Annotated in this window: 107 protein-coding genes and 11 pseudogenes (1 of these 118 running past the window's edge); 45 read left to right on the forward strand and 73 right to left on the reverse strand. The window is 68.9% G+C overall.

Features of this window, described 5'->3' with window-relative positions:
* Positions 1-142: 142 nt before the first annotated feature.
* From ACFYXB_RS23155 to ACFYXB_RS23165, 3 genes are all read right to left on the reverse strand, one after another.
* On the reverse strand, positions 143-475 hold the full coding sequence (locus ACFYXB_RS23155; RefSeq protein ID WP_389585339.1) for a hypothetical protein: 333 nt from the start codon (positions 473-475) through the stop codon (positions 143-145).
* 400 nt (positions 476-875) lie between these two features.
* The gene (locus ACFYXB_RS23160) at positions 876-1592 is read right to left on the reverse strand and encodes a cytochrome b/b6 domain-containing protein (RefSeq protein ID WP_389585341.1); all 717 of its coding nucleotides are present in this window, start codon (positions 1590-1592) and stop codon (positions 876-878) included.
* On the reverse strand, positions 1540-2262 hold the full coding sequence (locus tag ACFYXB_RS23165; RefSeq protein WP_389585344.1) for a molybdopterin-dependent oxidoreductase: 723 nt from the start codon (positions 2260-2262) through the stop codon (positions 1540-1542). The genes ACFYXB_RS23160 and ACFYXB_RS23165 overlap by 53 nt, the downstream gene beginning before the upstream one ends.
* A 570-nt stretch (positions 2263-2832) precedes the next feature.
* On the opposite strand from ACFYXB_RS23165, the gene ACFYXB_RS23170 reads away from it, so the two are divergent.
* Together ACFYXB_RS23170 and ACFYXB_RS23175 are read left to right on the forward strand one after the other, a co-directional pair.
* Entirely contained in the window at positions 2833-3081 is a 249-nt protein-coding gene (locus ACFYXB_RS23170; RefSeq protein ID WP_389585346.1) for a hypothetical protein, read from the forward strand.
* Positions 3082-3400: 319 nt separating this feature from the next.
* A complete protein-coding gene (locus ACFYXB_RS23175; protein WP_389585349.1) occupies positions 3401-3985 on the forward strand; it encodes a hypothetical protein in 585 nt (194 codons plus the stop codon).
* 140 nt (positions 3986-4125) lie between these two features.
* Here ACFYXB_RS23175 and ACFYXB_RS23180 read toward each other — a convergent pair whose 3' ends face one another.
* Positions 4126-4482 (reverse strand): nuclear transport factor 2 family protein, encoded by a 357-nt coding sequence (locus tag ACFYXB_RS23180; RefSeq protein ID WP_389585351.1) that lies wholly within the window; start codon positions 4480-4482, stop codon positions 4126-4128.
* A 33-nt stretch (positions 4483-4515) separates the two neighbouring features.
* Between ACFYXB_RS23180 and ACFYXB_RS23185 the strand changes: the two genes are divergently transcribed.
* Both ACFYXB_RS23185 and ACFYXB_RS23190 read left to right on the forward strand, forming a co-directional pair.
* Entirely contained in the window at positions 4516-5004 is a 489-nt protein-coding gene (locus ACFYXB_RS23185) for a hypothetical protein (RefSeq protein WP_389585716.1), read from the forward strand.
* A gap of 6 nt (positions 5005-5010) precedes the next feature.
* Entirely contained in the window at positions 5011-5670 is a 660-nt protein-coding gene (locus ACFYXB_RS23190; RefSeq protein ID WP_389585353.1) for a GNAT family N-acetyltransferase, read from the forward strand.
* 757 nt (positions 5671-6427) lie between these two features.
* Here the strand turns inward: ACFYXB_RS23190 and ACFYXB_RS23195 are convergent.
* The 4 genes from ACFYXB_RS23195 to ACFYXB_RS23210 all read right to left on the reverse strand — a co-directional run bounded on the left by ACFYXB_RS23195 (position 6428) and on the right by ACFYXB_RS23210 (position 8870).
* Positions 6428-6874, reverse strand: a complete 447-nt coding sequence (locus ACFYXB_RS23195; RefSeq protein WP_389585700.1) for a VOC family protein — start codon at positions 6872-6874, stop codon at positions 6428-6430.
* A gap of 279 nt (positions 6875-7153) precedes the next feature.
* Positions 7154-7594 carry a hypothetical protein gene (locus ACFYXB_RS23200; protein WP_389585356.1) on the reverse strand — a complete coding sequence of 147 codons (441 nt, stop codon included), beginning with the start codon at positions 7592-7594 and terminating at the stop codon, positions 7154-7156.
* Complete coding sequence (locus tag ACFYXB_RS23205; RefSeq protein WP_351366493.1) at positions 7591-8577, reverse strand: metallophosphoesterase; 987 nt, start codon at positions 8575-8577, stop codon at positions 7591-7593. The genes ACFYXB_RS23200 and ACFYXB_RS23205 overlap by 4 nt, the downstream gene beginning before the upstream one ends.
* Positions 8574-8870, reverse strand: a complete 297-nt coding sequence (locus ACFYXB_RS23210) for a plastocyanin/azurin family copper-binding protein (protein ID WP_389585358.1) — start codon at positions 8868-8870, stop codon at positions 8574-8576. The genes ACFYXB_RS23205 and ACFYXB_RS23210 overlap by 4 nt, the downstream gene beginning before the upstream one ends.
* Positions 8871-9656: 786 nt before the next feature.
* Between ACFYXB_RS23210 and ACFYXB_RS23215 the strand changes: the two genes are divergently transcribed.
* The 6 genes from ACFYXB_RS23215 (at position 9657) to ACFYXB_RS23240 (ending at position 12972) form a co-directional block, all read left to right on the forward strand.
* Positions 9657-10259, forward strand: coding sequence for a sigma-70 family RNA polymerase sigma factor (locus ACFYXB_RS23215; RefSeq protein WP_389585360.1), 603 nt, complete (start codon positions 9657-9659; stop codon positions 10257-10259).
* A 25-nt stretch (positions 10260-10284) separates the two neighbouring features.
* Positions 10285-11076, forward strand: coding sequence for an anti-sigma factor family protein (locus ACFYXB_RS23220; RefSeq protein ID WP_389585363.1), 792 nt, complete (start codon positions 10285-10287; stop codon positions 11074-11076).
* Positions 11077-11223: 147 nt separating this feature from the next.
* Positions 11224-11766: an ATP-binding protein gene (locus tag ACFYXB_RS23225; protein WP_389585365.1), complete on the forward strand. Its 543-nt coding sequence runs from the start codon at positions 11224-11226 to the stop codon at positions 11764-11766.
* Between the two features lie 240 nt (positions 11767-12006).
* Positions 12007-12195: a hypothetical protein gene (locus ACFYXB_RS23230; protein WP_389585367.1), complete on the forward strand. Its 189-nt coding sequence runs from the start codon at positions 12007-12009 to the stop codon at positions 12193-12195.
* Between the two features lie 148 nt (positions 12196-12343).
* Positions 12344-12631 (forward strand): alpha/beta fold hydrolase, encoded by a 288-nt coding sequence (locus ACFYXB_RS23235; RefSeq protein ID WP_389585369.1) that lies wholly within the window; start codon positions 12344-12346, stop codon positions 12629-12631.
* A gap of 191 nt (positions 12632-12822) precedes the next feature.
* Positions 12823-12972, forward strand: a complete 150-nt coding sequence (locus ACFYXB_RS23240) for a hypothetical protein (RefSeq protein WP_389585719.1) — start codon at positions 12823-12825, stop codon at positions 12970-12972.
* Positions 12973-13118: 146 nt separating this feature from the next.
* Here ACFYXB_RS23240 and ACFYXB_RS23245 read toward each other — a convergent pair whose 3' ends face one another.
* From ACFYXB_RS23245 to ACFYXB_RS23265, 5 genes and pseudogenes are all read right to left on the reverse strand, one after another.
* A complete protein-coding gene (locus tag ACFYXB_RS23245; RefSeq protein ID WP_389585372.1) occupies positions 13119-14081 on the reverse strand; it encodes an amidohydrolase family protein in 963 nt (320 codons plus the stop codon).
* A gap of 140 nt (positions 14082-14221) precedes the next feature.
* Positions 14222-14575 (reverse strand): DoxX family protein, encoded by a 354-nt coding sequence (locus ACFYXB_RS23250; RefSeq protein ID WP_389585375.1) that lies wholly within the window; start codon positions 14573-14575, stop codon positions 14222-14224.
* Positions 14572-15249: pseudogene (locus ACFYXB_RS23255) on the reverse strand (acetoacetate--CoA ligase); the annotation flags it as partial. The pseudogene ACFYXB_RS23255 and the gene ACFYXB_RS23250, both read right to left, overlap by 4 nt.
* Positions 15250-15669: 420 nt before the next feature.
* Entirely contained in the window at positions 15670-16374 is a 705-nt protein-coding gene (locus ACFYXB_RS23260) for a GntR family transcriptional regulator (protein ID WP_389585378.1), read from the reverse strand.
* Positions 16375-16402: 28 nt separating this feature from the next.
* Positions 16403-17143, reverse strand: a complete 741-nt coding sequence (locus tag ACFYXB_RS23265) for a decarboxylase (protein ID WP_389585702.1) — start codon at positions 17141-17143, stop codon at positions 16403-16405.
* A gap of 152 nt (positions 17144-17295) precedes the next feature.
* Between ACFYXB_RS23265 and ACFYXB_RS23270 the strand changes: the two genes are divergently transcribed.
* Entirely contained in the window at positions 17296-18309 is a 1014-nt protein-coding gene (locus tag ACFYXB_RS23270; RefSeq protein WP_389585380.1) for a D-2-hydroxyacid dehydrogenase, read from the forward strand.
* Positions 18306-19778 carry an amidase gene (locus ACFYXB_RS23275; protein ID WP_389585382.1) on the forward strand — a complete coding sequence of 491 codons (1473 nt, stop codon included), beginning with the start codon at positions 18306-18308 and terminating at the stop codon, positions 19776-19778. The genes ACFYXB_RS23270 and ACFYXB_RS23275 overlap by 4 nt, the downstream gene beginning before the upstream one ends.
* 40 nt (positions 19779-19818) lie before the next feature.
* Here the strand turns inward: ACFYXB_RS23275 and ACFYXB_RS23280 are convergent, their stop codons facing one another.
* Together ACFYXB_RS23280 and ACFYXB_RS23285 are read right to left on the reverse strand one after the other, a co-directional pair.
* Entirely contained in the window at positions 19819-20316 is a 498-nt protein-coding gene (locus ACFYXB_RS23280; protein ID WP_389585384.1) for a DUF3830 family protein, read from the reverse strand.
* A gap of 95 nt (positions 20317-20411) precedes the next feature.
* Positions 20412-21884: an NAD-dependent succinate-semialdehyde dehydrogenase gene (locus tag ACFYXB_RS23285; protein ID WP_389585386.1), complete on the reverse strand. Its 1473-nt coding sequence runs from the start codon at positions 21882-21884 to the stop codon at positions 20412-20414.
* Between the two features lie 204 nt (positions 21885-22088).
* Here ACFYXB_RS23285 and ACFYXB_RS23290 point away from each other — a divergent pair, with 204 nt between their 5' ends.
* Positions 22089-23357 (forward strand): aspartate aminotransferase family protein, encoded by a 1269-nt coding sequence (locus ACFYXB_RS23290; RefSeq protein WP_389585388.1) that lies wholly within the window; start codon positions 22089-22091, stop codon positions 23355-23357.
* 177 nt (positions 23358-23534) lie between these two features.
* Here the strand turns inward: ACFYXB_RS23290 and ACFYXB_RS23295 are convergent, their stop codons facing one another.
* Positions 23535-24440: a LysR family transcriptional regulator gene (locus ACFYXB_RS23295; protein ID WP_351362655.1), complete on the reverse strand. Its 906-nt coding sequence runs from the start codon at positions 24438-24440 to the stop codon at positions 23535-23537.
* A 504-nt stretch (positions 24441-24944) separates the two neighbouring features.
* Here ACFYXB_RS23295 and ACFYXB_RS23300 point away from each other — a divergent pair.
* Positions 24945-25793, forward strand: a complete 849-nt coding sequence (locus ACFYXB_RS23300) for an aspartate/glutamate racemase family protein (protein WP_389585390.1) — start codon at positions 24945-24947, stop codon at positions 25791-25793.
* Positions 25794-25854: 61 nt separating this feature from the next.
* On the opposite strand, the gene ACFYXB_RS23305 is transcribed toward ACFYXB_RS23300, so the two are convergent.
* Positions 25855-26085, reverse strand: a complete 231-nt coding sequence (locus ACFYXB_RS23305) for a hypothetical protein (protein ID WP_389585393.1) — start codon at positions 26083-26085, stop codon at positions 25855-25857.
* Between the two features lies 1 nt (position 26086).
* Positions 26087-26380, reverse strand: a complete 294-nt coding sequence (locus tag ACFYXB_RS23310) for a cation-transporting P-type ATPase (protein WP_389585396.1) — start codon at positions 26378-26380, stop codon at positions 26087-26089.
* Between the two features lie 187 nt (positions 26381-26567).
* Between ACFYXB_RS23310 and ACFYXB_RS23315 the strand changes: the two genes are divergently transcribed.
* Positions 26568-27005, forward strand: a complete 438-nt coding sequence (locus ACFYXB_RS23315; protein WP_389585398.1) for a universal stress protein — start codon at positions 26568-26570, stop codon at positions 27003-27005.
* 143 nt (positions 27006-27148) lie between these two features.
* Positions 27149-28354, forward strand: a complete 1206-nt coding sequence (locus tag ACFYXB_RS23320; RefSeq protein ID WP_389585401.1) for a cytochrome P450 — start codon at positions 27149-27151, stop codon at positions 28352-28354.
* A 90-nt stretch (positions 28355-28444) separates the two neighbouring features.
* On the opposite strand, the pseudogene ACFYXB_RS23325 reads toward ACFYXB_RS23320, so the two are convergent.
* The 4 genes and pseudogenes from ACFYXB_RS23325 to ACFYXB_RS23340 form a co-directional block, all read right to left on the reverse strand.
* A pseudogene (locus tag ACFYXB_RS23325) lies at positions 28445-29495 on the reverse strand (hypothetical protein).
* A 326-nt stretch (positions 29496-29821) separates the two neighbouring features.
* Positions 29822-30865, reverse strand: coding sequence for an amidohydrolase family protein (locus tag ACFYXB_RS23330; protein ID WP_389585403.1), 1044 nt, complete (start codon positions 30863-30865; stop codon positions 29822-29824).
* Positions 30866-30926: 61 nt separating this feature from the next.
* Complete coding sequence (locus ACFYXB_RS23335; RefSeq protein ID WP_351366354.1) at positions 30927-31292, reverse strand: hypothetical protein; 366 nt, start codon at positions 31290-31292, stop codon at positions 30927-30929.
* 82 nt (positions 31293-31374) lie between these two features.
* A complete protein-coding gene (locus ACFYXB_RS23340) occupies positions 31375-32643 on the reverse strand; it encodes a cytochrome P450 (RefSeq protein ID WP_389585406.1) in 1269 nt (422 codons plus the stop codon).
* A 222-nt stretch (positions 32644-32865) separates the two neighbouring features.
* Between ACFYXB_RS23340 and ACFYXB_RS23345 the strand changes: the two genes are divergently transcribed.
* Positions 32866-34563, forward strand: coding sequence for an FAD-dependent oxidoreductase (locus ACFYXB_RS23345; RefSeq protein ID WP_389585408.1), 1698 nt, complete (start codon positions 32866-32868; stop codon positions 34561-34563).
* A gap of 510 nt (positions 34564-35073) precedes the next feature.
* Complete coding sequence (locus ACFYXB_RS23350) at positions 35074-36198, forward strand: cytochrome P450 (protein ID WP_389585705.1); 1125 nt, start codon at positions 35074-35076, stop codon at positions 36196-36198.
* 109 nt (positions 36199-36307) lie between these two features.
* Here the strand turns inward: ACFYXB_RS23350 and ACFYXB_RS23355 are convergent, their stop codons facing one another.
* A complete protein-coding gene (locus tag ACFYXB_RS23355; RefSeq protein ID WP_389585411.1) occupies positions 36308-36499 on the reverse strand; it encodes a hypothetical protein in 192 nt (63 codons plus the stop codon).
* 37 nt (positions 36500-36536) lie between these two features.
* Between ACFYXB_RS23355 and ACFYXB_RS23360 the strand changes: the two are divergent.
* Positions 36537-36719: pseudogene (locus ACFYXB_RS23360) on the forward strand (glycosyl hydrolase); the annotation flags it as partial.
* 37 nt (positions 36720-36756) lie between these two features.
* On the opposite strand, the gene ACFYXB_RS23365 reads toward ACFYXB_RS23360, so the two are convergent.
* Positions 36757-38901, reverse strand: coding sequence for a zinc ribbon domain-containing protein (locus ACFYXB_RS23365; protein ID WP_389585413.1), 2145 nt, complete (start codon positions 38899-38901; stop codon positions 36757-36759).
* Between the two features lie 92 nt (positions 38902-38993).
* A complete protein-coding gene (locus ACFYXB_RS23370; RefSeq protein ID WP_389585416.1) occupies positions 38994-39611 on the reverse strand; it encodes a recombinase family protein in 618 nt (205 codons plus the stop codon).
* Between the two features lie 410 nt (positions 39612-40021).
* Between ACFYXB_RS23370 and ACFYXB_RS23375 the strand changes: the two genes are divergently transcribed.
* Positions 40022-40699 carry a Crp/Fnr family transcriptional regulator gene (locus ACFYXB_RS23375; RefSeq protein WP_351364918.1) on the forward strand — a complete coding sequence of 226 codons (678 nt, stop codon included), beginning with the start codon at positions 40022-40024 and terminating at the stop codon, positions 40697-40699.
* A 204-nt stretch (positions 40700-40903) separates the two neighbouring features.
* Here ACFYXB_RS23375 and ACFYXB_RS23380 read toward each other — a convergent pair whose 3' ends face one another.
* The 9 genes from ACFYXB_RS23380 to ACFYXB_RS23420 are packed head-to-tail and all read right to left on the reverse strand — an operon-like array spanning position 40904 to position 47880.
* A complete protein-coding gene (locus ACFYXB_RS23380; protein ID WP_389585420.1) occupies positions 40904-41410 on the reverse strand; it encodes an ester cyclase in 507 nt (168 codons plus the stop codon).
* Positions 41407-41727 (reverse strand): Dabb family protein, encoded by a 321-nt coding sequence (locus ACFYXB_RS23385; RefSeq protein WP_389585422.1) that lies wholly within the window; start codon positions 41725-41727, stop codon positions 41407-41409. Before ACFYXB_RS23385 ends, ACFYXB_RS23380 begins: the two co-directional genes overlap by 4 nt.
* A gap of 17 nt (positions 41728-41744) precedes the next feature.
* Positions 41745-42551 carry an SDR family oxidoreductase gene (locus ACFYXB_RS23390; protein WP_351364909.1) on the reverse strand — a complete coding sequence of 269 codons (807 nt, stop codon included), beginning with the start codon at positions 42549-42551 and terminating at the stop codon, positions 41745-41747.
* Positions 42552-42571: 20 nt separating this feature from the next.
* A complete protein-coding gene (locus ACFYXB_RS23395; RefSeq protein ID WP_389585425.1) occupies positions 42572-43138 on the reverse strand; it encodes a YceI family protein in 567 nt (188 codons plus the stop codon).
* A 39-nt stretch (positions 43139-43177) separates the two neighbouring features.
* Positions 43178-44275, reverse strand: coding sequence for an LLM class flavin-dependent oxidoreductase (locus tag ACFYXB_RS23400; RefSeq protein WP_389585427.1), 1098 nt, complete (start codon positions 44273-44275; stop codon positions 43178-43180).
* A gap of 6 nt (positions 44276-44281) precedes the next feature.
* Complete coding sequence (locus ACFYXB_RS23405; RefSeq protein ID WP_389585430.1) at positions 44282-45136, reverse strand: ABC transporter ATP-binding protein; 855 nt, start codon at positions 45134-45136, stop codon at positions 44282-44284.
* On the reverse strand, positions 45133-45978 hold the full coding sequence (locus ACFYXB_RS23410) for an ABC transporter permease (protein WP_389585431.1): 846 nt from the start codon (positions 45976-45978) through the stop codon (positions 45133-45135). Before ACFYXB_RS23410 ends, ACFYXB_RS23405 begins: the two co-directional genes overlap by 4 nt.
* The gene (locus ACFYXB_RS23415) at positions 45975-46892 is read right to left on the reverse strand and encodes an ABC transporter permease (RefSeq protein WP_389585433.1); all 918 of its coding nucleotides are present in this window, start codon (positions 46890-46892) and stop codon (positions 45975-45977) included. Before ACFYXB_RS23415 ends, ACFYXB_RS23410 begins: the two co-directional genes overlap by 4 nt.
* A 7-nt stretch (positions 46893-46899) precedes the next feature.
* Positions 46900-47880, reverse strand: coding sequence for an ABC transporter substrate-binding protein (locus tag ACFYXB_RS23420; protein ID WP_389585435.1), 981 nt, complete (start codon positions 47878-47880; stop codon positions 46900-46902).
* A gap of 392 nt (positions 47881-48272) precedes the next feature.
* Between ACFYXB_RS23420 and ACFYXB_RS23425 the strand changes: the two genes are divergently transcribed.
* From ACFYXB_RS23425 to ACFYXB_RS23445, 5 genes are all read left to right on the forward strand, one after another.
* Complete coding sequence (locus ACFYXB_RS23425) at positions 48273-48452, forward strand: hypothetical protein (RefSeq protein ID WP_389585437.1); 180 nt, start codon at positions 48273-48275, stop codon at positions 48450-48452.
* Positions 48453-48548: 96 nt separating this feature from the next.
* On the forward strand, positions 48549-49094 hold the full coding sequence (locus ACFYXB_RS23430) for a flavin reductase family protein (RefSeq protein ID WP_351364887.1): 546 nt from the start codon (positions 48549-48551) through the stop codon (positions 49092-49094).
* Between the two features lie 347 nt (positions 49095-49441).
* A complete protein-coding gene (locus ACFYXB_RS23435; protein ID WP_389585708.1) occupies positions 49442-49684 on the forward strand; it encodes a hypothetical protein in 243 nt (80 codons plus the stop codon).
* The gene (locus tag ACFYXB_RS23440; RefSeq protein WP_389585440.1) at positions 49681-50064 is read left to right on the forward strand and encodes a toxin Doc; all 384 of its coding nucleotides are present in this window, start codon (positions 49681-49683) and stop codon (positions 50062-50064) included. The genes ACFYXB_RS23435 and ACFYXB_RS23440 overlap by 4 nt, the downstream gene beginning before the upstream one ends.
* 188 nt (positions 50065-50252) lie before the next feature.
* A complete protein-coding gene (locus tag ACFYXB_RS23445) occupies positions 50253-51557 on the forward strand; it encodes a glycoside hydrolase family 3 N-terminal domain-containing protein (RefSeq protein WP_389585442.1) in 1305 nt (434 codons plus the stop codon).
* Between the two features lie 42 nt (positions 51558-51599).
* On the opposite strand, the gene ACFYXB_RS23450 is transcribed toward ACFYXB_RS23445, so the two are convergent.
* Both ACFYXB_RS23450 and ACFYXB_RS23455 read right to left on the reverse strand, forming a co-directional pair.
* The gene (locus ACFYXB_RS23450; protein ID WP_389585444.1) at positions 51600-52589 is read right to left on the reverse strand and encodes a cytochrome d ubiquinol oxidase subunit II; all 990 of its coding nucleotides are present in this window, start codon (positions 52587-52589) and stop codon (positions 51600-51602) included.
* On the reverse strand, positions 52586-54001 hold the full coding sequence (locus ACFYXB_RS23455) for a cytochrome ubiquinol oxidase subunit I (protein WP_389585447.1): 1416 nt from the start codon (positions 53999-54001) through the stop codon (positions 52586-52588). The genes ACFYXB_RS23450 and ACFYXB_RS23455 overlap by 4 nt, the downstream gene beginning before the upstream one ends.
* 566 nt (positions 54002-54567) lie before the next feature.
* Here ACFYXB_RS23455 and ACFYXB_RS23460 point away from each other — a divergent pair.
* Positions 54568-54849, forward strand: coding sequence for a hypothetical protein (locus ACFYXB_RS23460; RefSeq protein WP_389585449.1), 282 nt, complete (start codon positions 54568-54570; stop codon positions 54847-54849).
* Positions 54850-55224: 375 nt separating this feature from the next.
* Complete coding sequence (locus ACFYXB_RS23465) at positions 55225-55893, forward strand: DUF1275 family protein (RefSeq protein WP_389585452.1); 669 nt, start codon at positions 55225-55227, stop codon at positions 55891-55893.
* Positions 55894-56286: 393 nt separating this feature from the next.
* On the opposite strand, the gene ACFYXB_RS23470 is transcribed toward ACFYXB_RS23465, so the two are convergent.
* Positions 56287-56916 carry an LUD domain-containing protein gene (locus ACFYXB_RS23470; protein WP_389585454.1) on the reverse strand — a complete coding sequence of 210 codons (630 nt, stop codon included), beginning with the start codon at positions 56914-56916 and terminating at the stop codon, positions 56287-56289.
* A 157-nt stretch (positions 56917-57073) separates the two neighbouring features.
* Between ACFYXB_RS23470 and sigJ the strand changes: the two genes are divergently transcribed.
* Positions 57074-58012 carry an RNA polymerase sigma factor SigJ gene (gene sigJ / locus ACFYXB_RS23475; RefSeq protein ID WP_389585457.1) on the forward strand — a complete coding sequence of 313 codons (939 nt, stop codon included), beginning with the start codon at positions 57074-57076 and terminating at the stop codon, positions 58010-58012.
* Between the two features lie 151 nt (positions 58013-58163).
* Here sigJ and ACFYXB_RS23480 read toward each other — a convergent pair.
* Positions 58164-58436: pseudogene (locus ACFYXB_RS23480) on the reverse strand (IS5 family transposase); the annotation flags it as partial.
* Positions 58437-58616: 180 nt separating this feature from the next.
* Here ACFYXB_RS23480 and ACFYXB_RS23485 point away from each other — a divergent pair.
* Complete coding sequence (locus ACFYXB_RS23485; RefSeq protein ID WP_389585460.1) at positions 58617-60023, forward strand: condensation domain-containing protein; 1407 nt, start codon at positions 58617-58619, stop codon at positions 60021-60023.
* 386 nt (positions 60024-60409) lie between these two features.
* On the opposite strand, the gene ACFYXB_RS23490 is transcribed toward ACFYXB_RS23485, so the two are convergent.
* Complete coding sequence (locus ACFYXB_RS23490; RefSeq protein WP_389585462.1) at positions 60410-60907, reverse strand: hypothetical protein; 498 nt, start codon at positions 60905-60907, stop codon at positions 60410-60412.
* Positions 60908-61091: 184 nt separating this feature from the next.
* Here ACFYXB_RS23490 and ACFYXB_RS23495 point away from each other — a divergent pair, with 184 nt between their 5' ends.
* Together ACFYXB_RS23495 and ACFYXB_RS23500 are read left to right on the forward strand one after the other, a co-directional pair.
* The gene (locus tag ACFYXB_RS23495; protein ID WP_351368323.1) at positions 61092-61223 is read left to right on the forward strand and encodes a hypothetical protein; all 132 of its coding nucleotides are present in this window, start codon (positions 61092-61094) and stop codon (positions 61221-61223) included.
* Positions 61224-61384: 161 nt separating this feature from the next.
* On the forward strand, positions 61385-63145 hold the full coding sequence (locus ACFYXB_RS23500) for a serine hydrolase (RefSeq protein ID WP_389585464.1): 1761 nt from the start codon (positions 61385-61387) through the stop codon (positions 63143-63145).
* A gap of 548 nt (positions 63146-63693) precedes the next feature.
* Here ACFYXB_RS23500 and ACFYXB_RS23505 read toward each other — a convergent pair.
* Both ACFYXB_RS23505 and ACFYXB_RS23510 read right to left on the reverse strand, forming a co-directional pair.
* A complete protein-coding gene (locus ACFYXB_RS23505; RefSeq protein ID WP_389585465.1) occupies positions 63694-65124 on the reverse strand; it encodes a multicopper oxidase family protein in 1431 nt (476 codons plus the stop codon).
* 534 nt (positions 65125-65658) lie between these two features.
* A complete protein-coding gene (locus ACFYXB_RS23510; RefSeq protein WP_351367752.1) occupies positions 65659-66048 on the reverse strand; it encodes a VOC family protein in 390 nt (129 codons plus the stop codon).
* 89 nt (positions 66049-66137) lie between these two features.
* On the opposite strand from ACFYXB_RS23510, the gene ACFYXB_RS23515 reads away from it, so the two are divergent.
* Positions 66138-66935, forward strand: a complete 798-nt coding sequence (locus tag ACFYXB_RS23515) for a TetR/AcrR family transcriptional regulator (protein WP_389585468.1) — start codon at positions 66138-66140, stop codon at positions 66933-66935.
* Here ACFYXB_RS23515 and ACFYXB_RS23520 read toward each other — a convergent pair.
* Positions 66926-67237: pseudogene (locus tag ACFYXB_RS23520) on the reverse strand (IS701 family transposase); the annotation flags it as partial. The gene ACFYXB_RS23515 and the pseudogene ACFYXB_RS23520 sit on opposite strands and share 10 nt — an antisense overlap.
* 168 nt (positions 67238-67405) lie before the next feature.
* On the opposite strand from ACFYXB_RS23520, the gene ACFYXB_RS23525 reads away from it, so the two are divergent.
* Complete coding sequence (locus tag ACFYXB_RS23525; RefSeq protein ID WP_389585471.1) at positions 67406-67915, forward strand: molybdenum cofactor biosysynthesis protein; 510 nt, start codon at positions 67406-67408, stop codon at positions 67913-67915.
* A gap of 10 nt (positions 67916-67925) precedes the next feature.
* Here ACFYXB_RS23525 and ACFYXB_RS23530 read toward each other — a convergent pair.
* The 9 genes and pseudogenes from ACFYXB_RS23530 to ACFYXB_RS23570 all read right to left on the reverse strand — a co-directional run bounded on the left by ACFYXB_RS23530 (position 67926) and on the right by ACFYXB_RS23570 (position 75682).
* A pseudogene (locus tag ACFYXB_RS23530) lies at positions 67926-68578 on the reverse strand (flavin reductase family protein).
* 96 nt (positions 68579-68674) lie between these two features.
* Positions 68675-69601, reverse strand: coding sequence for an RNA polymerase sigma-70 factor (locus ACFYXB_RS23535; RefSeq protein WP_389585474.1), 927 nt, complete (start codon positions 69599-69601; stop codon positions 68675-68677).
* Between the two features lie 148 nt (positions 69602-69749).
* A complete protein-coding gene (locus tag ACFYXB_RS23540; protein WP_389585476.1) occupies positions 69750-70007 on the reverse strand; it encodes a hypothetical protein in 258 nt (85 codons plus the stop codon).
* Positions 69994-70308: a DUF6400 family protein gene (locus ACFYXB_RS23545; protein WP_389585479.1), complete on the reverse strand. Its 315-nt coding sequence runs from the start codon at positions 70306-70308 to the stop codon at positions 69994-69996. Before ACFYXB_RS23545 ends, ACFYXB_RS23540 begins: the two co-directional genes overlap by 14 nt.
* 576 nt (positions 70309-70884) lie before the next feature.
* A complete protein-coding gene (locus ACFYXB_RS23550; RefSeq protein ID WP_389585482.1) occupies positions 70885-71379 on the reverse strand; it encodes a hypothetical protein in 495 nt (164 codons plus the stop codon).
* 216 nt (positions 71380-71595) lie between these two features.
* Positions 71596-72093, reverse strand: coding sequence for a flavin reductase family protein (locus tag ACFYXB_RS23555; RefSeq protein ID WP_389585484.1), 498 nt, complete (start codon positions 72091-72093; stop codon positions 71596-71598).
* A gap of 260 nt (positions 72094-72353) precedes the next feature.
* Entirely contained in the window at positions 72354-73220 is an 867-nt protein-coding gene (locus ACFYXB_RS23560; RefSeq protein ID WP_389585486.1) for a dioxygenase, read from the reverse strand.
* A gap of 52 nt (positions 73221-73272) precedes the next feature.
* Positions 73273-74340, reverse strand: a complete 1068-nt coding sequence (locus ACFYXB_RS23565) for a maleylacetate reductase (protein ID WP_389585489.1) — start codon at positions 74338-74340, stop codon at positions 73273-73275.
* A 619-nt stretch (positions 74341-74959) separates the two neighbouring features.
* Positions 74960-75682 carry an enoyl-CoA hydratase/isomerase family protein gene (locus tag ACFYXB_RS23570; RefSeq protein WP_389585491.1) on the reverse strand — a complete coding sequence of 241 codons (723 nt, stop codon included), beginning with the start codon at positions 75680-75682 and terminating at the stop codon, positions 74960-74962.
* A gap of 217 nt (positions 75683-75899) precedes the next feature.
* Here ACFYXB_RS23570 and ACFYXB_RS23575 point away from each other — a divergent pair.
* Positions 75900-76069 (forward strand): annotated as a pseudogene (locus tag ACFYXB_RS23575) (IS6 family transposase); the annotation flags it as partial.
* Between the two features lie 192 nt (positions 76070-76261).
* Here the strand turns inward: ACFYXB_RS23575 and ACFYXB_RS23580 are convergent.
* From ACFYXB_RS23580 to maeA, 7 genes and pseudogenes are all read right to left on the reverse strand, one after another.
* Positions 76262-77878, reverse strand: a complete 1617-nt coding sequence (locus ACFYXB_RS23580; protein WP_389585492.1) for a 4-hydroxyphenylacetate 3-hydroxylase N-terminal domain-containing protein — start codon at positions 77876-77878, stop codon at positions 76262-76264.
* Between the two features lie 276 nt (positions 77879-78154).
* A pseudogene (locus ACFYXB_RS23585) lies at positions 78155-78768 on the reverse strand (transposase); the annotation flags it as partial.
* Positions 78731-78877 (reverse strand): annotated as a pseudogene (locus tag ACFYXB_RS23590) (transposase); the annotation flags it as partial. The pseudogenes ACFYXB_RS23585 and ACFYXB_RS23590, both read right to left, overlap by 38 nt.
* A gap of 121 nt (positions 78878-78998) precedes the next feature.
* Positions 78999-79261, reverse strand: a pseudogene (locus ACFYXB_RS23595) (transposase); the annotation flags it as partial.
* A 100-nt stretch (positions 79262-79361) separates the two neighbouring features.
* Entirely contained in the window at positions 79362-82418 is a 3057-nt protein-coding gene (locus tag ACFYXB_RS23600; RefSeq protein ID WP_389585495.1) for a BTAD domain-containing putative transcriptional regulator, read from the reverse strand.
* 837 nt (positions 82419-83255) lie between these two features.
* The gene (fumC, locus tag ACFYXB_RS23605; RefSeq protein ID WP_389585497.1) at positions 83256-84737 is read right to left on the reverse strand and encodes a class II fumarate hydratase; all 1482 of its coding nucleotides are present in this window, start codon (positions 84735-84737) and stop codon (positions 83256-83258) included.
* Entirely contained in the window at positions 84734-85693 is a 960-nt protein-coding gene (gene maeA / locus ACFYXB_RS23610) for an oxaloacetate-decarboxylating malate dehydrogenase (RefSeq protein WP_389585499.1), read from the reverse strand. The genes fumC and maeA overlap by 4 nt, the downstream gene beginning before the upstream one ends.
* A gap of 30 nt (positions 85694-85723) precedes the next feature.
* Between maeA and ACFYXB_RS23615 the strand changes: the two genes are divergently transcribed.
* Positions 85724-86005 (forward strand): hypothetical protein, encoded by a 282-nt coding sequence (locus ACFYXB_RS23615; RefSeq protein WP_389585501.1) that lies wholly within the window; start codon positions 85724-85726, stop codon positions 86003-86005.
* On the forward strand, positions 86002-86226 hold the full coding sequence (locus tag ACFYXB_RS23620) for a hypothetical protein (protein WP_351362021.1): 225 nt from the start codon (positions 86002-86004) through the stop codon (positions 86224-86226). The genes ACFYXB_RS23615 and ACFYXB_RS23620 overlap by 4 nt, the downstream gene beginning before the upstream one ends.
* Before the next feature lie 98 nt (positions 86227-86324).
* Here ACFYXB_RS23620 and rox read toward each other — a convergent pair whose 3' ends face one another.
* Positions 86325-87749 (reverse strand): rifampin monooxygenase, encoded by a 1425-nt coding sequence (gene rox / locus ACFYXB_RS23625; protein WP_389585503.1) that lies wholly within the window; start codon positions 87747-87749, stop codon positions 86325-86327.
* Positions 87750-88021: 272 nt separating this feature from the next.
* On the reverse strand, positions 88022-89158 hold the full coding sequence (locus ACFYXB_RS23630) for a cytochrome P450 (protein WP_389585505.1): 1137 nt from the start codon (positions 89156-89158) through the stop codon (positions 88022-88024).
* Positions 89159-89348: 190 nt separating this feature from the next.
* Between ACFYXB_RS23630 and ACFYXB_RS23635 the strand changes: the two genes are divergently transcribed.
* Together ACFYXB_RS23635 and ACFYXB_RS23640 are read left to right on the forward strand one after the other, a co-directional pair.
* Positions 89349-89759, forward strand: coding sequence for an ester cyclase (locus ACFYXB_RS23635; protein WP_351362030.1), 411 nt, complete (start codon positions 89349-89351; stop codon positions 89757-89759).
* 108 nt (positions 89760-89867) lie between these two features.
* Positions 89868-91496, forward strand: coding sequence for a SpoIIE family protein phosphatase (locus ACFYXB_RS23640; RefSeq protein WP_389585508.1), 1629 nt, complete (start codon positions 89868-89870; stop codon positions 91494-91496).
* 45 nt (positions 91497-91541) lie between these two features.
* On the opposite strand, the gene ACFYXB_RS23645 is transcribed toward ACFYXB_RS23640, so the two are convergent.
* Entirely contained in the window at positions 91542-92069 is a 528-nt protein-coding gene (locus tag ACFYXB_RS23645) for a cysteine hydrolase family protein (RefSeq protein ID WP_389585510.1), read from the reverse strand.
* 179 nt (positions 92070-92248) lie between these two features.
* Entirely contained in the window at positions 92249-92812 is a 564-nt protein-coding gene (locus tag ACFYXB_RS23650) for a hypothetical protein (RefSeq protein ID WP_389585512.1), read from the reverse strand.
* 530 nt (positions 92813-93342) lie between these two features.
* Here ACFYXB_RS23650 and ACFYXB_RS23655 point away from each other — a divergent pair.
* Positions 93343-95769, forward strand: coding sequence for a lamin tail domain-containing protein (locus tag ACFYXB_RS23655; protein WP_389585515.1), 2427 nt, complete (start codon positions 93343-93345; stop codon positions 95767-95769).
* Between the two features lie 301 nt (positions 95770-96070).
* On the opposite strand, the gene ACFYXB_RS23660 is transcribed toward ACFYXB_RS23655, so the two are convergent.
* Complete coding sequence (locus tag ACFYXB_RS23660; RefSeq protein WP_389585518.1) at positions 96071-97789, reverse strand: DEAD/DEAH box helicase; 1719 nt, start codon at positions 97787-97789, stop codon at positions 96071-96073.
* A gap of 87 nt (positions 97790-97876) precedes the next feature.
* Entirely contained in the window at positions 97877-98080 is a 204-nt protein-coding gene (locus ACFYXB_RS23665) for a cold-shock protein (protein ID WP_023544341.1), read from the reverse strand.
* A gap of 204 nt (positions 98081-98284) precedes the next feature.
* Here ACFYXB_RS23665 and ACFYXB_RS23670 point away from each other — a divergent pair, with 204 nt between their 5' ends.
* Complete coding sequence (locus ACFYXB_RS23670) at positions 98285-98824, forward strand: GNAT family N-acetyltransferase (protein ID WP_389585521.1); 540 nt, start codon at positions 98285-98287, stop codon at positions 98822-98824.
* Between the two features lie 71 nt (positions 98825-98895).
* Complete coding sequence (locus ACFYXB_RS23675; RefSeq protein WP_389585524.1) at positions 98896-99087, forward strand: hypothetical protein; 192 nt, start codon at positions 98896-98898, stop codon at positions 99085-99087.
* A gap of 165 nt (positions 99088-99252) precedes the next feature.
* Here the strand turns inward: ACFYXB_RS23675 and ACFYXB_RS23680 are convergent, their stop codons facing one another.
* On the reverse strand, positions 99253-100422 hold the full coding sequence (locus ACFYXB_RS23680; RefSeq protein ID WP_389585527.1) for an RNA-guided endonuclease InsQ/TnpB family protein: 1170 nt from the start codon (positions 100420-100422) through the stop codon (positions 99253-99255).
* An 11-nt stretch (positions 100423-100433) separates the two neighbouring features.
* Between ACFYXB_RS23680 and tnpA the strand changes: the two are divergent.
* Together tnpA and ACFYXB_RS23690 are read left to right on the forward strand one after the other, a co-directional pair.
* Positions 100434-100890: pseudogene (tnpA, locus tag ACFYXB_RS23685) on the forward strand (IS200/IS605 family transposase).
* 241 nt (positions 100891-101131) lie between these two features.
* Entirely contained in the window at positions 101132-101257 is a 126-nt protein-coding gene (locus tag ACFYXB_RS23690; RefSeq protein ID WP_389585530.1) for a hypothetical protein, read from the forward strand.
* Between the two features lie 369 nt (positions 101258-101626).
* On the opposite strand, the gene ACFYXB_RS23695 is transcribed toward ACFYXB_RS23690, so the two are convergent.
* Complete coding sequence (locus tag ACFYXB_RS23695; protein ID WP_389585532.1) at positions 101627-102910, reverse strand: FAD-dependent oxidoreductase; 1284 nt, start codon at positions 102908-102910, stop codon at positions 101627-101629.
* Positions 102911-102974: 64 nt separating this feature from the next.
* Positions 102975-103403 carry a DoxX family protein gene (locus tag ACFYXB_RS23700; RefSeq protein ID WP_389585710.1) on the reverse strand — a complete coding sequence of 143 codons (429 nt, stop codon included), beginning with the start codon at positions 103401-103403 and terminating at the stop codon, positions 102975-102977.
* Positions 103404-103967: 564 nt separating this feature from the next.
* On the opposite strand from ACFYXB_RS23700, the gene ACFYXB_RS23705 reads away from it, so the two are divergent.
* Positions 103968-104138, forward strand: coding sequence for a hypothetical protein (locus ACFYXB_RS23705; protein WP_389585535.1), 171 nt, complete (start codon positions 103968-103970; stop codon positions 104136-104138).
* Between the two features lie 60 nt (positions 104139-104198).
* Here ACFYXB_RS23705 and ACFYXB_RS23710 read toward each other — a convergent pair whose 3' ends face one another.
* A complete protein-coding gene (locus ACFYXB_RS23710; protein ID WP_389585537.1) occupies positions 104199-105164 on the reverse strand; it encodes an NAD(P)H-dependent flavin oxidoreductase in 966 nt (321 codons plus the stop codon).
* Positions 105165-105330: 166 nt separating this feature from the next.
* On the opposite strand from ACFYXB_RS23710, the gene ACFYXB_RS23715 reads away from it, so the two are divergent.
* The gene (locus ACFYXB_RS23715) at positions 105331-106452 is read left to right on the forward strand and encodes a diaminopropionate ammonia-lyase (RefSeq protein WP_389585539.1); all 1122 of its coding nucleotides are present in this window, start codon (positions 105331-105333) and stop codon (positions 106450-106452) included.
* Positions 106453-106486: 34 nt separating this feature from the next.
* On the opposite strand, the gene ACFYXB_RS23720 is transcribed toward ACFYXB_RS23715, so the two are convergent.
* The 5 genes in view from ACFYXB_RS23720 to ACFYXB_RS23740 are tightly spaced (at most 25 nt apart) and all read right to left on the reverse strand, a layout consistent with a single transcriptional unit that may run on beyond the window.
* Complete coding sequence (locus ACFYXB_RS23720) at positions 106487-107686, reverse strand: MFS transporter (protein WP_389585542.1); 1200 nt, start codon at positions 107684-107686, stop codon at positions 106487-106489.
* A 25-nt stretch (positions 107687-107711) separates the two neighbouring features.
* Positions 107712-108242 carry a GNAT family N-acetyltransferase gene (locus tag ACFYXB_RS23725; protein WP_351357205.1) on the reverse strand — a complete coding sequence of 177 codons (531 nt, stop codon included), beginning with the start codon at positions 108240-108242 and terminating at the stop codon, positions 107712-107714.
* A gap of 1 nt (position 108243) precedes the next feature.
* Positions 108244-109455, reverse strand: coding sequence for a type III PLP-dependent enzyme (locus tag ACFYXB_RS23730; protein WP_389585545.1), 1212 nt, complete (start codon positions 109453-109455; stop codon positions 108244-108246).
* Positions 109452-110792: a DUF6271 family protein gene (locus ACFYXB_RS23735; protein WP_389585547.1), complete on the reverse strand. Its 1341-nt coding sequence runs from the start codon at positions 110790-110792 to the stop codon at positions 109452-109454. The genes ACFYXB_RS23730 and ACFYXB_RS23735 overlap by 4 nt, the downstream gene beginning before the upstream one ends.
* On the reverse strand, positions 110789-110834 hold the 3' end of the coding sequence (locus tag ACFYXB_RS23740; RefSeq protein ID WP_389585549.1) for a phytanoyl-CoA dioxygenase family protein. 977 nt of this gene lie beyond the right edge of the window; only the last 46 of its 1023 coding nucleotides appear in the window; its start codon lies off the right edge, out of view — the gene reads right to left on this strand; the stop codon is at positions 110789-110791. Before ACFYXB_RS23740 ends, ACFYXB_RS23735 begins: the two co-directional genes overlap by 4 nt.

Genomic DNA, 110834 nt, shown 5'->3' on the forward strand with positions numbered 1-110834 from the left:
CCGCCGGAGGAGGCCGACCGGCTGACCTCCGCCGGAGTACGCGCGTTCCTGCGGGCGTACGGCTCCGCAGACTGAGTTGGAGCCGCCCTCAAACCAGAACCCGGCAACCGGCCGAGGCTCGGCCCCCGGCCCGCAGTCCTCCTCAACGTCGGCGGCGGGCGGCGGGGTCGTGCTCGGCGGTGACGCGGGCGGAGGTCTCCTCGCCGAGGCGTACGTAGTGCCCGAGGCCGGCCAGGTGCTGATGGCGGCTCTTGGCCTGCGGCTCCGGTGCGGTGAACCCGGCCTGGGCGAAATGCTGTAGCGCCGAGTGACGCAGCTGGTGCAGCGTCCACCCGCGGCCGTGCGGGTCGATGCGGGCGGTGGCGGTCTTGAACAGGTATTCGGCGCGCGGGTAGGACAGCCGGCCCCGTCCGGTGCCCAGGTCGATGTCGGCGGCCGCGGGCGCGCGGGCTCCGGAGGTGGGGAATGCAGTCACCAGTCAAGATGGTGACTGCACTAGGGTCAGATCTGGACACGTGCCTGAACCAAGTCGCCCTCGACTCACCAGACCTGTCTTTGTGGGCCGAGGTTTGACGGCCCGTCAGCGGTCCGGCGGTGCTGTACGGGTCCGCGCGTCGGGGATGTCCATTTCCAGCCAGACGGTTTTGCCGCGCCCGTGTTCCGCCTGGGCACTGCCCTCATCGGACAGGGAACGCGTTGGTCATGACCTCGGACATGATGAGTTCGAGAGAGCATGAGCACCGCTCGCGGCGGGAGGGTGTGCTCCTGGGCCTGGTAAGGGGTCTCCGCGGGCAGTCCGAGCGGAACGTTGGTGGGCGCCCGCGGCCCAGCCGAGGGTCTCGGCGCCGAGGCCCGGCGGTCGTTCACCTGCCGCTTCAACTGGGGCGCTTCTGAGGATGTGTGTCCCCGCCCGTCTTCTGCGCCACGTTACCGAGGTGGTCGTCCCGCAGCCACCGGGAGTGATGGCGCGCCGCCCAGGAGCGGCTGACGTATCCGGTCCGCATCCCCAGCCGCGCCTCCGGGTCCTGGTACGCCTTCCGCATGTGTCCGATCAGGACGATGGTGACGGCCCAGGCGAGACAGTCGTGGACGAAGATCGCGCTGGTGCGGGAGATGAACGGCAGCAGCCCCATGAACCACATCAGCAGGCCGGTGAACATCATCACCAGCACGGCACCCGCGATCCAGCCCGCATAGATCTTCTGACCCGCGTTGAACTTGCCGGCCGGACGGGCGTCCGGCGAGGTCAGGCGCCTGCGGGCGGAGCGCAGCCACCTCTTGTCGTACACCGCGAAACGGTTCAGCCGGCGCAGGTCCGCCCGGAAGGCGGGCGAGAGGAGGCCCAGCAGGAATGGCAGCGGCAGCAGGATGCCCGACCACTCGTGGACGGTGACCATCAGGTGCCGCCGGCCGACGAGTTGGGCGAGCGGCCCGAGGTACAGGCAGGCCGCGGTGACCAGGCACAGCAGCATCAGCCACCCGGTGGCCCGGTGGACCATGCGCTCGGCGCAGGTGAACCGGCGGACCTGGCCCGCCGGCTCAGGCCGCGCCACTGTGCCGGTCGGCGTCGTCGAGCCAGCCGTCGACCGCATAACCGCGCTCCTCCCAGTAGCCGGGGACGACCTTGTCGGTGACCGAGATACCGGACAGCCACTTGGCCGACTTGTAGAAGTACATGGGGGCCACGTAGAGGCGGACCGGGCCGCCGTGCTCGTGGGTGATGGGCTTGTCCTGCATGTTCAGGGCCACCAGCACGTCTGCGCGGCGCGCCTGTTCCAGGGTGAGGCTTTCGCTGTAGGCGCCGTCGAAGCAGGTGCACCGGATCGCCGCGCCCTCGGAGCGCACCCCGGCGGCATCGAGGAGATCCGCCAGCTTCACCCCTTCGAAGGGCGTCTTCTCCACCCGCCATCCGTCGGTGCACAGCACGTCGTGGACAACGCGGGTCTGCGGCAGCGCGCGCAGCTCGGACAGTGTGTAGGTCTTCGGCCGGTCGACCAGTCCGTCGATGCGCAGCTCGTAGTTCGTCTCGTTCTTGCGCGGCACCGAGGCGACGACACTGTAGTAGCGGAAACCGCCCGGGTTGGGCAGCAGACCGGTGAGGCCCGTCGAGTCGACCTGGGACGCGGCGGCGAGGAATCCCTCCCACCCGCGCTGCAGATAGGGCGCACCCGCGAGCCCCGCCGCCCCTGCGGCAAGCATGCCCAGCAGCGCGCGCCGCCCCACCGGTGCGCCGTCGGCGCTCTGCTTCGGCTCATCAGCCATGTTCGGGTGCTCCTTCGAAGGGGCGACGATCCCGGCGACACACGAGCGCAGGGGATTCCAGCGGTCATGGCGGGCGCACACGTGTGTGCATGCGTCGCCGGACCGGCTCCAGTTTCGTAACCTATCTAAGTGGTGACGATAGTGGCACGGCTCTCCGCGTGCTGTCAACAAACCGACGAAGAGGGCGCATCGCAGGATGCCCTCGTGGCAGACCGGCCTTCTCACACGTGTGACAGCGGCTGCCCCGGCGGTCGTCCGACGCGAAGCCCGTCACGGACGTCACCCGATTGCTGGACTCGCGTCGACGTTGATCGTGTATCGGAGTCGCAGACATGGTGGGTGACGACGACATCTCCGGATGAGATCCGGATCTGACAGGCCACCGGACGGTGCTCAAGGAGCGCTGCCGTCGTGGTCTCAGCGTCGTACCCCTTTTCCGACACGTAGGGAATGACGAGGGCCGGCCCGGCCCTACGCCCTCCTGGCCGGGGCGACCGCCTACATTCCCGTCCGCTAGCCGCACGCCTTCCCCACGCCGGGAGCGCTCGACCGGCCCGGCGCCCAGTACCCGTGCGCACGCCGGGACACACCAAGGGGCGCTGCGCCTACCACCCGCTCGGAAGCGGAATCCTGGTCAGTGGTGACGCCCTCGAGACGCCCCACCCGACGTCGGGAATCACCGGTCCTCGGCTGCTGCTGGACATGTTCCACACCGACCGCGCCCGGGCCCTCGACGCCCTGGCCGTACTCCACGGACCTCTGCACCGCGGGTCGGCGCAGCAAGCCGCCACGACGGCCCGCGAGCGCGCCGGGAGCTGACGGCCCGGCCAGGCCCACGATTCCTGCCGACCGATGAAGACAGGAAAGTCAGATATGGAGCTCCGCAAATGGTCGTTTCAGCGGTTCGGCGATACATTTCACGGGCATGTGTTCCCCGATGAGCCTGTCGCGCGCAGGGAACGGCCGCCGGCATCGAGCTGCTGAAGCCCGGCATTCCTCTTCCCACGTGCGCGGGCGCATCGGCGATGACGGTGACAAGAGACGTGCCCGACGGACCAACTCGCTAACACCTTTCTGCACCGGCCCTTCGGCATAGGTAGCATGCGCAGCGTCATCCATTACGAGGGAGTGAACGGTTGTGAGCAGCCAATCAGCCGGCACGCTCCGAGCGCGGTACGTAGATCAAGCCGCATCGGACCTGGAGGAGAATCGTCAACGACAACGGGAACTGGCCGAGAAAATCGCGATGTTGAAGCAGGAGGAAGGTCTCCTGGTGGACATCCTGGCTCTTGCCGAGCGGTACGAAGGCGCGGCGGACCCGTCTCGTCTGCCCGAGCAGGCGCAGGACGAACCCGCGCTCACACCGGCAAAGCGAGTCGCCAAAGCCACTCCCGCCACGGCCACGTCGACCAAGGCCGCATCGACCAGCAAGAACACGGCAAGGGCCGACGTGAAGGGGAAGTCGCGTCAGCCTCTGCTCGGAGACATCCTGCTGGAGTTGCTCGGCACCCACGACGAGCCGCGCCCCGCAAAGGAACTGCGGGACGAGCTCCTGGAGAAACACCCGAACCGGACGCCGACGCCGCAGGTCGTGCGGAACACCCTTGAGTCGCTCGTCGCCAAGGGGCGCATCCGGCGCCACAAGCAGCAGCGGTCGGTGATGTACACCCTGGTGGAGCCCGCCCGGCGCAGGACCGCGGCCGCAGAGGCCGGCGCCGACTGACACGACCGCCGCTCGGCATCTCTCGGACGTGTCACGGCGGCCGAGACCGACGAGCGTCCGCGTTCGGCCCTCGTGATGTACCTCGCCATGCCGGGACTCGGCGAAGCACGTCGAGCCGACAGCCCCAACGCTCAGTCGTGTCACGTCACGCGTGCAGGCACAGGGAAGAACTTCCGTTGTTCGGCGACCTGGCGCAGATGGCGACTCACGTCGCCGACGAGGTTGATACGGACGCGTCGCTCCACGAAACGCCATTGCCCGTCACGCCACTCGAAACGATCATGATACGGACCGCCTGCGATGGGTTGCAGTGGCAGGTCGGGCAATGCCTGCAACACGGTGACGTACGAACGCGAGACCGCCGTCCCCGCCTGTTCGTCGACCTCGACCGCGAATTTGGTCGTGACATGCTGGGTCCTGGGTGTTCCGTCGGCATAGACGATCAGGGTGTCGTGGAACATCTCCTCGATCGCTTCGCGGCGGGAGTGTCTGGTCAACGGCGGATTTGACGATCATGGAAGCGATGTGAGATGACCGGATCCGCCGTTGAGCCCGAGGACCGTGACCAGCTCACCGGAAAGGCTGTGCCGAGCGGGGTGAGTTACGAGCAGTTGATCGCGATTCTGGTCGATCGCGCCTGTTCGGACGGACTGCAGCTGACCGGGGAGGGCGGGCTGCTCCAGCAGCTGACCAAGCGGGTGCTGGAGGGCGAGATCACCGACCATGTCGGCGGGCCGGCGATCGCGGCAAGGCGTCTACATGGCGCTGATGAGCCTGGATCCGACCGCCAAGGGCCGGCGCCGCTGGACGATGCGCTGGAGGGCACCGTTGAACGCCTTCCAGATCGCCTTCGAAGGTCGGCTCACCCCCACCAGCCACTGCCACCTCAAAAACCAAGATCAGCCGTTAAGTTGACACACCCTGAAATTCGCGCGACATGGCGCGACCTCTCTGGAACGCTGCAGGCCGGGGTTTCGGGACTGCAGCCTGGATACGAATCTGTGTTGGCACTGGATTGATGATCGATGGGTTTCACGCTTGAGGGACCGGCTCTGGAAGGCACGCTCGTGCGCCTGGAGCCTCTGGATCACCGCCATAGTGCGGACTTGGCCGTGGCGGCGGAAGAGGACCGGAGCTCGTATCGGTTCACGTGGGTGCCTACGGCGGCCGAGGTCGAGAGGTACATCGATGCCCAGCTCACCCGTGCCGCTGCCGGGAAGCTGGCCCCGTACGCGCAGGTGGAACAGGCGTCGGGGCGGGCGGTCGGGGCCACGGCCTACTGGGATCCGCGTCTGTGGCCGGCAGGGGACAGTCTGTGCGCGATCGAGGTCGGTTTCACCTGGCTTGCGGCATCGGCCCAGGGCACAGGTGCGAACACCGAGGCCAAGTACCTGCTGTTTCGGCACGCGTTCGAGAACTGGGGCGTGGCACGCCTCGACCTGAAGACGGACGCGCGCAACAGCCGTTCGCGGGCCGCGATCGAAGGGGTGGGCGCACGCTTCGAAGGCGTGCTGCGGAACTGGTCCCGGTCGTGGGCACCGGGCGAGGACGGCCGGCTCCGTGACTCTGCGATCTTTTCGATCACTGCAGCAGAGTGGCCAGAGTGCCGGGAGAGGCTCGAACAGCGAATCGCTCGTGCCCTCGAGCGCAGGCAACCGAGGGCCGATCTCCCGGCCCCAAACTGAGCCGCATCATCCTCGCCTGGGACCGCCCGTTCGGCGAACGGCATGACTGGAGCACCGGAGCTCGCGCACGTGCATCCGTACGCGGATGGCGACGTTTCCCCTGCGCACCCCGCCGATCAAGGCGACTCCGCACTCAGGCCGGACCCCAGCCGGCTGACCGAGGTGTTCGCCATGCTGCGCGACCCCGGCCTGGAACCGGCGGAGGCCCGGCGCCGGGTCGGCGCCGGGTCGGCCAACTCGCGCTCGTCGCCGAGACCATCACCGAGCGGGCGCACATCGCCGGAGCAGTTCGCTGATCACCGCCCGCGAATGGCCTCGATGGTGGTCAGGCCGACGGCGGCGACCTCGGGGTCGGTGAAGACGACCTGCGGACGGCATCGACGTCGGCAGTGCTGCTGTGCGGTGCCCATCGGCTGGTGTCGAGTGCCGTGCCCCGGCCCGGGCGGCGCTCACGGCGCCGACGATGCGGGCCTGATACTTGCCCTGATGGGTGAGGAGCGGTCGGTGGTGGACGTTGCCCGCGGTGTGGAGCCAGTCCTCGGGTACGGCGGTGACGGTCAGGGTGTCGTCGGTGGTGAACCGGTCCCCGGGAGTGGGACCCACGGCCTGCGCCGGATCTCGACGACGTCGTGGGTGCGGGTGTTCTCGGTCGTCACGGGACTCCGGTGGATGAGTGCCAGGTGGCGCGGGGTGGTGGGCGTGGTGCGGCGACGGCCCCGGGGCGGCCGGGCGGAACGGCCGCCCCGGGGCCGGGTGATCAGCGGCCGGGCGCCCGTTCGGTGACTTCCTGCAGGAACCAGCCGTTGCCGTCGGGGTCCGAGAAGAAGGCGAAGGAGCCGTAGCTGGCCCGCTCGGGGTGCAGACCGGGAACCCGATGGGAGTCGCCGGCGTGGTGGAAGCCACCGGTCATGTCGTGGAACGGACCGGACACGTCGACACCGCGGCCGGTCAGTTCCTCCTGGGCCTTCACGAGGTCGGTGACGATCAGGTGGAGACCCTGGAGCGTGCCTGCCTCGGCCTCCGTGAGGCCTTCTCCGAAGATGATCGAGCATTCGGAGCCGGGAGGAGTCACCTGCACGATCCGGTAGCCGTCGTGGATCGGGAAGTCGGCGTCGAGACGGAAGCCCAGCTGCTCCGTGTAGAAGCTCTTGGCGCGGTCGACGTCGGACACGGGCACCATGACGACTTCGAGCTTCATGTCCATTTCTGTGGTCTCACTTCCGGTGGTCATGCGGTGGATGGCTTCGGGCGTTGGTTGGGGCGCCTGCAGGCGGGTCGGGTGAGTGTCTTCTTGCCTCCCCGCGGGGCGCTTCCTCATCGGGTGGTGTGTGCGGCTGAGACACTCCGCTTGCGTCACCTCTCCAAGCGGTGACGTCATCATGGCAGCATTTTTCGTCACCCGTCAAGACAGTGACTCTCGTTCCCTCGAATCACACGCACAGCAACGCACCACGTCCGGGCGAGAGGCCGACCCGAAGGCACATCACTTGACCGCTGCTTCCTCCACCGGATTGCCTTGTGGGGGGCGATTCCGCCCAGCACGTCGTATCGTCGCTGTTGCCTGCCAGATCGCCAGGAGCAGCAGCGTGCCGGTCTCGGCCAGGAGGCTGAGCACGGCCTGTGGGGCGGGTTGCAGACCGTTTTCGGTGAATCCGAACACGCCCACGGTGCGCGAGGCGGTGAAGCCGCCGAGGGCGCCGAGGGCCAGGCCGGCCGCCGCAGCTCTCAGCAGCAATGGGCTTCCCATCAGCAGCAGTGCTGCGACCGCGAAGGAGCCGCTCGCCTGGAGCAGGAACAGGGGGCCGATGATGTGGATGCCGCGGTACCCGTCGACGTAGAGCTGGGCGTGGATGTATCCGCTGGTCGCGAGCGTGGCGGCGATCGCCAATCGCAGGGCTGGGGCGAGGAGTCCTCCGGTGCTCATGCCAGCTTCTCGTTCTTGATCGCCAGCTCCCGGTCGCCCTGGCGGTAGCCGACGGTGCGAATGCCGAGTGCGTCCTTGAGCTGTCGGGCGGGCACGACCTGGGGAGTCGGGGCGGGGGCCTGTCCCGGCTTCGGCAGGGGGTAGGCAGTGGTGGTGGCGGAGTGAAAGGTGATGTTGCCCTCTGTCTTGGTGAACAACTGATGGACGTGCCCATTGAGACAGGTGACGGAGGAGAAACGGCGCAGGAGCGCGATGACCTTCAGCGCATCGTCCGTACTCCAGCCCCACTGCGGGTACATGGCAAAGAGCGGGATGTGGCTGAAGACGACGATCGGGGTGTCCGGCGACACTCCCGCCAGGTCCTTGCGGACGAATTCGATCTGGTCGTTGCCGAGGTGACCGAGCTTCTCCAGGCTGAGGGTGTTGACCAGCGCGATGAAGTGCACGCCGTGGGTGTCGAAGCTGTACCAGCCGTCGCCGAGCGTGCCCTTGCCGAAGATCTGCCGGTAGGCGCGGCCGCTGTCGCCGATGGAGTCGTGCTCGCCCGGCACGGTGAGGACGCGGTCCGTCTGCAGCCTCGTCATCATCTGCCTCACCTGGTCGAACTGTGCCGCTGTGGACAGGTGGGTCAGGTCACCGCTGTGCATGACGAAGTCGGGCCTGAACCCGAGTGAGTTGACCTGGTTGATCGCTTCGGTGAACGAGCCGGCCACGTCCGTGTTCGCTGGGCCGTTGAAGCCGATATGGCTGTCGGAGACCTGTACGAACCGCAGCGCGCCGCTCGTTGCCGCGGCGGCCTCGGCGGTGTCCCGGGAGCCGGCGATGTGGCTGATCACCTCTCCACTGGTCACGGTCAGCACCACGGCCCCGCCGAACCATCCCGCGTGCCGTAGCAGTTGGCGCCGGGTCATGCCGTGTTCTTCAGAGAGCTGATCGTTGTCGCCCATCAGTGCTGGGTCCTGATGGTCGTCGTACTCGGTCATGAGGTGACCTCCACGGTGGCGGTCATGAAGGGATGGATGGTGCAGAGGTAGGCGTAGGTGCCGGGCTTGGTGAACCGGTAGCTGTAAGTGGCGTGGGTGGCCAGGGCGGCCGAGTGCAACGGTCCGCCCTTTCCGGCGCTGGTGACGGTGTGGGCGTCGGTGTCCTGATTGGTCCAGGTCACCGTCGTGCCCGCTTTGACCTTCAGCGTGGCCGGGGAGAAGGCGAAGTTCTTGATCGCCACGGCGTCCCCGGACACCGGTGCAGCGGCCGCGTCCGCACTCGGGGAGCTCATGGGCTTGGTCATGCCTGGCATCGCCGAAGTGCGGGGAGCTGAGCCCGCCGCGTGCCCTGCCCCGGAGGCACCGGGCATGCCGGCCACCTGACGCTGCCCCGAGCCAGGGGTGATGGCGCCGGCTGCGGTGGACGATGAATGCGCCGACTGGCCGCACGCACCGAGGAGTCCCAGCGCGGCGACAGTGACGGCCAGCCCGGCCGCCATGCGTGATCGCCGCCCAAGTCGGCCAAAGTTCGGGTACATGGTGTTCGTTCCTCACTGATCAGAAAGAGGTGGGCAGGGGCCGGCCGAGCACGGGCGACCCGAATGATGCGCGGTGGACGTGTCTGTTACGGCCGCCCGTCCTCGGCGGGGTGCGCGAGGGAGCGCTGGTGCTGCCCAAGTGGCCGACGGCTCGAATCCGCGTGCACCGGATCCGCCGGGCGGACGCCGACGATGAAATCTCTGTGCGCGTCGAGCGCCGTATCGCGCCGTCCTGGCAGTCACCACTGATCATTCCTTACCGATAGGGGGATTGATGAGAAATGCCGTGTATGCAAGCTCTTGTCTGACTTCACGGGTGGTAGGTGTCGCATGGTTCGGTGGATACACGTCTTTTGTGGGACTTCTTCGTGATCACCACTTCGATCGACCCATCGGCACCAGGCGTCGGCGGCCCCGGTGACGGTGCAGCAAGGCCTTGTGGAAGCTCACTCCGCCCGCAATGCCCACACGTCGCCACCGGCTCCGGCTCCACACCATGCGCGACACGACAAAGAAGTACCGATGGGGAATGATCGCCTTATGTCACGTAACGCCCGAAAACGTGATCAAACGGCCGATCCAGAACGCTCCACGCACCGTGTCACTGGTAAAGGGACCCTTTCGACCACGGACGAGGAACTGCTCCGGGCTCTGTACGCCGAGCACGCAGGGCCGTTGTTCCACTACGTGCTGCGACTGACTTCGGGAGACCACCAGTGGGCCGAGGATGTTGTGCAGGAGACGTTGCTGCGGGCGTGGCAGCATCCCGATGCGTTCGACCCCGCACGCGGTCCGGCGCGGGCATGGCTGTATACGGTCGCCCGACACCTGGTCATCGACGCTCACCGGGCCCGGCAGGCCAGACCGGCCGAGATCGGCGGCGAGGCCCTGGAGCAGGCTGCCGAGCAGACGCTGGGCGAGGACCAGATCGAGCAGGCACTGCGGAACTGGGCCGTGACCGACGCCATCAGGACGCTGTCCCCGGACCACCGCGCCGTACTGCTGGAGACGTACTACCGAGGCCGGACCATGGCGGAGGCCGCGAGCGTGCTGGGCATCCCGCTGGGCACGGTCAAGTCGCGGACGTACTACGCCCTGCACGCCCTCCGGCTGGCGCTGCAGGAACGAGGCATCGAGCCATGACCGCGGCATGGAGGAGGTGCCGACCATGAACGCGGACCACGACGCCCTCCGTCTGGCATTGGGCGGATACGTTCTGGGCACGCTGTCCCCGGCGGAGACGGAACGGGTGCGCGCCCATCTCGCGGAATGCGACGAGTGCCAGGCGGAACACGCCAAGCTGGCCGGACTGCCGGCGCTCCTTGCGACGGTCACCGCAGCCGAGGTCGCGGGCCAGACGGTACCCGCCGCCAACGAGGAACTGGCCGATCGGCTCGTGCGGCGGGCAGCCGAGAGCGCGCAGGGCTCGCCACGGGAACCGTCCGACACTTCGGCGGAACCGCAGGCTCCCGAGGCAGGGCTGCTCGACGGGATGCTCCGGCAGGCCGCAGTCAGGCGCCGGAGGACCTGGCGACTGCAGCTGGCCGGCGCCGCCGCCTCCCTGGCACTCGTCGCGGCGGCGGCAGTCGGGGGCACTTGGCTGGCGACCGGTGGCGGCGTGGTCGGTCAGGCGCCGCCACCCGGACCGACCACGCCGACTCCGTCGCGCACCTTCTCCGGAAGCGATGCCACCACCGGCGTCAGCGCCTCGGTCAAGGTCTCCCCCTCCGCCTGGGGCAGTGTCCTGGAGGTCTCCGCCCGGGGGGCGCCCGCCGGAATCGTCTGCCGGTTGCAGGCGGTCGGGCCGGACGGGACCAGGGCGGAAGCCGCCACGTGGCGGGCAGGCGAGTACCCGACCGGCACCACGATCCCAGGGGCGGTCCCCATGTCTCCGGGAGCCATCGACCACTTCGAGATCGTCGCCGGCAACGGTCAGAAGCTGGTCACGATCCAGGCGTGAGGTGGGCACGGAGGCCTGACCGTGAGCGCCTCCATAGAGGACGGCCGCTTCACCTGCGGCAGGGCCACATCCAAGCTCATCGCCGGAATTCTGCACGAAATCGGATAAAAGGGGTAAATAACTCGAACCGCATGCTACCCATCGCCCGTGGAACTGAACGAGCGCCCAAGCGCAGGTTCCGACACCCCGCCCACCTCCCGTGTTCCTGGCGGTCCCCGACGCATTCCGGCCTACACATCTAGACGGAAGAACCAGAAGACCATGTTCGTCACCGATCCCGACCGCACCAGCTCACTCAGCCCACGGCCCTGCCCCCACCAGGCGATGCTCACCCTGTCTGCGCAGGAGGCACATGTCTCCGCCGCTCGTCACTTCACGGCAGATCTGCTGGAGTGTTGGAGTGTTCCCGAGAGTGAGCGGGACTCCGCCGTGCTCATCGTCGACGAACTCGCCGCCAACGCTGCCCAGTACGGCCGCGAGTGCATGACACTGCAGCTTGTCCTGGATCATGACACTCTGCACATCGTGGTGAGTGAGTCCGGAACCGCCGTGGAGCACCGTCTCCACGACGTCGCCCCGGACGAACACGGCCGCGGCACGGGCATCGTCAACTACCTCGCACAGTCGACCGAGATCCACCGGACGCCGGACGGCCGAGAAGTCCGCGCCCACCTCCGGTGCCAGGCCTGACCGAACCCTGGACATTCGGTCCGCGGCACTTGCCCGCTCCACCACCGCGCACCGTCCGCAGTTCCGAGCACAGATACGCCTGCCGAAGATCAGCGGGGCAGAACGTCCGCCCGATCGGGCTGGGCCTGCCCGGCCTTGGCCACGAACGTTCGCCGGGTTGGTGACACGCCGGTCGATGTTCGGGCGCCGGACCTGGCGGTGCACTGTCGACGGCGAGGAGATGGCTCGGAGGATGGGGTGGTGCTGGTGGCCGAGCCGGTGCGGGCGCGGCGGCTGACCGAGGACGAGGGCCGCAGGCTGCAGCAGATCGTGGGGCGGGGCAAGCACGAGTCGATCCGGGTGCGCCGAGCGATGATCATCATCGCGTCGGCGTCCGGGACGCAGGTAACGGCGATCGCCTGCTCTGACCGGAAAAGTTTGCCGGGTTGACTGCCACCGGCCAGGCCAGTCGACGTAGATCCGCCAGGAGAACTCCGCAGGTCGTTCCGGTCACCGAACCAACGACAGCTCGGACTCTTCGGTTAGGGCTTCCGCCTGACCAATGCCTCGACACGTCGATTGGTCGCATGCCGACTCGGTGATCGATTACCAGGTCGCCTACGCGCGCATGCTCGCGGGAGGCCGGCGCCCGTTCGATGAGACCGCCGCCCGCAGCCTTGTCCGTCGCGACGTCGAGCGCGCGCACGACTTCGCCGCGGCCCGCAACCACGACTCACTTCCGGACGGCGAGCTCTCACAAGCGCCCCTGTCCTCGATCGCCGTGCCCACGCTGGTGATCCACGGGACCGCGGATCCGATGTTCCCGCTCCGGCACGGTGAGGCACTCGCGGAACAGATCTCCGAGGGAAGGCTACTGGCTCTGTAGGACGCCGGCCACGGGGTCGAGCGAGCCGACTGGGCGACGATCGTCCCCGCAATCCTCGAACACACCGCCGCAGATAATGCTGGCTGGTGCTGCGTGAACCGCGTTGGTTCGCCGGGTTGGTGGTCGTGGCGGTTGGATGTGCGGTGGCGTCCGATCCGACCGCTGGAGGCCCGGTCGCTGAGCCTGTCCGTGTGCGCAGACTGACCGATCAGGAGGGGCAACGGCTGCAGCAGATCGTGCGCCGGGGCAGCACGTTGAGCCACCAGAATGACACGACGGTGAAGATCGATGCGCACGCCGACACAACGCTGGCGCCTGTAAGTGATGAGGACGCATTCTGATAGGCAGCGACCATCAGCGGAACCACAGATTCAGCGTGCCAGCCCCAGCGTGGGCACGCTAACGGGGCTCGGTGACGCGACATGGCTGCGGTTTTCTCAGCGAAATGATCTCCCCGGGGCCGTGTGAATCACTTGCAGCTGCCGTGTCAGTGCGTGCCGCACAGCCGCGGCAGCAACCGGGCGGCGTTGCCCGTGGTGACCCGCCGCCAGGTGGTGCGGTCCGGCTGCTCGGCGGCGTCCACGGACGCGATCTGCGCGGCGGCTCCGGCGGCCGGGGTCCAGCAGTAGTCGCTCCCGTACAGCAACCGGTCGCGGCCGAAGGCCCGGACGAGCGCCGGGACCTGGTGCGGGAACGGAGTCCCTGCCATGTCGAACCACAGGCGTCGCAGTTGTTCCTGCACGGTGGGACCCTCAGCAGGGGCCATGCCGCTGCGGAAGAGCTCCATGCGGTCGGCGAGCAGCGGCAGGGCGCCGCCCCCGTGGGTGATGATCCACTGAATGCGGGGATGGCGCTGGAGCACTCCCGCGAACACCAGGTCGGAGACGGCGCGGCTGGAGTCGAAGAGAAACTCCAGCATCGGGCGGGGACGGCCCAGGGACACGGCCTCGTGGCAGGGCGGCGAGGTCGGGTGGACGAACACGACGCCCTCCCGGCTGTCGAGTTCGCTCCACAGAGGCTCGAAGCGCGGATCACCCAGGTAGGTTCCGGCGGCGTTCGTCTCGATGGCGACACCGTGGCTGCCGAGGTTGTCCAGGGCATGGGCGAGCTCGGCCAGTGAGCCGTCCACGTCGGGCAGCGGGAGGGAGGCGAAGTGCCCGAAGCGCTCGGGGCGCGTGCGCACCACGTCGGCGCCGAATTCGTTGACTTCGCGGGTCAGGAGACGTGCGGCCCGGTCGTCGCCGAAGTGGGTGCCCGGGGAGGAGACGGACAGCACGCTGCTGCGAATACCGACGGAGTCCATGAGCTCGAGGTGCTCTGAGACGGACCAGGTCGGGAAGCCCTGCATGCCATCGGGTTGCAGAATCCCGGCGGCTTTGGCCGCTGCGACGTAGGCGGGGGTCACGAAGTGAGCATGCACGTCAACCAGGGGGTCCGCTGAGGTGGTCATGGATGGTTCTCTCCGTTTGAGTCAAAGCTCTGAGTTGAAATATGCCACTCGGTCGAAATCCGGGGCCGGGGAGCGCCGCATGGAACAACGGCGAGCCCACAAAGCTCCCACGCCGGTGAAGCCCGCCACTGGCCGAACACTCACGACCCGACGTCGGCAAGAAGCACGAGATACCAGGCGACCAGAGCAGCGCACATCACCGCCGGGACGAGCTTGGGCAGCCCGTCGCCCTTGCGCACATGCGTGGCCACAGCACCGGCCGGCAACATCAACAGCCCTGCGCCGGCCAGGCCTCCGCACAGTGGTACGACCGGGCCGAGGGCCACACCGACGGCGCCTGTCAGTTCCAGCCCACCGATGACTCGGTAGGCCGCGGTGGTGAAGACGGCATGGGCGGCCAGCTCGGGCATCGGGCCCAGAGCCAGGGTCTTGGCCCCCCCCAGCAGGGCGAAGATCGACACGATGAGACTGGCCAGTGAGGCGGAGAGGCTCATGAGGCGTCCTTGACGGTGGGCGAGCGACGGACCTGACGGCGTTCGGCTGCAAGGCCGGCGAAGTAGGCGACCAGGTCTGGGTTGTCGACCGCCGCGGGGTTGAGGACCTGCTCAGCGGGGGCGTCCTGGAGGAGGCGCTTGATTGGGACTTCGAGGTTCTTGCCGGTGCGGGTGTGCGGGATGGCCGGCACCGCGAGGATCTCGTCGGGGTCATGGCGGGGTGAGGCGCCGCTGCGGTTCGCCTCGCGGATCCGGTCGCGCAGGGCGTCGTCCAGGGTGACGCCGGGCGCGGGGACGACGAACAGGGGCATCCAGTAGCCGCCGTCGGGTTCCTCCGCGCCGATGACGAGGGCCTCGGTGATCTCGGGGAGGTGTTCGACGATGTCGTGGATGTCGGCACTGCCCAGGCGCACGCCGTTGCGGTTGAGGGTGGCGTCGGAGCGGCCGTGGACGATCACCGAGCCGTGCGAGGTGAGTGTGATCCAGTCGCCGTGCCGCCACACGCCCGGGTAGGCGGCGAAGTAGGCGTCGCGGTAGCGGCTGCCGTCGGGGTCGTTCCAGAAGTACAGCGGCATGGACGGCATGAGCCGGGTGACGACCAGTTCGCCGACCTGATCGACGACCGCCCTTCCCGCACCGTCGTACGCCGCCAGCGCCACGCCGAGGTTGGGTGCGGTGCATTTCTGACGCCGCGCCGCCATTGGGCGCGCCCGCGCGGGGAAGCCGGCCGATGAGGGGCGAGATCCGACGCACAATGGGAAGACGTGCGACGCGCCGAAGGTAGCGGCTCGCCGCGCGGTGGGCCGTGGAATCCACCTCCCCCCGGTCGACCCGGAGCCCAGCCCAGCCGGCCCGCTGAGGGTGTGCCGCCGGCGCACCATCACCATCAGCTCCGAGAGCGGCGCCAAGCACTGGCAGGCCCTGGAGTACGGCGGTCCGTAATGGCAGGAGGTCTACTTCCAGCTCCGCAAGCGGTTTCTCCGTGCTGGTGGGGATCGGCCGGATCCCCGGGATGCCGCTGAGCCCCGTGCCGTACGACGGCCGCACGACCTGACGCCCCCTGTCGCCCGGCGAAAGCCAGGCAACCGGGCTCTTCAGGATCCCGCGGCGGCGACGGCCGTGTCCTGAATCTCCTGCCCCGGTTCCTGGGTCAACCTCCGTACGGCGTCCTGCATGTGCTCGTCCATCAGCCGCAGCAGGTGTTCCTCGTCGCCGTCCCGGATGGCCTGGATGATCTCCGCGTGCTCGTCGACCATCACGTCCGGCACCGGATACTTGTCCTGCAGCGCCGTGATGCACATGCGGGTCTCCACGAACAGCGTCTGCGCCATGCGCTTGAGCCGGGGGCTGCCGGACTCGTCGACGAGCACCTGGTGCAGCTCGGTGTCGGCAGCGCTGAGGGCGGTGGGGTCGCCCCGTTTCGCGGCCTCCGCCATGGCGCGGTGCACCAGCGCCAGCCGGTCCGCCGTGCCCTGGGGGTCCCGTCGCAGGATGAGCCGGCAGGCGGCCGACTCGACGGCTGTTCTCGCGAGGTAGATGTCCCGCACGTCGTCCTCGGTGAGGGTGGTCACGAAGACGCCGCGGTGGGGCTCGCTGCGGGCGATGCCTTGCTGCACGAGCCGCTGCATCGCCTCACGCAGCGGGCCCCGGCTCACGCCGAGTTCCGCGGCGAGTTCGGCCTCTCCGAGCTGAGTGCCGGGCGGCAGCGTGCCGTCCATGATCGCCTCGGTCAGCTGGTGGGCGATCGACAGAGCGGCGGGCTCGCGCTTGACGGGCTGCAGCCGTTTGGCTCCCGGCATGTTCACTTCTCCTTCTTCGGTTCCGCCGTCATCTGGCCGACGGATGCTGGGGCGTGCCCCGGCGGAACAACCGTCCGAGGCCGTCCCGCGCGGTGGTGTCCCCCGCGAGCCGTAGCCCCTCCCAGACAGTGACCTGGTTGGCCGTCAGTACGGGCTTGCCGACGGCCTGCTCGAGATCGTCCAGCCATGCCGCGGTGTGCAGGGCGGTGTCCGGGAGCAGGACCGCCTCGGCGTCCCCGTGGTCATTGGCCTTGGCCAGGTCGAGAACCTGTTCGCGGGAGAGCGTACCGACCTCGGCCGCCGTGATGATGCCGCGCCCCGACACCTGGGTCACCCTGATCCCCGAGTCCTCGAGGAAACGGACGAAGTACCCGGCGACGTCCTCCGGGTAGGTGGCGCCGACGGAGACGCTGCGCACGCCCAGCGCCTCCAGTGCGTGCACGAAGGCGAAGGAGGTGCTGGACGCGGGGACACCCGCCGCCTGGGCGAGTTCCGCGGCCTGCTGGCCGGCGCCCTGCCGCCCGTAGATGAAGCTCGCGCTGGTGCAGGCCCACACCACGGCCTGGACGTCGTACCGTTTGAGCTCCGCGAGGCCCTCGGTCAGCCGGTGGATGGCGCCCATCTCCCGGAGGGCGTCCACGCGATGCGCGTCCTCGCCCATGTCCGTGTGCGCCAGGGGGAGTCGGACTCCTGAGCCGATCAGGCGCTCCAGGCGCGGGTAGTCGTCCTGCGCGGAGTACCCGGGGTAGAGGAATCCCACCGTCGTCATGCCGTCAGCCACGTGCGCCCACCTTCCCCGAGCAGAAGTGTAGATTGTTGACAATCCTACAGAGTCGGCCCTACGGTGTCAATCGGTTCGAGCGGCCGACGAAACGTGCAGGATCGAGCCGAGCGCACATCGCAGCGACCCGAAGGGCTGCTATGAGGACTACCGAACTCCCCCTCGTCGTGGTGCTGGGAGACCAGGAACCGCCGCTCCTCGACCGCATCAAGGACCGGGCTCGACTGCGGCGGGTCGGCGAGGCGGACCTGGCCGGCGCGCTGCGCGAGGCCGACGCCCTGTTGGTGTGGGACTTCCTCACCGACGCCCTGCCCGCCGCCTGGCCCGAGCACGATGGGCCGCGCTGGGTGCACACCGCGAGCGCGGGCGTGGACAGGCTGCTCTTCCCGGCGCTGCTGCGCTCGGGCGCCGTGATCACCAACTCGCGGGGGGTCTTCGAGGAGCCGATCGCCGAGTACGTGGCAGGACTTGTCCTTGCCATGGCCAAGGACCTGCCCGGCACACTCGACCGTCAGCGCTCCCGTACCTGGCAGCACCGGGAGACGGAGCGTGTGGCGGGCACCCGCGCGGTCGTGGTCGGCGGAGGTCCCATCGGCCGGGCCGTTGCACGGGTGCTGGGCGCGCTCGGTCTGCGGGTCGCACTGGTCTCCCGGACGGCACGCGAGCGGGACGCGGAGTTCGGCCGGGTGTACGGCTTCGGCGAGTTGGCGGGGCTGTTGCCGGAGGCGGACTGGGTGGTCGGCGCGGCGCCGCTGACCGGTGAGACCGCGGACATGTTCGACGCCGCGACGTTCGCCCGTATGAAGCGGGGGGCGCGGTTCGTCAACGTCGGCCGCGGCCCGCTCGTCGTGGAGCACGACCTGGTGGCGGCGCTGCGCGACGGCACGCTCGCCGGCGCCGCGCTCGACGTCTTCCGCCAGGAGCCACTGCCGGTGGACAGCCCTCTGTGGACCGCACCGGGGCTGCTGGTCTCCCCGCACATGTCGGCCGACACCCACGGCTGGCTGGAGGATCTGGCGGAGTTGTTCCTCGCCAACTTCGCGCGCTGGGCCGCGGGCCGGCCGCTGCGCAACGTCGTCGACACCACTTTGGGGTACGTGCCCATGGGCGAGGCACCGGGTGACACCCCGCACACCGAGGAGGGCTCGCCATGACCGCACCCACCGACCGTGCCGCGGGCGCCGGGCAGACGGAAAAGGCCGCCGCGCAGGACGATCCGTGCGCGCGCACCGCGACCGAACTGGTCGCCGGCTACCAGGACGGGAGCCTCTCCCCCGTCCAGGTCGTCGACGCCGTGCTGGCCCGCATCGAACGTCTCGATCCTCTGGTGAACGCGTACTGTCTGGTCGATCCCGAGTCGGCCCGTCGCGACGCCGCCGCCTCCGCGGAGCGCTGGCGGCGGGGCGAGCCGTGCGGGCTCCTTGACGGGGTGCCGGTGTCCATCAAAGACCTGCTGCTGACCAGGAGTTGGCCCACGCTGCGCGGCTCCCTGAGCACGGACCCCGACGCGCCCTGCGGCCAGGACGCGCCCTCGGTGGCGCGACTGCGCGAGCACGGCGCGGTCCTGGTCGGGAAGACGACGACCCCGGAGTTCGGCTGGAAGGGCGTCACCGACAGCCCGCGCACCGGCGTCACCCGCAACCCGTGGGACGTGACCCGTACGTCCGGCGGGTCGAGCGGTGGCAGCGCGGCAGCGGTCGCGGCCGGCCTCGCGCCGCTCTCCGTGGGTACCGACGGCGGAGGCTCGGTCCGTATCCCCGCGTCCTTCTGCGGGATCTTCGGCCTCAAACCCACCTACGGGAGGATCCCGCTCTACCCCGCGAGCCCCTTCGGCACGCTCTCGCACGCCGGGCCCATGACCCGTACGGTCGCGGACGCGGCGCTCATGATGGACGTACTGTGCGGAGCCGACGACCGCGACTGGTCCGGGCTGCCGCCGTACGAGGGCGGTTTCCGCGCCGAGTTGGACGCAGGCGTGCGCGGGCTGCGCGTCGCGTACAGCCCGACGCTCGCGGGTGCTCCCGTCGACCCCGAAGTCGCCGCGCGGGTACGGCACGCGGTCGATCTCCTGGCCGGTCTCGGAGCCGACGTGGAGGAGGCGGACCCCGGCTTCACCGATCCGGTCGAGGCGTACCACACGCTGTGGTTCTCGGGCGCCGCCAAGGTCGTGGAGCACCTGAGCCCGCATCAGATCGGGCGGCTCGACCCGGGTCTGCAGGAGGTGTGCCGCCAGGGGGGATCAATGAGCGCGCTGGACTATCTGGGCGCCGTCGACGAGCGGATGGCGCTCGGCGTGCTGATGGGTCGCTTCCATCGCACGTACGACCTGCTGGTCACGCCGACTCTGCCGGGCACCGCCTTCGAGGCCGGCCACGAGGTTCCACCTGGCAGCGGCCTGACCCGGTGGACGGGCTGGACGCCGTTCACCTACCCGTTCAACCTCACGCAGCAGCCGGCGGCCAGTGTGCCGTGCGGGGTGGCCCCGGACGGACTGCCGGTGGGTGTGCAGTTGGTTGCGGCCAGGCACCGGGATGGCCTGGTGCTGCGCGCGTCGCACGCGCTGTTCAGGGTGCTGGCGGCGGAAGGCACCGTTTCGGCGGCGCCGGTGAGCCCGCGCGGCTGACGTAGGGGGCGTACGGCACGGGGCGTACGCCCCCTCCGCGTCAGGTCCGCCGGAAGGTGAGTGACTCGCCGATCACGCCGGACAGCCACAGGTCCTGCGCGGCCTCGGCCATACGGTCGAGCCCGTCGATGATGGTGGCGAAGATGTTGGCGGGCACGAACCCGGTGTCCGGGTTGAGCAGCAGGTTGTTGCGCTCGTAGAAGACGGCGAGGTCGACAATGCTCTGTGCGGCCTGTGGCCGTCCGCCCTGGGCGTAGCCGTGCGAGCTGGTGTTCAGCTGCCAGTTGGCGAAGGTGAAGTAGGCGACGTCGCCGGGGATCGGCGTGATCGTCGGGTTCTCCGTGCCCGGCTCCTCGGGTGCGAACGCCGGCACCAGTGTGTAGATCTCGTTGCGCGCGTACTTGCCGTGGAAGACGTCCTTGCCGAGGGGCAGGGCGTTCCACACGGCCTCGCAGGTGCGCGGTGCCAGGTCGTCCAGGAGTTTGGCGACGCAGCTGACGCCGCGCTTCTCCAGCGAGATCTCGATATGGCGGTCCATGGGCCACGCTCTCTGTTCCCCGGCCTGCGGGCCGGTCCGTCGGTCCGTTGCTCGGTCGTGTGCGGTGGCTCGCCACGTGCGGGCCTTCCGGCGCCTCAGGGCGACGGCATCGCCAGGTAACGCGTCTCCAGGAACTCCTCGATGCCCGCCCGGCCGCCCTCGCGGCCGAGCCCGGACTGCTTGACGCCGCCGAACGGGGCGGCGGGGTTGGAGACGACGCCCTTGTTCAGGCCGATCATTCCCGTGTCCAGCCGCTCGGAGATCCGGAAGGCGCGCCGCAGGTTCTCCGTGAACAGGTACGAGACGAGGCCGTACGGCGTGGCGTTGGCGGCCGCGATCACCTCGTCCTCGTCGTCGAAGGGGATGATGGGCGCCACGGGCCCGAAGATCTCCTCGTGCAGCAGCGCGGCGTCCGCGGGGAGGTCCACGAGCACGGTGGGCGCATAGAAGTAGCCGTCGCCCGCCGGGGACTCGGCGCCGGTCAGGGCCTTGGCCCCGCCGTCGAGTGCCTGGCCGACGAGTCGGCGGACCTTGCCGCAGCCGTCCTCGTCGATGAGCGGCCCGACCTCGACACCGGGCTCGGTGCCGCGGCCGACGACCAGGCTTCCCATGCGCCGGGCCAGGCGCCGGGCGAACTCGTCGGCCACGCCCGCGTGCACGTACAGGCGGTTGGCGGCGGTGCACGCCTCGCCGATGTTGCGCATCTTGGCCTGCACAGCCCCCTCGGCGGCCACGTCGAGGTCGGCGTCCTCGCAGACGATGAGCGGGGCGTTGCCGCCGAGTTCCAGCGACACCCGCAGGACTTCCTGCGCACTCTGGGCGATGAGCAGCCGCCCGACCGCCGTGGAGCCGGTGAAGGAGACCTTGCGCAGCCGGCCGTCCCGTAGGAGAGGCTCGACCACCTCGCCGGGGCGGCTGCTGGTGATGACGTTGAGCACCCCGTCGGGCAGCCCTGCGTGGGCCATGATGCCGGCGAGCATCAGCATGGACAGCGGCGTCTGCTCGGCCGGTTTGACGATCATGGTGCAGCCGGCGGCGACCGCGGGGCCGATCTTGCGGGTGCCCATGGCGAGCGGGAAGTTCCAGGGTGTGATCAGCAGCGCGGGGCCGACCGGGCGGCGCATGACCAACAGCCGGTCCTTGCCGTCCGGTGAGACCGCGTAGCCGCCGTCGATGCGCACGGCCTCCTCCGCGAACCAGCGGAAGAACTCGGCGGCGTAGGCCACCTCGCCGCGCGCCTCCGCCAGTGGCTTGCCCATCTCCAGGGTCATCAGCAGGGCGAGGTCGTCGATCCGCGCGTGGATCAACTCGTAGGCCCGGCGCAGGATCTCGCCGCGCTCCCGAGGCGGATGGGCGGCCCAGGCCTCCTGTGCGGCATGGGCGGCGGACAGTGCGTCGAGGGCGTCGGCGGCATCGGCGTCGGCCACGGTGCGCAGCGGCCGGGCGACGGAGGGATCCTCGACCGCGAAGACGGCTCCGGACGCGGCCGGCCGCCAACCACCCCCGATGAAAAGGCCCGTGGGGACGGCGTCCACCACCGCCCGCTCGTGTTCGGCCTGTGTGGTCACAGTGCAACCCCCTGTGCTCTGGGCGGTTTTCCGTTCCTGCTTCCCGCTTTCCCGGATCGGACGGGGACATGGACAACGGGCGTTGTCCATGCTTGCATGAATGTAGGTTGTTGACAATCCTACGATCAACAGCCCTCTTCGGCTCGCCGGTGGCCAGGTGTCTCCGCCCCGGCCACCGGCGTGCCCCTCACCAAGGAGCCGACCATGAGCCAGCTCTCCCCCGCCCTCAAGCAGGCCACCCCCGTGCTGGCCGCCCGGGCCGAGGGCGTCCACGTGTACGACGAGGACGGCCGCGCCCACCTCGACTTCACCGCCGGCATCGGCGTCACCAGCACCGGCCACTGCCACCCCCGCGTGGTGGAGGCCGCCCAGCGCCAGGTGGCCACGCTGATCCACGGCCAGTACACGACGGTGCTGCACCGGCCGCTGCTCACGCTCACCGAACGGCTCGGCGAGGTGCTGCCCGAGGGCCTGGACTCGCTGTTCTTCGTCAACTCGGGCAGCGAGGCGGTGGAGGCCGCCATGCGGCTGGCCAGGCAGGCCACCGCCCGGCCCAACATCGTCGTGTTCCAGGGCTCGTTCCACGGCCGCACGATCGGCGCGGCGTCACTGACCACCTCGGCGACCAAGTTCCGCTCGGGCTTCGGTCCGCTGATGCCGGGGGTCGCGATCGCGCCGTTCCCCCACGCCTTCCACTACGGCTGGGACGAGGCGACCGCCACCGAGTTCGCACTGCGCGAACTCGACCAACTGCTCGCGACCGTCACCGCACCGGCCGACACGGCCGCGTTCATCGTCGAACCCGTGCTCGGCGAGGGTGGTTACGTGCCCGCCAACACGCCGTTCCTGCGCGGCCTGCGGGAGCGGGCCGACCGGCACGGCATCCTGCTGATCATCGACGAGGTGCAGACCGGGTTCGGCCGCACCGGCAGGTTCTGGGGACACGACCACTTCGCCGGCCGCCCCGACATCGTCGTCACCGCCAAGGGGCTGGCCAGCGGCTTCCCGTTGTCCGCCATCGCCGCGCCCACCAGGCTCATGGAAAAGGCGTGGCCCGGCTCGCAGGGCGGCACCTACGGCGGCAACGCGGTCGCGTGCGCTGCGGCGATCGCCACGCTCGATGTCATCCAGGACGAGAAACTGGTCGAGAACTCCGCCGAGCGTGGCGCCGAACTCCTCTCTGGCCTACGCGCGGTCGCGTCCCGGTACGCGCCGGACGGCACCGGGGGCATCGGCGACGTACGCGGCCTCGGACTGATGGCCGGCACCGAGTTCGTCACGGCGGACGGCCGCCCGGACGGCGAGACCGCGGCCCGGATCCAGGCCGCCGCCGGCCGGCGCGGACTGCTGCTGCTCACCTGCGGCGCCCAGGGCCAGGTCGTCCGCATGATCCCGCCGCTCGTGGTCTCCGCAGCGCAGGTGCGTCAGGGCCTCGACCTGTGGTCCGAGGCGGTGGCAGAGGTTCTCGGCTGACCGACCCACGAGCGTCGCGCGTCCCAGCAGCGTCGGGGTAGGGCGGCGAGGTCGCGGCCGCGGCGTCGTCATCGACACCGTCCGGCACTGAACAGGTCTCGGGCTGAGGCTCGGAACGCCCGCTGCCCGAACGGGGCTTCGAAGTACTGGCAGCCCCGATCCGCGCGCCCCGTGTTCTCAGCCCTGCCGAGCCGCCCGCCGCAGCGCCAGGACCAGCGCGTTGACGGCCGGATCGGCCGCGCTGCCCGCGCGCCTGGCGATCGAGACCGTACGGGTCAGTCGCAGGTTCTCCACCGGCCGCAGCGTCACGTCCGCTGCCAACTGCTCCACCACGAGGCGCGGTACGAGCGAGACGCCCAGCCCCGCCTGTACGAGCGCGAGCACCACCGAATAGTCGTCACTCGTGTAGTCGAGCCGCGGGTCGAAACCCGCACTCTCGCAGGCCCGCTCCAGCACCGTACGCAGGGAGTCGTCCCGCCGCGGCGCGATCCAGCGTTCCTCCCGCAGCGCCTCCATGGTGTACGGGCCCTCGGCGTCGCGCCGGGTATGGCCGCGCGGCAGCGCCAGCAGCAGCGGCTCCTGGATCACGGCCTCCAGCTCGACGCCCGACTGCGGCAGCCGCGGCAGCAGGTTGTACTCGTACACGATCGCGACATCGATGCGGTGCATCCGCAGGTCGACCAGGCTTCGCGGCGGCTCCTCCTCGCTCAACTCCACGTTCAGGTCCGGGTGGTACGCCTGGCAGGCGGCGATGGCCGGCGCGGCCAGGGCACTGGCCGCGCTCGGGAACGCCGCCAGTCGCACCGTGCCCTGCATCCGGTTCTCGAGCGCCGACACCTCGGCGCGGGCCCGCTCCAGCTGGGCCAGGATGATCTCGGTGTGCGCCACCAGCACCTTTGCCGCCTCCGTCAGCAGCAACCGCCTGCCGTCGCGGACGAACAGCGGGGTGCGGGCCTCCCGCTCGAGCAACGACAACTGCTGCGAGACAGCCGACGGTGTCAGCGCGCATGCCTCCGCTGCGGCGGCGACGGTTCCATGCGCGGCAAGCTCCCTCAGCAGTCTGAGCCGCCGTACTTCGAACATGTAGAAACACTAACGGCAGGCGCAGGAAAACCTTGCTGGTCCTGTGGTCGCGGCGGACCTCACACTGTCGCTCGTGACCACCGAAACGTTGGCGGCCGCCGAGGTCACCACTCCCGGCGTCGACGAGCGCACAGTGACGGCCGGCTTCCGCACCTGCTACCTGACCGTCGGCTCCGACCGGTTCGAGACCGAAGCCGAACGCGTCGCCGCGCTGCGCCAGGGCACGGGACCGGAAGTGAAGTACGGCCTCGAACTCTTCGAGCAGCCCGTCTCGGGCCGGAGTCTGCCGCAGATGGCGTACGTGAGCGGCCGTACCGACACGCCGTTGCTCGCCGACGAGGCGCCTGACGTGCGGGCGGAGTTCACGTTCCACCGTCCGCGGGCCCTCACCAGCGCGCCCGAGTTCCAGCAAGCGCACCCCCACACTGTTCCAGCGGGCTCCCCCACGCAGGCCCCCACCCCCACGCATCGCCGTCACTCCACGCTCCGCAACAAGGAGTTCCCATGGACATCACGTTTCTCGGCGGTCCCGCTCCCCAGCGAGGCGTCGGGGTCGTCGCACCCTTCGACTTCGCCCTGGACCGGGAGCTGTGGCGCTGGGTTCCGGACCACGTCTCCCTGCATCTGGCCCGCACACCGTACGTACCCGTCGAGGTGTCCCCGGACATGGCCAGGCTGGTCAGCGAGCACCAGACCCTGCGCGACGCGGCGCTCGCCCTGAGCGCCGTCGGTCCGGAGGCGGTGACCTATGCGTGCACGTCGGGCAGCTTCATCGGCGGTGTGGCCGGCGAACGCGCCATGTGCGAGGCGGTCAGGGATGTCGTGCCCGTGCCCGCGACGACCACCTCGGGCGCGTTGCTCGACGCTCTGGCGGAGTTCGGCGCCCGTCGGGTCGCGGTCATCACGCCCTATACGAAGTCGCTGACCGACGCCCTGGAGGACTACCTCGCCCAAGCGGGGGTGGCCGTCACCGGCCGTGAATACCTGGGGCTGACGCGGGAGATCTGGCGCGTGCCGTACCAGGCGGTGCTGGACATGGCGCGCGGCGGCGTCGCCGCGGGGGCCGACGCCCTGTTCATCAGCTGCACCAACCTGCCGACGTACGACGTGATCCCGCAGTTGGAGGCAGAGCTGCGGATGCCGGTCCTGTCCGCGAACCAGGTGACGATCTGGGCGGCGCTGCGCAGCATCGGCATCCCGGCCGTCGGCTCCTACCAGGCGCTGCTCGACCCGGCCGCCCGCTCGGCTCTGTCGGCCCCGGCCAGACCCCTCGGTCCGCCGCCGACCGCGTTCGGAACCTCACCGGACGGGCCCCTCCACGAAGGCGAGGGCTTCGACACCCCTGCTGTGTGACCACCCGTCCCCGCCCACTGGTGCTCGTCGTGCCCGTCTCCCGCCGCCGTGGGCGGGGCAGTCACCTGGCGACGCTGAATCGGCTGGCGCGGCGGCGCAGGTGGCGGTGGCCGACGGAGCGGGGGCCGACCGGGGTCAGGCAGGCCCGGTTGCCGGCGAGAAACTCCGCCTCCAGCGCACGCCGGGCGCTCTCGGGCACCTGCGTGCAGCGTTCCAGCACGGCCTCGGGAGGCCCCTTGGTCAGGAGCCGCACGTCTGCCGGGACCACGTCGCCGAGCCGCAGCTCGACCACGTCACACGCCGATGATCACCGCGTCGTTGCGCTCGCCCACGAAGTACGAGACCACGGCCGCGGCCATCAGCAGGCCGAGCAGCGGAGAACGCAGCTGATGCCAGAGCACCAGCAAACCCCGGGCGCGATGCGAGCGGACGGCATTGGGCCCCGAGCGCCGGAGGCGACGCCCCGCCCCTTGGGCCGTTCGGACCCCGATCCGTGCAGTCCGGCCCCACTCCGTAGAGGGAGGAACGGGGCGGCGGCGCCTTGGGCCCGGAAGTTTCCGAGCTCTCTCCGTCGGAGAGCCGGTCATTTTCCGAAACAGAGATCAAGAACACCCCCGTCATTCGGAACACACCGGCGCCGGCACGTTGTTTAACGCGGTGTTCGATCATGCCGCCGTGTGCGCTCAGGAGTAGTCCCCTGCTCTGAACGGGCGCCCGCGGCGGCTGTCCCGCGAAGAGGTCTTCCGCACATCCCCAGAAGAGGAAGAGAAGTCCATGTTCCACCGCATCCTTGTCGCCGTCGACCCCAGCCCTGCCCGCCACTCGGCCGTACGCCTGACCGGAGACATGGCCCGGCTGACCGGCGCCAAGGTCAACGTCGTGCACGTCGCCGCCACGTCGGCCACACTCGCCGCCGTCCTTCCTCTGGAGGACGACGCGCAGGCCCAGGCCATCGCCGACGAGGCCGTCGCCGCACTGCGCGACATGGGCGTCGACGCCGACGGCACCGTCGCCAAGGCCCTGACCACAGAGGTCGCCACCACCATCTCCACCGCCGCCGAGGAGTTCCAGGCCGACCTCCTGGTCCTCAGCCCGCACCACCGCGGGTCTCTCGAAGCCCTCTTCAACCCCCGCGTCAGCGACGCCGTCGCCCACGCCAGCCGTATCGCCGTACTCCTTGCCGCGCACGACACCGACACCGACCAGGACTGACCGAACCGACGCCCTTGGGGCACGCCGTGAACCCGGTGTGCCCCAAGGCAGAGCAGCCGCACTGGAGGTACACCGGTGGCCCCCTACCACGCAGTGACTTATGCATGGGATAAGCACATCAGCGAGTGAGGGAGAACCGTGCAATGACCCCGGGCGACGAGGCGATCACATGTCCATTCGACTTCAACGAGGGCTTGGAGTTCGATCCCTCCCTGGCGGCGCTCATGGACCGCGATTCCATTGCCCGCATCCGACTACCGTACGGTGACGCCGACGCCTGGCTGGTCACCGGGTTCGACGGGGTGCGGCAGGTGACCACCGATCAGCGGTTCAGCCGGGCGGGGATCGTACAAACCGACTACCCGCGGCTGACGCCCGAGCCCATCGTCTCCGCCGAGTCGATCAATGTGATGGACGCCCCGCACAGCAGCCGGCTGCGCCGTCTGGCGTCACAGGCGTTCACCCATCGGCAGGTGGCTCGGATGCGAGGGAGAATCACCCGGCTCGCGGACACCCTGCTCGACGAGATGGCCGTACAGGGACCGCCGGCGGACCTGGTACACCACCTGTCGAACCCCCTCCCCCAGCACACCATCTTCGACCTTCTCGGGATTCCCCGGGACGACTGGGCCCCCATGCAGCAGAATCTGCATCGGCTGCTCGCCACCGGCCCCGACAGCCGCGAGACCGCGGCAACCGCCAAGGGCGAGCTACGGGCGTACTTCGGCGCACTGGTCGAACAGCGGCGGAGCTCCCCCGGGAAGGACCTGATCAGCGCATTGGCCGCCGCCAAGGACGGCGATGACGTGCTCGACGACCAGGAAGTGGCGGTCATGGCGCTGACGCTGACGCTCAGCGGGCAGGACACGGCGACCTGTCAGATCAGCGACATCGCCTACCTCCTGCTGACCCGTCCCGAGCTGATGAAGCGCCTCACCAGCCGTCCGGAGGACCTGACGCACGTCCTGAATGAGCTGCTCCGCGTCATCCCCTTCCGCAAGGGAGTCGGCATTCCCCGGGTGGCACTGGCAGACGTCGAGATGAACGGGGTCCACATCCGAAAGGGTGACTTCGTCCATGTGTCGTACCTGACGGCGAACCGCGACCCGGAGCGCTACCCGGACCCGGAGTTCATCGACCCGGACCGGCCGTCCGTTCCGCACATGACCTTCGGCTGGGGCGGACACCGATGCATCGCCGTGCCGCTGGCCATGGCGGAGCTGGAAGTGGCCATCGGGCGGCTGCTCGGCCGGTTTCCGGGCTTGCGGCTGGCAGTACGGCCGGAGGAAGTGCGCTGGGACGCGGAGACGATCCGGCGCTTCCCGATCGAGCTGCCCGTCGCCTGGTAGGAGCTGTCTGACGGTCGGCTTCGCCGAGCGCCTGTAGGTGGGGGGCGAGCCGGTGGGGTTCTTGGAAAAATGGTCGTCCAGGAACCGTTCCTAATCAGTGCGCAGGAGTGAGTTCTCGCCCCACATCCTGGTACTGCGCGCATCCCGAACGGTTGTGGATGTGCTGGTCGCCCGCGTTCTTTCGGGTGTCCCTGTCCGGGCGCGTGCATCGGGTGCACGGTCCGTGACGGGGTGGCGGGTTTCCTCACGCCTGCGGGTGTCCGGTCGGGCCTGGACGGTCCGATGCCCGTGCCCATCGCTCTGGTGGGTACGGGGCGGTGCCGTCCGTCGCCGGACCGGGTGCCCGAGGGCGCGTCGCCCGATCGCGATGCAGGCTGCATCGTGCCGGGAAACCTTGCGAGTCTGGCTGGTCAGTGGCTGCTGCCAGTGCCGGGCGCCCCACCGGGAGGTGTAGGCCGGATCGACCGCGACGACCGCGATGTCCTGCTCGGCGGCCATCGCCGTCAGCCGCGCCTTCAGCCGGGCGGTGGGGAAGCGGGAGACGAGCCGGCGGAAACGCTTGTCGCGGCCTTGCTTCTCGCGGGACGTGCCGGCGGTGAAGTCGAGGTCCTCGATGGCGATCGCCGCCGCGCACCACATGCACCCGGCCCACCGACCAGTCCGCCTCCAGCCGCACCAGCCGATCCCGCAGCAGGTGCAGGCGCCGGGACTTGGCATGCCACTGCGCCCGCGACCCATACCCCCGCGGCAACCCGGCCCGCTTGTCCGCCTTCGCGCCCAGCGGGCGGGCCAGCCGCGCCTCCATCCGTACGATCTGCCCGCGCAGCCACGCCAGCTCCGCCGCCTGACCGCGCCGGGCCCGCGCCCACTGATCATGCGTGGCCTTCGTGACACTGCCCGCTCACCGCGCCGACGACGAGCCGGTCAGCTCCCGCTTGCGCACCGCCCACGACCCGGCATCATGCCCCAGCCCCTGCCCGCACCTCCGTGCGAGGTCACCGGCGGCCAGCCCACCCACAAACGCCCCGACCTCCCGCAGCACCGCCACGTCCGTCTCCGACACCCGCAACCGGGCCCTGACCGCCACCCCCGCCGGGCCGGGCACCACAAAGGGTTCCGCCAACTCCCGCAACCCGCCCACAATCCCCACCCCCGATCCCCACCCCGGCCATCCGCCACCACCCACAACGAACCGACCACGAGAAAGGTCACGCGTTCGGAGCGCAAACTCCCATTCGCCCTACGAGGATCCCCGCCCGCACAGAGGACCCCAACAGTGACACTCACTCGTAGTCGCCAGAACACACTTGGGCTCGGTCACACGGCAGCAGTTCCGAACCCCACCGGCTCGCACACATCACCGTGGCCGGGGGGCCAACGGCGTGCTGTAGCGCGGCACGGAGCCGACGCGAGTGACTGACCACTCGCGTCGGCTCCGTGCCGCGCTCTGCCCGGCGTGACGGGCCTTCAGGCGTGCCGAGGGAGGCCTGCGGTCAGGGCCGGCAGGAGACGGTGGGCGTTGTCGCGGTTGATGCGACGGCGCTGGTCCTCGTCGAGGGCGGGATCTTCGTCCAGCGCGGGTGCGGTGACGTCCGTGACCAGGTGCGACGGGGTGGGCGGCCAGTCACTCCCGTACAGGATGCGGGAGGAGTCCACGACGGACAGCAGGGTCGGCGTGGCAGCGGGAGACATGGGGCCGGCCGTGTCGTAGTAGAAACGGTGCAGGTAGTCGCGGACCCTGGCGCTGTCCACCTTCGGGGTCAGATGGCCGCCGAACAGCTCGACGCGGCTTGCGATGTAGGGCAGGAAGCCGCCGCCGTGCGGAAGGATGAAGGTGAGGTCCGGGTAGCGGTCCAGCGTCCCGTTGAGGATGAGATTGATGGCCGCGCGCGTGGTGTCCATCAGGAAGTCGCACAGGAACGGTGGAACACCCTGAAGCGCCATGTTCCCGCGGGGAATGTCCATCGGGTGCGTGCTGACCACGGCCGACCGTGAGTTGAGTTCTGTCAGGATCCTGTCGTGCGACGGGTCTCCGAGATACGTGCCGTTCGCACTGGTCCGTACGCTGGCTCCGATCGCTCCCAGCTCGTCCATTCCATGGCTGAGCGACCAAGTGGTCAGGTCCGGGCTGTCGAGAAAGACGGGGGCGTAGAACGCGAAGCGGTCGGGGTGGCTCTTGACGAGGTCCCCGGCGGCCCCCAGCGCCACACGGGCGCTCTCCTTGCGTGTCTTCGGGTCCTGCAGACGGCCCAGCATGGCGACGGTGAGAACGCTGGTGCTGATGCCCGCCCGGTCCATCACCGACAGGGCGGTGTCGACGTCCCACCGCGTCCAGGGCGGCAGGGCTTGACGATGCGCTATGCCCTTCGCCTCGGCCCATTCGATCCATTCCGGCGCCGTGTAGTGGTGGTGTACGTCCACGCGCGCGCGGCGCGCATCACCCTCCGTCGATATGGAGTTCTCCGTGCCGGCCGCCGGGGCTACGCCTGCCGCTGTCTGTATTCCTGCCATGGGTGAATTCCCGTTCCTGTGGTCGTGTCAGAGGGTTTGCTGCTTCGGGGGCGCTGTGCGGTCAGCGCCCGAGAACCTTGAGAAGCACGTCGGTCAGTGACTTCTCCGGGTCGGACGGCGCTTCGTCCGCCCGCCAGGCCACGAAGCCGTCAGGACGCACGAGGACGGCACCGTCCGATGTCGTGCCGTGCACCGGCGCCCAGGCCGGTCCGTCACCGGTGTCCAGGTCGAATTCCGCGCCTTTGCCGACGGTGTAGGAATCGAGCGGTACGTCGAGCTTCGCCCTCACCGTCTCGGCAGCGGCACGCCAGTCAGGACGCCCGCAGAGAACGACGAAGGACCGTTCGTACAGATCGATGGTGGAGACCGTCTCGCCGTTGCGCGCGACCCACATGTGCGGTGCACGGGTGCCGGGTTCGGCGTGCAGGTCTCATAGATTCCCGACGGGCCCCCGGATGCCAGCGGCACTGGGACCCCGACCGTATGAATCCGGCCAGTCGGCGATGCGTTCAGTCGGCGATCCGCTCCGGATCGAGCACCACGGGCAGCTCGACGAGTCCGCGGAACGCCGGGAAGGGCACGGTCAGCCAGCGCACCTCGTGCGGGGGCACGGCCAGCGTGATCTCGGGATACCGGCGGAACAGCGTGGTGAGCGCGATGTGCATCTCCAGGCGGGCCAGCGGCGCCCCGATGCAGTAGTGGGGGCCGTGGCCGAAGGCCAGGTGGGGCTGGCCTCCGGTGCGCGTGACGTCGAGCCGGTCGGGTTCGGCGTACGCCTGCGGGTCGCGGTTCGCGGAGGTAATGGCGATCTGGACGAGGGTGCCCTTGGGGATCACCACACCGCGCATCGGGATGTCCTCGGTGGCGTGGCGGAAGGTGGAGCTCTCCACCGACCCCTCGTACCGCAGCAGTTCCTCGATGGCCTGCTTCAGGGCCTCGGGGCTCGCGAGGGCCGCGCGGTGCTGGTCCGGCTTCGAGAGCAGGTGGTACACGGCGTTGCCGATGAGGTACGCGGTGGTCTTGTGACCCGCGAAGAACAGCACCCACGCCGTCGAGACCAGCTCATGGTCCGTCAGAGCGCCGTCCTGGTCCTGGGCCGCAATGAGCGCGCTCATCAGGTCGTCGCCGGGCGTGCTGCGCTTTCGCGCCACGAGGTCGACCAGGAGGTCGCGCAGTTTCCCCTCAGCCTCCTCCAGAGCCTTCTTCGCCTCCGGGCCGAATCCGGTCTTCGCCACGGTCACCGCCCACTGGTGGGCGCGCTCGCGCTCGTCCTCCGGCACGCCGAGGAGTTCGCAGATGACCTGGAGCGGCAGCGGGAACGCGAAGTTCGGGAGCAGGTCAACGGACGCGTCGGTCGGACAGCGCTCCAGCAGTTCCTCGCTGACCTGCTGGATACGCGGGCGCAGCAACTCCACGCGGCGCGGGGTGAAGGCGCCCTGCACGATCCTCCGGAGCCGGGTGTGCTTGGGCGGGTCGGAGAACAGCATGTTGTCGTCGAGCGCGATGGAGGAGTCGCCGAAGATGCGGTGGTACGCGTCGAGGGCGCCGTACATGTCCTTGCTCAGCCGGGGGTCGGCCAGCGCGGCGCGCGCGTCGTCGTAGCGGGTGATCAGATAGGTCTCCACGCCGTGCCGCGGCTGCAGCGGGCACACCGGGGCGGTCTTCCTCAACTCCGCGTACACGGGGTGCGGATTGGCGCGGAAGTCGGGTGTGCATCGGGAGGCGGCGGCCACGGGGTCCGCGGATCCGGGTTCGGTTTGCGTGGGTGTTCGCGTCATGGCCTCGACGGTTCCCGGCGGGCGGCCGCCAGTAAACGTCCTTAGCCCGTCCGGGGCGGCGCCGGGACGCGGCGTCGCGATCGGAGCAACAGGAGGTGCGGGGCCCGTGAAGCGGGCGAAGAGTTGATGCCGAATGGAAACGCCCCGAGTCGCCCCTTCCCACGGTTGGGGCGTTCGGCTTCGGACGACAGACGATGACGACAGACGATAGGGGATCAGCTGATGAGCAGACGAGCCGTGGAATCCGTACCAGTTCTGGTGGTAGGCGGCTCCCTGGTGGGCCTGTCCACGTCAGTCTTTCTCGGCCGCCTCGGCGTGGAGCACCTTCTCGTGGAGCATCACGCCGCGACGTCCACCCACCCCCGCGGCCGTGGGAACAACCTGCGCACCATGGAGCTGTTCCGGACCGCGGGCGTCGAGCAGGACATCCGCGCCGCGGCGGGCGCCCTGGCCGGAAACGACGGAGTCCTCCAGGTGAGCACGCTCTCCGGCGGCGACCGCCGGTGGATCGTCAAGGCCATCGACACGGGTCCGTCCTTGTCGCAGATCACCTCGTCCGGCTGGTGTCTGTGCAGTCAGAACGACCTCGAGCCCGTCCTCCTGCGCTACGCCCGCTCCCTCGGTGGCGACATCCGCTTCAGCACCGGGCTGGTCTCCTTCACACAGGACGCCGAAGGAGTGCACGCGGAGGTACGGGACCGTGACAGCGGCGAGACGCGCATCGTGCACGCCCGATACCTCGTGGCCGCCGACGGGCCCCGCAGCCCGGTGCGCGAGCGGCTGGGCATCACCCAGTCGGGACCGGGCGCGCTGTTCCACAACGTGAGCATCACGTTCCGCAGCAAGAAGCTGCAGGACGTCGTCGGCGACAGGCGCTTCGTCGTGTGCTACATCACCGATCCCGCCGGAGAGGGTGCCCTGCTGCCGGTGGACAACCGCGAGCAGTGGGTCTTCCACGCCCCCTGGGCCCCGGACCGGGGCGAGACGCTGGATGACTTCACCGACGCGCGCATCGTCGCCCACATCCGCGCCGCGGCGGGCGTCCCCGACCTCGACATCGAGGTCACCGGCAAGGCCCCCTGGCACGCGGCGGACCGCGTGGCCGACAGCTATGGCGAGGGCCGGGTCTTCCTGGCCGGTGACTCGGCGCACGAGATGCCCCCCACCGGGGCTTTCGGCTCCAACACCGGTATCCAGGACGCCCACAACCTCGCCTGGAAGATCGCGGCCGTCCTGCGCGGCTGGGCCGGACCGGGGCTGCTCGACACCTACCAGACGGAACGTCGGCCGGTCGCGCTCGCGACGACCGCCCGCGCCCTGTTCCAGGCGGGCGAGGAACAGCACCCGGGCTACACCCCGGAGAAGAAGCGCAACGACGATCCGGCCGACGCGATGACGGTGGCCCTGTGCTATCGCTACCCGCCGGGCGCCGTCGTCGGCGCCGACCCGGACGCCGCGATCGTGCCCGACCGGTTCCAGTTGGGCGGCGTCCCCGGGAGCCGCGCCCCCCACATGTGGGTGACCACCCGGGACGGCCGGCGGATCTCCACCCTGGACCTCTACGAACGGTCCTTCGTCGTCCTCACCGGCCCCGGAGGCGAGGCCTGGCGCACCGCGGCCCGCGGTGTCACCGCACGCCTGGGCATCCCGGTGGAAGGCTACGTCGTCGGCGCGGACCACGACCTGGTCCCCGAGGACGGGTCCGACTGGGCGGCGCTGCACGGCACGGCGGAGTCCGGTGCCGTCCTGGTCCGCCCCGACGGCTTCGTGGCATGGCGGTCGCCCAGGCTCGTACCGGACCCGGAGCGGGCCCTCACGGACACGCTGATGACGGTGCTTCGCCGCGAGACGCCACCGAACGCCGCGACTGAAGCCGCGGCGGAGCAGCCGCTGGCGACGGCATCCGACGGGCGCGTCTGAGTGCCTCCCCTTGAACGCCGCTTCTGAACGAAGAAAGAGCCCGCGAAGATATCACCTCACCCCTCGGCGTCCGCCCCGGCCGACGACGACGCCCGAACCTCCCGCGTGGACGTCCACCACTACTTCACCGCGCCCGCCTGGCTCGACTGGGCCGAGGCGCAGGGTGTGGGAGAAGGAGCAGCGGCCGCTGCAGGAGTGAACGACGAAGCTACGGAGCGTGTGGAATCACCTACTGCGCTGGTCCACCTCGCACGGTGACGAGTCGATGCGGTGGGCGTTCCGCGGCTGACCAAGGGCGGTGAGGTCGCGCGGGTGCGCCGCCGTAACACGGTGCGCTCCACCCGCACCGTCACCGACGCCCAGGGCAAGCGCCGCAGGCAGTGGACGTCGTCGCTGGCCCGCGCGGGCAAGCAGCACATCGCGGCCGGCGCCTCCCGCCTGTACCCGATCATCGCGGAAGCCGCGGAGAACGGCGGGAAGATCGGATTCACGGTGCGGGCGCTGCGTACCATGTTCACCCACTACTCCACGCGGTACGACGACGCGAAAGCGGCTCTGACGGATCCGCGTATCAGCAAGGACATGTACGCGGCGATCGACCAGTACCACACCATTTTCGGCGACTCGTCCATCGCGCTCGATGACAACATGCTGTTCTCGGACCCGAAGCACACGCGACTGCGGCGCATCATCAACAGTGCGTTCACTCCGCGCCGAATCGAGTCCTTGCGTCCCCGCATCCAGAAGGTCACCGACGAACTGCTGGACGGTTGTTCCACCCGCGAACCCGTAGATCTGTTGTCGTCGTTCGCCTTTCCGCTTCCTCTCACCGTCATCTGCGATCTCCTCGGAATTCCCGAGGAGGATCGGGGGGACGTGCAGAAGTGGTGTGCCGTGGTGGCGCGTACCGGGTTCAGCAAGCAGGACAAGGAACGACTGGCGGTGGCCGAGGGGTCGTTGCGGGACTACTTCGCCGAACTCATCGCGCGAAAGCGCAAGACGGAATCGGACGATCTCCTCGGTGCTCTGATCCGCACCCAGGACGAGCAGGGAGCGATGACCGACGGCGAACTCCTGTCGACCCTTTGGGTGTTGAGCTTCGCCGGCCACAAGACGACGGCGTACCTCATCGGCAACGCCGTCTTCAACCTTCTGACGCATCGGGACCAGCTGCAGCAGGTCCTGGCCGACCCGGACCTTCTGTCGAACGCGATCGAAGAGATCATTCGCCACGAGGGCTCGGTGGAGAACGCGACGTTCCGGCACGCGCTCGAGGACATCACCATCAGAGGTACGACCATTCCGAAGGGCGCTCTCGTCCAGATCGCGGTGTCCTCCGCCAACCGGGACCCGGAGAAGTTCGAGTCCCCCGACACGTTCGACGTGCGGCGGCCGGGCGTGCAGAGCGCGCATCTCGGCTTCGGCAGCGGTCCGCACTACTGTCTGGGTGCGCCGCTGGCCAGGATGGAGATGCAGATCGCCCTGACCACGCTCTTCACACGGTTCCCGGCCGTCGATCTCGCATTTCCCGCACACGATGCGGAATGGCTCAAGGTTCCGTTCCCCGCCTTCCGGGGACTGGAGAAGCTTCCCGTCGCTCTGGACCCGTCCCGGCTCCTCGCCAACGGCGCATAAGCGCTGCTCTGTTGACGTGCGACGTGGCCAAGTTCCCTCAGGCCGCCGCCCGGGCCCGGCATCCGCTGCCCGCCTGCGCGACCGGATGCCGGGCCATGTCGTATCCGGGTTACTCGAAGGGGGTCAGGAACTGGCGGGGGGACGGGGGCCGGCCGACGATGCGAGTGTCGCCGATCCAGCCGTAGAAGCCCTGTCCGAACTGTTCGTCGAACCGGGTGGCGCCGAGGACGAAGTGCTTGCCGAGCGTGGCGATGCCGGTCGACGGCTGGGTCGGGTTGCGAGCGATCTTCGAGCCGTCCACGTACAGATCGTACGGCGACCGTCGTTGACGACGGCGCAAGCTCAACGCCGTACTCGCCGACCACCCGTACACGGCCTACCTGCAGCGGCAGGCGGATCGCGGGTACGGGAGCGACCGCAACGCCCTCGACCAGTACGGGCTGCGCTGGTACGGGCCACTGGACAAGGTGGACGCGGCGCGGCAGCAGAGTGCGCTGGACCTGCTCAACGCGGCTCCCTGACGGGCAGGTTCGGGCCGTCCTTGCCTCAGGAGCGTCTCTAGAACTCTGTGTGTGCCTGTGGTTTCCGGGCTTTTCGGGCGCGGCGTGGCCGTGTGCGGTTGCCGTCCGGTGGTCCGATCCTTGGGGTGAGGGGGTGGGCCTCGGTGGCGTGCAGGTGGTGGAAGCCGGTCCGCTCGGCGGCGCGGGTGCGTCGTCGACAGGTTCTGCGTGAGAGCCGCACCCGGCCGACCGGGAGATGGTCTTCCGGCTGGTGGGGTGCGGGTACTCCATGACCTGGCACCGGCCCGGATACGGCGGCTGGTGTCGTGGTGTCATGCCCCGCCGGACGCTGGACCACCCCGGTGGGGGTGGTGGCGGGGACCGTACGCACGTCGGGCATACGGCGGGAAGTCTTCTGGCCCGGGACCTGTCCTTGGGCGGCGTGCGGGGCGCCTTGGTGCCGGGGGCCGGTGGGCCTGCCGGGGGTGGGGTGGCCCTTGCCCTCGGTGGTCTTCGGCCCGCGGGGCCGGGGCGGGGTCTGTTCCGCTTGGCGCCTGCGGCGCAGACGGCGGGTGGTCTTCTTCGGGCGGCGTACCAGGGTCACGGTGCCGTCCACGGTGGTGCGGATGGTGCGGGTGTTGGTGGCGCGGTCGGTGGTGGTGTGTCTCTGGCCGAGCAGGCCGCGGGAGACGATCCGGCGGGCAGCGGCGTGATCGCGGTCTATCGACAGCCCGCAACGGGTGCAGTGTGCCCACTTCCAGCCGCGTTCGGCCGGCCGGTCGGGGGCCGGGTGGTGGGTGAGCTTGCCGAGGCAGCCGGGGCACAGCTTGGAGGTGCCCCGGGCCGGGACGGTGACGACCGCAATGGCCGCCTTCGTGGCCAGGTGGCGGATCGCCTCGGCCACGATGCCGCGCACCTGCCCGGACAGGCGGGCGTTGCCTCGCCGGTGGCCGCGGGCTTCCAGGGTGGCCAGGTCTTCGAGGTAGATGACGCTCGCGCCGAGCGCTGCCGCCTGGTCGACGGCCCAGCGGGCCGCCGCCCAGGCCAGCGCCGCATTCAAGTGCCGGATCCGGGCACACACCCGCCCGTGCTCGACCTCCAGTACCCGGGCCCGATCGAGGTGTTCGCCCCAGGCCAGGTGGGGGGAGCCGAGTCCGTCCGCGAGGGCCTGGCAGTGGTCGCGCTTGGCGGCGAGGTGCTCGCGGACGCCCCGCAGCCGGTGCAGGGCGGCGCTGACCGTGGTGGCGTCGAAGACCAGGGGACGGCCGTCGGTGACCACCCGCCGGGTCTGTCCCTGGCCGGTCAGGCGGCCGAGTGTGCCGGTGAGCAGGGTGTTGACACCCCAGTCGAAGCCGAGTGCCACGGTATGCCCGCTCGCCCTGGTGGCCGGGGCGGGCCGGGAGTGCGGCAGGTCGACGGCGATCCTCCTGGCCGGGGTGGGGCGCAGGGTCGGGGTGTGCAGTACCGCGTCCGGCGCGACGGTACCGGGCAGGCGGATATCGATCACGTGCCAGGCCCAGTCCCGGCCCGTGGCCGGGGCCGCCTGCAGAGGGAGCTTGACCCGCAACCGGGCACTCGCCTCGTCCACCCGCTGAAGGGTGACCTGCTGGCGGTCCATCGCGGCCAGCAACACCTGCGGAGCCACCTGCGGCGGGCCCTCCAGTACGCACAATCCGGCGGGAAGCTTCCCGTGCCCGGCCACGTACGCACGCACCTGGCGGGTGCGGTTGCGGATCTCCGCACCACTGACCCCAGCAGGCAGCACCGCCCGCAACGCCGCCCATTCCGCCTCGGTGCGCCGCCGCGGATCGGCGGGCCACGTGGCCAGGACCGCGGTCACGATACTGCGCCGGTGCAGGGCCAGCCGCAGGGTGCGCGCCGCGTACTCCTCGGCGGCCCGCCGCACCCGGTCCGAGACATACACCCCCGCCAAAGGCGTGACGTCCTGCGGCCAGTTGAGGCGGCGCATCGCCATCCACCCCTTGGACGGCAGCGCCTCGCCCCGCTCATCCACCCCGGCGGCCAGCACGTCCAGAGAGTCCTCATCCCACCGGGAAGCCACCAGAGCGCCAGTCAGCTCCCGGCTCAACTCCGCCCAAAACCCCACCCGTTCCAGCAAGACCCGCTGCCCCACCCGCTCACCACTGTCCTCGAGCACACCACGGAAGGCGCTGCACGTCGCCGTCGCCATCAACTCAGCCACCCCCGCCACCCACAACTCCGGCTCCGGCTCCGGCTCCGGCTCCGGCTCCGGCTCCGGCTCCGGGGACAGGGTGATCCATGCGGCCCTCGGCTTCAGCCAGAAGCCGCCGACGCGCCTCGCGTGAGCGCATCCCGTACATGCGACCGGCAAAGGTAGCCACCAGCGACATGAAATCGTCCAACAGCTCCTCCATCCCCCCGGGTGGCCCCCTTGGCATGCAACACCTCGACAGCGACCCGGTGATGGGCCAGAACCTGAACCAACCAGCCCGCACCGAAACGAGCCAGCCGGTCGCCGTGCGTGACCCGCACATGGGTGAACTCACCCTTCGCGGCCCGCTTCAACAACCGGTCAAGCCCCGGCCGTGACTCCCGCAGCCCCGAGGCACGGTCCTTGAAGACCGCGACCACCACCCCCGAAGCGGATGCCCGCAGCTCGGCCTCCTGCGCGGCCAGCGACGACTCCTGCCCGCTGGTGCCCGAAACCCGCACATACAGCGCCTCACGCCGCCCGGCCATACCCGGGCAGCCGGTCAGAGCGTCCAACGCCTCGCTGGAGAAACGCCGTTCACGCCCCACCCACACCACCGGAACCCTGCCCTCGTTCGCCCACAGCCGCAGCGTGCCAGGGTGCACACCCACCCGCCGCGCAGCCACCGCCAACCGAAGAAGTTCCATGACGAGATAACGTACGGCCCCGGCCGCACCCACCACCCCAAACCCGCATGAACATCACACCATCGCTGGAGGCAGGGCGGAATGACCCACAGATCCACACACGCTCTGCTACACAGCATCCACAAGGATCCTTAAGCGAAACCCTCAACAGTTAGAGACCCTCGCGTCGGGCATCCCGGAGAACGACATCGTGGTGCCTGCGAACACGTACCTCTACGAGCAAGGCTCCGACGACGTCGAGGCGATCAACGTGGTCTTCGGGGAGCGCTGCAACCCGCACCGGCGCAACTTCACCGACCGGCTGTTCCGCCCCGCCCCTGGCCAGCGCGACGCCTGCACCCTCCTGGGTATCCCCCCTCGACCGGGCTCTCCTGGCGCCCATCTCTCACAAGAACGAATGCCGAACCGTGGTATGCATCGTGAACGACTCATACCATTGAAGCGTGGACGAGATCCTGACCAATACCGTGCTGTTCGCCGGGCTGCGTCCGGATGCGGCCCTCACCTTGGAGAAGGTGGCGCAGCGGCGGCATCTCGAACGCGGCGGGGTCGTGTTCCGGCTCGGTGATCTCGGCACTTCGATGTATGTGATCATGCGCGGCAAGATAGGGATGACCCGCCCCGCCGGCGCGGACCGCGACAGTCTCCTGGCCGTACTGGGCCCTGGCGACCTCCTCGGCGAGCTCACCCTGTTCGACCCGGCGCCGCGCAAGGCCACGGCGACCGCCCTGACCGACCTCGACCTGGCCGAGTTCACGGCGTCGGCCGTACGCCGCTGGATGCAGGAGGAGCCCGACGCGGCATGGCACTTCCTGCAACTGCTCGCCCGCCGGGTTCGGCGCATCAACGACGCCCTGGAAAACCTTTTGCACGGCCACATCCCGCACCGCGTCGCCCGCACGCTCCTCGATCTGGCCACGAAGTTCGGCACCCAGACGCACGAGGGCATCCGCGTCGACCACGGCCTCACCCAGGAACAACTCGCACACTACGTCGGGGCATCACGCGAGAGCGTCAATAAGTCCCTGTCCGAACTCGCCGGCCGAGGCGTCGTCCGCCTCGAACTTCGCGGCCTGGTCATCCTCGACATCGCCAAGCTGACCCACAAGGCAGGCGCATGACCTCGCCGGTCGGGCGACCGAGGCAGCGTCCCCGTCAACGGGATCGCGAACGGCCGCAGAGCTCCCGACCAAGAGGAGCTGTGCGGCCGTGGTGTGCGCCGGTTGGAGACTGTGCTGCTCGATGATCGCGGTGGTGGAGAAGGCGTGTCGGAGGCGGACTTTCGGCAGGCCGCAGTATCGGGACCGGCGCGATGGAGTACGCCGCTACGGGGTCGTACCGTCGACCTGGATGTCGAGCAGCTCCGCGGTGATGGGCGCGCCGAGTTGGCGGAGCAGGCCCAGTTCGTCACCGAGGAACCAGGCCTCGGCGACCAGGCCGTCCTCGATGCGCCACACGCCGCACTCCAGGACCTCCAGGCGCCGGTGGGTGGCCGGGATGCCGAAGAGCCGGCCTGTGTGGGTGCCACGCAGGGTCCAGACGGCCCATACGCGGTCGTCCTTGGCGATGATGTCCTCGATCGTGTCGACGCGGTCGGAGATCGAGTGGGCGTCGTATCCGCGGCCGTCCTTCATTCCGGAGATGTCCGCCAAGGACGCGAATCCCCAGCGGTGGTGGCGCATGCCGGGGCGCATGAAGGTCTTGCGCTCGGCGAACGGCACCGACCGCAGCCGCAGGATCAGGTCGATGTTGGCCCGCTCCTGCGGGGTGTGGCTGCGCGGATCGAAGTCCGTCGGCAGCGCCGCGGCGACCAGGCTGCGGAACACGCTCACGCCGCCGCCCCCGCCGCGTCCCGCTCGACGACCCAGTCCAGGACGATCCGGCCCTCGCAGGTCTCGTCCAGCTTGGGCAGCAGCGCGGCGTGGACCGGGTGCTTCTGGTAGCGGTCCAGCGCGTGCTCGTCCACCAGGCGTACCAGCATGCCGTGCGTGACCCCGGCGTCGAGGGACCGCGTGTGGACGTTCGGGCCGACGGTCAGTTCGATCAGGCCCGGCACAACGGCGATGCCTGCGGCGAACTCGGCGAGCGCCTCGGTCACCGCCTCCTCCCTGCCCGGTCGCGCTTTCACGACGACGATGTGTTCGATCATGGGGGTTTCCTCCGGATCTACAGCGCGTTGACGGTGATCCCACCGTCCACCACGAGCGACGTGCCGGTGATGTAGTCGGCCCGCCGCGATGCCAGGAAGGCCACCGCGTCGGCGACCTCGGACGACTCGGCCCACCGGCCGAGCAGCACGCCGAGCTTGGCGAGGTAGGCGTCGAGGAACTCCTCGGTCGTCCTGCCCGCCTTCCCCGCCGCCGCGGCGGCCCAGCCGACCCGCCACTCGGTGGCGACCAGGCCGGGGACCACGGCGTTCACGGTGATCCCCTCGGGCGCCAGGTCGCGGGCCAGGTAACGAGTGGCGTGATGCATGGCCGCGTTGTTGAGGCCGTGGGTGAGGGCACCCTCCCAGACCGTCTCGCCGGCGACGCCGCCGATGTTGACGATCCGGCCGGCGCCGGTCTTGTCCAGCAGCGGGTGCAGCGCCCGGATGGTCCGGAGCATGCCGACGGTCTTCACGTCCAGATCGGCGACCCAGTCGCCGTCGTCCCAGAACAGCTGCCGGTCGAGCCGGCGCATCCGGTGCCCGGCGGCGATCACAAGGATCTGCACGCGGCCGAACTCCAGCTCGATCTGGCGGGCCGCCGCCTCGACCGACGCCTGGTCGGTGACGTCGGCCCGGATGCCGACGACCGGTCCGGGGTGTCCCGGCGCCCGCAGCTCGGCCACCGTCTCGTCGAGGGTGGTCTTGGTGCGGGCGAGCAGGACGACGCCCGCACCCTCGGCGAGCAGCGCTGCGGCGGCGGCCTTGCCGATCCCAGTGCTGCCGCCGGAGATGACGGCCGTGGAACCGGCGATTCCGAGATTCATTCGTGTCTCCGATCGGTCGGTCAGGACTGGGTGAGGACGAGCTCGATCTCCAGCGTGATCTTGACGAGGTCCGACACGATCGCGCCGCCGGAGTCGAGCGCGGCGTTCCAGGTGACGCCGAAGTCCTTGCGGTTGATCTCGGTGGCGGCCGAGAAACCGGCCCGGATGGCGCCGCGGTGCGAGATCACCCCGCCGAAGACGGTGTCGAGCACCACCGGCCGGGTGACGCCCTTGATGGTGAGGCCGCCCGGGACGTTCCAGCGCCCGTCGGCGGTCGGCACCGCCGGGCCGCCGGTGAAGGTGATGACCGGGTGGATCTCCGCGTCCAGGAAGTCCGCGGAACGGATCAGCTCATCGCGTTTGGGGTGACCGGCGCTCACCGAGGAGACGTCGATGTCCGCGCGCACGGTCGCGCCGAGCGGGTCGCCGGGCGGGACTTCGACGGCGCCGTTGACGGCCCCGAAACGGCCGGTCACCCGAGCCACGGTCATGTGCCGTACGGAGAACTCGACGAGCGAGTGGGCCGCGTCGATGGTCCAGGTGCCGGGCTGGAGCGGGGTCTCGGTGCTGCTCTGCAGGGTGGTCACAAGGTTCCCTTTCTCGGCTTTCGTGACGGATGGGGTCGGTCAGCTGGTGGTGGCGGAGTACGCGACGTGCTCGGCGGTCTGAACCGGGTCGGTGAACCGGGGCATCACCTCGTCGATGAAGCGGCGCAGCGACCGGGCGCCGAGGGCCGGGCTCATCTGCCCGTAGAGGAAGACCAGCGTCATGTGGCCGACGCCGATGCCCTCGTACTCGCTGATCTCGCGGGCCACGGTCTCCGGGCTGCCGACGATCATGGCCTTCTTCAGGAAGTCGTCCCGGTCCACGGCCGAGACGCCGACGATGCTGGACTTGAACCCGGCCGCCGCCGCCGTCCCGCCGAACGACTTCTTCGACTGCTCGGCGAGGTAGTCGAGCGGCCCGGCAACGTCGGCCAGTGCGGACTCGTCGGTCTCGCCGACGTAGACCATCTTCTGCACCATCGACCACTCCCGGGCGAAGGCGAGCGTCTCCTCGTCGTGGCCGGAGGCGTTCAGCGTGTCGTGGTAGAGCCGCCACTTGCGGGCGGTCTCGGGCACGGCCTCGCGGGCGGTCATCAGCACCCACCCGCGCTCGGCGGTGTAGGCGATGCCCTCGTCGGACAGCGCGGCGCGGCCGAACCGCGGCCCCGGCACGGTGTACGAGGCCGGCATGATCCGGCGGGTCAGCACGCCCTGGGAGTGCGGCGTGGCGTACTCCAGGTCCGGGTCGTCCAGAGTCTTGCGCCTGGCCTGCTCCGCGATCCGGATGACCTCGTCCATGAGCGCGCCGCGCTGCACCGGGTCCCGGCCGAGCCCCTTGTACTCCTGGGGGGACCCTCCCGTTCCGACGCCGATGATGCACCGGCCCCGGGTGAGGATGTCGAGGGTGTTGCACGCCTCGGCGAAGTTCATCGGGTTCCACAGCGCCGGGACCGCGACCGACACCACCACGTGCGCGTTCGTCAACTGCGGCGCCAGGTACGCCCCGAACGTGAACGGGTTGCCGTAGGTGTTGTAGCCGGTGAAGTGGTGCTCGGTGAGGCACACCCCGGCGAACCCGCTGCGATCGGCGAGGATCGCCTGCGCCGTGACCGCGTCGATCACGTCGAGGTCGTGGTCGGGCCCCGGGGATTGGGCGTTCAGGTATACCGAGAAACGCATGATGATCTACTCCTTGGATCCGATGGATGCGGGATCGGACGGTGCGGGGCCCTGTTGCAGTGGGTCTTGGGAATCCGGGCGGCGCAGATGGTTCGCCACCTCCGTGCGGAGCTTGACGAAGTCGGCCGTGGCCCTGGTGGCGATCTGGTCGCGAGGCGTCGGCAGCGCCACCGGGATGTCGGCCGCGACGGTCGCGGGCGGGCTGGTCAGCGCGATCACCCGGTCGGAGATGTAGACGCTCTCGTCGATGTCGTGGGTGACGAACAGAACCGTGACGCCGAACAGGTCGCGCACCGCCAGGGTGAGGTCCTCCAGGTCGACCCGGGTCTGTGCGTCGACGCTGGCGAACGGCTCGTCCATGAGCAGGATCTTGGGGCGGCACGCCAGGGCGCGGGCGATGGCGACCCGCTGCTGCATGCCGCCGGACAGCTGCCATGGGTAGCGATTCCAGGCGTCGGCCAGGCCCACCGCCTCCAGGGACTCCTGGACCCGCGCCCTGCGCTCGGCGCGCGGTACGTGGGTCGCCTTCAGCGGAAACTCGATGTTGGCGCCCACCCGCAGCCACGGGAACAGCGAGCGGCTGTAGTCCTGGAACACGATCGCCAGATCACCGGGGACTCCGCGTACGGGCTCTCCCAGCACGCTCATCTCGCCCGAGGTGGGCTTGAGCAGGCCGGCGACACAGAGCAGCAGGGTCGACTTGCCGGTGCCGGAGGGCCCGACGATCGACACGAGCTCCCCGGGGGAGACCGTGAAGGACACGTCGTTGATCGCGTGGTGCGTCACGTCCTTGGCGAAGTACGTGTGCGACAGCCCGCGTACGTCGATCATCGCCGTCCGGGTCGTTTGTGTGTCGGTCACTTGCCTCGAACCCCCTTGTGCCAGCGCAGCAGTCGGCTCTCGACGGTGAGGAAGACGGTGTTGATCAGGTAGCCGGCGATGGCGAGCAGCACCATGGCGGCCCACATCCCCGTCATGTCGAAGTGCTGCTGGGAGTTGATGAGGCTGAAGCCGAGGCCACTGGTGGCCACCACCCACTCCGAGAGCACCATGAGGATCAGCGCGAGGGCGAGCCCGATCCGCATCCCGGCCGCGACGGCCGGCGCGCTCGACGGCAGCACCACCTGCACCAGCCGGCGCCACCGACTCAGGTGCAGGGCCCGCGCGGTGAGCCGTAGCCGGGGATCGACGGAGGCCGCCGCGGTCATCGTGTTGAGCAGGACCGGCCAGACGCAGCCGAACGCGATCAGCGCCACCCGCATGCCCGTGGACGCCCCGAACAGCAGCAGGAAGACCGGTACGACCGCCGGGGTGGGCAGCGCCCGCAGGAACTGCGCGGGCGGGTCGAGGATCTGCCGTACGGTCCGTACGGCGCCCGCGAGGACCCCGACCACTACGCCGATCAGCGACCCGAGCAGCCATCCCGCCAGCATCCGGCCCATGCTCGGCGCGACGTCGGCCATGAAGGCCGGGGTCACGAACAGGTGCGTGGCCGGGCCGGAGAACCAGTCGACGAGGATCCGGTCGAGGATCGCGGTCGGCGGCGGGAAGAACAGGTTGCCCGCGTGGCCCGTCGCCCACTGCCAGGCGAGCAGCAGCAGGACGAGCACCCCGAACCGCACCACGGCGCCCTTGCCCAGTCTGGCCAGCAGACGGACCTGGCGTCCCGGCCTACGGATCAGGCCCGCTGCCATCAGGGTCATGACATTCCCTCTCGTCCGTGCCACGGGAACGCGCGCCGCTCGATCGCGGTGGCCGCGGAGTTCACCGCCAGGCCGAGCAGTCCGGCGACCGCCACCGAGGCGTACACGAGATCCGCGTGGAAGCCGCCTCGGCTGGAGTCGAGGATGTACGCGCCGATCCCCTGGGTCGTACCGATGATCAGTTCGGCGGCGACGGTGACCACCAGGGCCAGGCTGACCGCGATGCGCACGCCGGCACCGATGGCGGGCGCCGCCGACGGGATGACGACGGTGAGGACCCGGCGCGGCCACTTCGCCCCGAACAGGCCTGCCGTCTGCAGAGCGACCCCGTCCGCGTCCTGCACGCCGTGCACCGTGTTGAGCAGGATCGGCCAGAAGACGGCGATGGCGACCGCGAGGACCACACTCGTCCGCCCCAGCCCGACCGTGAGCGTGAGAAGCGGGATGATCGCCACGGCCGGCAGTGGTCGCAGCACGTCGATCACCACCCGGGTGGCCCGCAGGGCCGTGGGGGACAGCCCCAGCGGCAACCCGCAGATCACCGCGATCGGCGTGGCAACCAGCATCGCAAGCCCGGCCGAGGCGAGTGTGTGTCCGATGTCGGCCAGGAAGCGCGACGCGGTGAGCAGCGCGCCGAGCCGGGCCACGATCGTGGTGGCCGGTGGCAGATAGCGCGGTTCGACGAGGCCGCTCCAGCTCACCAGCTGGTCGGTCAGGCAGATCGTGAGAAGGCCGACCAGCCCGCGGACGAAGGCACTGCGCGCCGCCGCCCGTGCGAATCGAACGGGCCGTCCGGGGCGCCGCGGCGCCGTCGTCGTTGCCGTGCTCCGAACCGTGCCGGTACCGCCCGCGCCGGCCTCCGTACGGGCCCGCGGGCCCACCATCCATGGGCTGGTCGGTTTCCTGGTGAACATGACCCGGTCAGCTCCCGGACGGGGCCGGCGCGGCGAACGACTTACCGGCGTCGATCTTGGCGGTGAGTAGGCCGTTGTCCACCATGATGTCGGCCAGGGACTGCAGCGCGGCCGTGTCCGTCACGTTATGGATGTACGTCGGCAGCGTGATGCCCTTCGCCAGTTCATCGGTGACGCCGCTGTATCGGGGGATCAGCGCCCGGACGACGCCCTGGTCCGCGTCCGCCTTCTGGTTGGCGGCGGTGAGACCTTCGCGGAAGGCGGTGACCGCCTTCGGGTTCTTCTGCGTGTACGTGGTGGTGGCGACGTACGCCCCGATCAGCATGTCCGTGTTGCCGCCGGTGAAGATGTCCAGCACCACGTTGGTCTTGAGCCGCTGCTTGATCTCGCTCTGGAACGGCTCGGGCGTGCACACCGCGTCGGTGACCTTGTTCTGCAGGGTGCTCTCGTGGTCGACCTGGGGCACCGTCACGAGCTGGACCTGCTTTGCGTCGACGCCGGCGGCCTTGAGCAGGTTCGGGATGGCGAGGGCGCAGGCGGAGGTCGGCGACGGGATGGCGACCTTCTTGCCGACCAGGTCGGCCGGCCTGGTGATCCCCGAGTCGGACAGGCTGAGCACCCGGATCTGGCCGGGCGCCCCCTGGTCACCGAGGGCGACGATCGAGATCGGCAGGCCCTTCGCCTGGGCGGCGAGAATGTCGGGCACGGTCGCCCACACGACCGGGTACGCGCCGGACATCAGACCGACGATCGTGGACTGGGCGCCCTGGTGGGTGTGCATGGCGACCTTGATGCCCGCCTGCTCGAACGTCCCGGACGACGCGCCGTACGCCGCGGCGGCGCTGGAGGCGTTCGGCGGCGCGTCGATCGTGATCGTCGACGCACTCCCGTCGGCCGCGGCCTGGGTCTTGCCGCCGGACGCGGCCGACGTCTCCCCCGGAGAACCGGAGCAGGACGCCAGGGCCGACGCCGAGACGGCAGCCACCATGACGTACACACATCGAGCACGTCGGCTCGGCCGACGAGTATGTGCTCGGCTTGTCATCGACGATGCACCTTCCCTTCACTGTCGCTGTAGTGACGGCTGCGGCCTCGACAGCCCCCGATCGCAACGGTCCGCACTGACAGCTGCGCTGGTGAGTTCCCGGCGGAGTGACTGCTCGTCACCGCACGGGGATGAGCCTGTAATGACGCCGAAATAGAAGCCGACGACGACCGAACGGGTCAATGAATCTCCGTGTGGAATCCTGCACTTCACGGCGGTCGACATACGTCTTGACCCGATGTCGCGTAGCGAGAATTGTTTAAAGGGCCTCTGCCTTCGGCCGGGGCGGCTCTCGTTAGCTGACCATGAATCAGCTGTGGTGCGGAGTCGGGTCGTTGCCGAAGTGGATCTCGATCGGGCTGCCGGCCGGTTCGGTGCCGCGCGAGGTGGCCGACGTGGCGGTGCGGGCGCACCACCGGCAGGTGAGGCGGTCGGACGGTAAGCTCCCGCCGCATGTGGCGGAGTACCTGGTGATGGCGTCGGTGCGGTTCGCGGACGACGACTTCGAACCGTAACCGTGTCAGATTCTGCACAGACGATTGTGCCGGGCCGGTGTTCCCTGCTTCGCTGAATTGGCGATACATCCCTGCCATGACATTCGAGGAGTCCGAATGAGCACGGCGTTCACCGACTGCATGTCGATGTCACCCATGGTCAATCTGGCGGGCTACGGAGTTGAATCCGACCATTTCCGCTCGCTGGCCGCCGCACTGCCGACAGGCGTCACCGTCGTCACCACACTGACGGCGGACGGCGCACCGGTCGGCATGACGTCGGGTGCCGTGTGCAGCCTGTCGTGCGAGCCGCCGCTCGTGCTCACCTGCATCGGCAAGGACTCGCAGACGCTGAGGGAGATCAGGCAGCGGCGGAGCTTCTGCGTCAATGTGCTGGCGTCCGGCGCGGACGCGCTCTCGAACCGGTTCGCGGCCTCCGGCGGTGACAAGTTCACCGGCGTCGACTGGCGGCCGGGGCCGGGCGGGCTGCCGGTCCTGGCCACGGGCACGACCGCGCACGCGGTCTGCGAGTTGTACCAGGTCGTCCCCGCCGGCGACCACGAGATCATCATCGGGCTGATCGTCGCCGGAGATTCCGATTCCTCGGGATCGCCGCTCGTGTACTACCGCCGTGCCTACGCGGGGTTCGACGCTCTCGCCTGAGTCCTGACGATCTGTTTGCCGTCCACGGCCCCGGCCAAGGCGGGGTCGTGGGCTGGAGCGGCCGCCGCGTCCAGCGCGTCTTCGGCGCCTGCGGCTGGGAGACCACGGGCCGGGTCAACGGTCGGCAGGCGGCGCCGTTCTACGACACCGGCACCGCGTCGTGCGACGACAACCAGAAACAGTTCAAGGACATCTTCGTACGTCACTTCGCCGCGCTGGGGCGGCACCGCCCCCAACCAGACGGACTGGAGCACCCAGGCCGGCGCCCTGGAAGCGCTCACCGCGGCGGTTCCGGCCCCTGCCGATCCACCGGCGCAATCAGGTACCGGGTAGGTACCATGCACGTTATGCCATCACTGAATGTGACCTTCACCGACGAGGAAATGGAAGGCGTGCGTGCGGCGGCCGCAGCCGAGGGCAAGAGCCTGAAGCAGTACATGCACGATCTCGGTGTCCGCGAGATGCACCGCAAGCGCTTCGTCGCCGGCGCCACCGCGTGGGCGGACAGGCTGCGCAAGGAGTTCGACGAGGCGTTCCCCGACGAGGTACCGCCGTCCCAGCGCGGCCGGGGAGCTTCTGCCGCCTCATGAGTCAGATTCTGTACGTCGACGTCTCCTGGCTCCTGGACGTCCAGGAAGCCGCCCTCGGAACCGACGACGTGTCGGTCACCGACTACTCGGCACTCGTCGCGGCCGTCGCCCGGCACAAGACACGGATGCCGACCCTCGAGACGTCCAATCCCGATGTTGCGTGGCGCGCGGCCGCGCTCCTGCACACCATCGTGCGCCTCGAGCCGCTGCCACACCGCAACAGCCTCTTCGCGGCGTACGTCGCGGCCCAGTACATGGACCAGTGCGGGGAAGGGATCGATCCCCCCTACGGCAGCCTGTCCGACCTGGTCGGAAAGATCCGTGAGACCCGCCTGACGATCTATGCCGTCGCGGACGCACTGCGCTACTGGAGAATCTGACACCCTCGCCACGCTCGGCCTTCGGCACAGCCCGCGCCGCGGCCGAAGACGCGAACAAATGACCAATCACGTACGGTGTGATGGGGGATGCGAGCAAAGTCCGCAATGTCGGAGGCGCCCGCGCGGCGCGTGTTCAGGGGGAGTCAAGGCTGGGAGAAAAAGCCATGCCCATACGTCGCCGGTGGCCCATGAGCCCCCGTTCAACCGTCCTTCGCGCCGCCGCCCCGCTGGCCGCCATGGCGCTGGCCGCCTCCGGCTGCGGCGCATCGACCGCAGTCGGAGGCGCGGCTGCCCCCTCCCGGTCTCCCGTCGGCAGCTACAACACGCAGGAGCTCGGCACGGCCAGTCCCCTGCCCAGCCGAACCATCGCCGACGCATCCCCGACGGCCACCACTCAGGCGGGCTCGGCCATCACGAGCACCCCCTCGCCGACACCCACCGCCACCTGCACCGATCGATACTTCTCCGGCATGACCACGGCTCAACGGGTCGGGCAGCTCTTCATGGGCGGAGTTTCCGCCGCCAGTCCGAACCAGGCCGACCTGCGCACTCTGCGTGACAACCACGTAGGGTCCATCATGCTGACCGGGCGCAGCTCCGCCGGTACGGCGGCGACCAGAAGAGTGGTCGACGGCTTCCGGGGCCAGGCGGACCAGGTCGGCGGCCGGAAGGTCGGGCTGATGGTCTCCACTGACCAGGAGGGCGGCCGGGTGCAGGTGCTGAGCGGCCCTGGCTTCTCCACCATCCCCAACGGCCTGACGCAGGGCAGCTGGTCGACCACGACGCTGCGTAATCAAGCCGCCGTATGGGCCAAGCAGCTGAAGACCGCGGGGCTCAACCTCAACCTGGCCCCGGTCGCCGACGTGGTCCCGGCAAGCCTGGGCACCCGCAACATACCCATCGGCTCCTTCGGCCGGGAGTTCGGACACACCCCTGCCGTCGTGACCTCCCACAGCGGCGCCTTCGCCGCGGGCTTCGCGCAGTCCGGCGTGATGACCACGCTCAAGCACTTTCCAGGACTGGGCCAGGTGATCGGCAACACCGACACCACCGCCAATGTCGTGGACTCGGTGACGACCGCCAACAGCCCCTACCTCGAGCCCTTCCGGGCCGGGATCAAGGCCGGCTCGCCGTTCGTGATGGTCTCACTGGCCACCTACAGCAAGATCGACCCCAAGCACGTGGCGGCCTTCTCTCCGACCGTCATCAGTCAACTGCTGCGCAAGCAGATGGGTTTCAAGGGTGTGGTCATCTCGGACGACCTCGGCAACGCGGTCGCCGTACGGTCCTTCACCCCCGCGCAGCGGGCGGTGAACTTCGTCGCGGCGGGCGGAAACATGATCCTCACGGTACGGCCGAGCACCGTACCGGCGATGACGCAGGCGATCCAGACCCGCATGCGGCAGGATGCCTCCTTCCGCGCCAAGGTCAACGACAGCGTGCATCGGATACTCGCCGCCAAGAAGGCGGCGGGCCTGCTCGACTGCCGCTGAGCTCGAGGAGCTTCGCTGCTGCCCTACTCGCCCTGACACTCGTCAGCCTAGTTTGCGTCGTAGTTGCAGGCTGTAGAGCAGGAAGAGCGAGGGCGCGATCAGTACGGCCGCAACGCAGGACACTGCGAACAGCACCCACAAGGTGGCAGACGGTGCTGCCGCCTGGTGGATGGTCAGGTGGGTGCCCAGGAGGTAGGGGTACTGGGCAACTCCCCACCCCGCGACGACGGTGGCGATCGCGATGGCCGCCAGGGTGCGTACGACAGGCGGGCGGCCCTTGCGCAGCAGGAGCAGCGCGGCCAAGCCGCACAGGCCTGAGGCAGCCAGGAGTGGCGCGCCCACCCTGCTCAGCTGGTGAAACAGGCGCGGAGAGTCCGCGTGCAGTAGAAACACACCCGCCACCGCCACCACGCCCGCAACGATGCCCGCGCCGAAGGCCCGGTAGCGGAAGGCATGTTCCAGTGAGGTGTCCCCTCGGCGCTGGGCCTGCCCGGTGAGGAACACGGCTGCGAGATAGGCGCAGACCGTGACCGCGAGTACGCCGCCGAGCACGGACGTCGGGTTGAGCCAGCTGGACAGCGCGTCACCGTGCCCCGCCGATGGGATGCGGCCGGAGGCGATCCCGCCCGCCACGGTGCCGAAGAAGAACGGGGTCAGCACCGACGAACAGGCGAAGGCGACTCCGCTGATCCGCTCTGCCTGGCTTTCGGTCAGCGCATGGCGGAAGGCGAAACCCGCTCCCCGGGCGACGATACCCAGCGCCGCCAAGCCCAGTGGGATGTACAGCGTTGTGGTGATGGCGGTGAAGGCCTGTGGAAAGCCCGTCCAGATCGTGACCAGACAGAAGATCAGCCACGTGTGGTTGGCCTCCCACACCGGGCTGAGGGAAAGGTTGATCAGCTCGCGGGTACGGCGCCCCCGCGCACGCCCCCCGGCGGTGAGATCCCAGAAACCGGCCCCGTAGTCCGCCCCGCCGAAGAGGGCGTAGGCGATGATCCCGATGAACAGGACCGCGGCGATCAGCGTGCTCATGTGTCATCAGCTCCGACCGCGCGCACGTCCACCGCCGGTGTCGGCCGGGGGCCGTACGGGACCGCGACGGCGTCGGTGCCCTCTTGGGACCACCGGCGGTGCATGGTTCGCAAAACGAACAAGGCGCCGGCGGCGATGCAGACATAGATGGCGAGGACCGCGGCGAACAGCGGCCACAGATTGCCCTGTGTGGCGACGGCGTCCTTCGTCAGCAGGAGCCCTACGACGGTCCAGGGCTGGCGGCCGACCTCGGTCACCACCCAGCCGCTCCACAAGGACAGCAGCGCGACCGGCCCGGCGACGGACGAAATGCGCAGGAACCAGCGGTTCACCGGTACCTCGCGCCGCCGCCACCACAGCCAGCCGTACCACAGGGACAGCAGGAGCAGCAGCGTGGCGGTTCCGACCATGACGTCGAAGCCGAGGTGCACGACGCTGACCACAGCGTCGTCGGGGCGTACGGCCACGGGGATCGCGTCGAAGCCCTTGATCGTCGTGGAGGGGCGGAAACCGGCGAGGATCGAGGCCACGTCGGGAAGCCGGATGCCGTAGCGCACCTCGCCGTTGACGAAGATGCCGCCGAGGGTCTCCGGGATGTGGCTGCCAGTGGTCGGTACCATCTCGATGGCGGCGAACTTCGCCGGTTCCCTGTCGAAGACCTGGCGGGCGATCGTGTCCCCGACGAGGAACTGCAGGGGCATGGCGATCGCCGCGACCGTGAACGGCACTTGGAACCCGAGCCGGTGGTAGTGGTCCCGGCGTCCCTTGAGCAGGCCCCACGCGTACACCCCCGCGACCATGAACCCCGCGACGATGTACGCCGCGAGGAGCATGTGCACCATCTCCCACCAGAAGGCGCCGTTGAAGAAGACCTTGGACGGGATCACGTCCACCACACGCCCGTTCTTCATGACGATGCCGGCGGGCTGGTTCATCCAGCTGTTCGCAGCGATGACGGAGATCGTTCCGCCGACGCTCGCCAGCGTGACCACGGTGCCGGTGAAGAAGTGCGGCCAGGGCGGGAGCCTCTTCCAGCCGTAGATGTAGATGGCCATGAAGATGGCTTCGACGAAGAAGAAGAGTCCTTCGATGGCGAACGGAAACCCGAACGCCGGCCCGTACTTGCCCATGAGCCCCGGCCAGAGCAGCCCCAGCTCGAAAGTCAGTACGGTACCCGACACGGCTCCCACGGCGAACAGCACGGCGGCCACCTTGGACCATCGCTGGGCCAGGAGCAGCGCCTGCTCGTCGCCGCGGCGCAGGGCCCGGTAATGGCAGATCAGCATCATGAAGGTGAACGCGACGCCGAAGGGGACCAGAATGATGTGGAAGCCCAAGGTGAACGCCATCTGCTCGCGCGCGGGCAGGAGTTGTGGCGGATCGGCTGTTCCCACCAGGGCAGACAACACCATGAATTCTCTTTCCGGCTCGGACGGCGACGGACGATTCGTTTGTCGTGGTGGAATCAGGTTGCTGGAGCCGGTGCCCACGCGCAACGGAAACTCCCGCCAGGCGGCGGATAAGCGAAGCCGGGGTTGCAACGAGTTCAGAGAGCGTCAGTGCGGTGTATCTCGATGCGCCGGAACGGGCGCGGAACCGTCATGTACTCGACCCTGCGGCGACCTCGTTCATCTCGGGCACGGAGTCGACGGAGCGGCCCCGTACACTCTTGGCGGCACCCCACCCCACTTTTTTCGTTTCCCTTTCAGTGACCCGTCCGTGGGATGCGAAACCTTCAAGGCCTTTACCTTTCGGCACGTTGAACCGGTCAGAAAAGGGAGTTTCCCGGGCGGCCAGGTGAGCGGTTGCAAGGGTCATGGCGGGCATGCCTTGCCTTCTGTGGTCGATGGTAAAAAGCCACTCGCCGGCACACTCGCGCCATAGGCGGCGGTTTCGCCGATTCCTTCTGCGGGGTCATCCGTCGGCTACCGAGGCCGCTGAAGGGCGGGTCGGTCGCTCGGCGACTTACTGTGGAGGCATGAGCGAGATCGTCGTCGTGTACGAACTCGACAAGCCAGTCACGACGCGCGTCTCCCCGGGAACACCGCGGGGTGAAAAACGGCCGGTCCGCCGGGTGCATGCGGCACCCGGCGCGCCAGGAACGGCCGCGGCAACCGGACCTCGGACCCTGTGCGGCAAGGACACCTTCGCCATGGAGACGGCCGACTGGAGGCCCTCGGAAGCCCCCACGGCGCCGTGGTACCCACTGGAGTACGCATCCGTGATCTGTCCCGACTGCGATGCCGTGATCGAGACCTGAGCGGCGCGCCGGCCTCGCTGACGTTGCTGCCGTGTTGAGAGGATTCCGTCGCCATCGCCACGTCCAGACGTCCGCACCGTGCATGCACAGGTCGCGGCATCCACGGGTCGCGCTCGACACTCCCTTGCGAGCACCGAAGAGTGTCGCGCACTGCCGCAGACGGCCGGAGCGGCGGCCCATGACTTCAGCAGATGGGCGTGCACTTTCTCGCGCGCCGGCACGGCCGGGCGCGGTCCGAGGACGGCCAGACCCGCATCCTCCACCACGGGCACGCGCGCGTACGTGGAGATCTGCTCCAAGCACCGTCCACCCGGCGCAACTTGAGGAGGAGCCGTGGAGTCTCAGTCGCGACCGGTTACCGGACCGGGACGAGCTGTGCGTATCGCTGTGGTGTTGCTGGTGGCGGCATCCGGCTCTGTGGAGACCATCTCGTTCACGGCGCTGGACCATGTGTTCGCCGGGGTCATGACCAGCAACCTGGCGCTGCTCGGGATGGCGATCGGGCGGGCGCAGGCAACGGACGTTACCGCGGCATTGCTGGCACTGGCGGGATTCGGTGTGGGGGCCGCGGTGGTCGCCCGGGGCACTCGGGGAGGTACGGGCGTGGTCACGCACTGGCCCGCGCGGGTGATGTTCTCCCTGGCTGGAGAGGCGATTGTGCTCGTAGCGGGCGCAGGTGTCTGGGCAGCCGCGGGCGGAACGCCCAGTGGAACGGTCCGGGACGCTCTGCAGTTCGGTGCCGCAGCTGCGATGGGTGCGCAGTCCGCCGCCATGGTGGCGGCGCAACATGCAGCGGCGCCGACCACGTATCTGACCGGCACGCTGGCCACGTACATCGTTAAGGGTGTCGGCACCGGTCATCCGGACCGATGGGTGCCTGTTCGACTGGTCGGCCTGATCGCGGGCGCGGGCGCCGGCATGGCACTGCTGCGGGCCGCTCCGCCATGGGCGGGAGCGCTCCCGGGTCTCCTGGTCGTGTGCGCCATCCTGACCGCCTGCGTACCGCTGATCCGGGTACGCCGGGGCTCCGTTCCTCCCGTGTGACGGATCAAGTCCTTGGAGGGATGCCAGGTGGCCACGACATGCAAGTCGTGCGACGGAGTTCAGGTCATCGCGCAGGTCCGCACGCGCGATCAGGATGTGGCTCGACGAACTCGTGTGCAGCGCAGCTGGCGAACAAGAGTATTCGGTCAGGCGGGTGGTCGGTCGACGAGTCTGTTGGCGCGGCGTCGTGCGCCGACTCGGCTGCAATTTCAGCCGGATTCAGGGCAGGACAGCCGTGGCGGCGGTGCCTCCGTCGGTGCCTGAGCGAAGTTACGCGGTCCGTATGGCTGGACACCCGGCGGGGCACCACCCCGGCCTACCCAGAAGTAGTGACCGTGGTGGCTCACCCTGCTGCCGCTCTGGGTCAGCTTTGGCCAGACGACTCCTGGCGGTTCAGAATCCGATGGATTCGCGGAGCAGCAGGACGGTGCCTCGTCCAGGGTGGTGTTCGGCGTTGAGGATGAGAAGGCGGTTGATGGCGCTGGGCCACCCGTGGGCTTCCTGGGTGCGGGCGCTTTCCAGCGGGAGGCAGTGGTCTTCGACGCGCCGCAGCGCGGTGCCCAGGTCGGGTACCACCTTCTGCGCCCCGACGATCCAGATCGCGCGGGCGGCGCCGCCGGCGTAGCCGGGCAACTGGCTTCCGCTGCCCGAGGCGACCACGAGGGAGCCTGTTTCGGTGAGTGCGGCGACGCTGCCCACGATGACGTCGGGGCTGGCGAGCAGCCGTCGGATGTCGTCGGCGCCGGTGACGCGGTCCATGGCCAGGACGCGTGGCTTGATGGCCTGGTACCGTCCGCTGGCGTTGATGTCCTCATCGATGCCAGACAGGCGGAGGGTCTCGCTGGCCCCGGTGAACACGCTGGCGCCCTCCGGTATCAGATCTTTGATGCGGGTACGCGCGGCGGCGGCGTCGTCGAGGATTTCCACGGTGAAACCGTGTGCGGTCAGCGTAGTGGCCGCCCGCTCCAGGCGCTGCGCGGGCGCCGGGTCGGCGAACGGTGTTGCCGGCATCGGGGTAGTCATGATGTCTCTGAGCTTCCTGTTCGCTGGATGATGTGTTCGTCTCACAGTTCGACAACACAGCCCCCCGGAACGTGAGGCGACGCACCGGCCTCACATTCCGGTGCGCTGTCTTGTCGAACTGGGGAGGGCAGATGCGACCAAGGGAGCCGTCGGCACCATGACCACCAGATCCGGGCCAGGACACGGCCGGCCCGATCCGGGCCTGGACGCGATCATGAGCGAGCGGCGTCAGCTGATCAATGTCGCCTACCGGCTCCTGGGCTCCCTGGCCGAGGCCGAGGATGCCGTCCAAGAGACCTACGCCCGCTGGTACGCCATGTCCCCGCAGCAGCAGGACGCCATCGAATCCCCCGGCGCCTGGATGACGACGGTCGCCAGCCGCATCTGCCTCAACCTGCTCAGCTCCGCCCGGGCCCGGCGAGAGACCTACGTGGGCGAATGGATCCCCGAGCCGCTACCCGAACGTACGGAGTGGAGCACCGGGCGGCCGGGCGGCACCACCGTCGACCCGGCCGACCGGGTCACCTTGGATGAGTCGGTCAACCTGGCCTTCCTGGTCGTGCTCGAATCGATGACCCCGGCCGAACGCGTCGCGTTCATCCTCCACGATGTCTTCTGCCACTCCTTTGCCGAAGTGGCCGAGATCGTCGGCCGTACCCCGGCGGCATGCCGCCAGCTGGCCTCCTCGGCCCGCCGCCGCATCCGCGCCTCGCAGCCTTCCGCGACTCCGGCAGCCCAGCGCGCCGGCATCGTCAGGGACTTCAAGCAGGCATGGGAAGCCAAGGACATCGACGCCCTCATCGGCCTGCTCGACCCCGACGCCACGGCGATCGCCGACGGCGGCGGCCGCGCCACGACCTTCCTGCACCCCATCGAAGGCGGCGAGCAGATCGCGCATGCCTGGGTCGAAATCGCCCGCCGGAGGCCCGGCAACATGACGCTCCTGGAGCGTACGGTCAACGGTCAGCCCGGTCTGGTGGCTCAGCAAGACGGCGTCACCGAGACGGTGTTCGCGTTCGACGTCGCGGGCGACCGGATCAAGCGCATCTGGGCAGTGCGCAACCCCGAGAAACTCCGTCGCTGGCCGACGGGCTGACGCGCGTCTCCCTACCACCGGTCCGCTCACTGCCGCCACCCAGCAGCGAGACCCCTTCAAGGAGTGGGAACGAGGCTGGGCTCGATACCGATCATGGTCACGCCCGTCCGCACCTCGCCCCACCCAGCGGACAGTCCGCGCGGGGGCAGGCGATCCGCCCCTGAGCGTCGGCATCGGCCAGAACCGCCTGGAGGATCCGATCCCAGGTGCCATGTGCTGACCAGCGGCGATGGCGCTCATAGACCGTCTTCCAGCTGCCGAACCGCTCCGGTAAGTCCCGCCACGGGACGCCGGTGCGGACCCGGAACAGGACCCCATTGATCACCATGCGGTGGTCGCTCCAACGCCCGCCCCGGCGGCCGGACTTCGGCAGATGCGGTGCCAGCCGTGTCCACTCGTCGCTCGTCAGATCGCCCCGCCCCACGACCAGAACAATGATCCAGGAGCCAGTCAATCAGCATGATCCGCCGGACAGGTCCTCGTCCGCCGCGTTGCTTTCCGGCTGTCCGAGTCGTTGATCTCTTCAGGCAGTGAGCGATGCTCCACGGAGAGCGCGCCCCAGCACACCCACGACGTTCAGAGGCGAACGGAGTTTCCTTTGCGAATGACCGACATCCAGCGTTGCGAAGTCCGCCCGGGGCGTGTTGTGGAGTGGACGGTGCATCCAGCGACAGTCGAGACCGCAAGGGGCCTGCCGGACGACTCCCGCCCACCTGCGTACGTGCAGGAGTCCCACGCCCGCACGGCACGGTCGGTGCGCGAGGGGGGCCTGTTCGTACCGACCTGGCTCGGTACCGCATTCGACATTCCGGGGCAGGTCGATCTCGACGTCCTCCAGGCCGCGCTACGGACCTGGACGCTGCGGCACGAGACGCTGCGCAGCGGTTTCCGCTGGCTCGGCGACGACATGCGCCGCTTCACGCTGGACGCCGACGCCGTCGAGCTGCACCGTGCGGACATCGGCGAGTTCGCCGACGCGAAGACACTGAGCCGGTATCTGCAGGACCGTTTCGATGTCGCGGCGGACGCCCTCACCTGGCCGAACTTCATCTTCTCCGCGGTCTTCAGGGACGACGGCACAAGCGTCTACATGGCGTTCGACCACAGCAACGTCGACTCCTACTCGATCCAGCGCATCCCCGCCGAGATCCACGAGCTCTACGCGGCAGGTCTGGACGGGCGTGCCGTGGAGACGGCACCGGTCGCCAGCTATGTCGACTTCTGCGCGACTGAGCGCACGGACGCCGACCGGATCGACGGCACGCATGAAATCGTCGGCCGCTGGCGGGAGTTCATCACACGGTGCGACGGGAAACTGCCGAACTTCCCCGTCGACCTCGGTCTCGCCCCCGAAGGACCGCTGCCCACCCAGAAGTTGATGCACGAGATGCTCGTGGACGACAAGGACGCGGCAGCCTTCGAGGCGTACTGCCGCCCCTACGGCGGAAGCCTGGTCGGCATCCTCGCGGCCGTGGGCCTCATCGTCCGCGACATCGGCGGGCAGGAGGTGTACCGCACCGTCGTGCCGTTCCACACCCGGGTCAGGTCCCGGTGGACGGGCTCGGTGGGCTGGTACGTGGGTGGTGCGCCGATCGAGATCCCGGTGGCGCAGGCGCCGGACTTCGACAGCGCGCTGGCAATGGTCCGCGCCGCGCTGCGGGAGAACCGGCCGCTGTCACGGATGCCCATCGCGCGCGTACTCCGGCTGCTGGGCTCGGACTTCCGGCCCACGTCTCCGGACCTCTACTCCATCGTCTCCTTCGTCGACGCACGTGGCCTTCCGATGTCGCGGCGATGGCAGGAGCTGAAGGCGTACGGGCTGATCCGGGTGTCGTACGGCGATCAGGTGTGTGCGTGGGTCACCAGACTGCACGAGGGCCTGCAGTTCGCCTGCCGGCATCCCGACACCGACGCGGCGCACAAGAACATGCAGTTGTGCATCGAGCGGCTGCGGGGACTCATCGCGTCGGTGGCGCGACAAGCCACGGAACGTGCGCATCTGGTGCGGTGACCGTTCGCTTCGGCGGCGTGCCCATCGAGTGTCCTTCGGAGCGGACCCGGCCCGGCATCAACTGCCATGACAACGGTTTCTGTTTCGAGTGCGGACAGGGACAAGGTGGCGTGCACTCATGCCTGAGGGCCGCATTTACAACGTTGTAGGCGACCGAGCCGGTTGTAAGTGCAGTCGTTCACCGCATGTCCATCGCACTCGCCGGAGTGCCGCCGTGCGACGATGGAGCGTGCCGTGCAACAACCCTCCTCCAAATCCTTCCGCCACCTGTGCAGACCGGTGATCGGCCATATCGCGGCCTGCGCGTCGGTAGCGCTCAGCCCAAATGTCCCGCCCTGGTGGCCGAGTTTCATCCCTGCATGACCGCACGGCGCATACAGGGGCTGTTACCGCGGGGTAACTTTGAGCTCAGCAGTGATCTTCGCAAGGGCCTTGTCGGCAGGGTGCTGTTTGATGAGCCCTTCGCGACCTGCGGCACGGAGCTCCACCACCGCCACGCCTTCGGGGCCTGCGGCCACAACAGCCGTCACCACGGCGGGGTTCAGGCCACCGATCCCGACACCGACGATCGCTCGCAGGGCGACTCCCCCGCCGTCGCGCACCTCTGTCCCTAGCAGATTCCCTGCCGCGGTCAGAGCCTCGAGGACCAGCTGGGACGCTGCCTCCACCGTCCCGGGCAAGGAGACAAGAGTCGTACTGACGTCCTTCTTCGTCCGCTTGAAGCCCCTCGCGGCTCCACGCGCACCGCCCCGTCCACCAGCTCTGCTCAATCCGCCGAATCCGGTGATCGTTCCTCCGGCGGCACCCCCTATCGAGCCGCCCTTCGCACCGAGTTGCACCATCGCCGCGAGCAAGAGTTCATCCTCACCAGCCTCGTCGAACACGCCTGCCTCCTCAGGAACAGCGGTCGGAGCGCCGCCCGAAGGAGGCTAACTCTGCAAATATCTTTCTGCACCCTTGTGGAATGTGGGAACTTTCCTTCACCGTGGACGCCGCGCCCGCGCGCGCAGCGCACGTCCCGGTTCCGACTCCCGGCAGACAACCGGCAGTTCGTGAGGAGAGAGAGCAGTGAGCACTGCGAAAGGGCCCCTCAGCAGACGCGGCGCTTCCCTGGCCGCCGGCGCGGCCGTGGCGGGCGGTCTCGGCCACGCGGCGGCAAGCGCGTCGCGCATCAACGCGCTGCGGGCCGACCTCGCCTGACGGTTGGTCAGTCGGTCCGACGGTCGGCTGGGCGGTCTGCCGACGGTAAAACCTTACGTCCCGCGGCCCCACCCCTGCTTCCTACCCCCGGCCGCCCGGCGAAGTGCGGCTTGGCGCTTCGCGGCACCTCCCCACCCATCTCCTCACCGATGAAGGTCTCTATGCGGATTTCTGCGTATACCGCGGTGGCAGCCCTGGTGGGCGCCCTCGCATTCCCGGCTGGCGCCACCGCCGCTCCGGCCTCCGGCGACGGCACGGCGTCGCTGGGTGGCGCCCGATTCGACCAGCCGTACAGCCGCTTCGCCCCGGCGGGCACCGTGCTGCGCCCCGCCACTCCCGAGAAGGCGGGCCTCGACCCCGCTCCGATCACCGCTTTCGAGCGTGCCGTCGCCACCTGGGAGAATCCGGCGAGCGGGGCGAGCTACCTGTTCCCCGGTGCCACCACCCTGATGGTCCACGACGGCAAGGTGGTGGAGCGCGGCGCCCAGGGCTACGCCGTGAAATACGCGGACGCCACCACGCAGCTCCCGCAGGACCAGTGGGTTCTGGCGCGTACCGACACCATCTACGACCTGGCGTCACTGTCGAAACTCTTCACTTCGATCGTCGCCGTGCAGCAGCTCGAAGCGGGCCGTATCGACCTCGACACGCCCGTCGCGCACTACCTGCCCGAGTTCGCCGCGAACGGCAAGGGCGACATCACCATCGAGCAACTGCTCACCCATACCTCGGGCTTGGACGCCGACCCTGTGCCGTCGTTGTGGGCGGGCTACCCCGACGTACCGTCCCGCGTGAAGGCCATTCTCGATGCCGAGCCGATCAGCCCGCCCGGCACCAGGTACCTGTACTCCGACCTGAACATGCTCACCATGCAACTGGTGCTGCAGAAGGTGACCGGCAAGCCCCTGGACACCCTGGTCCGCGAACACATCGCCGGCCCCCTGCACTTGACGGACACCGGCTACAACCCGCCCGCCTCGAAGCTGTCCAGGATCGCCGCGACCGAGTACGAGGCGAGCCCGCCGCGCGGCATGCTGCGCGGTGAGGTGCACGACGAGAACGCCTGGGCGCTGAACGGTGTCGCGGGTCATGCGGGGGTCTTCTCGACCGTCGACGACCTCGCCGTGCTGGCCCAGACGATCCTCAACGGCGGTGTGTACCGCGGACATCGGATCCTCGGCGAGCACGGAGTGCGGCTGCTGGCGCAGAACTTCAACCAGGCCTTCCCCGACGACTCGCACGGCCTCGGCTTCGAACTGGACCAGATCTGGTACATGGGCGGCCTGTCCGGGCCGCGGACGCTCGGCCACACCGGCTACACCGGCACGTCGCTCGTGATCGATCCGGCCTCGCGCTCCTTCGCGATTCTGCTGACCAACCGGGTCCATCCGACCCGTAGCACGCCGTCGACCAACCCGGCGCGCCGGGGGATCGCGCAGGCCCTTGCCAAAGCGATGCCGGTCAAGGCGCCGGGCGGCGGCCCGTCGTGGTACTCCGGGCAGGGCGGCGCCACCACCAGCACGCTGACCACGGGCCCGCTGGCGGCGTCGGGGCCGGCCGGCGTCGACTTCACCACGTTCGTCAACACCGAGTCCACCGATCGCGTGTATCTGGAGGCGTCCACCGATGGCGGCTCCACCTGGAGCGCGTTGCCGATGAAGGTGACGGGTACCGGCGCGCCGTCCAACGAGGTGACGTCGCTGTCCGGGCAGGCGGTGCGCGCCTGGTGGCACGTTCACGCGGAGGTGCCCGCGGCTTCTGATGGGCTGCAACTGCGCTGGCGGTACACCACGGATCCCGTGTACGAGGGCCGCGGCGTGAATCTCACCGGCCTCACGGTGACCGACGCCTCCGGTGTACTGCTGGACAGCGGTGATCCGGGTGTCGCGCTGAACGCCGTGGGCTGGCAGCGGCTCGGCTGAGGGCACGACACGTACGCTCCGCCCGGCGCCAGAAACCGCGCCGGGCTGAGCGTACGGGCCCCGTCACGTCAGGGCGACGGCTCCGGAGGCCCATTGAGTTCTTACAGAAGGGCCTGGTCAGGAGGCCTACGAAGTCGCATCGCTACGGCTGCGTCCACAAAGAGTCCGTGGGACCACCGCTCCCACGACTGTTCCTCAGGCCGTCGCAGGTCGGCGCGGCCAAAGCGGTCGAGGTCGGCGAGGGTGCGGGCGGCGCAGGCGCCAGGCCGTCGCCCGCCGTTCCTCGCCGCGAAGCCAGTCGCAGTTTGCAGGACGCAGATCAACCATCAGGTGTCGCAGCGAGGTGCCGCGGTTGCCGACCGGGCCACGTGCCTGATCGTTGGCACTGCGCATGGCATCCGGGCGCCCCGTCGGCGGCGACGGCGGACAGCACTACCTGGACTGCAGCCCGCCCACCCGACGCCGACAGCCCAGCTCATCAGCGTCGTGACCCGTCCGGACCCGTTCCCGTGGCAGCAGCGTTCCCGTGGCAGCAGCCGACGGTCGCGTCACTTGACGATGTCCAGCACCGCCATCATGCCCGCGTCCTCGTGGTTGAGGATGTGGCAGTGCAGGACGGTCTTGCCGGTGTAGTTCTTGAAGTCGATCCGGATGACCAGCCGGCCCTTGGCGGGAACGTTCGCAACGTCCTGCAAGCCGTGACCCTGGTGAGGACGGCCGTTGATGCTCATCAGCTGGAAGTGGTTGGTGTGCACGTGGAAGGAATGTTCCTCGTTGCTGTCGTTGCGCACGGTCCACTCCTCGACCGTGTTCAGCTTGGCCCGCATGTCCACTCGGTTCGGATCGTACTGCTTGCCGTTGATGTAGAACTTGGTGCCGGCTTTGTTCTCGGAGAACGCGACGATGCGCCGTGCGGCGATCGGAGCATGGCTCAGATCCACTGTCGGCGCGAAGGGCGAGGTGGGCAGCGTCGCCGGCTGCGCAGAAGGCCCTTCGGAGACCAGGGTGGCCAAGGTCGCCTGCGGGAACGAATTACCGGCCGGTCCAGTCTTGTACGCGAGCGTCTGCAACTGGGTGCGCCCGGCCGGACCGCCTTGTACGAGTACGTCGAAGCGAGAGCCGGCCGCGAGGAGCAGCGAGTCGGCCGTCCAGATGCGGTCAACGGGGGTGCCGTCGTGGGCGATCACATGGAACTTCTGTCCTTGCAGTCGGACCTTGTAGTAGATGTTGGCGCTGATGTTGGCCAGCCGCCACAACTGGGTCTCACCTGGCCGGATGCCAATGGTCGGGTTCAGCTGGCCGTTGACGGTGCGATGGGTGGGCGCGCCGATGTGCAGGTTCTTGGTCTTGATCGCGTCGCCCTGGACCTGGAAGTCCTTGAGTGCGATGACGTGCTCGGTGATGTGTCGCAGGTTCGCCGGAAGGTACTGCTGCAGGCCGTCGACGATGAGGATGCCCGACAGGCCCCCGGCGACCTGCGGTGCGGAGGTGAAGTGCGGGTGCGGGTGGTACCAGTAGGTGCCGGCCCGCAGCGTGGCAGGGAACTGGAAGGAGTACTGGAACGTCTGGCCGGGATGGATGTGGAGGAAGACGTTGTCGGCATTGCCGCTCGGTGACACATGGAGTCCGTGAACATGCAGGTTGGTGACCTCGTTCAGCGTGTTCCTCATGGCCAACTCCAGCTTGTCCCCCGGCCGGATCCGCAGTGTGGGCGGCATGTAGCTGCCGTTGTAGGTGAGAGCCCAGAGCTTGTGGCCGCCCAGGTCCACCTGCCGCCTCTCCACGACGATTTCCGCCCGCAGCAGCCCGTTGTGGCTCACCATCTGCGCCGGTTCCTTGAGCGGTGAACCTTCCGCGAACGAGGGCGCCTGCGTCGGCGACGACGACGCGGACGGGTCGCCGCCGCAGCCGCTCATCAGGGCGCTGATGGCCAGGAGCAGGGCAATGGCGAGCCAGGACGGCTTGGAACAGGTTCGCATGACAACTCCGCTGATGGGCATCCACGTCACGGGTAGCTGACCACCGGCGAGCACCCGACCGAGGGCCTGCGCGCGCCGACTGGACCGTTCGAGCGACGAGCCGCACCCCGATGCCACCCATGCGGCCGCAACAGCGTGCAATCCCCCTCGGCTGCACCCGAGTGATCCCTCGGTGAAGCCCTCCAGGCGTCACGCCGTGACGTAGGGGTCACCCCCTTCGAGCGGGCTCGCCTGCACACGGACGGCATCGACCGAGTCGAGTTCGGGCATGTGGTCGGCCCTCCATGCGCCGCGGTCATCTCCCCGGCAGGCTCGTTCCGCTCGGCCTCGTCACCGAACTCGATGTGCACCACCCGCATACGCCCAGCGTTGGCACACACCCGTTCGCACAGCTCGCTGCCCCGACGGAACAACGGTGTGACCCGCCCATCACGACCAAGATCCGGACCGTTCCTCACCCAGCACTCCAGCCGGTCGGCCGTGTCGTGGACCGACCGCCGCCTTCGCGCTCTCCAGGATGGGTTCATGCCGTGATCAGTTCTCGGCCGGGGTCGCCCACTCCACCAGCTGGATCACCACGCCGTTGGGGTCGGTGACCTGGAACAGCCGCTCGCCCCAGGGCTCCTCGCGCAGCGGCATGGTGATCTCCACGCCCGTCGCGCGCAGCCGAGCCTCCTCCTCCGCCAGGTCGTCGACAACGAAGGCCAGGATCAGTCCGGCCGCGTGCTGGTCGCGGAAGCCCTCCGGCAGCACCTCGATCCCCCGGCGCAGGTAGACGACGTTCAGCCCGGCGTCCTGGTGGCCGAGCGAGGCGAAGCCCTCGGCAGCCATCTGCTCCGTGAAGCCGAAGTGGCCGGTGAGAAACGCGGCAGAGGCGGCGACGTCCTCGACGGTCAGCGAGACGGCGGAGCCGTTGATCTTCATGCGTGAGTCCTCTCGACATACAGGCCAGCGATTCTCTGTACAGAGTACACTGTACATAGTACGGAGAATTGCCGTGGCAGGATTTCCGCATGGCCACAGACCGGAGCAGCGCGGGAGACCCGGCGAGCACCCTCGCCCTACTCTGGGGGGAGCCGGTCGCGACGCCCGGTCGGCGCGGTCCGCGTCAGGCGCACTCGCCGGCACAGGTCGCCACCGTCGCCATCGAACTCGCGGACGCCGAGGGCGTGGAGGCCGTCACGATACGGCGGGTCGCCCAGGCGCTCGGCCTCTCACCGATGGCGCTCTACACCTATGTCCCGGGCAAGGCCGAGCTGCTCGACCTGATGCTGGACACCGTCTACGCCCGGATGCCCCGCACCGAGCCGGCCGACGATGGCTGGCGCGCCCGGGCCGCCGCAGTCGCCGACGACAACCGCGCGCTCTACCGGGCCCACCCCTGGGTAGCGGCCGTCTCCACCAGTCGCCCGCCGCTCGGCCCCGGCCTGATGGCCAAGTACGAGTACGAGCTGCGGGCACTGGACGGGACGGGACTGGGCGATGTCGAGCTGGATGCCGCGCTGACGTACCTACTGGGCTTTGTACAGACCTGTGCCCGGATGGCCGCCGACGAGCGGGCCGCCCGGCAGGACAGCGCGATGAGCGACGAGGCGTGGTGGGCGGCCAACGCCGAGCTGCTCGCCCGGGTCTTCGACCCCGAGCGCTACCCGACCGCCGCCCGGGTAGGCGCGGCGGCGGGCGAAGCCCACGGTGGCGCGTACAGCCCGGCGCACGCCTACGAGTTCGGCCTGCGCCGGGCACTGGACGGCCTGGCGGCCCTGATCGAGGGCCGCCAGTACTCAGCCATAGACCGTGATCTTCATGCCTGATTCGCGGCTTGTCGGCTGTAGTGACTGGCCTGGGCGCGGGATTGGCGGCGGCGTGGCCAGTTGGACCAGCCGAGCCGGTGGGCTGTGTCGTGGACCGGCCGAATGACGAGCGTGGAGAACAGGCGCTGGATCTCGTTGCAGGTGAGCGTGATCAGGTCGGACGGTCCGGGGTGCCGGCCGTGTTCGTCGGCTCGGACGACGGCAAGGAACGCGTGGGCGAGCATGGCGAGGGTGACCCAGCGGGTCCAGGAGGCGAAGCGGCGGACCTGGTGCTCGTCGAGCCCGGCCAGGCCCTTGCCGGATCCATCTGCCGGCCCGCCTGCCGCACACGGTGCATGCCGTCGAGCCCACGATCATGCTGCTGACGATGCTGCCCGCCCCGGAGCCCTCCGCGACGGACGCGCCCGTGCACCGACACACGAGCAGGGCTCAGGGAGGGGAACCGGCCCACGGCGCATAGGGTGAGCAGCATGACGGAGGTGGAGGTGCTGCAACTACTGGTGTCGCCCGCGCACCGGCTGTCCGGGCGGCCCGCGGACGGGCTCCCTTCCGATCCGTCCGACGAACGCGTGGCACGCGCCGAGGTACGGCGCAACCTCGGACTGGTCGGCGACCGCTACTACGCCCGTCCCGCCCACAGGAACGCCGCGGTGACCATCATGTCGGCGCAGAACCTCCCCCTGGACATCAACCCGTCCGCCGATCTTCGCCATACTCGGCGGAACATCCTGCTCAGCGGCGTCCACATCGACTCCTACGTCGGTACGACGATCGCCTTGGACTGCGGTACCGGTCCTGTGCTGTTCGCCGTCAACCGGCCGGCCAGGCCCTGTGCCTGGATGGACGTCACCGCCGGTCCCGGCGCACAGCGCGCGCTGCGCGACAACGGCGGCGTACGCTGCACGCCCCTGAGCGACGGCGTGATCACCCTGGGCCCGGCGACGTTCTACGTCGTCAGCGAGCCGGACGCCGCAGGCTAGGCCACTGCGGTCAGTGGCTTCGCCGGGGTGTCCGGGAGCGGAAGCTGTGACCGAGTTCGGGGCCGAGGCCGTAGTAGGGGCGGAAGTTGTAGATCAGTGGGCTCCATGTGGCGGGTCGATGTCGTGTGAGCCCGGGATCACGACACGCGGATCGGCGTGGACCTTGAGCACATGGGCCTCGACGATCAGGAATGCCCAGGAGGCATCGGGCTGGACGCGGGCTGCCTGGGCCTCCAACTGGACGGGGCATTCGGTGACTCGGGGCAGCCGGACCAGCTCGGAGGGTTCAGGCCGCAGGCCGGCGGCGCCGAACTTGTCCGGCTCGAAATGGAACGTGCCGCGCTTGTGCACGGGGATCGGGATCCGCCCGGTCAGAGGCGCCAGCCGCTCCACCGCCGGCCATTGAGCGGGTGCGGGAAGGTTGATCACCACATCGGGGCGGCTGCGGAGATTGTGCGCAGTCTGCCCCTCGACGCCCAGACCGAGCACGATCACCTGGCCGAGTGCCCAGGCCGAGGACATCGGCGCCAGATTGAAGGAACCGTCCTCGTTCTCTGTCGAGAGCAGGACGACCGGCGTTCCGAAGTACAGGATGCTCGGCGTGATGGTCACATGGGCGGCAGACGTGTCGTGGGGCATGGTGCCGGATGTCGCGATGTCCATGGGCTCGACCGTAGGACGGACATCCTTCGGCGCTCACCGAAGGACTGCGTTGTCGCGGGAGGATTGCTTGCGCAGGAGGGATGGAGTGCGTCGGGCTCAGCGGCTCACCGCGGTCTCCCGCTCGATGCGTGACAACTTCTCGGGATTGCGTACGGCGTAGAGCTCGGTGATGAGGCCGTCGTCGATGCGTACCGCCATGACGGTGTTGATCTCTCCGTCGAGCCGGATGATCAGCGCCGGGTAGCCATTGACCTGTGCCGGCTGTAGCGACACCGTGCCCGCGATCCTGCCCAGCACGTGGGCGACCCGATCGGCTCCCACGACGGGCTGCACCGCGGCTCGCGCAACTCCGCCACCGTCGCCCAGGAAGACGACGTCCGGCGCGAGCAGGTCGAGCAGCCTCTGCAGATCGCCCGTTTCGACCGCCCGCTGGAACGCCTCGAGCACGCGACGGGTCTCGGCCGCGGAAACGACACCGCGCGGTCGGCGCGCGGCAACGTGTGACCGTGCCCGGTGCGCGATCTGGCGGACCGCTTCCGGGCTCTTGTCGACGGCTTCCGCGATCTCGTCGTAGCCAAGATCGAAGACGTCGCGGAGCACGAACACCGCCCGCTCGGTCGGTGTGAGCGTCTCGAGAACCAGCAGCATCGCGATCGAGACGCTGTCGGCCAGCTCGACGTCCTCGGCCACGTCCGGCGTAGTCAGCAGTGGCTCGGGCAACCAGGGGCCGACGTACGACTCCCTGCGGCGAGCGAGCGTGCGCAGGCGGCCCAGGGCCTGACGGGTGGTGATCCGGACCAGGTACGCACGCCGGTCCCGCACGGTGTCCAGATCGACGCCCGCCCATCGCAGCCAGGTCTCCTGCAGGACGTCCTCGGCGTCGGCGGCCGAGCCGAGCATCTCGTAGGCGACGGTGAACAGCAGATTGCGGTGGGCGACGAACGACTCGGTGGCGCCGTCCAGGTGAGCGCTGCGAGCGGGCGATCCGGCTGTGTCCGTTGCTCGCTCGCTGCGGTCGCTCATAGCTGGCTCCTGGCTGTCTCGCGGTTGACCGTGCCGCACACGAGACGCCGGCCGCAGCCGCTTTGTGACATCTCACATCGGTGGCGCACGTCACATCGCCGCGCTGCCGGCGCCCGTTCTCCGCCGCACGAACGAGGTCAGGTGCCGGTCAGGGTCGTCCCAGGCCGTTGATGATGCGCTCCCAGCGCGATCGGGTGGCGCCGAAACCGGTCTCATGTGTCCAGATGTGCGTGCACGACGGGCACTGCAGGTGCAGCAGGCTGCCATTGTTGGAGAGCAGGTAGCGCCAGTGGTCGGAGCAGGTACGCCGCTGCTCGCATGTTTCGCAGCCACGGCTGTCGTCGCATTTCGGGCACGCCACCCAGGCGCGGCGCCCGATGTCGGCCTGCGGGTCAAGCGGCAGCATGGCCGTTCCCTCGCATCGGGAGCACCCCGGCCGCGACCAGTTCGTCGTACATGGCCTGCTGTTCGGCGTCGAGGCCCGAGTACAGCAGGTCGTACGCCGCGTCTTCGTCGCGCAGCACCGCGATCGGATCCCATTCAGGGCCGAGAGCAGCCAGGACGTGGGCCCGGCGGAGTGTCTCGTGGGAGTTCAGGTCGACGACGAAGTCGAGCGGCGCGGACGCGTCCGGTCGCCCGGCCGCGCGCCGACGCGCCGAGTCGGGTTCGTCCGGATCGGCGGGATGGGTGGGGCCATGGGAGGACATGTGACCGAACTTAGGTACCCCTTTCCGGCCGCGGCAAGAGCAGGTGGGGGATGTCACAGCACATACGCGACTGCCACGGCAGCGCTCCAGCCCTTGAGCCGGGCCGCATCAGGTGCCGGTGCCGTATGCGGACCTCAGGGTGCGGGACAGGCGTCCGGGCCGCCCTCGGCGAAGGCTGCCTTGGTGCACTAGGTGCTGGTCGGGTAGTACGCGCCCATCACCTTCGCCGGGTCCTGGCCCTTAGCCACGTTCCGGATGGGGTTGGGGAAGTCCTGCGCCGGAAGCATGTTCCGGAAGAGAAGCACGCTGTTGACGTTGGTGGGCCCCAGTCGATCCACGTAACCCCGTTCGCTGTGGTCGCGTTGGTGGGGCGGTCCTGTCGAGTGGAGACGACGTAGGTGTAGTTGCCGTCCGCGGAGACGGTTTTCACGTCGCCCCGTGCAAGGGCACGTCCGGTGATGCACAATCCGGCGACCCAGCCCTCGGTGTCCTGGTACAGCTCGTCGATCTGTGCTTCGGACAGGTCGAGCCCCAGCCCGTCGACGAGGAGCCCGGCTGCCTCGCGACAAGTGAACTTCAGGTCTTGCTGGTCGAGTTCGAGCACCGCCCCTCAGCAGCGGAGTACGGGGACCGGCGCACCGGGTACATGTCGGGTCGACAGCACGAGACGGAAGCCCTGGGAAGCCGGGTGAGGAAGTCGCTCAGGGCGCGGCGGGGGTCCGTGTCGGTGATGGCCTCCAGCCCGTCCAGGACGAGAGTGACGGAGGATTGTCCGGCATCCCGGGTCACGAGAGTGGACAGGACGTCCTCGGCCCAGGTCCCGAGCGTCCATCCCGCGGAACCCCCGTGATCCGCGGGCATGGGCGTCTCGGGACGAACCTTCCGCAACGCTTGCGCGATGCAACCGAACAGCCGGTCAGGCGCGCTGTCCTGGACATCGAGAGTGAGCCAGGCGCATTCACCACGAGCTCGGGCCGACTCGGACCACTCGGCCAGGAGTGTCGTCTTCCCGGCGCCTGCCGGTGCGGAAATGACGATCAGCGGCTCGGTGGCCGCGTCCAGTCGGGTCACGCGGCGGGGGAGGTCCTGAAGGTGAGGGGGCCGCGGCGGTGGTTGGAGTTTGAACTCTTGGACGACAGGCCGTATTGCCCCTCCTCGAGTGCGATGGCGATCATTCGGCGCCTCCGGCGTCCGCCCGAGGGCCGGACACCGAGGGCCGGGCACCGAAGGCCGGGACTTCAACGGCCTCACACCCACCGACATGACCGGATGAGGCCGCCGATGCCCTCAGGTCATGGCGCCGAACGCGCCCGCGAAGTACACCAGCGGCCGGGCTTCCACCTGGTGCTCGAAGTGTCGGGCGTCGCCGACGAAAATGGTGTGGTCCCCTCCGGGGAGTGCCGCCGACACATCGCACACGACGGAGGCGATGGCGTCCTTGAGCACCGGAACACCGTGCTCCTCGCTGACACTCACGCCTGCGAACTTGTCCTTCTTGGAGGCCGCGAAGTTCTTGGCGAGCGTTTGACCGCCTTCCCCGAGGATGTTGACGGCGAATCGTCCGTGCTCGGCGATCGCGCTACAGGTGAAGAGGTGGTTGCTGATGCAGACGATCAGCTGCAGCGGGTCCATCGAAAGGGACGTGACGGCACTGGCCGTCATGCCGATGGGGGCGTCCCCCGACCGGGTGGTGATGACGCTGACCCCTGAGGCGAGTCGGCTCATCGCGGCCCGGAAGGCGTCCTTCATGTCAAGGGTTTCGTGCATCTCAAGGGTCTCGGACATCGGTAGACCTCCCTGAAGATTGATATGAGCCCTGTGCGGGTGAGTTGCAGCGTGCTCCAGTGCCCAAATGACGGGAAACTGATGTGATCCATGCAGCGAAGCGGGTATTGCGTGTGTTCCGGGTGGTGGCGGCGGGCAATGCCGCAGCCGGTCCACCAGGTCCCTGATCTCTCCCGAGGGCTGTACGCTCCGGTCGGCCGGAAGCGTCGCTTGCCATTGGAAATGGCCTTTCACCACAGGCAACGCTCGCCGGCAAGGGCTCAGCCCTGGTCGGTGGCGAGAACGAAGGTGTGCCGCAGCAAGGTGTAGGGCTGGTCCGTGCGGTCGCTGTACGGTCCGGTTCCGGCTTCGTGGGAGGCGAAATCGACCACGAGCGAGTCCTTGACGCCGAAGACCGGGTCCTGCTCCAGGTACAGGTCGTCGGAGGGGAACAGCATCGTCGTCACCCGCTGGAAGCCGGGCGCGTCGATGACCACGTGGACATGAGCGGGGCGCATCAAGGACCGGTCCGCGGCCCGCATGAGCTCGCCCACCGTCCCGTCCCCCGGAATCGGGTAGCTCGCCGGACGGATGGAACGGAAGGCGAAGCCGCCCTCGCCGTCACTCCGCAGCAGGGCGCGCATCGCGGTCTGCTGCAGGCCCGGGACATCGACGTCGTAGTGGCCGTCGGCGTCGCTGTGCCACACGTCGACAGCCGCGTCGGCGACCGGCTCGCCCTTGTGATCGGTCACCAGGCCCTCGAAGAAGAGCGGGGTACCCGTGAGGCCCCCGGAGATGTCGGCGGCGTGGGAGTGCTCCGGCCGGTCCTCGCGGAAGTAGGGGCCGATGACGCTGTTCTCGGTGGCCACCGACTCGCGCTGGTGGTTCAGCGCGTCCACCAGCATGGTGACGCCCAGGACATCGGAGAGCAGGATGAACTCCTGCCGCGTCGGGGTGCACAGGTGACCGGTGCGGGTGAGGAAGTCGATGCCGGTGGCCCACTCCTCTTCGGTCAGTCCTACTTCGCGGACGAAGGCATGGGCGTGACGGACGAGCGCCTCGAGAATCTCGGCGGTACGGGGGTCCTTGGCGCCGTCCAAGGTGGCGATCACCGCATTGGTGATGGTTTCACTGTTGGGGTCACGCATGAGGGGCTCCCTGGTGATGAAGCTGTTGTGGTGGAAAGTGCGCAGGAGAGGATCAGGCTGCGGGGCGTTCGCCGGCCCATGCCCGGGTCAGCAGCGCCCTGGCCGATGAGCGGTCCACCGGGCGTGGATTCCAGTAGGCGTTCTGGACGATCAGGTCGGCTGCCTGGTCGATCCCCGCTTCCGGCATGCCCAGGTCCCTCAAGGCGCGGGGGGCGCCGAGTTCTCCGACGAAGTCGAAGAGAGCGGCCGCTGTACCGCCCTCGGAGCCGGGAAGCGTGCGTGCGATGCGCTCGACGGCATCGGGCGCGGCTGCCGCGTTGAAGGCGAGGACATGCGGAAGCACCACCGTGTGCGTCTCGGCATGCGGCAGATTGAACGTGCCACCCAGCACATGACACACCTTGTGATGCAGCGCCATCCCGACTGACCCGAGGCAGGTACCGGCCAGCCAAGCGCCGTACAGTGCCCCGGCGCGTGCCTCCGGGTCGTCCGGGCGCCGTATCACCGCCGGCAGGGAACGGATCAGTGCGTCGACCGCCTCACCGGCCATGAGGTTCGCGATGGGGTCGTGGTCCTGTCCGTAGAGCGCCTCGACCGCGTGCGCCAGGGCGTTGACGCCGCTGACCGCAGCCACGGCGGGAGGAAGCGTCAGCGTCAGGTCGACGTCGTACACCACGGTCCTGGGGAGGACCTCGGGCAGGCGTCGCGTGGTCTTGCGGGCGCCTTCGGTCTCCCCCAGGATCGGAGTTATCTCCGATCCCGCGTACGTCGTGGGCAGCGCCAGCTGCGGAAGTCCGGTCCTGGCCGCGATGGCCTTGCCGAGACCGATCGTGGATCCTCCTCCGACGGTGAGCACACCATCGGCCTTGACCGACTGGACGTACGCCACCGCCTTCTCCGTGACCTCGACCGGTGTGTGCATGGTCGCCTCGGCAAAGTGCCCGACCGTCGCTGCGCCCAGGAGGTCACCCATCTCGGCAGCCTGCCCCGCCTGGTTCGGGGTGGACAGCACCACCATGCGCTCGCAGCCCATGAGCACGACCTCGTCGGGGATACGGCTGCGTGTCCTCCTGCCGAACACCACCTTGGTGACTTGTCCCCGATGAACGAACGCTTTCATCCGAATTCCTCACTCTGACACCGACTCATGCATTCCGGACAAACATTTTGCCGAAAGGGAACCGTTGTCCACCGGAGTCTCGTCATCCGAAGGGCGAGGCGTCAAGAACCGGGGGCGTGCGATTTTGCGAACCCGTTCATCGGACCGATGACTGATTCCGTGAGCGCCGTCATTTAGCACTTCCAGGCCGGTGAAGCGCATCACTTGGTCGAGTGATACGAGATGGGCCGAGGATCCCTGACGAGCAGGGGGAATCACCCATTCATGTGATGTGCGCCCGGGCTGACGGGTAAACTCTGGGCGACCAGGCGAAGAGCTCGTGCTCGCATCGAGACCGGCCGGGCAATCGGAATATCGGGAGCCGCCGTGAAAAACCCCCGGAACGTACACATTCGATGGCCTCACATATCTTGTGGACACCGATGGATACGCCTTGGTGATCGATGCGGACGGCAGGATCATCGGAGAAGGCCAGGACTTCGCCGGCATCGTGCAGGAATATCTGGGACGGGAATTCCTTGAATAGCGCGACCGACTCCCGGTCCATATCCTTCCGGCACATCTCGCCATGGCCGTCGGTGGCGAGCGGACGAACTGGCACAAACAGGAACACGAGATACTAGTGCGTAGAAGGCGACGTGAGCATTTCGGTGAAGGCGTCGAGGGCCTCGTCGAGCGCATCGTCATACGAGAGATCACAGAATCGGTAGAAGGACTTGCGGCCGGCGGCCAGCATCGGACCTGCGACAGACGCGGCCAAGGCCATTTCCCTTGATTCACGGTGCAGACGATCAGCAGTCACAATCCGGTTGATTGCGCCGAACTGTAGTGCCTCCTGCGCGGAAAACGGCACGCCGGTGATGATGTTCTGGAGCGCATGTCGGGGCATCAGCCGCTGGAGCGGTGGCACCTGGGCGATCATCGGCCAGATTCCGATGCCGGCTTCGAACGTGCCGAGACGGGCTTCCGGGACGGTTACCACGAGGTCGCAGGCACACGCGATCGAAAAGCCTGAGGCAAGGGCGTCACCGTTGATCGCGGCCACCAGAGCTGTGCCGATCTGCGGCATCAGTTTCAGCAGTCTCACGAGCGCGGTGGCAAATTCGACAGGATCGCCACCATTTTGGATCTCCGCGACGTCGAGTCCGCCACAGAACTTTTCACCGGCTGCGGTGAGCACGATCGCAAGCACAGCTTCGTCTTCATCAGCAGCGGCGATCGCGTCGTGCAGTTGGTTCATGATATCGGGATTGAGTAGATTCTCATTCCCGTTTACCAGCTTGATGGTCACGACAGCGCCATCACGCTGACTTTGGACGGCAGTCAATTCCGATGCCGACATGGCTCACATCCTATCGCGTGACACTGGGCTACTGAGGCAAACATTCACCGCGGTTACGTGCTGTGACGGTTTTGAGCGTGGGGTGGCGGCGGGTGACGGATGGTCAGCGGCTGGTTGGGGGGTCAGGCGCGGGCTGCGGGTGGGAGCCAGGTGGTTCCGGTCAACGCGTCGCGAAGCATGGCGAGCGTGATGTGCCGGTGCCATGAGGTCGAGGAGCCGTAGCGTGGGCGGGGCCCAGCGGTTCCTGTCCGCGTTCAGCGGAGTCTCCCCCCACTTCCGACCCCGCGCCACCTACACACAGCCCCCGACTACCGAGCCGAAATGACCATCCGCTTCGCCAACTGTGAGCAGATCAACGGCGCCGTCGGCCAGCCCGCCACGACCTGATCCAGAGCCAACGCCCCAGGCCGACCACGCCCTTGCACACCGTCAGGCCCTCACACTCCCAACTACGTGACAACGCCCGTTGAGGGCATCCAGACCGCGTTCATGGACGGCCTCCTGAATCGCCGGCGGCCGAAGCACGCTGCCGATGTGCTCGGCCCGCGGGATCTTGCGGGCCGAGCACATCGGTGGCGGTCACGCGTCCTGGGTCTTGATGTAGTCGGGCTGATCCTTGTCGTCCAGCGAGAAGCCCTGGTTGGCGTCGGCGGTCCGAGAGGACGCGGGCTGGGTGGCGACGGGAGTCACCGAGCCGAACAACTCCTTCCGCTCGGCGACGACGCGTGCGGTCATCTCGTCGGAGGTACCGAGACCGATTGCCTCGCGGGCCAGTTCGGTGATGGAGCCTCCGGGGTCGGTCGAGATGCGCTGCATCGTCAGCAGCTTGATGAGGAACAACGGCGTGCCCTGGAACCTCTCGAACGACCTGAAGCGTCCGGCCCAGTCGCTGAGGAACCGGTCCTGCACGAACTTGAAGAGTCGCACCTTGTCGTGCGCGCTCATCGTCGTGCCGTGGAACATCTCCAGAAGCCTGGTGCCGACCTCGGGGACCTCGAAATCCCTCCCGCTCGGCGACAGCACCGCTGAGCGGCCGCACATCTCGACGATCTTCTCCGTCAGCCGGCTCACGTTCTCCAGGTAGTGTGCGCGGCCGAAGTCGTAGAAGATGTTGTTCGGCTTGCACAGTCCCCGCGGCGTCACGAACGCGGTCGTCTCCGATGCGATGGTGAAGGCGCGCAGCGTCTCGTGGAAGCGGACGAGGTCGGCGATGTCGGATCCCACGACCGGGTGCTGAAGCGTTCCCGTCGTCTGTGCGACGAGGACCGCCAGTCCCGTCATGAGTTCCGCGTTGACGATCATGTGGTGCAGGGTGTCGGCGTGCTCGAAGTCGAACGTACGCTGCGCGTACAACCTGGAGTGATCGACGTTGCCCAGGTGGTAGACGTGCTCCCACGGGATGAGGACGTCATCAAAGTACGCCATGGAGTCGAGCTCGTCGCCGAGGCTTGACAACGGCCGCTCGGAACCGGACTCGGGGGGTGCGGCGTTGGAACGTCGTCCCACGTGCGTGACCTTCGGGTGGCTCACGGGGACGCTCGCCCAGATGATGTGCTCCGGCTCCGTCCCCGGCTTCACGATGTTGCCGAGCAGCATCGTGTCGGCGAATATGACCGCGGTGGAGACCCCCTTCCAGCCTTCGACCACGATGCCTTCGTCATTGCGCTCCTTGACGCGGAGCATCGGGTTGCGTGCGGCCGCCCCGGGGTCCGAGCGGTCCCGCTGCACGTCGTTGAGCAGGGGTACCGTCCAGAGGTCCGCGTCGCGGTTGGCCTCGAAGTCCGCGATGATGTTGCGGGCGAGGTCGACGGTCGCGGGCGTGTCCTTGGACAGCTCAGCCCAAGGGGCGGTGTCGTCCACGAGGGCGTACCAGTTGCCGTTGTTGCTCTGGGGGAGGCGGCCGAACGCGCCGCCGCCAAAGCTGCGGATCACCGAGTCGGCGTAGTCGCGCCGTCGTTCGAGGTCGTGCTGGCTTCGCGGATACAACCAGCCGATCGGGCGTCGCGTGCCGTCCTCGTCGACGAAGGTCAGGGAGTCCTGGTTTTCGCGCTCGTGATGCAGGTCATAGAAACGCGCGGCCTGCGCGGCGTAGCCACGGGTCAGAGGATGCTTTGTCACATCCTCGATGCGCTCACCGTCGATGATGACGTTACGCCCGTCACGTAGAGATTCCAGGTACTCTGCACCGGTCCTCATGGTCATGCCTCCAGCTCTCCAGGGATGCGGCTCATCGTCGCGGTTAAGGTGTTAACCAAACCGCGAACAGGGTGTTAGCTCGGTGTTTAACCGTCGATCTTGCATGAGAGTCCGTCAGCTCGCTGACGGACCCTTTCTGCTTGTTGGGAGCGGAGATTTCAGCTTGTGGGCAGGTTGATGGCCCTGCTGTCGCGTCGGGTGGGCGCCGGGTTCCACGGCTCCGGTTGGGGTGGTGCTGCTCGTAAGGGCGGGAAGCTGCTGGTCAGCCGGGGTTCGTGGAAGCGCTGCGAGGCCCGGCAGGCCATCGCTGATCACTGTTGTCCAGGGCCAGTGCTTCGCGAGGCGGAGGATGTGGCGCCGACCGGTGGTGACGAGTTGGGCGGCGGCGGAGAACAGCCGCAGCCTCAGGCGCTTGGGTTCCCTCAGCTGGGCGGGGCCGGTCAGGGACAGCATCGGCATCCAGGCCAGCAGGTCGAGGGCGATCTGGACGATCTCCAGCCAGACCTGGTTCTGCGCGGTGTCGTGGAGAGGCAGGTTGGTAAGGCCGGTTGAGCGGGCGGTGCGGATACGGTCCTCGGCGCGGGCCCGCTGGCGGTGGCGCAGTTCCAGCGCGGCGATCGTGGCGTCCTTGGTGTTGGTGGCGAACGCCGTCAGGCGCATGCCGTCGGCGTCGGTGAAACGCAACTGGATGCGGGCGTTCCTTGCGGACGATCAGCTGCATGCCCGGCGCAGCCGTCCAGGACATCTCCGGCGAGTTCGGCGACCCGGGCACCGTCACGGATCTCGCCGCCGGGCTCGACGGCCGGCGTCCACGCCGAGGCGGGAACCCGCAGCACTGCCTGGTGGATCTGCTCGGTGATGGTCATGCCGACCGAGTACGACAAGGGTCTTCACCGGCCCTTCCTCGCACAAGACTGCGTCGGTGAGCTCGAAGAGCGCATCGGCACGGCTGTACAGACAGTCGTAGAACTCGACCCGCAAGCGGGACAACACGTTCAATGCCTCGCCTGCGGACCCAGCAACGGGAAGACTCATACGCAGCGGCCGTTCCTTCGCACTTCGTTACTCGACAACTCGAAGCGTGAAGAACGGCCGCGTCACGTGCCCCCGGATCCCGGAGCTGGAGCTGGGGCAAGACGCCCAGTCGGATCAACTCGTCACGGCGGTTGCGGATCGTGGTGGCCGAGCAGGTCGTGTCGGCGATCGCCTGGTAGGAGCAGCCGAAGCGCAGGAGCTGGAGCAGCTTGTCGAACACGACCCGGTCGCTGATCCGCGGGCGGTGGCAGCCCAGCGGATGGGCCGATCGTAGACCGGCCGCTGCGGCAGCAGCGCCGCGAATTGGTCCCAGAGGGGTTCGGTCAGCCAGGATGGCAGGGCAGGCACAGGTCTCCCGGTGATCACAGAGCGTCGCAACTCCATGATCAACAGGCCCTGTGCCTGTTCTACTACCGAGGTATCCCATCGCGCCTAACTGCGCGAGTCCTTATCGGCGCAGTTGGGTGACAAGTCGGCGAACCTCGTTGGACGGCGCGACGCCGAGCTCCCCCATCCGTGCGACGTACCGCTGATAAAGCGCCAACACTGCGTCATCGCTGCCGCTGGCATACTCAAGTTGAATCGCGAGCTGCCAGGCCTGCTCGCGGTAGGGATCGTCGCGGAGCACAGAGTCGACCAGACCCTTCGCCTCACGAAGACGGTTCAATCGATAGGCCAACTTGGCTGCGTCGACTCTGGCCGACAGCAAGATCTCGGTCAGAGCCACGCGACGCTCCGCGGCCCATGTGTCTGACACCGTTGCCAGAAATGCGCCCCTCTCTGCACTGCTGAGGGCGTGCAAGAGCGTCTGGAGTCGAACCTCTCCGTGTTGCCTTCCGGCTTGCGCGACAATGTCAACAGCTCGCTGGGCCGAGCCCATCGCCAGCTCCGGGCCAACCAAACTGAAGACATCCCCATCCTGCGACGGCCCAAGGTCTGCGGGGAGCGCCTGGCGAAGCCGGAAGAGGGCCTGGCGCAGGTAGCTTCGGCCGGCAGCATCGTTGCGGCCGTCGAAGAGCGCGCCGAGAAGCTCATCGCGTGTAGCCCTCCGGTCAGGGCTTGCGAGCAGATAGCTGAGCAGCTCCACACTCTTCGTCAGGCGGGGCTGGACCACATTCCCGTCGACCGTGAGAATCGGCTCTCCGAACTCCTCGAGGACGAGACGTGGGGCACTCACATTCACGCGCACGGGGTGCCGGCCCGAGAGCGCGGCGAGGACCTCGTGATAGCTCGACATGCGACTGGGCTTGGTGTCCGCCGCCCTGAACGCAACCGATGGCATGTCCGCCAACGCTGTCAGCAGCAAGTGATGAGTCCCGTGGGTCGAGGCAGAGACGATGGCCAGCTCTGCCGTGGCGTCGGACTCATCCTCGAGGCCGAGCCGCCATTGCGCCTCGGCCAGGTACACCGCAGCCGTCGGGAGATCGAGCTGGCGGTCTCCTCTCTGCATACTCAGCAGGCATGCCGAGAGATGCTCCTGCGCCTCAGCATCTCTGCCTTGCAGCAGCATGGAAAGACCCGTCCAAAGCTGCCACGTCTCGCGCGTCAGGGCATAGTCCGAGGCGCCGTTGGCAGCCGCCGCCGCTAGCACGCGGTCGGCACGTTGCCTGTTGCCTTCGAGGCGCAGCCACAGCTTGGCTTCAGCGAGAAGGCTCATGTTCCAGTACACCTTCGAGCCTGTTGACGCAATGAGGTCCCGCCCCCGCTTAAGCAAGGACCAGGCTTCTTCTCCGCGGCCAAGGTCCAGCATGAGATCGACGGCGTCGACGCCCTGCAACCAAACCGGCTGCGACGAACCGCGACGAGGCTCGTACATGGCCATCGCGGCTTCCAAGCGCCCTGTGGCGCGCAATGCAGCGACGACCCAGGGACCCCCGAGGATAGTGCGCCACGGGTCGAACGTGCCTGGGTCGTCGAGTCCGTCAAGGCGACCGCGGATGAAGGCCAGGCGCATCAGCAAACCGTCGAGTGGGCCGGAGGGCATCGTTGAGAATTCCGGGAAGGGTGGCGGCTCCTCGCCGGTTGCGCCCGCGATCAACGTGTCGGCGATGCGCCGGTTCCGACCAGGTGGCAGCTGGTCGCCGACGGATCGGGCCTCGTCGATCCGTCCGGAGTGCCAAAGGGACCAACAAGCTAGGACGCGGGCCTCCTCGGAGTTGGGAGCCCCCAGCTCTGGAAGCCAGTCATAGCCGTGCCGATCGATGAACTCAACTCCGCGACCCCATTGCTCCAGTGCAAAGGCAACGTGCAAGACGACGGATCCGATCTCCGGAGTCGGGGTCCGGACCGACGCACCCAGTGCATCGAGCCAACGTGCCGCCAGGGCGAAGTCCATCCGCGCAACCAGGCTTGGGAGGGCGGCGGCGGCCAACCGCCCAGCCGCCTCCACATCGCCGAGCCGAAGCAGCTCATCGACGGCTTCCTCGTGCGCGCCGTTGGCGATCAGGACTTCTGTGTGTCTGCGACGCACCTCGCCGATCGTCTTGGCGTCCTCCCGTTCGAGAGTCACCTGTAGGAAGTCGCGGAACATGGGGTGGGGCGTCATGCGCGAACCATCGGCGGACCACGTCACCGGAAGATATCGGCCCCGGAGGTCGGCCATGATGTGCGCTGCATTCTCCTGGCCCAGCGCCCGGGCTCCGTCGACCGATATCTCGCCCAACGGGCTCGTATGAAGCAGGAACGTTCGTTCAGCCAGGGAAAGCGAGTTGAATATGTTTGCGGCGACGTAGGAGTGTAGTGAGTCAGGATCCATCTCGCGAGACCGGGCGTGGCGCCACCCCTTGAACAAGACGCCGGTTACCCATCCCTCCGTCGCGGCTACTGCCTGCGCGGGGTCCACGTCGACGTCACCGACTGTTCGAAGTGCCGCGCTCGCCTCCTGGACGTCGAAGGCAAGGTCGGTCTCGACCAGCTCGCCGACCCGGTCGCGCTCGCTGGTCGAGCCCAAGTCGAGCTGGACGTCGACGCGCGAGATCAGTACGAGGTTCGCGTCGGACGGCAGGTAGCGGGCGAAGGAGGACAGCACCGCGGTGCAGCTCTCATCGGAAGCGATTCGCTCCACGTTGTCGCAGACCACAATGAGCCGACTGCCCTGCAGGCTTTCGGCAAGCAGTCCAGCTGCCTCACCGATCTGAAGGTTGCTGCTCAGAGCATCCGAGGCGACATCCGCTGCACTGGAGACTATGTCCTCGACAGCCGCCTCGATATAGACGAGCAGCCGCCCCGCCGCCTGCTCCGTCCCGTCGAGCGACACCCAGGCAACAGGCCTATCGAGGTCGCGAAGTGCCTGAACGACCGCGGTTGTCTTGCCAGCACCGGCAGTCGCAAAGACTTTCACCACCGTGTGGCGGTCAAAGAGCTCGTGTATGCGTCGGCTGAGCCTCTGGCGGTAGACAACCTCTTTCGCAGGCTCGGGGATTGCGAGTTTCCGTCGGATGATCGTGCGGCGGTGACGACCTGGTGTCTTCGGCCCGCTCGATCGACCGGGCTCGGATTCAACCATCGGAGCAACTTCGAGGATGTCCGGCGGAGCAGACTCCTGTCCCAGCACCCCAGGCCAAGCGTTCCGACATCGCCCAACCTCCGCGCTTCTTAGTGCTCCTCCCGGAGTCTACGTGAACCGTCCCGGGTTCGGTAGAGACTCCTGACGGTCCCACGTTGGGTGGAGTCGAGTCATGGCACGACCCTCTCCTACCCGCTTGAGCTGCGTCGCCGTGCGGTGCGCATGGTTGCCGAGGTCCTCGGCGACTACCCGACGGACACCATCCGGTCCGCGAGGTGGGTGATCACCGGAAACCGGGTCTCCGCCCGTGTGTGGGCGGAATGGACGGAGGCGACCAGTCGACGAGTCCGCTCCCGCCACCGAGACGCGCCGACGATGCGGCGCGAACGGAGCCTGCCCGCTGACGGCACCCTTTCGGTACTCGGCATGGCGTCGCTCCTTCCTGCCACCAGGGTGGCGGACGGGGCGTTTCGCGGCACGGCAGGCACATCCCGCCGACCGAGGACGGCACGGATCACGAGATGTGATGTTGGTTTCGGCGCAGGGCGTGTGGAAGGGGTTGACCTTCATCCTGGGCTGGCTGGCGTGTCTCGTCGCGGTGCTGGCGATCATCCTCGCCCTGACCGGTGGGCACCCGTCGGCGCCGAAATCTGCGCCCTCGACAGCTGTCCTCGCGGCCGAGCGATCGAGGTCGGGTGCCTGTTGCTGGGTTTCTGGCTCATGGGGAAGAGCATTTACCAGCTCACCGGAGTGGAGATCGCCGGCACGCTCGGTGTGGAGGTGTGGCTTCGCGGGGGCTGGGCGATGGATTTCTTCCTCGGCCAACTCACGCGCGACCTACGTCTGACCGACCATGGCGGCGGGTCGGACGATGCGGTCGAAGTCCTCGGCGCTGATGTAGCCGGAGGCCAGCGCTGCTGCGCGCAGGGTGGTGTCCTCGTCGTTGGCCTTGTGGGCGATCGCGGAGGCCTTGTCGTAGCCGATCACGGGCGATAGTGCGGTGACCAGCATGAGGGACCGGTCGACGTAGCTGTCGATCTGGTCCCGGTTGAGCTGGGCGCCCTCGATGCAGTATTCGCGCATCTTGGTGCAGGCGTCGGCGAGGATGGTCGCCGCGTGCAGGAAGTTGTTGATGATGACCGGGCGCATGGCGTTGAGTTCGAAGTTGCCCTGTGTGCCGGCGAAGGCGATGGCCTCGTCCTCGGACAGCACCTGGATGCAGACCATGACCATCGCCTCGCACTGGGTCGGGTTGACCTTGCCGGGCATGATCGAGGAGCCGGGCTCGTTCGCCGGAAGGATGAGTTCGTCAAGTCCGCAGCGAGGTCCGGAGGCCAGCCAGCGGATGTCGTTGGCGATCTTCATCAGCGGCACGGCCAGGGCCCGCAGCCCGGCGGAGGCACCGGCCATGGCGTCCAGGCCGCCCTGGGCGGCGAACTTGTTCTGCGCGGTGGTGAACGGATAGCCGGTCGCGTCGGCGATTTCGGCTGCGACCTGCTCGCCGAATCCTGGTGGGGCATTGAGCCCCGTGCCTACCGCGGTGCCGCCCATCGCGAGTTCGTACAGGCCCTCGGCGGATCTGGTGACCCGGTCGATGGCTTGTTGCAACTGGTGGGCGTAGCCGGACCATTCCTGCCCCACGGTGAGTGGGACGGCGTCCTCCAGGTGGGTGCGGCCGATCTTCACCACGTCGTGCCACTGCTGTGCCTTGGTCTCGATGGCGCGCTGCAGCGCCTGGACGCTGGGCAGCAGGTGCTCGTGGATCTCCTTGACCGCGGCGATGTGCATGGCGGTGGGGAAGGTGTCGTTGGAGGACTGCCCCATGTTGACGTGGTCGTTGGGATGGATCGGGGATTTGCTGCCCAGTTCTGCGCCGACCAGTTGGATGGCGCGATTGCTGATCACCTCGTTGGTGTTCATGTTGGACTGGGTACCGGACCCTGTCTGCCACACGTACAGCGGGAAGTGATCGTCCAGCTCGCCCGCGATGACTTCGTCGGCCACCCGCTGGATCAGGCCGGCCTTCCAGGCCGGCAGCCGCCCGGCGCGCCCGTTGACGGAGGCGGCGGCCTTCTTGACGTAGCCATAGGCGTGGTAGACCGCTTTGGGCATCCGGTCGTTCCCGATGGAGAAGTGGATCAGGGACCGTTGTGTCTGGGCGCCCCAATAGCGGTCCGCGGGGACATCGACGGCTCCCATGGAGTCGGTCTCCCGCCGGGTGCCGATCGCGTGCACTCCGATGGGGACGTCGAGGATCTTCGGGGCTTTGTCCTGGCCGGCCGACCCGCCCCTGTCGGCGGCGGAGTGTCGTGTGTTCATACTGCGGCTCCGTCGGCGTAGACCGGCTGCCACATCGCTTCCCGGACAGCCTCTGCGATGTCGACCGGCTTGGCGGTGGCCACACCGTCGTCGAGCGCCGCCTTGACCACCGCAGTCGCAGTGATCGCAGAGGACTCCCGAAGGTTGTCCACGGGCGGCAGCAGGGAGGCGCCCGGCCCCGATGGGTCGACCTGGTCCGCAACAGCCTGCGCGGCCGCGAGCAGCATGCCCGCGGTCACCTGGGACGCACCGGAAACGATCGTCCCCAGGCCCAAACCCGGGTACAGCAGCGCGTTGTTGGCCTGCCCGATCTGGTAGGTCACGCCGTCGTACTCCACGGGCGGGACGGGGATGCCGGTCGCGACGAGCGCCTTGCCCCTGGACCAGGCGATGACGTCGGCGGGCATGGCCTCGATCCGCGAGGTGGGATTGGAGATCGGGAAGATGATCGGCCGCTCGGTGCCCTCGGACATGGCCTCGACGACCTCGCGCGTGAACGCGCCGTGCGCGGTGGAGGTGCCCAGCAGGATCGTCGGCTTGACCCGACGAACCGTTTCCAGCAGTGAGATCGCGCCATCGCGCCTCGCCCAGTCTGCGGCCTCGGCCGGATCGCGCGCGTAGGTCTGCTGGAAGTCGCGCAGGTCGGTCATGTCCCGGGTGAGCAGCCCCTGTTTGTCGACCAGCCATACCTGGGCGGCGGCCTGCTCCGGATCCGCGCCGTCGCGGATCATCGCGTCGCGCAGCTGGTCGGCGATGCCCACCCCGGCGGTCCCGGCGCCGAAGACGACCAGCTTCTGGTCCCGCATCCGTACACCGCTGACCTTGACGGCGGACAGGGCGGCGGCCAGCGTGATGGCTCCGGTGCCCTGCATGTCGTCGTTGAAGATCCGGTAGCGGCCGCCGTACTGCTCCAGGATCCGTCGCGCGTTGCTGGGACCGAAGTCCTCGAAGTGCAAGAGGGCGTCGGGGAACGTGGACGACGCCGCATGGCACCGATCGACGGCGAGATGGCCGACCTGCAGTCCCTGCGCGCCAAGCCGGCGCGTGCCGCCGTCCTGCTGAACCGCACCAATCGACCCGACGCCACCCGCACCGGTCCCGATGCCGACGCACGCGAGGCGCTCACCGAACGGGGCTTCGACGTGCTGACCACCCATATTCCGCGACTCGACTTGTACGCCCAGTCATTCGGCAGCCCGGTCGAGGTCAAAGGCTCGGCCTACATGGACCTCGTGGACGAACTCACCAAGCGTCAGGACCACGCGTGAATCAGCGCAAAGACACCTACCGAGCCGCGTTGCAGCGCGAGCCGGCCCCCGCCGCACCCCGTCCCGTCAGGGTGACCGAGGTGCACACCCGATACGTCCGCGTGACGATCGAGCTCGACGCCGCCTTGCCGCGCGATCTGACCCGGTGGCTGGGACCACCGGTGTCCGCGCTCGTACGCGTCGGCGCCACCGTACTGCGCCCCCTGAGAAGCACCCTGTAAGAGGGCATCGGAGTGGGGGCTTCGAGCCGGCGGGGTACGGCGCCGGACCCGCCGAGCCCGGCCGGAGATGGGTCCCCTTTCGTGCCGTAACTCCGCGCTCAGCCGGCGGCAGCGCCGAACCACTTGGGAAGCCGGCCGAGCAGATCCTGCTGATCTTCACCGACCCATACCACGTGGCCGTCCGGCCGCAGCAGTACCGCGGGCACGTCCAGTTCCTCGCTGACGTCGACGACGTGGTCGACCCGATCTGCCCAGCCCGTCACAGAAAGCCGGCCGGTCTGGTCGAGCAGCAGTCCGCGGCCGCTGTGCATCAGCTCGTAGAGGCGGCCCCGCTTCAGCACCACGTCCCGCAGCCGCCGACCGAGCAGTTCGTGGCCCTCGCCGAAGTCGTAGCGGACCCCGACCGCGGAGATCATCTCGGTCACGTACCGGTTCACCTCCTCGAAGTCCATCAGCTTCGAGAACAGCTCCCGCAGCGCGGTCGCACCCGGATCGGTCCCCAGCAGCGTGATCTGCGCGCGGGTGTTGTCGAGCACGCGGGCGCCCACCGGGTGGCGTTCGGTGTGGTAGCTGTCGAGCAGCGCCTCCGGTGCCCAGCCGCCCACCGCGGCGGCCAGTTTCCAGCCGAGGTTGAACGCGTCCTGGATGCCGAGGTTGAGGCCCTGCCCGCCGGTCGGTGGGTGGATGTGCGCGGCGTCGCCGGCCAGCAGCACCCGGCCGACCCGGTAGCGCTCGGCCTGCCGGGTGGCGTCGCCGAACCGGGAGAGCCAGCGCGGCGAGTGCGCGCCGAAGTCGGTGCCCGCGGTGGCCCGCAGCTGCTGCTTGAACTCCTCGAGCGTCGGCGCGGTCGTACGGTCCTCGGCCACCCCGTCGGCGGGCACGACGAGGCGGTAGTTCCCGCCCTTTCGGGGGATCACGCCGAACCGGAGTTGGGTCTTGCGAACTTCCGCGACGATGGTGTCGATCGTCGCCGGATCCTCGGTCAGTTCCATGTCGCCCAGCAGCGTCTCGACCTTGGCGGGCTCGCCGGGGAAGCCGACGCCGAGTTGCTTGCGCACCGTACTGCGGCCGCCGTCGCAGCCGACGAGGTAGCGCGAACGCAGGTGAGTGCCGTCGGCCAGTTCGGCGGTCACGCCGTGTTCGTCCTGGCTCAGCCCGATCAGTTCGCAGCCACGCCGGATCTCGGCACCGAGTTCGAGGGCACGCTCGTTGAACAGCCGCTCGGTGACCGGCTGGGGGGTGGCGAGGCCGTACGGGTGAGCCGTGTCCAGCCGGTCCGGCCACGGCTTCATGATGCCGCCGAAGAAACCGCCGACCTGGAACTTCTCACTGACTGCGACGAACCGGTCCAGCAGGCGCTGGTCCATCATCTCGACGCTGCGCGCGTGCAGGCCTTGTCCGCGGGACTGGTCGGTCGGCTCGGTCAGCTTCTCCAGCACGACCACGTGCACGCCGTGCAACCGCAACTCGCAGGCCAACATCAAGCCGGTCGGTCCGCCGCCGACCACGATCACGTCAATCATCAAACGCCCATTCCACGCGATTGGATTTCGGCCCGCGCAGTCCGGCGACTCGACTTTTCCGCGCAATCCATACATCGACAACAACACATGCACTTCGTGAATCTGTCATTTCCGTAGGTTCTGGCCCTGGTCGACCATTCTGCGGCACTACCCGGGCCTTGCCGCAAGGCCCCCTGTGCGCTATACCTTGGGAGCGGCAAGGAGTGGGTAACCTCCTTGCCTTTGCCTTTTGTCGTCCGCTGCGGACGGAGGCTGGAGCGCGGGCCATCCCGTCAGCGGTCCCAATGGACCCACAGGCCAGGGGGTTTGCGAAAGACCAAGCCCCGGACCGCGGCCGGTCGAGAGGGGTCGAGTCGCAGGCCGTCGAGACGGTCGAGGCAGGAACGGAGCGCGATGCGGGTCTCCAGCCGGGCCAGGTGGGCTCCCAGGCAGTAATGCGGACCGTGCGCGAAAGCGAGCTGTTGACGGGAGTTGGGGCGGCGCACGTCGAAGCGGTCGGGGTCGGGGAAGACGGCGGGATCGCGGTTGGCGGCGGCGAGCGAGACGGTGACCAGGTCACCCTTCCGAATCTCCGTGTCGGCCAGGCGCACGTCTCGCGTGGCGTAGCGGTCGACGACGGCGGCGGCCGGTTCGAGCCGTAGAGACTCCTCGATGGCGTTGTCCAGCAGTTCCGGCTCCGTCTGAAGTTCCCTCAACTGCTCCGGTGAGCACAGGAGATGGAAGAGCAGGTTGGTGATCATCGCCTCGGTCGTCTCGATCCCGCCGAAGAGGAGGACGGCTGCGTTGGCCGTCAGGTCCGGCAGCTCCAGCGCCTGCGCGGCGGCGGCCAGCAGGGATCGGGACGCCGCGGAGTCCACCGTGCGGGCGACGGCTTCACGCAGCGCCGCGTAGGCAGCGGGGCCTTCGGATCCGGCCGGACGTCCCTCGGTGAGCTCGTGCACGGAGTGAACGATGGCGTCGTACCAGCGCAGGACCTGATCGGCCGGGACACCGTCCAGGCCCAGCGCGTCCGTCATCGTCGTGGCGGCGAGCGGTCCTGCGAACTCCCGCCGTATCTCTGCCTTCTGGCGTCCCGCGAGACCGTCCAGCAGGCGGCCCGCCTCATGTTGGACGGTGTCCGCGAAGGAGCCGTGTACGGCGCCGGGACGGAAGGGGTCGGTGAAGGGTGCGCGGTGGCGGGCGTGTTCGGGCCCGTCGAGGGAGAGCATGCTGGGTCCGGTCACCTGCGCGGTCGTGAACCGGGGGTCGTCCACGGTGAATGTCTCGGCGTCCCGCATCACGGCGAGCGCCAGGGCCCGGGAGGTGACCATCCATCCGCCCAGGGCCGAAAGCCACGCCACCGGGGCGGTGGCTCTGAGCCGGGCCAGTCGTGGATGGGGGTCCTCGGCCAGCTGAGCGAGCGTGATCATACGGTCAGATTAGTTGAACGAGTTCGGCGTCCCCGGCGGGCACAGGCGCGGACCGGCCGGCGGTGTCGGCTCCTTCCTGCCCGCCACCAGCAGGCCACCTGCAGCCGCGAGACCTACCGTGGATGATGAGAAGGGGTGAGTGCACCGTCGTGGATGTGCGCGCCCAGGACTGCGACGTCAGGACCGCGTCATGTCGCGCAACAGCAACTTTGCCGTCTTGGAAAGCTTCGGATCAGCGGTGAACAATGACCGGCTCGACGAGCTCGACGCATACGTCGCGCCCGATTCGGTCGACCACGACCCGGCCCCGGGACAGGTTCCGGGCCCCGAGGGTTATGAGGAAATGTTCGGCACGATGAGGCGTGCATTCCCCGATATGCACGTCGAGGTCGAGCACGTCATGGCGACCGACGACGAAATTGCGTTCGCCTACACCATCACGGGCACGCATCTCGGTGAATTGATGGGGCACGGTCCGACGGGCAAGACGGTGCATTATCGGGGTATGCAGATCAGCCGGTTCGCGGACGGGAAAATGGTCGAGCGCTGGGGCAGCAGCGATGAGCTCGGCATGCTGCGGCAGCTCGGTCTCACCCCGTGATCACCGTACGCTGCCCGTAGGCGAGCCCCGGCTCGTGAGCATGTGCGTGCCGTGAGTAACCCTTCGGGACCCGCGCCCGACGGCCCGCCCTCAAGGAGTGGCACGACTGTGGAGGGTCAGGGTACGGCGGCGGCAGTGATCGACGCCGACGGGACGGTCGTCGGCTGGACGCAGGACGCCCACCGTCTCCTGGGCTACGCCGCCGAGGAGGTACTGGGCCGGTCGTTCGCGGGCCTGCGCGTTCCCGCCGGTGCGGCGGACTGGTCCGGTACGGCACACCTGCGTCACCGGGGCGGCCATCGGCTGGAGGTGCACCTGCGCATCTCCCGGTTGTCCGTACGGGACGGCACCACACGTTGGCTGGCCTCGATCGACGCCGACCCGGCCGCCCGCCGGCAGGCAGAAAGCCCGCGGCTCGCGCTGCTGAGCGAGGCCGGCACCCGGATCGGCACCACCCTGGACGTCATGCACACCGGCCAGGAGCTGGCCGATTACGCCGTCCCGCGCCTGGCCGACTACGTCACCGTGGATCTGGCGGAGTCCGTCTCACTCGGCGAGGAGCCCCTGGCGCGGCTGGGGACGGACGCCGGGCGCATCCCCGTTTTCCGCCGGGCGGGAGTGGCGTCGATCCATGAGGCCATTCCGGAGTCGTTGTGGGAACGCGGCCAGCCGGTCTTCGTCCCGCCGTCCTCACCGTTCACCCATGTCCTGACCTCGGGCGAGTCGTACCTCGAGCCGATGATGGACACAGCCCTCAGCTCCTGGCTGCGGGATGATCCGCAGCGGGCCGAGGTCATCTGCGAGACCAATATGCACACCGTGATGATGGTGCCGATCCAGGCGCGCGGCACCGTGCTCGGTATCGCGGTGTTCGCCCGGACCGACAATCCCGCCCCCTTCGAGGAGGACGACCTGGTCCTCGCGCAGGAGCTGGTCGACCGCGCCGCGTTGAGCCTAGACAACGCCCACCGCTACACCCGCGAGCACACCGCGGCCCTGGCCCTGCAGCGCGACCTCCTCCCGTCCCGCCTGTACGGCGGTCCGGCCCTCGAGGTGTCCGCCTGCTACCGCCCCGCGGACATCCACCACGGTGTGGGAGGCGACTGGTACGACGTGATCCGGCTGCCCGGCGCCCGGGTGGCCCTGGTCGTCGGCGACGTGGTCGGCCACGGCATTCAAGCGGCGGCGACCATGGGCACGCTCCGCACCGCACTGCGCACCCTCGCGGAGCTGGATCTGCCGCCTGCCGAGCTTCTGACCCGGCTGGACCACGCGGTCGCCCGCATGGCGCAGGAGGAGACGGACTCCCTCGCCATCAAGCCCCACCTACTGGGCGCGACCTGCCTGTACGCCGTCTACGACCCCGCTGGTCGGCTCCTCGACATGGCCGCTGCCGGACATCCCCCGCCCATCATCGTCAGTCCTGCCGGCGAGGCGCACGTGCCCAGGATCCCCTCCGGGGTCCCCATCGGCCTGGGCCTGGCGCTCTTCGAACCCGCCCGGCTGGAGATCCCCGACGGAACCCTGATCGCGCTGTACACGGACGGACTGGTCGAATCCCCCGCCCAGGACATCGACTCCGGGATCCACCGCCTCGCCGCCGCCCTCAGCCACCCGGCAACGACCCTGCACGAGCTGTGCTCGGCGGCCGTCGACAGCCACCGCACCGCCCCACCGACGGACGACGTCACCCTGCTCCTCGCCCGCACCCGCACCTCCCACGGACCCGGCACCTGAACGACGGCGCAACATCCCCGAGTCGATGGCCTTGGTGACAGCCCGTCAGGATGCGTTTGGTGGAAGGGCTTTGACGAATTCGTCGGTGGTGAGGATGGCGTGGGCGTAGGTGGGGGCGTTGAGTTCGAACGTCGCCTGCATCTCTTCCGGCCTGAAGGCGGCGATGGCGTCGCGGACGAGGGTGACGTGGTAGCCGAGTTCCTGGCCGAAGCGGGCGGTGGTGTCGATGCAGGTGTTGGCGCGCATGCCGATCAGGACGATCCAAGAGATGCGGTGCTGTGAGAGCAGCAGGTCGAGGTCGGTGCTGGCGAAGCCGCTGGAGGACCAGTGCTCGGCCACGACGATCTCGCCCTCCTGTGGCTGGAAGTCGGGGTGGAACGTGCCGCCCCGGGTTCCCTTCTCGAAGAGCTTCGTCTTCGCGGTCCTGGCCTGGGAGGCGGACAGGTGGGCCCAGTCGGTGTAGTCACCGGGGGCGGTGCGGCGGTGGGGGACGAAGAAGCTGCGGATGCCGGCCTCGCGGGTGGTGGCGAGGACCTGGCGCATGTGGTCGAGCAGGTGGACGCTCTCGGCCACCTGCTTGGCGCGCGGCCACAGTTTTCCCCCTCGGACAGGAAGTCGTTCATGCGCCGGACCCAGGCGCCTCGGGCGACGGCAGCGTCGTCGACGCCGAGACCGCGGCGAAGTACGGCTGGATCAGCCTGGAAGCGTACGTACACGCTTCCTGGCACGAGCGGGCCGGCGCCGTCCCGCAGTCACCTGCGCGGCTTTTTGTCCGGCCCGGCGGCTTCTGCCTCATGCGCGTTGCGCGCGATCAACCGGCCCACGTGGGTCCACGCCGGTTCGTCCGGGGTCTCGGGCCGGGAGCCGGTCAGTCCGTCGAGGTGGTCAATGGCGTGGCGTGTGACATAGCGGTCGGGGTCCGGGGTCTGCAGGTAGCGGCGTACGAGGTTGTCGTCGACCTCCTGCCGCTGAAGGTACGCGGCCAGCGCGCCGACCAGCAGCTGGTTGTGGGCCAGAGCGTCGGTGAGGGCGTACAGGACCAGGCGTTGCCACTCGTCCATGCTGGTCTTGTGCTGGGAGCCGAGGTGCTGGGCCTTGGCGAGGTGCTTGCTGATGTAGCCGCAGTGATAGACGACGGCGGCCATCAGCTCCTCGGGAACCGCGGCATCCACACGGCGTGGGGCCGGCACGGCGGTACGGGCGTGGCGGGCCGGCGGCAGTGCGTCCCGGATCTGCTGCAGGCCATCTTCGGACGGCGAAGGCTCGCCGGGTTCCTCACTACGTAGCGCACGGCGCTTGCGCGAGTGTTGCGTCATGGCGGATCGCTCCTGCTGTTCCCCCGGTTCGGCATTGCGGGCGGCAAGGCCACACCGTGGGAACGGTGATCGATGCGGTATGTCCGGAGTCTGTCTGTCCGCAACAGCCGTGGGCTGCGCGGCATACGGCCAGGCAACGTCACAGCCTTGAGAGGTGGCACCGCTTGGTCAACGACGTGGTCCCGGACCGGTTACGCCCCACGCCTGATGCGGCGCGTCGAGCTTCTGGAATTCCGCGAAATCGCTGCCTCCGCAAGGTCGCTGACGCGAGCCCGCGACGACGGCTCCTCGCGCGACGAACACGATCGGGCCCGGCGCGGCGCTGGGCCACCTGCCCCCTCACGTAGATCTGCGGGCCTTTCGGTTACATCCATCGAACAGTCGGGGAAACGCTTCCCCCTCAGCAGGCCCAACTTCTTGTTGCCCGCAATCTACGCGCGTATCTTCTCTCCGGGTCCACAACTCGCCTGCCACCTCCCACGGTTCAATCGCGTCGTTCTCTCATCGACTCCTGCACGAAAGAGCCTCACGTGTCTTCACGCATACCGCCGGCCCTGCGCGGCAGAGGTGCCAAGGCCGGCCTCATAGCGCTCCCCCTCGGCATCGCCGGTTCGCTGATCGCCCTTCCCATCGCGGCCCAGGCGGCGCCGTCGCCGGACGCGGTCATCTCCGAGGTGTACGGCGGCGGTGGCAACTCCGGCGCCTCCCTGACCAACGACTTCATCGAACTCGGCAACGCGGGCTCCGCGCCGTTCGACCTGAGCGGTTGGTCGGTGCAGTACCTCAGCGGTTCACCCACCGCCAACAGCAAGTGGCAGGTCACACCGCTCACGGGAGCCGTTCCCGCGGGCGGCAACTACCTGGTCCAGGAGGCCAAGGGCACCGCGGGCGACACCGCTCTGCCCGCTGCCGACGCCACCGGCGCCATCCCGATGTCGGCGACCAGCGGCACCGTGGCGCTGGTGCACTCCACCACCGCGCTCACCTGTCTGACCGCCGCCGACTGTGTGGCGGACGGCACCGTCAAGGACCTGGTCGGCTTCGGCACCGCCGTGGTGCGTGAGGGCAGTCCCGCGACCGGGGCGAGCAACACCGCCTCCGTCTCGCGCGGCGCCGGCCTCGCCGACACGGACGACAACTCCGCCGACTTCACGGGCTCCACGCCGAGCCCGCGCAACAGCACCGGTGGCGGCTCCGGGGACCCCTCGCCGACCCCCACGCCGTCGCCCACCGACACCACGCCGGGAAGCGTACGCATCCACGACATCCAGGGCAGCACCCGGATCTCCCCGCAGAGCGGCAAGACCGTCACCAACGTGCCTGGCGTGGTGACCGGTGTCCGCAGCAGCGGATCGAAGGGCTACTGGATCCAGGACCCCGAGACGGACGGGAACGCCGCCACCAGCGAGGGCATCTTCGTCTACACGGGCTCCGCCACCCCGGTCGTCAAGATCGGCGACTCGGTGCTGGTCTCGGGCAAGGTCAGCGAGTACTACCCGGGGGGCCAGAGCAGCGGCACGCAGTCCGTGACCGAACTGACCGGCCCGAAGGCCATCGTGCTGTCCTCCGGAAACGCGCTGCCGGCGGCGGAGGTCATCGACTCGGCCACGCTGCCGGACGCCTACGCCCCGCAGGCCCAGGGCGGGAGCATCGAGTCCCTGGAACTGAAGCCCGACGCCTACGCGTTGGACTGGCTGGAGTCCCGCGAGGGCATGCTGGTGCGGATCGGTGACTCCCGCGTGGTGGGCGCCACCAATCAGTACGACGAGACGTGGATCACCACCAAGCCCGAGCAGAACCCGACGCCCCGCGGCGGCACCGTCGTCACCGGGTACGACAACCCCAACTCGGGCCGTCTGCTCGTCACTTCGCTCACCGGTGACAAGCTGCAGGCCGACGTCGGAGACACGCTCTCGGGCACGACCACGGGCCCCGTGGACTACGCCGACTTCGGCGGTTACAACATCCAGGCGACCGCGCTCGGCACCATCGTGCCGGGTGGGCTGACCCCGGACGTGGCGGAGCACGGCAAGTCCAACGAGCTCTCCGTCGCCACGTACAACGTTGAGAACCTCGACCCGACGGACCCGCAGAGCAAGTTCGACCGGCTCGCCCAGGGTGTCGTCACGAACCTCGCGTCTCCGGACATCGTGAGCCTCGAGGAGATCCAGGACAACAACGGCGCCAAGGACGACGGCACCGTCGCGGCCGACGCGACCATCACCCAGTTCATCGACGCCATCAAGGCGGCCGGCGGCCCGGCGTACGACTGGCGGTCGATCGACCCGGTCAACGACTCCGACGGCGGCGAGCCCGGCGGCAACATCCGCACGGTGTTCCTGTTCAACCCGCAGCGCGTCAGCTTCGTGGACCGGTCGGGCGGCGACTCCACCACGGGAGTCGAGGCCGTCAGTGACGGTGAGAAGGGTGTCCGGCTCTCGGTCTCCCCGGGCAGGATCGACCCGACCTCGGACGCGTGGCACAGCAGCCGCAAGCCGCTGGTCGGTGAGTTCACCTTCCGCGGCGAGCAGGTCTTCGTCGTCGGCAACCACTTCAACTCCAAGGGTGGCGACCAGCCGGTTCACGGAGCCTTCCAGCCGCCGACGCTCAGCTCCGAGACCCAGCGCACGGCCCAGGCCGAAGAAGTCCACGCGTTCGTCTCCGACCTGCTCGCCAAGGACGCGAAGGCCAAGGTCGTCGTCCTCGGGGACCTGAACGACTACCAGTACTCCAACCCCCTGGCCAAGCTGACCGCCGGTGGAATCCTCACCGACCTGATCAACACCCTGCCGGTGAACGAGCGGTACAGCTACGTGTACGACGGCAACTCGCAGACCCTCGACCACATCCTGGTCTCCCCCGCCGTCAAGAAGCCCGACTACGAGGTCGTCCACATCAACTCCGAGTTCCACGACCAGACGAGCGACCACGACCCGCAGGTGGTCCGCTTCAAGTGACGCCTCGCTCCTGGTGATCCGCCCTTCCTGCGGCCTGTGTGGCGTGCGTGCGCTCTGTGCACGCACCCCACACACGTCTGGCGCCGCCGGCTCCGCGTGAGCGTGGGCCGAGGCCACGCCAGGTCCAGGGCCTGTTGCGAAAGTCCCGCCTGCCCCGCGACGCCATGCACGCACTCTCGCCGCACCGGGCACAGACCCAAGTACGTCCAGTACGAGGGCCTGCACCCGGCACGCCGAGAGCACGCACCTGACGCCGCCGGGCCCGCCCTCCGGGCGGACGACGGGACTTTCGCAACAGGCCCTAGGAGCGGCCGGTGCCTCGGCGATCGGTGCCGCGACCGCCCGCGCCGGCAGCGCCGCCCGTGGCCCTGCCGGCCGCCGCTCGTCGGCCGGATCCGCGGACGGCATTGTCCGTCCCGGCGCCGTTCGCCCCACGGGCCGTGCTCCGGCGGTCGGCGCTGCGGCCTCCTGCCGCGGCGGCGCCACCCGTGGCTCCCTCTACTCCCGCCCGGCGCGTGGAACCGCGTCGGCCGGTCGCGGACGTACCGCCACCAGCCGCCGCCGCGCCCGCGCCGCGGCGCTCCGCGTTCCGGCCGCCCGTCCCGTTCGCGGCACCTGTCGCCGCCCCTGCCCTGTCGCCGTTACGTCGGCGGGCGGGCCGCTTGCCGGGCTCAGAGCCGGGCTTCCTGCCCCCGCGGGACGCCGCCGGGGCCGGCGGCACGGGGACCTCGATGATGACGGGCACGCCGGATGGCTCACGGGCACCGGTGATGGTGGCCAGTTCCACGTCGCTCGACGTGATGCGGGCCGTCCGGGGGCGGATGCCCGCGTCCGACATGAGCCGGGTGATGTCTCGCTTCTGTTCGGGCAGGACCAGCGTGACCACGCTGCCGGAGCCGCCGGCGCGGGCCGTACGGCCGCCGCGGTGGAGGTAGTCCTTGTGGTCGGCGGGCGGATCGACGTTGACGACCAGGTCGAGGTCGTCGATGTGTATGCCCCGGGCCGCGACGTTCGTCGCCACCAGCGCGGTGACCTGGCCGTTCTTGAACTGTTCCAGGGTGCGGTTGCGCTGCGGCTGGGAGCGGCCTCCGTGCAGTGCCGCCGCGCGGACGCCGACGGCCAGGAGCCGCTTGGTGAGCCGGTCCGCGGACCGCTTGGTGTCGAGGAAGAGGATGACCCGACCGTCACGGGCCGCGATACGCGTGGTGACGGCCTTCTTGTCGGTCTCGTCCTGGACGTGGAGCACATGGTGCTCCATGGTGGTCACCGCTCCCGCGGACGGGTCCACGGAGTGCACCACGGGGTCGGTCAGGAACCGCTGCACCAGGCGGTCGATGTTGTGGTCCAGGGTGGCCGAGAAGAGCATGCGCTGTCCGTCGGGCCGTACCTGCTGGATCAGCTTGGTGATCTGCGGCAGGAAGCCCATGTCGGTCATCTGGTCGGCTTCGTCCAGCACCGTGATGCGTACGCTGCCGAGCACGCAGTCACCGCGCTCCACGAGGTCGTTGAGCCTGCCGGGACTCGCCACGACCACCTCGGCGCCACGCCGGAGCGCATTGGCCTGCTTGGTGATGGACAGGCCGCCGACCACCGTGGCCAGCCGCAGGTTCACCGCCGTCGCGTAGGGGGTCAGCGCGTCGGTCACCTGCTGGGCGAGTTCACGGGTGGGCACCAGCACGAGGGCGAGCGGTGCCTTGGGCTCCGCGCGCAGTCCGGCCGTACGGGCCAGGAGCGCGAGCCCGAACGCGAGCGTCTTTCCGGAGCCGGTGCGTCCCCGGCCCAGCAAGTCACGTCCGGCCAGCGAATTGGGCAGCGTGGCGGCCTGGATCGGAAAGGGGGTGGTGACGCCTTGCGCGGTGAGGGTCTTCAGCAGCCCCGCGGGCATGTCCATACCGGCGAAGTCCTCGACGGCGGGAAGGGCGGGTGTCGTGTTTTCCGGCAGCCGGAATTCCCTTGGCGACGACGGGGAGGGTGTGGGTGACGAGGCGCGCCGGTACGGCTTCTGGGACCTGCGGGACATGCAGTTATCTGCCTTCCTGGAAACAGCACAAACCGGGGTCCGCACCATGACGGTGCGGACCCCGGTGAGTGGATACGCGTCCGGCGATCAGGCGGGGACGATGTTCTCCGCCTGCGGGCCCTTCTGGCCCTGCGTGACGTCGAAGGAGACCCGCTGGCCCTCCTGCAGCTCACGGAAGCCCTGGGTCGCGATGTTCGAGTAGTGAGCGAAGACGTCGGGGCCGCCGCCGTCCTGCTGGATGAAGCCGAAACCCTTTTCGGCGTTGAACCACTTGACGGTTCCCTGTGCCATGTCCTGCTCCTTCTGGTCCGGCAGAGGCCCCATCCGGAGATGCCGGTAAAACAAATAATGCGCCTGAAGGAGAAACATTCCCGTCAGGCGCACATAGGTTCATGGGTACCACAACTGCAACACAGAAACCGTAGCACAGCTCGGCGGCCCGTGGTGGATCATCGAGTCCGGTCTCCGCCGGGACCGGACTGAGATAATCCGGCCATGGGTGCTGGGGTGGTGGGGATCGGGGCGCGACCGGATGGGGTGGTGCCTGCAAGGGCCGCGCCGGGGCATGCCGCGGGCTGGGCTTTGCGTTCCGCGGGGACGGCGGACATCGAGGTGATCGCGGAGTTGCGGGCCACGGTGATGCGTGCGGACCTGGAACGCCTCGGGCGCTACGACGAGCACCGGGTGCGGCAGCGGCTGCGGGACAGCTTCTCCCCGCAGCACACGTCGATCATCGTGATCGACCGCGAACTCGTCGGCTGCGTCACCGTCCGGCCCGCCGAGGACAGGCAGTGGCTGGAGCACTTCTACCTTGCCCCGCACCGCCAGGGCCAAGGGCTGGGATCCGCTGTCCTGCGTACGGTGCTGGAGGGGACCGACGCACAGGGCATGACCGTGGGCCTGAACGTCCTTCAGGGCAGTGCCGCCCGCCGGCTCTACGAGCGCCACGGATTCGTCATAGAAACCGAGGACCCCGTCGACGTCTTCATGGTGCGCCCGCCGGCGGCGAGGGCGAGCAGTCCCTCAAAGGCTTGAACTACGGGGTGCCCGAGCGCGTCTAGGCGCTCGACAGGCCTGGCAGGCGACCGCGTCATGGCATCGAGACCATGGCACGGCAGAGCGTGCGGACTCCTGAAGAGCACCTGCGCCAGGCCGATCGCATTCTGGGCAGGATCATCGACGCGGTCGTGCGCGAAGGCGGCGACATAGCGACGTTGGAGCCGGACCCCACGCGCCCACCCGATCCGGACATCCCGAGTGACCATTACGCCATGCTCGTGCGCGCGATCGTTGTGTGATGATATCCACCACTTCTCTCACTCGCCCTGCGGTCAGAAAGCGGCTGCGGGCGTGCTGTCGGCATCGGCAGTCATGGCGAGTGTCAACTTGACCCGGCCCTAAGGGACCGGGCTTGGAGGTAGCGCCCAACTGGCTGCTGGGTGGGCTCCTCCGTCCAGACACCCTTATGGGGTGGCAGGGACGCGTGACTCACGCCCCGCGGTCCACACAGCCTCGCCCTTGCGGGCGATGTTGTGGGAAGCGTTCCGGTCTGCGTGGGCAACGACCCCGCAGTTCCGGCAGGTGAAGCGGGCCTGGCTTGGCCGGTTCTTCTTGTCGATGTGGCCGCACTCGCAGCACTGCTGCGAGGTGTAGGCGGGATCAACGAAGACCACGGGCACGCCGGCCCTGCGGGCCTTGTAGACGATGAAGTCTGCGAGCTGGGCGAAGGCCCAGGAGTGCAGTGCGACCCGTTGGGGCTTGCGGAGCCGTACCCTCTGCCGGATTCCCTTGAGTTCTTCCAGGGAGAGTCCGGCCGAGGTGCGTTCAGCCTCGGTCACGATCGTCTTGGCGATGATGTGGTTGGTGTTGGCGGCGTGCCGCTGTTCGCGCCGGTTGCGCTTCTTCAACAGCCGCTTGGCGGACTTGGTGCCCTTGGCCTGCAGCTTGCGGCGCAGGTCGAGTTGCCGCTTGCGGTGCCGGTTCAGGCCACGCCCGGCGGCCTGGTAGCCGGTGGACGTGGTGGCGATGTTGACGATTCCAAGGTCTACGCCGTTGAAGTGGTCGGGCTCGTACTGCTCGGCCTCGGGAACGTCGCAGGTCGCGATCAGGTAGAACACGCCGTCACGCTCGATCAGATCAGACTCGCCCTGCCGGTGCTCCCGGAGCATCTTGAGGGCATCCGGGGAACAGGCGAAGCGGACGTTCTTGACACGCCCGGCGGTCGTCCAGATCGAAACGGTCTGCGCGTCGTACTGCCAGCTCAAACACCGCTCGTCATACGGTTGCGCGGCCTCGCGCCGGAAGGTGATGGGCTTCGTCTCGGCCTTGACGCGACGCTTCGATCCAGGCTTGCCGAGGTTCCCGGCGCGGATGTTGGCCTTGAGTGTGGTGTAGGCGTCGCGTGTCTTCTTGATGATGTGCTGGGCGGCCTGCGCTCCCAGCCCCCGCGCCCGAAGTTCGGCGTAGGTGTGCCTGCGCAGCTCGTATTCACGCGGAACACCGCGTTCGAACGCGACTGCCGACACCCAGTTCGCGGCCTCGTTGGCCGTGTGCAGGGTCGCGAGAAGCGCGGTGGCCTGGTCGGCCTCCGGTATCAGCTTCACTTGCACGACGATCTTCACGACCGTGATCATATCATTGCTCTATGTCACCACGCTGGGAGTCAAACCCCCATATCCGCAGGGGCCGTACGGTCGTCTACACCCTCCACGCACACTTGGTCTTCACACCCAAGTACCGGCGCGGGCCGTTCACGGACGAGATCCTTCGACGCTGCGAGGAAGTCATGCGCGCCGTCTGCGCCGACTTCGAAACGGAGCTGGTCGAGTTCAACGGCGAGACCGACCACGTGCATCTCCTGGTGCACTACCCGCCGAAGGTCTCCCTGTCCCGGCTGGTCGGCTCCCTCAAAGGTGTCTCCGCCCGCAGGCTCCGGCTGGGGTACCTCCCGGTCGAAGACTGGGGGAGAGTTTCCCGGGCACATCCGCACGTACCTGTGGGGCCATCACTTCTGGTCCCCGTCCTACTTCGCTGCCTCCTGCGGCGGCGCCCCGCTGTCGATCATCAAGGAGTACATCGAGAACCAGAAGCGTCCCGGCTGAGGTCAACAGTGCGGACCCGTGGAAACCTGCGGGTCAGAGCAATCCAGAGAAGCGCTTCCTCCCGGGCGTGAACGACTCCGTTGGCAAAAGGACAGGGCGGGCATCCCGGCTCGCACTCTGGCTGGGAGTGGATCACTTGACCTGCGGGTCCGTGAGCCAAAGTGACCACCACGGCTGGCGGTTCGTCCCTTTCCCAACGGAGTCGTGAACGCCCGGGGTTCCGCGCTAGATCAAGCTGAACTTGGCCTCGTCCGCGCTGCCGGGCGTCGCCGAAGGCACCGACGCGATCGTCCGCCTGGCGACCGAGAAGCCCGGCGCCGGCTCGGGCCGCTTCATCGACCGCAGCGGCGCGATCAACTGGTCCTGAATCCGACAAGCCGGCGACACGGCCGACGCTCAGGCCGACGGAGCCGCGTCACGTCGTACGACGATCATGGCCAAGTCGTCGTTCCGCCGGCCGCCCACGTACTCCCGTACATCCGCGGCGATCTTTCGGACCAGGGACCAGGGACCAGGGACCCGGGCGCCAGGTCCGCGCAGGCAAGGGCGCGTTCGGCAAGCGGATAGCAACAGCGGCGGCGGTACCGTCCGGCGCAATGCCCGCACGTTCTCCGACACAGCTGTCGTCATGGTCGCAGCGCTCATGTCACGCTCCGATGCTCGATGTCGTTCACAAGAGCAACACGGGGCCCAGTATCCGCCATTCCTTTCCGGCTGCCGCGGACTCGTGCAGGCCCTACTGGCCATGCTCGGCAGCGTCGGCCTTGCGCAGTCCCGCGGGCGGGTTCTGGCGGACGGCCGCGGCCGGGGGACGCTCTCGGAGCGCGCCGTATCCGATGAAGTACGCGGGCAGACGGCGTATCCACCGCGCCCCGGCCGGGAGAGTCGCCAGGCGTCGGGCCCTGTCCACGTTCCCCAGGGGCGGTCGCCCCTGCAGGACGGGAGCGATGAAGCCGGCGTGGGCCATCCGCTGCAGGGTCTGCGTGACGACCGTGGTGGGTCGGCGGCGGCGCTGCACACCACGCACGTCACGCAGCCCAACGCTCCCCCGGCTCAGCGGCCCGGTCAGATAGCGGGCGGTGGCCACGGCGTCCTCGACAGCGAGGTTGATGCCGATGCCGAAGACGGGCGACATCGCGTGCGCAGCGTCGCCGATGCAGAGCAGGCCGGGTCGGTGCCAGCGCCGCAGCCGATCGAGACGTACGTCGAGGAGCTTGACCTCGTCCCAGGAACGCAGGTGCTGCGTGCGGTCCGCGATCCAGGGGACGGCGGCGGCGTACTGGGCCCGGAAGCGGTCGAGACCGGCGGCGCGGCGCTCGGTGTCGGTGCCCTTGGGGATCAGCGCCGCACACTGCCAGTAGTCCCCGCGGTCGATCATCGCGGTCAGGAAACGGTCTCCGGCGCCACCCACGAGACCTCGCGGGTCCCCGTCACGCCGGGGCAGGCGGAACCACCAGGCGTCCATCGGGCAGCTGAAACGCCGCAGGCCCAGTTCGGGCCGAGTGCGCGCCAGTGATCCTCGGCCGTCGCAGGCGACCGTGAGGAGGGCGTGCAACTCGCCGACCCGGCCGTCGGCGGTTCGGTAGCGCACGCCCGTCACCCGTCCTCCTTCGACGAGGAAGGAAGTGGCTTCGGTGCTCATCCGGAGCTCGAAGGACGGCTCTCGCCGTGCTTCGTCCGCCAGGAAGTCCAGCAGGTCCCACTGGGGCACCATCGCCACATAGTTGTACGGCCCGTGGAGCACGCCGAGATCGGCGACCGTGACCGGTGATCGGTCGGCCCCGACCGGGAGCTGAACGGTACGCACCCGTCGTTGCGGGAGTCGGGCGAAACCCTCCGCCAGGCCCAGGTCGTCCAGCAGTACCAGCGTCGAGGGATGCACCGTGTCGCCGCGAAAATCACGCAGGAAGTCACCGTGCTTCTCCAGCACGGTGACGGCGACCCCGGCCCGCGCCAGCAACAGAGCCAGCACCATCCCCGCCGGCCCACCCCCCACCACGCAACACGTCGTCCGCTCCATCACGGCTCCACCTCTGAGTAGAGCAATAATTCATCGCCTGATGAATATCCTACACCCTGAGAGGTCACAGGCCCAGTGTGAGCGCGGCGGCGCCCCCGCCCAGGCCGAGGGCAGTCGCCGCCTCTCTCCAGCCACCCTGGCCCCAGCGGAAGTACCGGTCGACGGCGAGCCTTCCCGGGCCGATGGCCGCAACGGCCAGGGCAACGACGGTGATGCACACGCTGTACTCCACCCCGCCGTCCCCATTCCACAGACCATGCGCGCCGGTGACGGTCGCCATGGCATTGATCATCACGCCGATCAGGGCGGCGGCCGCGAGTGGAGTGAGCAGCCCGGCGGCCAGACCGAGACCGCCGAGGAACTCGGACAGGCCGCCGATCACCGCGAAGAACTTTCCCGGGCGGTAACCGAGAGCGGCGAACCCCTTGCCGGTCGCCGTGAGGCCGGGGCCGCCGAACGATCCGAACAGTTTCTGAGCGCCGTGCGCGGCCATGAGCAGGCCGAACGTCAGTCTGATGAGCAACAGGCCCCAGTCGGCAGCGGACGCCAGCGGCGCTGCCGAGTCGCCCGCCGGCGATCCAACAGTGGTCAAATAACGGGACAAAATATGTTTGGCATGCATGTCGATACTCCGGAACAAAGGCCGGGACAGGCAATACCCCCAGCTCGGACAGACGCCGAGACACCGGCCGACGGCAATCCCCGCACAGTCCGCAGGGCAGACACCACCTCTGCCGATCCTTCCGCAGCAGCCACGGCCCTGCATCTGCGCGCCGAGACGGGGCGCCCGTTCACCCGACTGGCCCAGCCCGGGTGATTGCTCCGCACGGGGTGCCGTACCCGGGCACAGCGCTCCGCCAAGGCCGATGACGTCGTCGACGTGTGTCAGGGAGGCGCTCGTGCCGTCGATGTGCGCTTTCGGACCTCGGGCATCCGGGTGACGATGACTGCACGGAGGCGGCGGTCGGACGCTCGCCGACCTCTTTGCCCTGCGTGCCTGGTTCCGCCGTATCGCGTGGTGACCGCGCGATACGGCAAGCCGTACAGGGAGGCGACCATGGTTCTGGCCCTGGTTGTTCCGGTACTGATGCTCGCGTTGTTGATCGCGATGGACCTGTTCGAGGAACACCTCTTCGGCACGAAACCCTCGCCACCGCCGCCCCTGTCCGACGGAGGCGAGGACACACCCCCGGCCATCCCGGAGCAGCCACCGCGGCGCCCTGAGTGAGGACGTCCCGGCCCGGGTCGCGCAGCAGTTCTTCGTGATCGCCGCTTACGGCAATCGCCGTCAGCGCCGCCCCGCGCGGGCCAGCGCATCCTCGGCCTGGGCGGCCAGGGTGGCGACCAGATCGGCCGCGGAGGGCAGGTCGTCGATGAGGTCGACGGCCTCGCCGGCCCACTCCGGCAGTGCGGGGATCGTGCCTTGTGCCATGGCGTCCCAGTACTCCCGCTGGGCATCAGGGGCAGCCGCGAGTTCGTCCTCCCGGCCCCGCCAGCGATCGAGGAACGGGTGGGCGAGGGTGCGAGCGGTGTACCGCGCCGGCCACCGCGAGCCGCGCGCGATGTCCAGCACCCTGTTTCGCTCGGTGTCCTCACTCTGTGCCTCGACGATCGCCTTGGCGGTCGCGGGGTCGACCAAGGCCTCGGTCGTGGCCTGGAAACGGGTGCCGAGCAACGCGCCGGCGGCCCCCAGCGCCAGGGCGGCCGCCACGCCGCGCCCGTCGGCGATCCCGCCGGCCGCCAGGACCGGCACGGGCGCGGCCAGGTCCACCACGACGGGTACGAACGGCAGCGTGGACCGCCCGTGCCGGGCGCCATGGCCGCCAGCTTCGGTGCCCTGCGCCACGATCACATCGGCGCCCAGATCCACTGCCCTGCGGGCCTCCTCCAGGTCGGTGACCTGAATGATCAGCGCCGTGCCCGCGCTGCGGATGCGCTCCACGTACGGACCGGGGTCGCCGAACGACAGCATCACCGCCGTGGGTCTGTGCTCCAGCGCCCGCGCCACCGCGTCGACGTCGATCTGCCACGTCAGAAAGCCGATGCCCCAGGGCTTCCCCGCGCCCTCGGCGGCCACGAGGGGCAGTTCGCGGGCCAGCCAGTCCTGATCCCCGTTCCCGCTGCCCAGCAGTCCGAGCCCGCCGCCGCGCGAGACCGCCGCCGTCAGGGCGCCACCGGCCGACCCGCCCATCGGGGCCAGGGCAATCGGATGCTCGACATCGAACAGTTCTGTGAACGCCGTCGACAAACCCATGACCACAATCCTCACCCACCCGTCATGCCGGTCGCAGCGAAAGGATCGACTTCCTCTGTACCGGGTTCCGCCGTCGCGCAGTTGACGCGGTTCGGTGTCCCCGCGGCGCGGTGAGGTCGAAAGCATTCGCTGGACCGATCACAGGAGGGAGCCGCATGCTGGCCATGTGTCCCAGAACCCTCCCGCTCTCCCTCTGCTGCCGTGGTTCGGTCAGCCCAGTGCCCGTGCCTGGCGGTGTGAACCCGCACCCGCCGAGGTGTGGGCCTTCCACTCCTCGCTGCCCGGCTACGTCCCCACTCCGCTCACCGAACTCCCGCCGCTCGCCGCGGAGTTGAGGGTCGGCCGAGTCTTCGTCAAGGACGAGTCGTGCCGTCTGGGGCTGCCCGCGTTCAAGGCGCTGGGCGCGTCCTGGGCGGTCCACCGCGTCCTTGCGGAGCGGGCAACGAGCAACGACGAGCCGGGCCCGGTCACCCTGGTGACCGCCACCGACGGCAACCACGGCCGCGCCGTCGCCCGCACGGCACGCCTGCTCGGACAGCACGCCCACGTGTTCGTTCCCCAAGGTGTACATCCGCAGGCCGTGGCCGCGATCGTCGCCGAGCAGGCGAAGGTCACCGAGGTCTGCGGGCCGTACGACGAAGCCGTACGCCAGGCCGCCGAGGCGGCCGCCGCACCCGACGGGGTCCTGGTCCAGGACACGGCCTGGGCGGGCTATGAGCAGATCCCGGGGTGGATCGTCGAGGGCTACTCCACCCTCTGCGCCGAGATCGACCGGCAGTTGGCAAACGAAGGGGTCGTCGGGGGACCCGACCTCGTATCCATACCGGTGGGTGTGGGCTCACTGGCCCAGGCCGTCCTCACGCACTACCGCAGCCGCCCGTCCGGGTGGGCTCCGGCGCTGTTGGCGGTGGAGCCGGAAGCCGCGGCCTGCGTGCTCCAGAGCCTCACCCTGGGCGAACCCGTCAGCGTCACCACCGGCCACACCACCATGGCCGGGCTGAACTGCGGCACCCCGTCCAGCATCGCCTGGCCCCATCTGCGCGGCGGGCTGGACGCCGCGGTCGCCGTCCCCGACTCGGACAGCGCCCGCGCGGCCGCCCGCCTCGCCGCTCTGGGTGTCTCCTCGGGTCCGTGCGGGGCCGCGACACTCGCCGGCCTTCGCGCGGTGCTCACCGGCGGGAGCACCGAGGAACGCCGTACGGCGCTGGGGCTCGGCCCGTCCTCGGTGGTCGTGCTGCTGAGCACCGAGGGCACGGCCGCCAACCCGCTGCCGGGCGTCGATCACTGAGCACACGACGGGCTCCTGCCGCGCCCCGCGCCCGTCACTCCGCCGTAGCGGGGACCAGTGACCCCCAGCGGATCCGGGTGGCCGCCAGGCATACGATCAGCGCCGACACCGCCACCGCCGCCATGCCCGGTACCAGTCCCGCTGCGCCCGCGATGAAGCCGATCACCGCCGGGCCGACGAGCAGTCCGGTGGTTCCCATCGCGGCGACCAGGGCCAGGGCGTCGGAGCCCTTGGCGGCAGCGGCCACGTACACGCAGGGCGTGATCGCGGCCGCGCCGAGGCCCACGCAGGCGAAGCCGACCAGCGCGGGCACCACCCCACCGGCCAGGAGTGCGAGCGCCAGACCGATGCCCGCCACCGCGCTGCCCACCCGCACGACGTGCCCGTCGCCCCAGCGGCTGCGCCAGCGATCGGCGAAGATCCGGGCCAGCAGCATCATGACCGAGACGACGGCGATGCCCATCGGCGCGACCGATGCCGATGCCTTGGCGACATCCTTCATGTAGAGCGCCGACCAGTCGTTCATCGCCCCTTCGGTCACCGTGCCGAACGCCATGGCGCACCCCATCCACAGCGTCATGCGCGAGGGGATCGTCAGTGCCGTACGACGGTTCTTCGTCTCCTCTGCCTCCTTCCGGTCCTCCTCTCCCTGCGCGTGGCCGACCTCCGTGAGCAGTCCTGGCCGGGCGTACGCCAGCAGCAGCATCAGCAGGACGACCGCCGCGGCGAAGTGCGCCGTGACGGCCGACGTCACGAGGTTCACTCCGGACGCGAGCAACGCGGCGCCGAGCAGGCCGGCGCTGAACGTCGCGTGCAGTTGGGACATGGCCGTGCGTTGGAATTTCGTCTCGAGCGCGGCGCCCTGTGCGTTCATGGCCACGTTCAGCGCGCCCACGGCGACGCCGTCGCAGCAGATGATCAGTAGGGTGACGACGTAGTTCGGCGTCACCGACAAGGCCGCCAGCAGGGCTGCGAGGCACAGGGCCGAGATCAGGGCGAGTTGACGGGAGCCCAGTCGTCGCATGAGGTACGCGACGAGCGGGAAGGAGGCCGCCGCCCCGGCGCCGCAGGCCATCAGCAGCAGGCCCAGTTCTTCCTCGGACAGGTCGAGCCGGGTCTTCAGCGTCGGGAGACGGGAGGCCCAGGTGGCGTACTGAAAGCCGAGAAAGCAGAAGAGAGCCGCGATGGCCCACTTCGCGCGTTGCGACTCGTCGCGGACGCGGTTCACGTTCATCAACCCGCTTCTCCCTCTTGGTTCATCAACCCGCTTCTTCCACTTGGTGGGGCCGGCTCGCATGCACCTTTGTCGACATGTAAACGGCGTTCGGGCCGTAGCCGGGCGGGACCTGGACCTCGTGATGCGTGCGGTAGCCGTGCGCTCGCCAGAAGCCCTCCTTGTCGCCGACCGCGATCAGTGAGATGTGTTCGTACGTCCTCGCCGCCGCGGCGGTCATGAGGTGGCGCAGGAGCCGACGCCCCAGTCCCCTGCCGCGCAACCGCTCGGTCACGACGAGGTCGTGAAGGTGGAGATTGCGCGAGTGGAAGGTCAGCTCCTCCGGCCGGGTCAGATCGGGGTAGCGGAACATCGGGTAGGGCAGGGCGAGTACGTAGCCCACGATCCGGTCGTCGAGGTCGAGCACGAAGCAGGTACCCGGCGAGGCCCGCCCCCTGGACTCCAGCGCGGCCCGGCCCTCCGAGAGCGAACTGTCCGCGTACGCCTCGGCCTCCAGAGCCGCGACGTCCGGCCAGTCGGAGTCGGCGATGGCCCGTATGCGCAGCAGGTGCCCCATGTCAGTCCGTCCCCTTCACCGTCTCGGCCGGACCGCCGCGCCCGTCGCGCGTGCAGGTGTACGGCAGTGGGCTGAAGCCGTTGAACCCTCGCGTCGTATAGCTGGTGGCGTAGGCGCCGGCGGACAGGATCCAGACCGGGTCGCCCGAGACGACTCCGGCGGGCACGCGCGTGCCGGGCCCGGGAGTGGCGTAGGCGTCGTCGCTGTCGCACGTGGGACCCGCGACCACAGCCGTCACGCGCGGCGTGTCGAAGTGGCCCGGGAAGACCAGCCGGTATTGCAACTGGTCCGTTTCATAAAGCCCGTTGAACTTGCCGCAGCTGAGGTACAGCCAGTGCGTCACTTCCCCGTCGGGCTGTTCGCGGGCCGTCAGCCGGTAGACGTGCGCCCGGATCGCTCCATGGTCGGCCACCAGATGGCGGCCGGGCTCCATGACGAAGTCGAGTGCCGCACCGTTGGCGTTCCTCAACTGGTCCATGCCGTCGCGGATGACGGCGAAGATCTTGTCCAGCGGTGGTTCGAGTCGGCGGCCGTGCCGGTCGAGGTAGCCGAGCGCGGGAAGGCCTCCGCCGAGATTGACGTGGTCCGGCACGATGCCGCCGTGATGCAGCGCGGTGATCGTGTCGCAGAGAGAGTCGAACGTCTGCCGCCAGGCGTCGGCGGTCATCTGCTGCGAGCCGACGTGCACCGACAGTCCTGCCGGGGTCAGTCCGGCGGCCCGTGCCTCGGCCAGCACCCGCACGGCGTCATCCTGCGAGCAACCGAACTTCCGGCTGAGGCCCCACAGCGCTCCTTCGCCGCTGGTGGCGAGCCGGCAGAACACCCGGGATCCAGGGGCGTGCGCGGCGATCGCCTCGACGTCCTGCACGCTGTCGGTGGCGAAGGTCCGTACGCCGAGCCGGTGGGCCTCGGCGATGTTCGCGTCGGACTTGACGGTGTTTCCGTAGTGGATACGGTCCGCGGGCACGCCCGTCGCCAGGGCCTGGGCGATCTCGGCGGGGCTCGCCGCGTCGAAGCCGGCGCCGCGGTCGGCGAGGCACGTCAGGACTTCCGGGATGGGGCAGGCCTTCATGGCGAACCGGACCGAGATTCCGGGGAGTTCGGCGAGGAGTTGCTCGTACTGGTCCTCGATCCCGGTGAGGTCGAAGACGATGCGGTCCGAGGACGCGGCGGCCAGGGCGGACGACAGCCGTGCGGAGAGGGCCGCGCTCACCCGCCCGTCCTCCCGAACCCGAGCTCCCTGGCCGCGCGCATCAGCGGTGCCCAGGCGTCGGTGAGCAGGGCGAAGTCCGCGATGTCCCGCTCGGCCTCGTCGAGCAACTGCTCGCGCCGGCCCGCGAGTTGGTCGGCGAACGTCTCGTATCTGCCGCCCAGTTTGCGGTACGCGATGTCGATGCGGTCCAGCCGCCACACGTTCTCGCTGCGGTCCAGGCCGGCGCTCTCGCGCAGGAAGCCCGCGATCGTATCGGCCCGCACGTGCTGCTGGTCGTCGAGCAGTTCGGCGCCCGCCGCCGACATCCTGGCGTAGACGGAGTTGAAGTAGAGCATGGACAGGAGGAACTTCACGAACCGCGTCTGGTAGGAGAGGAACCCGGCGTCGGTGCGCCGTTCCGGGGTGTAGAAGTTCTCGATGTTGCGGTTGTGGAGGACGCCGGGGAGCGTGGCGTCGTGGACCAGGTGGATGAGGAAGTAGTCGCTGCCGATGGTGCTGGTCGCGGGCGGCAGCGGAACGCGCTCGTACACCGCGTGGTCGAAGCTGATGTTGCACATGTCCACCCGCATGGGGTCGACCAGGGTGAGCGTCGAGTGGTCCGCGGTGAACGGAGCGGTACCGGCGCCCTTGAAGGACTCGTCGACCAGATACCGCTTGTCCTCGTCCGACCAACCAACGGGCGCCCACAGGCTCACGACGTCGTGGTAGACGCCCTGGTCCAGGCGGTTGATCTCGGCTATGTCGACGGACAGTTCGCCGATGAAGGAGGAACCGACCAGCGACACGGGCCGGTCGGTGTGGGCCGGGTCGAGCACCGTCTCGGTCACGCCCGCGGACGCTTCGGCGGCGGGCTTGCCCAGCGACGTCAGTTCGTGGTGGACGGGAAAGACCGGGGCTCCGTCGAGGACCTGGTAGGCGCTGTCGGAGTCCCTGCGGTGCATGGATCGGCAGCCGAGCGCGGCGGCGATCAGGAAGGCGCGGTTCGTGCAGGCGCCGTAGGAGACATCGGCCGGCAGGAGCAGACGGAGCACCGTGTCGGGCTCTGCGACACCGGCCCGCCGGACGATGTCTCGCAGGAAGTCCCGCTGGGCCGCCTCGTCGAGGTGGTGCACGGTCACGTTCGCTGCGGCGGGGAGTTCCGCGACCGCGCGGGCGTGTGCGGAGATGGAGGCGTCGTCGGAGGAGTCGAGGATCAGCAGCCGTACCTCGACGTCGAAGTGGCGGGCCGCGTATGCCGCTTCCTCACCGATGGCGGAAATGGTGGCCGGGCAGGACCGGTTCGTGGGGAGGGCGAGGCAGATCCGGGCGGGCCCGGCCCCGTGGTTCACTCGGCTCACGCGCGTCCGCTCCAGGGGTGCAGTCCCAGCAGGTTGCAGCCC

The organism is Streptomyces sp. NPDC002619, assembly GCF_042889305.1.
In the GTDB taxonomy this organism is placed as follows: Bacteria; Actinomycetota; Actinomycetes; order Streptomycetales; family Streptomycetaceae; genus Streptomyces.

Excerpts from the sequence above, each read along its gene's own strand:
- ACFYXB_RS23275 (WP_389585382.1), top strand. The coding sequence starts at position 18,306 with ATGACCGCACCCACCGACCGTGCCGCGGGCGCCGGGCAGACGGAAAAG.
- ACFYXB_RS23210 (WP_389585358.1), bottom strand. The coding sequence starts at position 8,870 with ATGAGCTCCCCGAGTGCGGACGCGGCCGCTGCACCGGTGTCCGGGGAC.
- ACFYXB_RS23680 (WP_389585527.1), bottom strand. The coding sequence starts at position 100,422 with ATGATCACGGTCGTGAAGATCGTCGTGCAAGTGAAGCTGATACCGGAG.
- ACFYXB_RS23265 (WP_389585702.1), bottom strand. The coding sequence starts at position 17,143 with ATGACGACGGTGGGATTCCTCTACCCCGGGTACTCCGCGCAGGACGAC.
- ACFYXB_RS23565 (WP_389585489.1), bottom strand. The coding sequence starts at position 74,340 with ATGAAAGCGTTCGTTCATCGGGGACAAGTCACCAAGGTGGTGTTCGGC.
- ACFYXB_RS23390 (WP_351364909.1), bottom strand. The coding sequence starts at position 42,551 with ATGAATCTCGGAATCGCCGGTTCCACGGCCGTCATCTCCGGCGGCAGC.
- ACFYXB_RS23720 (WP_389585542.1), bottom strand. The coding sequence starts at position 107,686 with ATGAACGTGAACCGCGTCCGCGACGAGTCGCAACGCGCGAAGTGGGCC.
- ACFYXB_RS23445 (WP_389585442.1), top strand. The coding sequence starts at position 50,253 with ATGAGCCCCCGTTCAACCGTCCTTCGCGCCGCCGCCCCGCTGGCCGCC.
- ACFYXB_RS23600 (WP_389585495.1), bottom strand. The coding sequence starts at position 82,418 with ATGGTTGAATCCGAGCCCGGTCGATCGAGCGGGCCGAAGACACCAGGT.
- ACFYXB_RS23160 (WP_389585341.1), bottom strand. The coding sequence starts at position 1,592 with ATGCGGTCGACGGCTGGCTCGACGACGCCGACCGGCACAGTGGCGCGG.
- ACFYXB_RS23350 (WP_389585705.1), top strand. The coding sequence starts at position 35,074 with ATGTTCACCCACTACTCCACGCGGTACGACGACGCGAAAGCGGCTCTG.
- ACFYXB_RS23215 (WP_389585360.1), top strand. The coding sequence starts at position 9,657 with ATGTCACGTAACGCCCGAAAACGTGATCAAACGGCCGATCCAGAACGC.
- ACFYXB_RS23195 (WP_389585700.1), bottom strand. The coding sequence starts at position 6,874 with ATGGACATGAAGCTCGAAGTCGTCATGGTGCCCGTGTCCGACGTCGAC.
- ACFYXB_RS23250 (WP_389585375.1), bottom strand. The coding sequence starts at position 14,575 with ATGAGCCTCTCCGCCTCACTGGCCAGTCTCATCGTGTCGATCTTCGCC.
- ACFYXB_RS23220 (WP_389585363.1), top strand. The coding sequence starts at position 10,285 with ATGAACGCGGACCACGACGCCCTCCGTCTGGCATTGGGCGGATACGTT.
- ACFYXB_RS23435 (WP_389585708.1), top strand. The coding sequence starts at position 49,442 with ATGCCATCACTGAATGTGACCTTCACCGACGAGGAAATGGAAGGCGTG.
- ACFYXB_RS23650 (WP_389585512.1), bottom strand. The coding sequence starts at position 92,812 with ATGACGCAACACTCGCGCAAGCGCCGTGCGCTACGTAGTGAGGAACCC.
- ACFYXB_RS23185 (WP_389585716.1), top strand. The coding sequence starts at position 4,516 with ATGACCGGATCCGCCGTTGAGCCCGAGGACCGTGACCAGCTCACCGGA.
- ACFYXB_RS23415 (WP_389585433.1), bottom strand. The coding sequence starts at position 46,892 with ATGTTCACCAGGAAACCGACCAGCCCATGGATGGTGGGCCCGCGGGCC.
- ACFYXB_RS23670 (WP_389585521.1), top strand. The coding sequence starts at position 98,285 with ATGGGTGCTGGGGTGGTGGGGATCGGGGCGCGACCGGATGGGGTGGTG.
- ACFYXB_RS23710 (WP_389585537.1), bottom strand. The coding sequence starts at position 105,164 with ATGGGTTTGTCGACGGCGTTCACAGAACTGTTCGATGTCGAGCATCCG.
- ACFYXB_RS23545 (WP_389585479.1), bottom strand. The coding sequence starts at position 70,308 with ATGTCCTCCCATGGCCCCACCCATCCCGCCGATCCGGACGAACCCGAC.
- ACFYXB_RS23540 (WP_389585476.1), bottom strand. The coding sequence starts at position 70,007 with ATGCTGCCGCTTGACCCGCAGGCCGACATCGGGCGCCGCGCCTGGGTG.
- ACFYXB_RS23345 (WP_389585408.1), top strand. The coding sequence starts at position 32,866 with ATGAGCAGACGAGCCGTGGAATCCGTACCAGTTCTGGTGGTAGGCGGC.
- ACFYXB_RS23505 (WP_389585465.1), bottom strand. The coding sequence starts at position 65,124 with ATGCGAACCTGTTCCAAGCCGTCCTGGCTCGCCATTGCCCTGCTCCTG.
- ACFYXB_RS23500 (WP_389585464.1), top strand. The coding sequence starts at position 61,385 with ATGCGGATTTCTGCGTATACCGCGGTGGCAGCCCTGGTGGGCGCCCTC.
- ACFYXB_RS23580 (WP_389585492.1), bottom strand. The coding sequence starts at position 77,878 with ATGAGGACCGGTGCAGAGTACCTGGAATCTCTACGTGACGGGCGTAAC.
- ACFYXB_RS23635 (WP_351362030.1), top strand. The coding sequence starts at position 89,349 with ATGTCGCGCAACAGCAACTTTGCCGTCTTGGAAAGCTTCGGATCAGCG.
- ACFYXB_RS23385 (WP_389585422.1), bottom strand. The coding sequence starts at position 41,727 with ATGATCGAACACATCGTCGTCGTGAAAGCGCGACCGGGCAGGGAGGAG.
- ACFYXB_RS23700 (WP_389585710.1), bottom strand. The coding sequence starts at position 103,403 with ATGGCCGCGCACGGCGCTCAGAAACTGTTCGGATCGTTCGGCGGCCCC.
- ACFYXB_RS23190 (WP_389585353.1), top strand. The coding sequence starts at position 5,011 with ATGGGTTTCACGCTTGAGGGACCGGCTCTGGAAGGCACGCTCGTGCGC.
- ACFYXB_RS23400 (WP_389585427.1), bottom strand. The coding sequence starts at position 44,275 with ATGCGTTTCTCGGTATACCTGAACGCCCAATCCCCGGGGCCCGACCAC.
- ACFYXB_RS23450 (WP_389585444.1), bottom strand. The coding sequence starts at position 52,589 with ATGAGCACGCTGATCGCCGCGGTCCTGTTCATCGGGATCATCGCCTAC.
- ACFYXB_RS23340 (WP_389585406.1), bottom strand. The coding sequence starts at position 32,643 with ATGACGCGAACACCCACGCAAACCGAACCCGGATCCGCGGACCCCGTG.
- ACFYXB_RS23665 (WP_023544341.1), bottom strand. The coding sequence starts at position 98,080 with ATGGCACAGGGAACCGTCAAGTGGTTCAACGCCGAAAAGGGTTTCGGC.
- ACFYXB_RS23310 (WP_389585396.1), bottom strand. The coding sequence starts at position 26,380 with ATGACCGGCTCTCCGACGGAGAGAGCTCGGAAACTTCCGGGCCCAAGG.
- ACFYXB_RS23205 (WP_351366493.1), bottom strand. The coding sequence starts at position 8,577 with ATGACCGAGTACGACGACCATCAGGACCCAGCACTGATGGGCGACAAC.
- ACFYXB_RS23295 (WP_351362655.1), bottom strand. The coding sequence starts at position 24,440 with ATGTTCGAAGTACGGCGGCTCAGACTGCTGAGGGAGCTTGCCGCGCAT.
- fumC (WP_389585497.1), bottom strand. The coding sequence starts at position 84,737 with ATGAACACACGACACTCCGCCGCCGACAGGGGCGGGTCGGCCGGCCAG.
- ACFYXB_RS23300 (WP_389585390.1), top strand. The coding sequence starts at position 24,945 with ATGGACATCACGTTTCTCGGCGGTCCCGCTCCCCAGCGAGGCGTCGGG.
- ACFYXB_RS23470 (WP_389585454.1), bottom strand. The coding sequence starts at position 56,916 with ATGACTACCCCGATGCCGGCAACACCGTTCGCCGACCCGGCGCCCGCG.
- ACFYXB_RS23555 (WP_389585484.1), bottom strand. The coding sequence starts at position 72,093 with ATGTCCGAGACCCTTGAGATGCACGAAACCCTTGACATGAAGGACGCC.
- ACFYXB_RS23270 (WP_389585380.1), top strand. The coding sequence starts at position 17,296 with ATGAGGACTACCGAACTCCCCCTCGTCGTGGTGCTGGGAGACCAGGAA.
- ACFYXB_RS23725 (WP_351357205.1), bottom strand. The coding sequence starts at position 108,242 with ATGGGGCACCTGCTGCGCATACGGGCCATCGCCGACTCCGACTGGCCG.
- ACFYXB_RS23525 (WP_389585471.1), top strand. The coding sequence starts at position 67,406 with ATGACGGAGGTGGAGGTGCTGCAACTACTGGTGTCGCCCGCGCACCGG.
- sigJ (WP_389585457.1), top strand. The coding sequence starts at position 57,074 with ATGACCACCAGATCCGGGCCAGGACACGGCCGGCCCGATCCGGGCCTG.
- ACFYXB_RS23165 (WP_389585344.1), bottom strand. The coding sequence starts at position 2,262 with ATGGCTGATGAGCCGAAGCAGAGCGCCGACGGCGCACCGGTGGGGCGG.
- ACFYXB_RS23200 (WP_389585356.1), bottom strand. The coding sequence starts at position 7,594 with ATGAGCACCGGAGGACTCCTCGCCCCAGCCCTGCGATTGGCGATCGCC.
- ACFYXB_RS23695 (WP_389585532.1), bottom strand. The coding sequence starts at position 102,910 with ATGGAGCGGACGACGTGTTGCGTGGTGGGGGGTGGGCCGGCGGGGATG.
- ACFYXB_RS23615 (WP_389585501.1), top strand. The coding sequence starts at position 85,724 with ATGGCACCGATCGACGGCGAGATGGCCGACCTGCAGTCCCTGCGCGCC.
- rox (WP_389585503.1), bottom strand. The coding sequence starts at position 87,749 with ATGATTGACGTGATCGTGGTCGGCGGCGGACCGACCGGCTTGATGTTG.
- ACFYXB_RS23280 (WP_389585384.1), bottom strand. The coding sequence starts at position 20,316 with ATGGACCGCCATATCGAGATCTCGCTGGAGAAGCGCGGCGTCAGCTGC.
- ACFYXB_RS23660 (WP_389585518.1), bottom strand. The coding sequence starts at position 97,789 with ATGTCCCGCAGGTCCCAGAAGCCGTACCGGCGCGCCTCGTCACCCACA.
- ACFYXB_RS23460 (WP_389585449.1), top strand. The coding sequence starts at position 54,568 with ATGAGCGAGATCGTCGTCGTGTACGAACTCGACAAGCCAGTCACGACG.
- ACFYXB_RS23260 (WP_389585378.1), bottom strand. The coding sequence starts at position 16,374 with ATGCCGGGAGCCAAACGGCTGCAGCCCGTCAAGCGCGAGCCCGCCGCT.
- ACFYXB_RS23330 (WP_389585403.1), bottom strand. The coding sequence starts at position 30,865 with ATGGCAGGAATACAGACAGCGGCAGGCGTAGCCCCGGCGGCCGGCACG.
- ACFYXB_RS23570 (WP_389585491.1), bottom strand. The coding sequence starts at position 75,682 with ATGTCGGCATCGGAATTGACTGCCGTCCAAAGTCAGCGTGATGGCGCT.
- ACFYXB_RS23705 (WP_389585535.1), top strand. The coding sequence starts at position 103,968 with ATGGTTCTGGCCCTGGTTGTTCCGGTACTGATGCTCGCGTTGTTGATC.
- ACFYXB_RS23320 (WP_389585401.1), top strand. The coding sequence starts at position 27,149 with ATGACCCCGGGCGACGAGGCGATCACATGTCCATTCGACTTCAACGAG.
- ACFYXB_RS23245 (WP_389585372.1), bottom strand. The coding sequence starts at position 14,081 with ATGACCACCTCAGCGGACCCCCTGGTTGACGTGCATGCTCACTTCGTG.
- ACFYXB_RS23535 (WP_389585474.1), bottom strand. The coding sequence starts at position 69,601 with ATGAGCGACCGCAGCGAGCGAGCAACGGACACAGCCGGATCGCCCGCT.
- ACFYXB_RS23560 (WP_389585486.1), bottom strand. The coding sequence starts at position 73,220 with ATGCGTGACCCCAACAGTGAAACCATCACCAATGCGGTGATCGCCACC.
- ACFYXB_RS23510 (WP_351367752.1), bottom strand. The coding sequence starts at position 66,048 with ATGAAGATCAACGGCTCCGCCGTCTCGCTGACCGTCGAGGACGTCGCC.
- ACFYXB_RS23675 (WP_389585524.1), top strand. The coding sequence starts at position 98,896 with ATGGCACGGCAGAGCGTGCGGACTCCTGAAGAGCACCTGCGCCAGGCC.
- ACFYXB_RS23485 (WP_389585460.1), top strand. The coding sequence starts at position 58,617 with ATGACCGACATCCAGCGTTGCGAAGTCCGCCCGGGGCGTGTTGTGGAG.
- ACFYXB_RS23315 (WP_389585398.1), top strand. The coding sequence starts at position 26,568 with ATGTTCCACCGCATCCTTGTCGCCGTCGACCCCAGCCCTGCCCGCCAC.
- ACFYXB_RS23630 (WP_389585505.1), bottom strand. The coding sequence starts at position 89,158 with ATGATCACGCTCGCTCAGCTGGCCGAGGACCCCCATCCACGACTGGCC.
- ACFYXB_RS23515 (WP_389585468.1), top strand. The coding sequence starts at position 66,138 with ATGGCCACAGACCGGAGCAGCGCGGGAGACCCGGCGAGCACCCTCGCC.
- ACFYXB_RS23410 (WP_389585431.1), bottom strand. The coding sequence starts at position 45,978 with ATGACCCTGATGGCAGCGGGCCTGATCCGTAGGCCGGGACGCCAGGTC.
- ACFYXB_RS23440 (WP_389585440.1), top strand. The coding sequence starts at position 49,681 with ATGAGTCAGATTCTGTACGTCGACGTCTCCTGGCTCCTGGACGTCCAG.
- ACFYXB_RS23420 (WP_389585435.1), bottom strand. The coding sequence starts at position 47,880 with ATGGTGGCTGCCGTCTCGGCGTCGGCCCTGGCGTCCTGCTCCGGTTCT.
- ACFYXB_RS23290 (WP_389585388.1), top strand. The coding sequence starts at position 22,089 with ATGAGCCAGCTCTCCCCCGCCCTCAAGCAGGCCACCCCCGTGCTGGCC.
- ACFYXB_RS23430 (WP_351364887.1), top strand. The coding sequence starts at position 48,549 with ATGAGCACGGCGTTCACCGACTGCATGTCGATGTCACCCATGGTCAAT.
- ACFYXB_RS23455 (WP_389585447.1), bottom strand. The coding sequence starts at position 54,001 with ATGGTGTTGTCTGCCCTGGTGGGAACAGCCGATCCGCCACAACTCCTG.